Genomic DNA, 115343 nt, shown 5'->3' with positions numbered 1-115343 from the left:
GGAGAGACACATGGCTGACGTGCAGAACGCACCCGACTCGGCCCAGGCGCCCCAGCCCGTGCCGACCCCACCGCCCGGCGTCCCCGCGCACGGGGCAGGGGAGACCCTGCTCCGTCGGATCGCCACGGGCACCCCGATGGTGTCCCTGCTGTCCATGGTCCTGGCGATCGTCATCGGCGGAATCCTCATGGCGGTCACCAACCCCAAGGTCGCCACCGCGGCGGGCTACTTCTTCGCCCGGCCCTCCGACACCATCACGGAGGTCTTCCGCCCGTACGCCGCACTGGTCCAGGGCTCGATCTTCAACTGGCAGGGCGCGGACCTTGCCGCCCAGCTCTACCCGCTCGCCGAGACCCTCACCGTCTCGACCCCGCTGATCCTCGCGGGCCTGGGCGTGGCCCTGGCGTTCCGTGCGGGCCTGTTCAACATCGGCGCCCAGGGGCAGCTGATCTTCGGGGCACTCTTCGGCGCCTACGTCGGGTTCGCCTGGCACCTCCCGTTCGGGCTGCACCTGCTCGTGGTGATCGTCGCCGGGATCGTGGGCGGCGGTATCTGGGGCGGGATCGTGGGCCTCCTCAAGGCCCGGACCGGCGCCCACGAGGTCATCGTGACCATCATGTTCAACTACATCGCGAGCTTCCTGCTCCTGTTCCTGCTCACCACGCCGGCCTTCCAGCGCAAGGGCTCGACCAACCCGATCTCGCCCTTCCTCGACGCCTCGGCCCTGTTCCCGGAACTCCTGGGGCCGCAGTTCCGCCTGCACGCGGGCTTCATCCTCGCCATCCTCGTCACGTGGGCCGTCTGGTGGATCCTGTCCCGCTCGACCCTCGGGTTCGAGTTCAGGGCGGTGGGCGCCAACCCCAACGCCGCGCGCACGGCGGGCATCAACGTGGGCCGCTCCACCGTCCTGGTCATGGCACTCGCCGGCGCGCTCTCCGGCCTCGCCGGAATCGCCCAGGTGTCCGGCACCGAGAAGTACCTCTCCGGCGGCGTGGCAGCCTCGATCGGCTTCGATGCCATCACCGTGGCGCTGCTCGGAAGGTCGACCCCGTGGGGCACGTTCTTCGCGGGCCTGCTGTTCGGCGCGTTCCGGGCCGGCGGCGTCTCGATGCAGGCCGTCACCCAGACGCCGATCGACATCGTCCTGGTGATCCAGTCGCTCATCGTCCTCTTCATCGCCGCCCCGCCGCTCGTGCGGGCGATCTTCGGCCTCGGCCCGCGCAGGCGGAAGCGCCGCCGGCCCGGGCCCCCCACCCCCACCCCGGCTGCACCTGCCGAGAGCGGAGCCGCATCATGAGCACCACTGCAGCGGCCCCGGCCCCGCAGGACGCCCGGCCCGGCCCCGCCGCCGCGCCGGTGTCCCGCAAGGCCCCCATCGGCCTCAGCCTCCTCGCTGTGGCCGGCACGGTCCTGTTCGGCGCGCTCTCGGGCAGCAAGAGTGCCTCGTTCGGCCTGGTCGACGCGGGGCGTGAGGCCTCCGGGCTCGCCGCATGGCTCGCGCTGGCCGTCGCGCTCGTGGCCGCGGCCTGGTTCGGGTACCTCCGGTTCAGGGGCACCCGCTCCGGACGCGCGCCCGCCCGCTGGACCACCGGGGCCCTCGCCGCCGCGGCCGTCGTCTTCCTCCTGGCGCTCCTGGGCGTCGCCGGCGTCACCGTCATCACGGTGAGCTCGCCGGTCGTCGGATGGCTCGCCTCGGCGGTCATGCTCGCAGGCGCGGCCTACTCGGTGTGGCTCACGTCCGCGCGGCGCACGACGCCGGGCTGGGTCGGCGCAGTCTTCGCGGTCGCCTTCCTCGTGGGCTTCCTCGTATGGATCGTGGCCGGCGGCCGCGACCAGACCCCGTTCATCTCCCTCGCCGGCCTGCTCGCGGGCGCCGTGACGCTCTCGGTCCCGCTCGTGTTCGGCTCCCTCTCCGGAGTCCTGTGCGAGCGCTCCGGGATCGTCAACATCGCGATCGAGGGCCAGCTGCTCATGGGCGCCTTCAGCGCCGCGGTCGGCGCGACCCTCGCGCACAACGTATACGTGGGCCTGGTCGCGGCTGCGGTGGCCGGGGCGCTCGTCTCCCTGGTGCTCGCACTCGTGAGCATCAAGTACCTCGTGAACCAGATCATCGTCGGCGTGGTCCTCAACGTGCTCGTGGTCGGGCTGACCAACTTCCTCTTCTCGACCCTGCTCACCGAGGACCCCGACGGCCTCAACAAGCCGCCGCACCTGGGGAACATCGAGATCCCGATCCTGGCCGACGTGCCGGTGATCGGCCCGATCCTGTTCCGCCAGTCGCTCGTGGGCTACCTGATGTACATCGCCGTCGTGGTGGTCTATGTGGGCCTGTTCCACACCCGCTGGGGCCTGCGCGTGCGGGCCGTCGGGGAGCACCCGCAGGCGGCGGACACCCTGGGCGTGAACGTGAACCGGACCCGGTTCTGGAACACCATCCTCGGCGGGGCCGTCGCCGGCATCGGCGGATCGTTCTTCACCCTCGTGGCCGTGGACGCCTTCAGCAAGGAGATGTCCGCCGGCCGCGGCTACATCGCCCTCGCCGCCCTGATCTTCGGGCGCTGGAACCCGATCGGGGCCTTCCTGGCCTCCCTCCTGTTCGGCTTCGCCGACAACCTGCAGAGCATCATCACGATCATCGGCTCGCCCGTCCCGAGCCAGTTCATGGCCATGCTCCCGTACGTCGTCACCGTGTTCGCCGTGGCCGGCCTCGTCGGCCGCTCGCGGCCGCCGGCCATGGAGGGGATCCCGTATGTCAAGCAGTGAGCCGGCCCAGCCGGAGGCCGCGGTCGACTGGGCGGCCCTCACCGCCGCGGCCACGGACGCCATGCGGACGGCCTACGCGCCGTACTCCCGGTTCCCCGTCGGCGCCGCGGCACTGACCGACGACGGTCGGATCGTCACCGGCTGCAACGTCGAGAACGCCTCGTACGGGCTCACGCTCTGCGCCGAGTGCACGCTCGTGGGCCAGCTGCGGCTCGGCGGGGGCGGCCGGATCGCGGCCTTCGCCTGCGTCGACGCCGCCGGCAGCGTGCTCATGCCCTGCGGCCGCTGCCGCCAGCTCCTCTACGAGTTCCGCGCGCCCGGGATGGTGCTGCTCACCGTCAGCGGCGTGCGGACCATGGACGAGGTGCTCCCCGACGCGTTCGGGCCGCAGAACCTGCAGAACTGATCCGACGGAAGGACACCAGTGACCACCTCCGGGAACGGGGCGCGTGCCGCGGAAGCGCACGACGCCGTCGACGTCATCCGGGCGAAGCGCGACCGGCGCGAGCTCAGCGACACCCAGATCGACTGGGTCATCGACGCCTACACACGGGGGGCCGTCGCGGACGAGCAGATGTCCGCGCTCGCCATGGCGATCCTCCTCAACGGCATGACGCACCGCGAGACCGCCCGATGGACGACGGCGATGATCGCCTCGGGCGAGCGGCTCGACTTCTCTTCACTCCGCAGCCGCTCCGGCGGACAGCGGCCCACGGCCGACAAGCACTCGACCGGCGGGGTCGGGGACAAGATCACGCTCCCGCTCGCACCCCTCGTGGCCGTGTTCGGGGTGGCCGTCCCGCAGCTCTCCGGCCGCGGCCTGGGCCACACGGGCGGCACCCTGGACAAGCTCGAGTCCGTCCCCGGCTGGCGCGCCTCCCTGAGCAACGAGGAGATGATGGCCCAGCTCGACGATGTCGGGGCGGTCATTTGCGCCGCGGGAGCGGGCCTCGCCCCGGCGGACAAGAAGCTCTACGCGCTGCGCGACGTCACCGGCACGGTCGAGGCGATCCCGCTCATCGCCTCCTCGATCATGAGCAAGAAGATCGCCGAGGGGACCGGCGCGCTGGTTCTCGACGTCAAGGTCGGCTCGGGGGCGTTCATGAAGGACACCGCCAGCGCCCGCGAGCTCGCCGAGACGATGGTGGCCCTCGGCCAGGACGCCGGGGTGCGCACCGTGGCGCTGCTGACCGACATGGAGACGCCGCTCGGTCTCACCGCCGGGAACGCGATCGAGGTCGAGGAGTCCCTCGAGGTCCTCGCAGGCGGCGGCCCGGAGGACGTCGTGGCCCTCACGGTCCGGCTGGCCGAGGAGATGCTCGAGGCCTCCGGCGTGCAGGGCGATCCGGCCCAGGCGCTCCGCGACGGCCGGGCGATGGACGTGTGGCGCCGCATGATCGCCGCCCAGGGCGGCGACCCGGACGCCCCGCTCCCGCGCGCCAAGGAGTCGGAGACGGTCTACGCCCCGGCGGACGGAGCCCTCGTGGGCCTCGACGCGCTCTCGGTCGGCATCGCCGCGTGGCGGCTCGGTGCCGGCCGGGCGCGCAAGGAGGACGCCGTCCAGTCCGGAGCCGGCGTGCGGCTGCACGCCAAGCCCGGCGCGACCGTCCGCGCCGGCGAGCCGCTCATGACGCTCCTGACCGACACCCCCGAGCGCTTCGGCCGCGCCCGCGAGGCCCTCGAGGGCGCGGTCACGATCGCTCCCGAGGGGTCCCGCCCGGCGCGCCCGCTGATCCTCGACCGCATCGCCTAGCACCCGGCGGCCGGCCCCGAGCCGGCGCCCGACGCCCGGCCCCGAGCCCCGGGGGCGTCTCCGCCCGGGGGAGGGCCGGCGTCGTCCGCGGGGAGGAGCGCCGCCGCGGCGATGCAGGACCTTTGGACGGATGGCCGCCGGGGCCCGCGCATGGGACACTGGAGGAGGCCCAGTTTCCGGAGGAGCACCACCGCATGTCGTTGACCTTCATCGATCACGCGATCCTCCACGCTGCGGGCCAATGGTGGATCTACCCGATCCTCCTCATCTTCTTCTTCATCGACGGCTTCGCGATGATCGTGCCGAGCGAGACGCTCATCGTGGCGCTCGCCGCATACTGGCGCCATTCCGGGGAGCCGAATCTGTGGATCCTCGGCGCCACCGCGCTCATCGGGGCGATGGCCGGGGACAACGTGGCCTACCTCCTCGGGCGCAGGATCGGCACCGACCGGTGGAAGTGGATGCGGCGTCCACGCGTGCAGAAGGTCTTCGGCTGGGCCCGCCACGAGCTCGACAAACGCGGCGCCGTGCTGATCTTCACGGCCAGGTACATCCCGTGGGGCCGCGTGGCGGTCAACTACGTCTCCGGCAGCACCGGGTTCCGGCACCGCACCTTCTTCTGGCTCGACGCGTTCGCGTGCCTCACGTGGGTGGGCTACTCGCTGGGCGTCGGCCTGCTCGCGAGCTCCTTCCCATGGCTGCACCACAACCCGCTGCTCAGCGTGGTCGTCGCCGTCGCGTTCGCCCTCGTCCTCGGCGTGCTCCTCGACCACAGCATCACGGTCTTCCACCGCTGGCGCGACACGGTCGACGCCCGCCGCGCGGCCGCCGCGGCCACCGCCGAGCACGAGCGCGAACTGGGCCTGCGGCCCCACGCGCCCGCCGACGACTACGCGCCGCGCGACCGCGAGGCCACGCCCACCCCGGGGGAGTGAGCCCCCGGTGGCCTGAGGCCCCCGGCTTCAATAGAGTTGAGCCGTGACTGAGCCGAACATCGACGCCGCCCCGGACCTCTCCTTCGACCTCCGGGCGCTGCCCAAGGTCTCCCTCCACGACCACCTCGACGGCGGCCTGCGCCCCGCGACCATCATCGAGCTCGCCGCCGAGATCGGCCACGAGCTCCCGTCCACGGACCCCGTGGCCCTCGGGCAGTGGTTCCGCGACGCCGCGGACTCCGGCTCCCTGCCCCGGTACCTCGAGACGTTCGACCACACGATCGCCGTGATGCAGACCGCCCCGGCGCTGCGCCGCGTCGCGAAGGAGTTCGTCGAGGACCTCGCGGACGACGGCGTGGTGTACGGCGAGGTGCGCTGGGCGCCCGAGCAGCACCTCACCGACGGCCTCACCCTCGACGAGGCCGTCGAGGCGGTCCAGGCCGGCCTCGAGGACGGCATGGCCGCCGTCGAGGAGTCCGGCCGCGTCATCGCCGTCGGCCAGCTCGTCACGGCCATGCGCCACGCCGACAACTCCCAGGCGGTCGCCGAGCTCGCGGTGCGCCACCGGGACCGCGGCGCGGTCGGGTTCGACATCGCCGGGGCCGAGGACGGGTTCCCGCCCTCGCGCTTCGCCGAGGCCTTCACCTACCTCGCCCAGAACAACTTCCCGGCCACCGTCCACGCCGGGGAGGCCGCCGGCCTCGCGAGCATCCAGTCGGCCCTCGTCGACGGGCGTGCCCTCCGCCTCGGGCACGGCGTGCGCATCGCCGAGGACATCACGGTCGAATCGACCGACGAGGTCGACGAGGACGGCGTCCCGATCCTGGATGTGACGCTCGGGGAGCTGGCCGCATGGGTCCGCGACCGGGGCATCCCGCTCGAGCTGTGCCCGTCGTCGAACCTCCAGACCGGCGCGATCGCCGCCTGGGGGGAGGACATCCTCGACCACCCGTTCGACATGCTCTATGAGCTCGGCTTCAACGTCACGGTCAACACCGACAACCGGCTCATGAGCGGCGTGACGCTCACGGACGAGTTCGAGCTCCTCGTCGAGGCGTTCGACTACGACCTCGACGACCTGCTCGAGATCACGCTCAACGCCGCCGAGGCCGCGTTCCTGCCGCTCGAGGACCGCGAGGACCTCGTCGAGTACATCAACGAGGCCTACGCGAACCTGGCCGAGTAGGCGCGGCCCGGTGGCGCCGACGGTGCGGCGGGAGGCGTGAGGTGAGTGCCGCCGTCGACCGTCTCGTGGAGGTGGTGCGGCTCCTGCGTGAACACTGCCTCTGGACGGCCGCGCTCACGCACGCCTCCCTCGTGACATACCTGATCGAGGAGTCCTACGAGCTCGTCGAGGCCATCGAGGACGGCCAGCCGGAGGAGGAGCTGCGCGGCGAGCTTGCCGATGTGCTGCTGCAGGTGGTCCTGCACGCCGAGATCGCCCGGGAGCGCGGCGCGTTCGACCTCGACGGCGTCGCGGAGGCGCTCACGGCCAAGCTGGTGCGGCGCAATCGCCACGTCTTCACGCCCGACGGCGCGCTGCAGCCGGGCTTCCCCACGACGGTCGAGGAGATCATCGCCTCGTGGGACGAGGCCAAGCGCGAGGAGAAGGCCGCCGGCGCGGGCCAGGACCCGGCGCACGGGCGCGAGGCCTCGCCGCGTCTCGTCGGCCCGGATGCGCTCGAGGGCCTGCCGCGGCACCTTCCCGCGCTCGCGCTCGCGCAGAAGGCGCTGGGGCGGGCCGAGCGCCGGCGCGCCCTCGACGGGGCAGTCGGCGCGGGCGGGATGACCGACGGCCCGACCTCGGCGCCCCACGGGGCGACCTCGGCGGGGTTCGCGACGGAGGAGGAACTCGGGGACTTCCTGCTCGACACGGTCCGTGCGGCGCGCGCCCTCGGCCTGGACGCCGAGCGCGCGCTCCGCGCCGCCGTCGGGCGCCTCTGAGCGGGCACGGGGCCCCGTCACAGGTCGCGCCGCCGCGCGCGGGGCGGATAGTCTGGGGGCGACACCGTGCCTGCCCCGCGGACCGGCGCGGGCTGTGCCACCCAAGTCAGAGCCGTTCCATCCACCAAGGAGCACATTCATGGCCCTTATCGATGCCATCCACGCCCGCGAGATCCTCGACTCCCGGGGCAACCCCACGGTCGAGGTCGAGGTCCTGCTCAGCGACGGCTCGCTCGGCCGCGCCGCGGTCCCCTCGGGCGCCTCGACGGGCGAGTTCGAGGCCGTGGAGCGCCGTGACGGCGACAAGGGCCGCTACCAGGGCAAGGGCGTCCAGCAGGCCGTCGAGGCCGTCCTCGACCAGATCGCTCCGGCCCTGACCGGCTTCGACGCCACCGACCAGCGCGCGATCGACCAGACCATGATCGACCTCGACGGCACTGCCAACAAGGGCAACCTCGGCGCCAACGCGATCCTCGGCGTCTCCCTCGCCGTCGCCAACGCGGCCGCCGACTCCGCCAACCTGCCGCTGTACAAGTACCTCGGCGGCCCCAACGCGCACGTCCTGCCCGTGCCGCTCATGAACATCCTCAACGGCGGCTCGCACGCGGACTCCGACGTGGACATCCAGGAGTTCATGATCGCCCCGATCGGCGCCGAGACGTTCTCGGAGGGCCTCCGCTGGGGCGTCGAGGTCTACCACAACCTCAAGAGCGTGCTCAAGGAGAAGGGCCTCGCGACGGGCCTCGGCGACGAGGGCGGCTTCGCCCCGAACCTGCCTTCCAACCGCGCCGCGCTCGAGCTCATCACCGAGGCCATCCAGAAGGCCGGCTACACCCCGGGCCAGGACATCGCGCTCGCGCTCGACGTCGCCTCCTCCGAGTTCTTCAAGGACGGCGCCTACCAGTTCGAGGGCAAGTCGCTCTCCGCCGCCGAGATGAGCGCCTACTACGCCGAGCTCGTCAAGGACTTCCCGCTGGTCTCCATCGAGGATCCGCTCGACGAGAACGACTGGGAGGGCTGGAAGATCCTCACGGAGGAGATCGGCGACAAGGTCCAGATCGTCGGCGACGACCTCTTCGTGACCAACCCCGAGCGCCTCCAGCAGGGCATCGACGCCAAGACGGCCAACTCCCTGCTCGTGAAGGTGAACCAGATCGGCTCGCTCACCGAGACGCTCGACGCCGTCTCGCTCGCCCAGCGCAGCGGCTACACCACCATCACCTCCCACCGCTCCGGCGAGACCGAGGACACGACCATCGCGGACATCTGCGTCGCGACCAACGCCGGCCAGATCAAGACCGGCGCCCCGGCCCGCTCCGAGCGCGTCGCGAAGTACAACCAGCTCCTGCGCATCGAGGAGGAGCTCGACGACGCCGCGCGCTACGCCGGCCGCAGCGCCTTCCCGCGCTTCAAGGGCTGACACCCTCCTCTCCGCCCTCAGGCGCCGGCCACCGGCACCGCGGGCGGCACCTGCGCGGAAACGCGCCCCGCGGCGGCTATCGTGGAATGACGATGGCCGCCGCGGCGCATCGGGCAGGTGCCGGCCCCCGCGGGCCGGCCGCACACAGGAGACCAACCCAAGGAGCTTCCATGGCGACGCGTCGACCGGCCGTGCCCCGCACGCCGGCCCCGAAGCGACCCTCGCCGGCCGCGCCCGCCGCCCCCGCGGAGCCGGCCCAGGACGCGGCGCCTGCTCCCAAGGCCGCCCCCAGGGCACCCAGGCCGCCGGGCGGTGCGAAGCGCCGGACCGGGCCGAAGGTCCCGCTCAAGACCCCGGTCTCCGTGGACAGCGCCCCCGTGCCGGCGCGGGCGTTCTCCGGCCGCATCATCGCCCTCGCCGTGGTCCTCGTCGCCATCACGATCATGCTGGCCCCGACCGTCCGCGTCTTCCTCGGCCAGCGGGCCGAGATCAGCTCCCTCCAGGCAGACATCGCTGCGAAGCACGCCGAGCAGGACTCGCTCAAGCAGTCCATCGCCCGGTGGGAGGACCCCAACTACGTCAAGCAGCAGGCCCGCGACCGCATTAACATGGTGATGCCCGGCGAGACCTCGTACTGGGTCTTCGGCGAGGACGGCACCCCGGCCGCCGCGAGCAGCGGGACGCAGACCCCGGCGGCCGGCGACACGCCGTGGACCCAGGGCTTCTGGGACGCGTTCGTGCGGGCCGCGACCGACTGAGCCCGGCGCGGTGCCCGCGGTGCCGCCCCAGCGAGAAGGCGGCAGGGCGGCGTCGTGCGCGCCCGACCAGACCAAGGACAGTGAGATCCCCGTGACCGAGACCCCCCAGCCGCCCGCCGACGCCCCGACGCCGGCGGACCTCGAGACCCTGAGCCGCCAGCTCGGGCGCCCGGTGCGCGACGTGGTCGCCATCCCGGCCCGCTGCGTGTGCGGGAACCCGCTCGTGGCTGCGACCGCTCCGCGGCTGTCCAACGGCACCCCGTTCCCCACTACCTTCTACCTGACCCATCCCGTCATCACCTCCGCGGTCTCGCGCCTCGAGGCCGCCGGGATGATGGCCGAGATGAACGACAGGCTGGTCGCCGACCCCGAACTGGCCGCCGCGTACCGCCGGGCGCACGAGGCCTACCTCTCGGCGCGCGAGGAGATCGGCCGCCGCGCGGGCACCGGCCCCGTCCCGGAGATCGACGGCGTCTCCGCCGGCGGGATGCCGACCCGGGTCAAGTGCCTCCACGTGCTCGTGGGCCAGTCGCTCGCACTCGGACCCGGGGTCAACCCGCTCGGCGACGAGGCGGTCGAGGGCATCTCGGCCTGGTGGACGCCCGACGCCTGCTCCTGCGCGGGGGCCTGGGACACGGAGGGGCAGGCCCCCGACCGGGACCTCTCCCGCCACGGCCCGCAGGGGCTGCCCGCGATGACCGGCCGGCCCGCGCCCGTCCGGCGGATGGACACCGCCGGGGACCCCGCCGAGCGAGAGGACGCGGCGGGGGAGGAGCGGGCATGAGGGTAGCGGGCATCGACTGCGGCACGAATTCGATCCGCCTCCTCGTGGCGGACACGCGTCCCGGCGACGACGGCGCGCCCCGCCTGGCGGACGTCCGCCGCGAGATGCGCGTCGTCCGCCTGGGCCAGGGCGTCGACGCAACCGGCATGCTCGCTCCCGAGGCGCTCGAGCGCACCTTCGCCGCCGCCGACGACTACGCCGCCACCGTCCGTGACCTGGGCGCCGAGCGCGTCCGCTTCGTGGCGACCTCGGCCATGCGGGACGCGCGCAACGGCGACGAGTTCGTCGCCGGCATCCGGGCGCGCTTCGGCGTCGAGCCCGAGATCGTGCCCGGCGCCGAGGAGGCCGCGCTGAGCTTCGCCGGCGCCGCGAGCGTCCTGCCGCTGGCCGCCGGCCGCCCCGTGCTCGTGGTGGACCTCGGCGGCGGCAGCACGGAGTTCGTCCTCGGCGACGCCGCCGGGGTCCGGGCCGCGCGCTCGATCGACATGGGCTGCGTCCGCCTCACCGAGCGGCACCTCCGCTCGGATCCGCCCACCGCCGAGGAGGTCGCCGCGGCCGAGCGCGACGCCGACGCGGGCATCGACGAGGCCCTCGCCGACGTGCCGCTCGCCGAGGCCACCGCCGTGATCGGCGTCGCCGGCTCGATCACGACCATCACCGCGCACGCCCTCCGCCTGCCGGCCTACCAGCCCGAGCGCATCCACGGCGCCGAGCTGCCGCTCGGGCAGGTGGCCGACGCCTGCACCTCACTGCTGGGGCTGACCCACGCGCAGCGGGCAGAGCTGCCGTACATGCACCCCGGCCGCGTCGACGTGATCGGCGCCGGGGCGCTCGTGTGGCGCCGCATCCTCGGCCGGCTGTCCGCGCTCACGGACGGCCGCATCTCCACCGCCGTCACGAGCGAGCACGACATCCTCGACGGCATCGCCCTGAGCACCCTGACGAAGAAGACCACGTGATCCGACGCGCCACCGCACTGACCCTCTCCCTCCTCACCGCCCTGACCGCGGCCCTCCTCGGCCTCCTGCCGTCGGCGCCCGCTGCCCGGGCGGACAGCATCCGGGACCGCGAGTACTGGCTCGGCGAATATGGGATCGAGAAGGCCTGGGAGGTCTCCAAGGGAGCCGGCGTGAAGGTGGCCGTGATCGACAGCGGCATCGACGGCACCCATCCGGACCTGCACGGCGCGGTCGTGGGCGGCCACGACTCCTCCGGCGCGGGCTCACCTGACGGGCAGAAGCCGATCGGCGCGAAGCCCGAGCACGGCACGCTCGTGGCCACGATGCTTGCCGGCCGCGGCCACGGCCAGGACCCGGGCAAGGACGGTGTGGGCCCGGACGGGATCGTGGGCGTGGCCCCCGAGGCACAGCTCCTCTCGGCCTCGACCTGGCTCGGCTCGCCAAACCCGGCCGGCATCTCCGACCAGGCGCAGATCCCGGACGCCGTGCGCTGGGCCGTGGACCAGGGCGCCAAGGTCATCAACATCTCCCTCGGCAGCTCCTCGCCCGTCTGGCCCGAGAGCTGGGACTCGGCGTTCCTCTACGCTGAACAGCACGACGTGGTGATCGTCGCTGCTGCCGGGAACCGCGTGGGCGGCAACATCCAGGTCGGCGCCCCCGCCACCATCCCAGGCGTCCTGACCGTCGCGGGCCTCGACCGCCAGCGGAAGGCCAGCGTCGACTCCTCGTCCCAGGGCATCAGCATCGGCGTGGCCGCGCCGGCGGAGGAACTCGCCGGTGGACTGCCCGGGGGCCAGTACGCGGAGTGGGCCGGCACCTCCGGGGCTGCGCCGGTCGTCGCGGGGGTGGCAGCGCTCATCCGCTCGAAGTGGCCGGATATGAGCGCGGCCCAGGTCATCAACAGGATCGTCTCGACCGCGAAGGACGCCGGCGCACCCGGGCCGGACCCGATCTACGGCCGAGGGATCCTCGACGCCGAGGCGGCGCTGAAGGCGGACGTGCCGGTCACCGCCGTCAACCCCCTCGGCTCGATCGCCGACTGGATCAGGGTCCACCGCAAGGGAGCCGGCACCGCCCCCGCCGCCCCGAACGAGACGGCCGCCCCCACGGCCCCGGCCAAGGCCGTGGCTGAGCCGCCCGTGCCCACGCCCCGCCCCGACACCGTCGAGAGCCCGTGGCCCGCCCTGACGGTGGTCCTCTCGGCGGTCCTCGTGCTCGGCGTCGCCGCCGGCGGCAGCCTCCACCTCTGGCGCCGCGCGGGCCGGCTGCGGGCCGACGGCCAGGCCCTCCCGCCCGGCGCCGCGGCCCCGATGTCAGCCGAGGAGTCGCACCCCGAGAGCTAGTGAATATTTTCACAAACTGCGCTACGCTTGATCCATGCCTTCCTCCCTGCAGCTTGTCGATCGCCCCCGCGTCCTCGTCGTCGGCGGCGGCTACGTCGGCCTCTACGTGGCCCTGAACCTCCAGAAGAAGATCGCCTCGGCCGGCGGCATCGTCACGGTCGTCGACCCGAACCCGTACATGACGTACCAGCCGTTCCTGCCCGAGGTCGCCGGCGGCAACATCGAGGCCCGCCACGCCGTCGTCTCCCTGCGAGAGCACCTCAAGGACAGCGAGGTCATCCAGGGCTCGGTCACGAGCATCGACCACGAGGCCCGCACGGCCGTCGTGGAGCTCCCGGGCGACCAGGGCACGGTCGAGGTCCCCTACGTCGACGTGGTCCTCGGCGCCGGCGCCATCACGCGGACGTTCCCCATCCCGGGCCTCGCCGAGGCCGGCATCGGCAACAAGACTATCGAGGAGGCCATCGCCCTCCGCAACCAGGTCATCGAGCGCATCGAGTTCGCCTCGACCGCCACGGACCCCGCCGAGCGCCGGCGCGCCCTGACCTTCGTGGTCGTGGGCGGCGGGTTTGCCGGCATCGAGACGATCGCCGAGATGGAGGACCTCGCCCGCGAGGCCGTCCGCAACAACGGGCGCCTCAGCCAGGACGAGGTGCGCTTCGTGCTCGTCGAGGCCATGGGCCGCATCATGCCCGAGGTCACCGCCGAGCAGGCCGAGTGGGTCGTGGGCCACCTGAAGAGCCGCGGCATCGAGGTGCTCCTGAACACCTCCCTCGCCAACGCCGAGGGCTCCCTCAAGCTCATCAACATGCCGGACAAGACCCCGGCGGACGAGTTCGAGGCGGACACCCTCGTCTGGACCGCCGGCGTGCAGGCCAACCCGATGGTCCGCGCCACGGGCTTCCCGCTCGAGCCGCGCGGCCGCGTCCGCGTCCTCCCGGACCTGCGCATCGCCGGCGACGAGGGCATCATCGAGAACGCCTGGGCCGCCGGCGACATCGCCGCCGTGCCCGACCTGACCGGCAAGGGCCTCCCGGACGGCACCTGCGTGCCCAACGCCCAGCACGCCCTGCGGCAGGCCAAGGTCCTCGCGAACAACCTGTGGGCCAACCGCTGGGACAAGCCGCTGACGGACTACAAGCACAAGAACCTCGGCGCCGTGGCAGGCTTCGGCCCTTGGAAGGGCGTCGCGAACATCAACCTGTTCGGCCGGATCGGGCTCAAGGGCCCGCTCGCGTGGCTTGCCCACCGCGGCTACCACGGCCTCGCGATCCCCACCGCGGAGCGCAAGTTCCGCGTGCTCCTCGACTGGTTCTCCTCGCTGTTCGCAGGCCGCGACACGACCCCGCTCCAGGGCCTCGAGAACCCGCGCGCCGCGTTCGAGAGCGCCGCCCGGCCCGCCCCGAAGCCCGCTGCCGCCCCGGCGCCGAAGGCCCAGGACGCCGGCGAGAAGGTTCCGGCCGGGGCCAAGTAGTCCCACCGCCGGCCCCGCGCCGACCACGACGACGGCGGCCGCCTCCCGCGCAGGAGGCGGCCGCCGTCGTGCTCCCGGCAGGCACCCGCGGCGCGGCACGCGGGCGAGCCAGTAGGCTGGGTGCGCGCCCCAGTAGCCCAATCGGCAGAGGCAGCGGACTTAAAATCCGCTCAGTCAGGGTTCGAGTCCCTGCTGGGGCACCATGTCTGGAGCAGACCTGCGCAGGCGTTACAAGGCTGTGACCTCAATCACTGTAACCGTCGTTAACCGTTGAATTAGCCTGTCTTCTAATCAGGAACACCTGATTGTTCGCATCAGGGGCTTTCCGCGCCCTTCGATGGAGGAGATTACGCATGATTCAACGTCACCAGGCTGCGCCCCGGGCGGCGAAGCTGGCTGCACTCGGCATCGGGGTCGCCATCCTGGCGACCGCGTGCAGCGGTTCCTCGGGCACGCCGTCCAGCTCCAGCTCGAGCAGCGCCGCCGCCTCCGGCACGATTTCCTGCCCCGCCCCGAGCTCGTCGGCCGGTGCCGGCAGCGCCTCGGCCGCGGCCACGGTCGCCCCCGGGGATGTGCCGAAGTCCTCGACCACGTCGCCGACCCCGCTCAAGCTCGGCTCGCTCCTCCCGCAGACGGGTGCGCTCGCGTTCCTCGGCCCGCCCGAGATCGCCGGCGTGAACCTGGCCGTGAAGCAGATCAACGACGCCGGCGGCGTCCTCGGCCAGAAGGTCGAGATCACGCACCGCGACTCCGGCGACACGACGACGGACATCGCGACCCAGTCGGTGACGAACCTCCTCGGGCAGGGCGTGTCCGCGATCATCGGCGCGGCGTCCTCGGGCGTCTCCAAGACGGTCATCAACCAGATCACCGGCGCCGGCACCGTGATGTTCTCCCCGGCGAACACGTCGCCGGACTTCAGCACCTGGAACGCGAAGGGGCTCTACTGGCGCACCGCCCCGTCCGACGTCCTCCAGGGCCGGGTGCTCGGCAACTACATGGCCTCGTGCGGCGCCCAGACGCTCGGCATGATCGTCCTCAACGACGCCTACGGCACTGGCCTGCGCGACAACGTGCAGAAGGCGTTCGAGGGCGCCGGCGGCAAGGTCGTCGACCAGGAGCTGTTCAACGAGGGCGACTCGCAGTTCAGCTCGCAGGTGGACAAGGTCGTGGCGGCCAAGCCGGACGCGATCGCGGTCATCTCCTTCGACCAGGCAAAGCAGATCATCCCGCTGCTGACCGCCAAGGGCGTCAAGCCGACGCAGCTGTTCTTCGTCGACGGCAACACCTCGGACTACAGCAAGGACCTCAAGCCGGGCACGCTCAAGGGCGCCCAGGGCACGACCCCCGGGACGTTCGCGAAGGACGACTTCAAGAAGCAGCTCGCCACGGTGGATTCGGGCCTGAAGGACTACAACTACGCCGGTGAGTCCTGGGATGCCGTGAACCTGATCGCGCTCGCGGCCGAGGAAGCCAAGAGCACCAAGGGCACGGACATCGCAGCGCACCTGCAGGATGTCTCCGAGGGCGGCGAGAAGTGCTACGACTTCGCCACCTGCGTCACGCTCCTGCGCCAGGGCAAGGACATCGACTACGACGGCAAGTCCGGCCCGGTCTCCTTCGCCAAGAACGGCGACCCGCAGGAGGCCTACATCGGCATCTACCAGTTCGACGACAACAACAAGCCGCAGCCGGTCCGCGAGGAGTTCGGCAAGCTGAGCTGACCCCAGCCCGCTGGGAAGCCCGGCTCAGGGCCCCGGTCCCCGCGAGGGGGCCGGGGCCCCGGCACGTCCAGGGGCGGAAGGGCCGGCGCTCCTGGCGGCGCGCAGACGACGGCGCCGCCCCACCCGAGGAGGGTGGGGCGGCGCCGTCGTCTGGGAGAGGCTAGTCCGCCTGGCCGGCGGCCTTCCCCGGGCCGCCGCCCTCGTGGCCCTGGGCGGCCTGGCCCTCGACCGTGTGGCCCTCGGCGGCCTGGCTCGCGGCCGGCTGGCCCTCGGCTGGCTGGCCCTCGACCGTGTCGGCGAGGGTGCCGAGGTAGAGCTGGATGACCTTCGGGTCCTTGAGCAGCTCCCGGCCGGTCCCGGTGTAGGCGTCGCGGCCCTGGTCGAGGACGTAGCCGCGGTCGCAGATCTGCAGGCAGCGACGGGCGTTCTGCTCGACCATGATGACGGAGACGCCGGCGCGGTTGATCTCGTGCACCCGCAGGAAGGTCTCGTCCTGCTTGACGGGGGAGAGGCCGGCCGAGGGCTCGTCGAGGAGGAGCACCGCGGGGTCCATCATGAGGGCCCGGCCCATGGCCACCATCTGCCGCTCGCCGCCCGAGAGCGAGCCGGCCCGCTGCGCCCGGCGCTTGCCGAGCTCGGGGAACAGCTCCGTCACGAAGTCCCAGCGCTCCTTGAATGCCTTGGGCCGCTGGAACATGCCCATCTGCATGTTCTCCTCGATCGTGAGCGTCGTGAAGACGTTGTTGTTCTGCGGCACGAACCCGAGGCCACGGGTCACGAGCTTGTTCGCCTTGAGCCCGGTCAGGTCCTGCCCGCGCACCACGACGGAGCCGGAATGGACCTTGACCAGGCCGAACATGGCCTTCAGCAGCGTGGACTTCCCGGCCCCGTTCGGGCCGATGATCCCGATCAGCTCGCCCTTGCGCGCCTCGATGCTGCAGCCGTTGAGGATGTTGACCCCGGGCAGGTAACCGGCCACGAGCTTCGTGACGGTCACGACGGCCTCGCCGTCCGGCGCCGGGGGTGCCGCGGGTGCGGTGTGCTCGCTCACTTCTGCTCCTCCTTGCCGGTGTCCACGGCCGCGTCGCCGGCATCGGCGGCCTCTCCGGGCGCGGCGCGGTGCTTGCCCGGGTGGGTCACGGTGATCGTCTCGGCCTCGGCGAGGACGGACTCCTCGGAGATGATCCCGGCGTCGGCCGTGCCGACCACCGATTCCTCGTCCGCGGCCAGCTCCTGCTCGAGCTCCTTCAGGCCGCCCGCGGCGCCGAGGTCCACGTCGTGGTGGGCGCCCAGATAGGCGTCGATCACAGCCTGGTCCTTCATCACGTCGGCGGGCGGGCCCTCGGCCACAACCTTGCCCTCGGCCATGACCACGACCCAGTCGGCGATGTGGCGGACCATGTGCATGTCGTGCTCGACGAACAGCACGGTCATGCCCTCGGCCTTGAGGTTCTTGATGTGGTCGAGGAGGCTCTGGGTCAGGGCGGGGTTCACGCCTGCCATCGGCTCGTCGAGCATGACGAGCTTGGGGTTGACCATGAGCGCCCGGGCCATCTCGAGGAGCTTGCGCTGGCCGCCGGAGAGGGACGCGGCGTAGTCGTCGCGCTTGGCGTCGAGCTTGAACTTGGCCAGCAGCTCCTCGGCCTTGGCCGTGATGTCCTTCTCGCGGCCGCCCCAGATCCCGCGGAACAGGGCGTTGCGGAGCTTCTCGCCGGGCTGCTCGGAGGCGCCGAGCCGCATGTTCTCGATGACGGTCAGCTTGCCCATGACTTTGGTCAGCTGGAAGGTGCGCACCATCCCGAGCCTGGCCACCTTGTAGGAGGCCATTCCGGCCAGGTCGCGGCCCTCGAACTGCCACGTCCCCGACTGGGGCGTGTCGAAGCCCGTGAGGAGATTGAACAGGGTCGTCTTGCCGGCGCCGTTGGGCCCGATCAGCGCGGTGATCTTGTGCCGCGGGATCTCCAGGTGCTCGACGTCCACGGCATTGATGCCGCCGAAGCGCCGGCTCACGTTGTCCGCGACGACGATCGGGTCGCGCTTGCGGCAGCCGGGCGCTGCCGGCCCCTCGCTGATGGGGCGGCTGTCCGTCATGTAGTCGACGGCGCCGCCGGCGGTGGTGTATGCCTCGCTCATGAGAATGCGAGCTCCTTCTTGTTGCCGAACACGCCCTGCGGCCGGAAGATCATCAGCAGCATGAGGGCGACGCCCACGAGGATGTAGCGCAGCTGGCCTGCCTGCGTGGGGCTGAGGAACGGCAGGACGCCGATCTGGATCAGCCCGAAGAGCACATTCTGGGTCAGGGAGAGCACGACCCAGAAGATCATGGCCCCCACGATCGGCCCGAGCACCGTCGCCATGCCGCCGAGGAGGAGGCAGGTCCACAGGAAGAACGTGAACTCGGTGCCGTAGTTCGCCGGCTGCACGACGTCGCGGGGAAGGGTGAACACGAGCCCCGCGAGGGCGCCCAGGATGCCGCCGATCACGAGCGCCTGCATCTTGTACGAGTAGACGTTCTTGCCCAGCGAGCGCACGGCCATCTCATCCTCGCGGATGCCCTTGAGGACTCGGCCCCAGGGGCTGCGCATGAGCAGCCAGACCCCCACGCCGAAGATGACGACGAGTCCCCAGCCGAAGAACCGGTAGAAGAAGTCGGGGCTGCTGTAGCCGAGGTAGCTCCCCGGGGGGAAGGGGTTGAGCCTCAGGAAGTCCTGGCGGAAGCCGGCGAGGCCGTTGGCCGAGCCGGTGACGTCGGTGAGGGTGTTGGTCGTGACGATGTAGCGGATGATCTCCGCCGCGGCGATGGTCACGATCGCCAGGTAGTCCGCCCGCAGCCGCAGGGTCGGGATGCCGAGGATGAGGGCGAACACGACCGAGGCCACGACCGCCACGATGAGGGCGAGCCAGAACGGGAAGCCGAGGTGGATCGTGCTCATCGAGAACGCGTAGGCGCCGACCGCGATGAAGCCGGCCTGGCCGAAGTTGAGCAGCCCCGAGTAGCCGAAGTGCACGGCGAGGCCGAGCGCGGCGAGGGCGTAGGCCGCCGTCGTGGGGCTGACGAGCTCGCCGAGCGCCTCGAGAAGAATCTGTCCGAAATCCATGGTGGCCTCCTCAGCCCACTCGCTCACGTCGGCCCAGGATGCCCTGGGGCCGGAACAGGAGGACGAGGATCATGACGACCAGCGCCCCGACGTACTTCAGGTCCGAGGTGAGGCCGAAGACGGTGGTGAGCTCCACGAAGATGCCCACCACGATGGACCCCACGAGGGCGCCGAAGACGGTCCCGAGGCCACCGAGGGTCACGCCCGCGAAGATCATGAGCAGCAGCTGCTGGCCCATGTTGAAGGAGACCCCCGGGCGGTAGTACGCCCACAGGATCCCGCCGAGCGCCGCGAGGAAGCCGCCGGTGACCCAGACGAGCCGGATCACCCGGTCGACATCGATCCCGCTCGCTGCCGCGAGGGCCGGGTTGTCGGCGACGGCGCGGGTCGCCTTGCCGAGGCGGGTCCGCAGCAGGGCGAAGGCGATCAGGAGGATCACGACGACGGAGATCAGCAGGGACCACAGGTTGTTCGGGGAGATCGAGACGACCCCCAGGTCGATGTCCGTGGACTGGGAGTAGGGGAGCTGCTGGGTGGCGCCCCCGAAGAAGAAGAGGATCACGTAGCGGGAGGCCAGGGCGAGGCCGATGCTGACGATCATCATGGGGACGAGTCCCGTCCCGCGTCGCCGCAGGGGCTTCCACAGGAAGGCGTCCTGGACGTAGCCGAAGGCGATTCCGGCGGCGAGCCCCGCGAGGATGGCGAGCCAGAACGGCACGCCCACGGCGCTCGTCGAGAAGACGACGACGGCACCGAGCGTGACCATCTCCCCATGGGCGAAGTTCGTCAGGCCGGTGGTGCCGAAGATGAGCGAGAGGCCCACGGCGGAGAGCGCCAGGAGCAGGCCGAAGCTCAGGCCCGCGACGAGGCGGTTGGCCAGATTCGTGAAGAAGCTCTCCTGGTGCACCTGGATGCCGGCCCCGAACGCGAAGATGGTGCTCGCGTTGGAGGTCTGGCTGAAGGTCACCGTCCGCGGGTTCTCCTGCCCGTCCGCGAGCTTGATGCCCTGGGGCAGCGTGGACTCGTCGAGGGTCACCTTGTAGCTGCCCTGGGTGGGCACCGAGATCGTCCACGCCCCGGAGGCCGAGGACGTGGTGCTGCCGCTGAAGCCATTGCCCTCGGCCGTGATCTTGACGCCTTGGAGCGGCTGGCCCGCATTGCGCAGGAAGCCCGAGATGCTGTTCTGGAACTGGGACTGGCTGGGGCCCGGGCTGGGCGAGGTCGTCGCCTCGGCGGCCGGGGCCACGGCCAGGAGCACTGCGAGGATGGCGCCGATCAGGGCGCCTGCCGCCACCAGTGCGCGCCGCGCGCGCAACCTGGGGACGGCCGAGGCTGTGCGTCTCACGTGGGGCCTCCGTCTGTACGGGTGCGGCTGGGGGTGCCAGCCGGTGGTCGGTGCAGCGGGCACGGCCGATCGCCGGAGCTGAGGCCCGGGGTGTGACGAACCTCACCCGCTGGACGTCATGTTACCCCGCGGGACGGGGGCCGATCGGCGGCGCGGAGGGGTGCTGGAGGTCGCGATCCGGTAACAACTGTGAAGCTGCGCCCCAATGCTTCTTTAGGGCAGCTTTGCGGTCGGGGCGGCGCCCGTCCGAACGGTGCCGACCGGGGCCGCGGGCCAGGTCAGAGGTAGAGGCCGAGGTCCCGCGCGGGCTCGTCGCTCTCGGCGACGGCGTGGACGTCGCGCTCGCGCAGCAGGACATAGTCCTTGGCCGCGACCTCCACCTCGGCGCGGTCCTCGGGGTCGAAGAGCACATGGTCGCCGACCGAGACCTGCCGGACGCTGGGGCCGGCGGCGACGACCTCGGCCCAGGCGAGCCGCTTGCCGAGCACGGCGGTCGCCGGGATGACGATGCCGGACGCGGAGCGCCGCTCGCTCGCCTCCTTGTCCAGCTCGACCAGGATGCGGTCGTGGAGCATCCGCAGGGGGAGGCGGGGCTGGGGGGCGGAGGTCGCGTCGTTCGGCACCGCAACAGTGTAGCGGCGGGAACTTCTGGGGCCTCCCGGGCGTGCTCTCCAGTAGCGGCTCCCCAGCACCCGCGGGGGCCGCGACACCGCAGCATGAGATGGACAAGGAGCCGACATGGCATTTGGGGGCAACCCGGTCTTCCGGGGGAAGAACTACAGGAGCGCCGTGGCCACCGCCGCGCCCGCCCAGCCCCAGGGCCAAAGCCCGTACGGGCAGGCCCCGTACGGCGGGGCCCCCTATGGCCAGACGCAGCACGGCCAGGGGCCTTACGGGCAGCCGGGGTACCCGCAGCAGCCCATGACGCCCGAGCAGCTCGACAAGCTGTACCGCGCGCCGTCCGCAGGCCCGGCCGAGACGGGACGCATGACGTACGACGACGTGATCGTCCGCACGCTCGCCTGCCTCGGTTTCGTCGTGGTCGGGGCCGCGGTGACCCTGGCCGTCCCGGCGAGGGCGGCGTTGGGCCTCATGGTCGTCGGTGCGCTCGGTGGCTTCGTCCTCGCGCTGGTCAACTCGTTCAAGCGCGAGCCCGTGGCCGGGCTCATCCTGGCCTACGCCGGACTCGAGGGCCTCTTCCTCGGCGGCATCACGCGCCTGATCGACGCGGTCGCGCCCGGCGTGGGGCTGCAGGCGGTCATCGGCACCATCGTCGTGGCGGCCGTGACGCTCGGCCTCTACAAGAGCGGCAAGGTGCGGGCCACCCCGCGCCTGGCGAAGTTCCTCCTGATCGCCCTCGTGAGCTACCTCGCGTTCAGCCTCGTCAACGTGGTCATCATGCTCGTCAACCCGGGCCTGGGGGCGTGGGGGCTCCGCAGCAGCGTGCACATCTTCGGCATCCCGCTGGGGGTGTTCGTGGGCCTGTTCGCGATCGTCCTCGCGGCGATCTCGCTCATCTTCGACTTCAACAGCATCGAGCAGGGCGTCCGCGCCGGCGCCCCGCGCCGGTTCGCCTGGACCGCAGCCTTCGGGCTGACGGTCACCCTCGTGTGGCTCTACACCGAGCTGCTCAGGCTCCTGGCGATCCTCAACAGCAACGACTGAGGCGCCGAGCGCGCAGAGCCCCCGGACCGCCGTCCGGGGGCTTCGTGCTGCAGGGGCCGTGGTCGCGGCCCGGGGTCAGAGGACCCGGCGGGCGCCGTCGGCCGGGACCACGGTGAAGAGGTCCGGGGCGGCGAACCCCGCACGGCGGAACGCGGCCGTGACGGCGTCCCGCGCCGCTCCCTCGGCAGCGCGCGGGACCAGGGCGATCGCCGACCCGCCGAAGCCGCCGCCGGTCATGCGGGCCCCGAGGGCGCCGGCCGAGCGCGCGGCCTCCACGGCGAGGTCGAGCTCGGGGCACGAGATCTCGAAGTCGTCCCGCATCGAGGCATGGCTCGCGTCCAGCAGGGGCCCGATCGCGGCCGGCCCCTCGGAGCGCAGCACCGCGACGGTCGCCAGGACCCTCTCGTCCTCGGTCACCACGTGACGCACGCGCCGGAAGGTCACCGGATCGAGGAGGCCGCGGGCCTCGGCGAGGTCCTCGGAGGAGACGTCCCGCAGCGCGGCGACGCCGAGGACGTCCGCGCCGAGCTCGCAGGATGCCCGGCGCTCGGCGTAGCCGCCCCCCGCATGCGAGTGCGCCACCTTGGTGTCGACGACGAGGACGGCCAGGCCCGCGGCGCCGGCGTCGAACGGGATGAGCTCGACGCCCTGGTCGCGGCAGTCGAGGAACACGGCGTGCCCGGAGGCGCCGCGCAGCGACGCCGACTGGTCGAGGATCCCCGTGGGCGCGCCGACGAACGCGTTCTCGGCGCGCTGGGTGAGGAGCACGAAGTCCTCAGGCGCGAGATCGGCTCCGGCGAGCTCGGCCAGGGCCGTCACGACGGCGCACTCGATGGCGTGCGAGGAGGACAGGCCCGAGCCCACCGGGACTGTCGAGTCGAGCGCGAGGTCGAACCCCGTCAGGCCGACTCCGTGGTCGGCGAGGGCCCACGCGACCCCGGCGGGGTACACGCTCCACCCGGGGGCGGCATCGCGGGAGAGCGCGTCCAGATCGAGCTCGACGACGCCGCCGCCGTGTGTGGACAGGAGCCGGACGAGCCGGTCGGGGCGAGCCCGCACGGCCACGTGCGCCGCGAGGTCTATCGCGAACGGGAGGGCGAAGCCCTCGTTGTAGTCGGTGTGCTCCCCGATGAGGTTGACCCTGCCCGGTGCCCGCCACACGCTGTCGGGCGCCCCGCCGAAGGCCTCCGAGAAGGCGCGCAGGGCGGCCCCGGCGGCCTCCTGCCGGGGGAGGTTGATGCTCATGCGGGCGCCTTTCCGGTGGCTGCGCGGGCCGCCGAGGCGCCGGCGAGGGCCCCGCGCAGCCGGGCAGCGACCTGCTCGGGGGTGGTGTCGTTGATGAAGGCGCCCATGGCCGCCTCGGACCCGGCCAGGAACTTCAGCTTGTCGGCCGCCCGGCGCGGGGAGGTGAGCTGGAGGTGGAAGCGGGCCGCGGGCCGCAGGGAGGCCTCGAGCGGGGCCTGGTGCCAGGCCGCGATGTAGGGGGTCGGCGTCGGGTACAGCGCGTCCAGGCCCCGCAGGAGCGAGAGGTAGGCGTGGGCGAGCTCGTCCTTCTCCTCGCCGGCGAGGGCGGAGAAGTCGGCGACGTGGCGGTGCGGGACGAGGTGGACCTCGAGCGGCCAGCGCGCGGCGAACGGCACGTACGCCGTGAAGTACTCCCCTTCGAGGACCACGCGCTCGCCGGCCGCGCGCTCGCGGTCCAGGAGCGTCCCGAGCAGGGTGGTCCGGCCGTCCGCGTGGTCGTAGAACCGGCGCGCGGCGGCGCCGAGCTGCGCGGCCCGCGGGGTGACGTAGGGGTAGGCGTAGATCTGGCCGTGGGGGTGATGCAGGGTCACGCCGATCTCCGCCCCCCGGTTCTCGAACGGGAAGACCTGGCGGACGCCGGGCAGCGCGCTCAGGGCGGCGGTGCGCTGGGCCCACGCCTCGACGACGGTGCGGGCGCGCTCGTACGGCAGCTGGGCGAAGGATCCGGTGTGGCTGGAGGTGAAGGACACGACCTCGCAGCGGCCGGCGGCGGGCACGGTGTCGCCCCAGGGCAGCGCCGGGGGGACCACCGCCGTGTCCGGCCCGAGCGACGGGAAGCGGTTCTCGAACACCACCACGTCGTAGTCCGCGTCGGGGATCTCGGAGGCGTTGGACGGTGTGCTGGGGCACAGGGGGCAGGCCTCGGCGGGCGGCAGGTGGGTACGGGACTGACGGTGGGCCGCCACGGCGACCCAGTCGCCGGAGAGCTCGTCGTAGCGCAGCTCGCCGGGGGCGGCGCGGTGCTCGAGGCCGCGCTGATCGGCCACCGGCACGCGCGGCGGCGTGCCCGGGTCGTCGAAGTACAGCAGCTCGCGGCCGTCGGACAGCCGCGCCGGCGTGATCCTCGGGGCATGGGGTGCAGTCACTGTGCTCCCTTCGTGGGTCGGGCGTCCTCGACGGCCGCGACGATGAGGTCGGGGACGTGCTGGCGCAGCTCGTCCAGGGCCCCGGCGGAGAGGCCGTCATCGGTGATGAGGGTGTCGACCGCGCTCAGGGGCAGGATCCGTGCGAGGCCCACGAGGCCGTACTTGCTGTGGTCGGCGAGGACCACGAGCCGGGCGGCGGCCTCCGCGGCGGCCCGGTTCGCCTCGGCCTCGAGCATGTTCGGCGTGGTGAGGCCGGCGCGGGGATGCAGCCCGTGCACCCCCATGAAGCACACCTCGACGTGGAGCTGGCGGAGCGTCGACGTCGCGAGCGGCCCCACGAGGGCCTCCGAGGGCGTCCGCTCCCCGCCGGTGAGGATGGTCCGCACCGCGCCGGCGGCGCCGAGCGCCTCGACCACCTTGATCGAGTTCGTCGCGACCGTGAGGTCCGGGATGCCTGCGAGGAGGTGCGCAAAGGTGAAGGTCGTCGTGCCCGCGGTGACGAAGATGGTCGCGCCCGGCCGGACCAGCTCGACCGCCTGCTGGGCGATGGCGCTCTTGGCGTCGGGGCGGTGCTCGCTCTTGACCTCGAACCCGAGCTCGGTGAACCCGACGTCCGTGGGCCGGGCCGCACCTCCGTGCACGCGCCGGGCCAGCCCCTGCTGCTCGAGGTGCTCGATGTCGCGCCGGATGGTCATCTCCGAGACGCCGAGCGTCGCCGCGAGCTCGGTCACCCGGACGGCCTCGCGCCGCTCGAGCTCCGCGATGATGTACGCATGGCGTTCCGCGGCCAGCATCGGTCCCCCCGCCTCGGCTCCCCGGCAGGGGAGTCGGTTAACAGAAACAACAGCTTTCTAACAAAAGATAACATTCTGTCGGTCTGCTGGGAAGACCCCGCGGCAGCACGGGCTGCGTGCCGGGAGCGGGCTAGCGTGGTCCCATGACACCTTCACCGACCGCCCGCCGCGCCGCCACCGGACGGCAGCACGAACTCCGGCGCGCGGGCGCCGTCGCCGTCGTCACCGAGCTCGCCGCCGGCCTGCGCTCCTATACGCGCAACGGTGTGGCCCTCACCGAGACGTACGGCGACGGCCAGATCCCGCCCGGGGCGACCGGCATCACCCTCGCGCCCTGGGCGAACCGGATCGAGGACGGACGGTGGTCCCTCGACGGACGGGCCCAGCAGCTGGACATCACCGAGCCCAAGCACGGGCACGCGAGCCACGGACTGCTGCGCAACACCGGCTACAGCCTCCTCGAGCAGACGGAGTCGGCGGTGGCGCTCGAGGCCGTCGTCTTCCCCCAGCACGGGTACCCGTTCCTCCTCCGCCACCGGGTCGACTACGCGCTCGGGTCCGACGGCGGCCTCAGCGTCACCCAGACCCTCGCCAACGACTCGGACACCACCGCTCCGTTCGTGCTCGGCGCGCACCCCTACCTGCGCATCGGCGACGTCCCCAGCGAGGAGCTCACGCTCACCGTCTCGGGCCGGACCCGGCTCATCGCCGACCAGCGCCTCATTCCCCGGTCTTCCGAGCCGGTCTCCGGCCGCGCGGACCTCCGCAGAGGCCAGCCCGTCTCTGCCTCGCCCTCGATTCCGGCTACACCGACCTCGCCTTCGAGGACGTCGCGGACGACGGCGCGGGCTCGCCCCGGGCGGCCCGCGCGACGCTCGCTGCAAAGGACGGCCGCAGCGTGTGGCTGTGGCAGGAGCAGACCTGCCCGTACACCCACGTCTTCGTCACCGACACCTTCCCGGGGCGCGCCAAGGCGGTGGCCCTCGAGCCGATGAGCGGGGCGGCGAACGCGTTCAACAGCGGGGCCGGGCTGGGCTGGCTCGAGCCCGGCGCCTCGGCCTCCATCCGGTGGGGGATCGGCTCGGAGCTCTAGGCGCGCGACGGGCGCCTGAAGGCCTCTGGCAGGATGGGGCCATGGAGCCCACACCCCCCGGACCCCGCCCCACGCCCGCCCGGGCCGCCCGCCCCGTGAGCGACGCCGACCTGCCGTTCGCCCTGCGGGTCGCGGCCGCCTGGTCCTGGCGCACCGCGATCATCCTCGTGGTCGCGTGGGCCATCGCCTGGGCCCTCGCGCAGCTGAGCTTCCTGGTGATCCCCGTGCTCGTCGCTGCCCTGCTCGCCGGCCTGCTCAGCCCCGTGGTCGGCTGGCTCCGGCGCGCCAACGTCCCCCTGGGCCTCGCCGTCGCGATCACCGAGATCGGCTTCATCGCGGCCGTCGCGGGCCTGCTCACCCTCGTGGGACGCCAGATCTCCATCGGCTTCGCGCAGCTCTGGGATGAGGCGCTCGCCGGCCTGGCCGAGGTGCAGAAGTGGCTCGCGGAGGGCCCGCTGCAGGTCACCTCCTCCCAGCTCGAGGCCTACACCAACGACGCCCAGCGCCTCCTCCAGTCGAACCAGGGCACCCTCGTCAGCGGCGTGCTCAGCGTGGGGTCCTCTGCAGGCCACTTCCTCACGGGGGCACTCATCGCCCTGTTCGTCCTCGTCTTCTTCCTGCTCGAGGGCGAGCGCATCTGGAGGTTCCTCGTGGGACTCCTGCCGCGGCAGGCGCGGCCGGCCGCCGACGGCGCCGGGCGCCGGGGATGGACCTCGCTCGTGAGCTACGTGCGCGTGCAGGTGCTCGTCGCCGCGGTCGACGCGGTGGGCATCGGCGTCGGCGCGGCGATCCTGGGCGTGCCCCTCGCGCTGCCCCTCGGCATCCTCGTCTTCGTCGCGTCCTTCATCCCGGTGGTCGGCGCGCTCGTGAGCGGCGCCGTGGCCGTGCTGCTGGCGCTCGTGGCGAACGGACTCGTCAACGCCGTCATCATGCTCGTCATCGTCGTGGCGGTCCAGCAGATCGAGTCGCACGTGCTCCAGCCCCTCATCATGGGCCGCGCAGTCTCCCTCCATCCCGTCGCCGTGATCCTCGCAGTCGCCGCCGGCTCGTACATCGCCGGCATCCCCGGGGCCCTCTTCGCGGTGCCCACCCTCGCCGTCACGAACTCGGCCGTGCGCTACATCGCGGCCCGAGGCTGGGAGAACTCGTGGGAAACTGGAGGTGCGCCGGCGCCCTCGGACGACGCCGGAGACGTTCCGCCATCCCGTGAAGCCCCCTAGGAGCACTGAGCATGAAGGCCCTCTCGACTCTCGCTGTGACGCTCGACGACGTTCTTGCCGCACAGGAGCTGCTCGAGGGCATTATTGCCAGGACCCCGATTGAGCAGTCCCGCGCGCTGGGACAGCAGGTCGGCGGCGAGGTCTTCTTCAAGTGCGAGAACCTCCAGCGCGCCGGGTCGTTCAAGGTCCGCGGCGCCTACGTGCGCATGGCCCGGCTGAGCGAGTCGGAGAAGCGGCGGGGCGTCGTCGCGGCCTCCGCCGGCAACCATGCCCAGGGCGTCGCCTCCGCGGCCAAGCGCCTCGGCATCCGCGCCCGCATCTACATGCCGCTCGGCGTCGCCCTGCCGAAGCTGCAGGCGACCCGGAGCCACGGCGCCGAGGTGGTCCTGCACGGCCACAACGTCGACGAGGCGCTGGCCGAGGCCAAGCGCTTCGCTGACGAGACGGGCGCGGTGTTCGTGCACCCGTTCGACAACGCGGACGTCGTCTCGGGGCAGGGCACGATCGGCCTCGAGATCCTCGAGCAGGTCCCGGACGTGGACACGGTCCTCATGGGCGTCGGCGGCGGCGGCCTCCTCGCCGGCGTCACCGTGGCGCTGAAGGCCAAGGCCGCCGAGCTCGGACGCGAGATCCGCGTGATCGGCGTCCAGGCCGAGAACGCGGCGGCCTACCCGCCCTCGCTCGCCGCGGACGCCGTGGTGCCGCTGCCGAAGGTCGCGACGATGGCGGACGGCATCGCCGTGGGGCTCCCGGGCCAGATCCCGTTCAGCATCATCCGGGAGCTCGTGGACGACGTCGTCACGGTGAGCGAGGACTCGCTGGCCCGTGCCCTGATCTTCCTGCTCGAGCGCGCCAAGCTCGTCGTCGAGCCCGCCGGGGCGGTGGGCGTGGCCGCCCTCATGGACGGCAAGCTCGCCGAGCTCGGCATCGATGCGAAGAAGACGGTCGTGATCCTCTCGGGGGGCAACATCGACCCGATGCTCATGCTCAAGGTCATCCAGCGCGGCCTCTCCGCCGCCGGGCGCTTCCTCACCGTCCGCATGATGCTCGACGACCGCCCGGGCTCGCTCGCCACCATCTCCCGCATCATCGCCGAGAACGACGCGAACGTCACCGGCGTGGACCACACCCGGGTCGGCGGCTCGATCGCCATGGGAGACGTGGCGATCACCATCGACATGGAGACCAAGGGCCACGAGCACTCCGACCAGGTGCTGCGCGCGCTGCGCGCCGAAGGGTTCCAGCCGATCGTCATGCACGTCTGAGGCCACGCGGTCGTGGCGGGAGGGGGCAGGGATGGACACGCGCCTCGCAGTGCGGGCCCGGGCCGGTCTCGCGACCATGACCGCTGTGACAGCGGTGCTCTACCTGATCGAACTCGTGAACATGGCCACCTTCGGGCTGCTCACCCGCATGTTCGGGATCAGGCCCCGCGACGTGAGCAGCCTGCCCGACGTCCTCACCTCGCCCCTCGTCCATGACTCGACGAGCTGGGCCCACCTGCTCGCCAACACCCTGCCCCTGTTCGTCTTCGGATTCCTCGCCTTCCTCGCGGGCCTGAGGCACTTCCTCACCGCCGTGGTCCTCTCCTGGTTCGGCTCGGGACTGGGCGTGTGGATGTTCGGGAGCCTCCTCGGCCGCCCGTCGATCACGGTCGGGGCGTCCGGGGTGATCTTCGGCCTGTTCGGGTTCCTGCTCGTGCGCGGATTCTTCAACCGCAGCTGGGGGCAGATCCTGCTCGCGCTCGTGCTGTTCGCCGTCTACGGCGGCGTGCTCCTGGGCATCCTGCCCACGGTGGGCAGCGGCATCTCCTGGCAGGCCCACCTGTTCGGCCTCGCCGGCGGCGTGGCCGCAGCCATCGTCCTCAGGCCCCGCGGGCGCGCGGCGGCCTGAGCCGCCCTGGTTCCCAGACGCACGACGGCGCCGTCCCCCCGCGAGGGGAGCGGCGCCGTCGTGCGTCTGGGCGTGCTGGGGCGGGATCAGCCGTTGTAGGGCGTGGCCGAGATGATCTCGACCTTGATCTCCTTGCCGTTCGGGGCGGTGTAGGACAGCTTGTCACCCTGCTTGTGGCCGACGATCGCGGCACCGAGCGGGGACTTCTCGCTGAACACGTCCATGTCCGTGCCGCCGTCGGCGATCTCGCGCGAGCCGAGGAGGAAGCGCTCCTCCTCGCCGGCGATCTTGGCGACCACGAGCATGCCGGGCTCGACGACGCCGTCGTCCGCGGGCTTCTCGCCCACCTGGGCGTTGCGCAGCAGGTCGGTCAGCTGGCGGATGCGGGCCTCGATCTTGCCCTGCTCCTCCTTGGCGGCGTGGTAGCCGCCGTTCTCCTTGAGGTCGCCCTCCTGGCGGGCAGCCTCGATCCTCTCGACGATCTCATGACGGCCGGGCCCTGAGAGGTGGTCCAGCTCGGCCTTGAGACGGTCGTACGCCTCCTGCGTGAGCCAGGGGCCGCCCTGATGGGTCGTGGTGGACATGTCGTCTCCTTGTAACGTCTCTCCATGCAAAGACCCCACCAGCGGAACGTACGCACCTGATACGAGGCGCGATGCCTCGGGAGCGCTTTCTCGACCACCGGCGGGGCAATGGGTATTAGACCAGTCTAGTGATCCGGGGTCCCAATCCCAAGCTGGCCTGCGGGGCGTGTCCGGCTAGGTGCCCTTGAGCCAGCAGGAGTCGACGACGCCGGAGACCGCCGCGGTCTCGGTGCGCAGCGGGACCCGCTGCAGCCTCGTGGTGGTCCCCGAGCCGCCAGCGTCCGGGCCGATCTCGACCTCCTTGAAGCCCACCACGGCGTAGGCGTCGGACAGGGCGTGGACGGCGCAGACTGCGGTGGCGGAGGCGTCCTTGGTCACCTGGAAGTCGATCTCGGCGTGCCACGGGTCCGGGGTCGAGAAGCCGATGTCGTTCGAGCTCACGCCGGCGCGGACGGTCGACGTGTAGGTGAGCCATGCGGCCACCGCGATGCCCACCACGAGGGCCACGACGATGACGATCCGGGCCCGCTGCCTGGTGAATCCGCGCCGGGGGGCGCCGTAGCGGGCAGCGAGAGCGGGGGAGTCGGTCACCTGACTATTCTAGGAGACGTGTCAGAGACCGATAGCGCCCTGCGCCTCCTCGCCGTGCACGCCCATCCCGACGACGAGTCGAGCAAGGGCGCCCCGATGATGGCGAAGTACCTCGCCGAGGGACACGAGGTGATGGTCGTCTCCTGCACCGACGGCTCCCGCGGGGACATCCAGAACCCGCACATCGTCGACGCCCCCCATCCCCGGCGGGACATGGCCGGGGCGCGGCGCCTCGAGATGGCGGCCGCCCGCGAGATCCTCGGGGTCGACCACCGCTGGCTCGGGTTCATCGATTCGGGCCTGCCGGAGGGCGACCCGCTGCCGCCGCTGCCGTGGGGCTCCTTCGCGACGCTGCCGATCGAGCAGGCCTCCGCGCCGCTCGTGCGGCTCATGCGCGAATTCCGCCCGCACGTGGTCGTGGCCTACGACGAGAACGGCGGCTACCCCCACCCCGACCACATCATGGCCCACCGTGTGGCCGTGGAGGCGTTCCGGGCCGCGGGACAGGACGGCGCCTACCCCGACGCCGGGGCACCCTGGGCCCCCTCTAAGCTCTACTACGACGTCTCGTTCAACCCGAACAAGGTTCGCCGCATCCATGACGCGCTCGTCGCCGCCGGGCTCACCTCGCCGTACGCCGACTGGATTGCCCGTGCCTCCGAGAACGACGCCGAGGGGCACCGGCCCTGGACCACGCGCCACCGGGTGACCACCCATGTCGAGTGCGCCGAGTACTTCGAGGTCCGGGACCGGGCTCTGCTCGCCCACGCCACGCAGATCGACCCGGACGGGTGGTTCTTCGCCGTCCCGCTCGAGCTGCGCCAGCGCGAGTGGCCCTGGGAGGACTACGCCCTCATCGAGTCTGCGGTGGGCTTCCCGGAGGAGGGGACGACCGAGGGGGACCTCTTCGCCGGGCTACGATAGATCGGTGCAGAATCTCCTCGTTGCCCTCACCCAGACACCGGCCCCGTCGCCCTCGGGCACCCTGCGGCCGGGGCTCAGCGAGGACATGATCACGCCCGGGAACTGGGGGTTCGCGGCCACCGCCTTCGTGGTGCTCCTGACGATCTTCCTCATCATCGACATGGTCCGCCGCCTCCGCCGCATCCGCTACCGCGCCCAGGTCGAGGAGTCCCGCGCCGGCGAGGAGCCCCGCACCGGCGACGGGCCCGGAGGACCGGAGGCCAGCGGCTCCTCGCAGAAGGGCCCGGGTGCCTCGGGGCGCGACCGCGCCGACGGCCGCCCCTGATCTTCCCCGACCCCCATGGCAACGCGTGGCAACGTGTTGCCGGAGGACTCGCCGAGGCTTAGTCTCGCTGTGCCCGGCACGACGGTGACCGGGGCCACAGGCCACGGAGTCCGGTACCCGGTGCGGGACTCCCGACAGGGGGAGGCACCGATGGACCAGACCACTATCCGCAGGCTGTCCGACGAGGCGACGCAGCTGCTGATGAACAAGGCCGGCACCGTGTCCAGCCGGCGCGGCGGCTGGATGATGATCGCCACGATCCTCATCGAGGCATGGGACCTGTATGCGCTCTCCTTCGTCCTCGTCTTCATCAAGACCGAGTACCACCCCAGCGCATTCGAGCTCGGCTGGCTGACCGCCGGCGTCCAGGGCGGCGCGCTCCTCGGCGCGGTGCTCGGCGGCGTCGTCGCGGACAGGCTGGGCCGCAAGCGCGTGTTCATCCTCACGATGGTGCTGTTCATCGTGCTCGCGATCGCGCAGGGGTTCTCGCAGAACGTCTGGGACCTGATCATCCTGCGCATCCTCATCGGCATCCCGCTCGGCTCGGACATCTCCAACGGCTACGCCTACATCATGGAGTCGATGTCCAAGGGCGCCCGCGACAGGATGGGCAGCCGCTGGCAGGGGATGTTCGGCCTCGGCGAGGTGCTCTCGATCGTGGTCATCACCATCATGTATGTCGCCGGGACCGACCACGCCATCCTGTGGCGGGTGGCGCTGGCCATCGGCGCGGTGCCCGCCTTCATCCTGCTGCTGGCCCGGCTCGATCTGCCCGAGACCCCGCTCTCGCTCATCCACCAGGGCAGGTTCACCAAGGCCAAGGAAGTCTCGCTGCGCCTCTTCGACGAGCCGCTCGACATGCTCCCGAACGAGGACGTGAAGCTCCTGCGGCCCAAGGTGGGCGACTTCCTGCAGGTGATCTGGGCCGACCGCACCAAGCGGCGCGCCACGATCTTCGCCTGGATCTCCAACGCGTGCCAGGGCGCCGAGTTCACGGCGTTCGGCTTCTACCTTCCCGTCATCCTCGTGACCGCCGGCGTCGGGGTCGCCTCGAACGCCAACATGACGGGCACGAACATCGTCACCGCGGCCATCTATGTCCTGGCCACGATCTCGGGCTTCCTCGCCCCGGTGATGATCCACCGCACCGGCCATCGCGGCGTGGCCATGTGGGGCTTCGGCCTCGCGTTCGTCGGCCTCGTGGTGGGGGCGTTCGCGCTGGGCGCCAAGGTCGAATGGCTGATCGTCCTGGGCGCTGCAGTGCTGATGTGGGGCCACTACTGGGACGCCTCCAACGGCATGACGATCGCGTCCATGGTCGCGCCGGCGCGGTTCAAGGCCACGGCCTCCGGGTTCGGCTACGTCTTCGTGAAGGCGGCCTCGTTCTTCGGCGCGTTCGTGTTCCCGTTCATGACCACCGCGTGGGGCCCCGTCGGGGCGACCCTGGCCGTCTCCGTCCTGTCCCTCATCGGGTTCCTCTCCGCGAAGTTCATCCTCCCGGAGGTCTACAACTACGTCGAGTCCGAGGAGGTCCGCGCCGAGGTCACCGACTGACGGACCCCTCTGACGCGGCCGGGACATTCAGGCTCCCGTAGCGTTCCATGCGGTGCCATTTCAGGTGCAGGCCGGCGAGCGCCGTGAACACGGACTGGATGACCACGAGGTACATGAGCTGGCGGTACACGACCTGCTGAAGGGGCAGCGTCCACAGCGGCCCCAGCTTCTCGCGGTCCAGGCGGAACGCGTAGGCCGCCATCGCCAGCTGGGCGCCCATGAAGGCCAGCCACAGCACGCCGATCCGCACGGGGTCGAGGAACACCAGGCCGTACAGCGCGAACACGTCCACGATCGGCGCGAAGAGCGGCAGGAGGACCTGCAGCACGAGGAGGTAGCCGAGCCCGCGCCGTCCCAGCTTGCCCGCCGCGCCGCCCTGCAGCACGGCCCCGCGGTGCTTCCACATCGCCTGCAGGGTCCCGTAGCACCACCGGTACCGCTGCTTCCAGAGGGCACCCAGGGTTGCCGGGGCCTCGGTCCAGGCCCGCGCGCTGTCCTTGTACACCACCCGCCAGCCGTCCCGGCACAGCGCCATGGTCAGGTCCGTGTCCTCCGCGAGCGTGTCGCTGCTGACGCCGCCGAGGTGCAGCAGCACGTCGCGCCGGAAGGCGCCGATGGCCCCCGGGACCGTCGGCATGCATTCGGCGAGGTCGAACAGCCGCCTGTCCAGGTTGAAGCCGACGACATACTCGATGTGCTGCCACGCGCCCAGGACGCCGTCCCGGTTGGCGACCTTGGTGTTGCCTGAGACGGCACCGACCCGGGGGTCGGCCAGGGGCTGCACGAGCGCACGGACGGTGCCGGGTTCGAAGACGGTGTCGCCGTCGACCATGACGACCACCTCGTGCGAGGCGGCGCGAAGCCCCGTGTTGAGTGCCGAGGGCTTGCCGCCGTTCTCCTGGCGCAGCACGGTCACCCCGGGCAGCGCGAGGGCCTCGACGATGTCCGCGGTGCCGTCCGTCGAGCCGTCGTCCACCACGATGATCTCCACCGGGTAGTCGGAGGCGGCGATAGACCGCACAGCGGCCTCGATGCCCGCAGACTCGTTGTAGGCCGGAACGATCACCGTGACGGGTTCGGTGACCTCCGGCCGCAGCGGCGCATCCCGTCGGCGCCGCCCACGCCGCGCGAGCCGGTGGTGGCGGGACGCCACGGCCACCACGAGGACGGCCCGGACCAGCGTCACGACTCCGCTCACTGCGAGCAGCCACGAGATCACGGCCACGACCGTCCCGCTGGCCTGGACACCGCCCACAAAGGCGGCCCCGACAGCCTGCTCCGCCGGAGGGGCCGTGCGCATGGTCGTGATGCCCAGCGCGTCGCCCACGCTGGTGACACGGTCCCCCTGCGCCGCCGCCCGCTCGAGCACCTGCTCGAGGGCCGACACGGTCTCGCTGCGGTCGCCGCCGCCGTCGTGCATGAGCAGGACCTGGCCCTGGCTGCCCGTCGGGACGGCGTTCTTGACGATCTGCGGCACCCCCGGCCGTGACCAGTCCTCGCTGTCGAGCGTGCTGAGCACCGTGAGGTAGCCGTCCGAGGCACTCGAGAGCATCGCGGACCACGTCTGCGTGGTGACCGCATCGTTCTCCGAGCTGTACGGGGGACGCAGGAGCGTGGCGGTCCTGCCGGTGATCCCTGTGACGGCACGCTGGGCGCCCTGCACCTCGAGCTGGCGCCGCCACTCGGGGATCTTCCCCAGGTCGGCGTGCGTGAGCGTGTGGATCCCGACCTCGTGGCCCTCTGCGATCATCCGTCGGACGAGGTCCGGGTGGTCGATCGCCGCCGTGCCCACCACGAAGAAGGTCGCGTGGACATGGTGGGCCTTGAGGACGTCCAGGATCCGGGGAGTCCACGTCGGGTCGGGACCGTCGTCGAAGGTGAGGGCCAGCGTGCGCTCGGGCGGGCGGGCGGTGCGGACGGTGGACGACCTCGCGTCGACCACGGGGCCCCCGTCGAGTACCGCGGCCGGCACCCCTGAAGAGCCGGCCGCGGCGGGCACGGAGTCGTCCCCGATCCCGGCCAGATGCTGGGTGTAGCCCTGGACGGCCAGGGCGATCGCGAGTCCGATCAGCAGCCCCGCGAGCACGATCCAGTGGGTGCGGACCCGGCCCGGCTGCCGGCCGGCCGCGCGTCCGCGATGGGGCCGCCGCGTCCCCCGGAGGGGCGTCCGCGCGCCGGTCACGGGTGCGCGGGCGGGGTCGCGCGGCGCGTCTGCCCGGGGGCAGCGGGGTTGCCGGGGGCCGGCTGCTGCGTCGCGACCGGCGTCGGCGCGGGGGCCGGAGCCGCGGGTGCAGCAGTGGGGGCCGGGGCCTGCTGGGCCGGTGCCGCGGGCGCCGCCGCCCCGCCTGCAGCATTCGGCGCCGCCGGGCCCGGCGCGACGTGTGCCGCCGGAACGGGGACCGCCGTCGGAACCGGCTGCGCGCCGGCGGCTCCCGGGGTGCCGGCATCGGCGCTCGTGGCCGGGCCGCTCGTCCGGGCGGACGGCGGACTGGGCGGAGGCGCCGCTGGGGCCGCCGGCTGGGCCGGGAGGGGGAGGAAGGGGGCGGCCGCATTGGGGCTTCCGCCGAGGAGGGCGAGCCCGACGACGCCCAGGTACCCCGCCACGAGGATCAGGGCCACGGCTCCCGCGGCGCGGACGAGCCGGAGCTTGCGGCCCGTCGAGTCCACGAAGATCGGACGGGCGGTGCCCGGTGAGGGCGCACGGCGGCTGGGGATGCTGCTGGGGGGAGTGTCCATCGGTAGGACAGTGTAGGCGGTGCCCCGCCCGGACGGCACTCCGGGGGCCCTCCTCCCGCCTCCGGCTACCGGCGGGAGCCGGGCTCGGGCAGACTCGGACCATGACCAACCGCCTCGCCGGCCAGGCCTCGGCCTACCTGCGCCAGCACGCCGAGAACCCCGTCCACTGGCAGCCGTTCGGAGACGACGCCTTCGCCGAGGCCGCGCGCCGGGACGTGCCGGTCTTCGTCTCGATCGGCTACGCAGCCTGCCACTGGTGCCACGTCATGGCCCACGAGTCCTTCGAGGACCCCGCGGCAGCGGAGCAGCTCAACGCCGGGTTCGTGTGCGTGAAGGTGGACCGCGAGGAGCGCCCGGACGTGGATTCGGTGTACATGGCCGCGTGCCAGGCCATGACCGGACAGGGCGGGTGGCCCCTGAGCGTCTTCACACTGCCCGATGGCCGCGCCTTCTACGCGGGGACCTACTTCCCGCCGGCCCCTCGCCCGGGCCAGCCGAGCTTCCGCCAGGTCCTCCACGCCGTCAGCGAGGCCTGGCAGGAGCGGCGCGACGCCGTGGAGCGCCAGGCCGGGGCGCTCGCGGAGGCCCTGGGCGGCCTGTTCTCCGACCAGCTCCTCGGCATCGCCGCCGACGGCGAGCACGACGGCGCCGCCCTGGCGTCCGCGGTGGGCGATGCCGTCGCCGCCCTGGCCCGGACGGAAGACCGCTCCCACGGCGGGTTCGGTGCCGCACCGAAGTTCCCGCCCTCGCCCGTGCTCGAGTTCCTCGTCCGGCACGCCGCTGCCGCCGCCCCCACCGCTGAGGACGCCCGGGGCCTGGCCGGCCGCACCCTCGCCGCGATGTGCCGCTCGGCGCTCTTCGACGTGCTCGGCGGCGGGTTCGCGCGCTACTCGGTGACCGCCGACTGGTCTGTGCCGCACTACGAGAAGATGCTCTACGACAACGCCCAGCTCCTGCGGGTCCTGGCCCACTGGGTGCGGCTCGGCGGCTCGGACGAGTTCCCCGCGGACGAGGCGCGGGAGGCCGCCTCGCTCACGGCGGACTGGATGGTCCGCGAGCTCGGGCTGGCCGGCGGCGGCTTCGCGTCCTCGCTCGACGCCGACTCCGAGCGGAACGGCCGCCGGGTCGAGGGCGGCTACTACGTCTGGACGCGGCGCGAGCTCGCCGAGGCGGTGGGGGACGCGGACGACGCCGGGCGGCTGGCGGCCCTCTTCGGCCTGCCCCTCGGCGAGCACGCCTCCTCGGCCGCCCCGCTGCACGCGGGCCGGGCCCTGACGGTCGAGGAGCACGGGCGCCTCGCGCGGCACCGGGACGCCCTGAACGCGGCCCGGCAGCTGAGGACCCCGCCGTCCCGGGACGAGAAGGTGGTGGCGGGCTGGAACGGCCTCGCGGTGGCGGCGCTCGCCGACGCGGCCTGGGCGCTCGGCCGCCCGGAACTGCTCGGGCCGGCCGGGGCGGCGGCAACGCTGCTCAGGGACGCGCACTGGGACGGGGAGCGCCTCCTGCGGGTCTCCCACGGGGGCGTCGCGGCAGGCATCGAGGGGCTCCTCGCCGACTACGCGGGCTGCGCCGAGGGCGCCCTGGCGCTGTATGCGGCAACCGGGGACGAGGAGTGGTACGCGTGGGCCGAGGACCTCCTCGGGGTGGCCTCGCGTCGGTTCATCGCCGACGGCCTCCTCTCCGACTCCGCCGCGGACGGGCCCGCCGCGGACGATGCCCCAGGCGTGCGGGCAGCGCTCGCGGGGTCCCGCAGCCTCGATCCGCACGACGCGGAGGCCCCCAGCGGCGCCTCGCTGCTGGCCGGGGCGATGCTCTCCCACGCCGCCTACAGCGGCGCGGCCGCGCACCGCACGGTGGCGGAGTCGATCCTCGGCGGGCTGCCGCGGCTGCTCAAGGAGGGGCCCCGGTCGGCCGGATGGCTCCTGGCCGTGGCCCAAGCCCTGCTCGCCGGCCCCGCCGAGGTGGCGGTCGTCGGACGCGCGGGCGAGGACCGCCGCCGCCTGCACGCCGAGGCCCTCGCCTCGCCCGCCCCCGGGACGGTCGTGGCGGTGGGCGGCCCCGGCGCCCCGTCGCGGGTGCCGCTCCTCGCCGACCGGCCCGCCGCGCCCGACGGCGGCCCCCTCGCCTACGTGTGCCTGGACTTCGCGTGCCGGCTGCCGGTGGGGACGCCGGGCGAGCTCCGCCAGGAGCTGGCTACGCGCCCGTGATGATCGGCGCGCCCAGCACGGCGAGCATGATCGCCACATAGTGGGCCGCGAACGCCGCGACGGTGAAGGCGTGGAAGAACTCGTGGAAGCCGAAGTGGTGGTACGAGAAGTTGGGGCGGCGGATCCCGTAGAAGACGGCACCGGCGATGTAGAGCGCGCCGCCGACGCAGATGAGGATCGCCGCGGGGACGCTCGCGGCGAAGAACTCGGGCAGGAACAGCAGGGACGCGCAGCCGAGCGCCACGTAGATGGGCACGTACAGCCAGCGCGGGGCGCCCACCCACAGGGTGCGGAACGCGACGCCGGCGAGGGCGCCCGCCCAGATGACCGTCAGCAGCAGCACTGCCGTGGGTCGGGGGAGGAGGACCCACGAGAGCGGCGTGTAGGTCCCCGCGATGACGAGCATGATGTTCGTGTGGTCGAGCCGCTTGAGCAGCGCCTTGGTCCGCGGCGCCCAGTTGCCGAGGTGGTAGACGGCGCTCACGGCGAAGAGGAGCAGCCCGGTGGCGGCGTAGACCGCCGAGGCGATCTTGCGGTCGGCGCCGGGGGCGACGGACACCAGGACGATCCCCGCGGCGAGGGCCAGCGGGGCGGTCGCGGCGTGGATCCAGCCGCGCCACGAGGGCTTGAGGGACAGGAGCTCTGCGCGGACCTCCGCGGGGTGCTGCATGGTCCGAGTCTAACTTACGGTCGGGTAGGTTACTGGTCGGTAGCTGCGGATCCGGCTGCGGTAGCCTAGAGGGGCAGCAGCGTGGGCGCCCGGAACAGGGCACGGATTCGACGGGCAGGAGGGCCATGGGACTGCCCGGCTTCCTCTACGGCTTCTACGAGCGCCGGCTCCAGCGCTCGCTCAGTCCCGACAGCGTTCCCGGGCATATCGGCGTCATGGTGGACGGCAACCGCCGCTGGGCGCGCCAGTTCAACGCCCCCACGAGCCAGGGCCACCGGGCCGGGGCGGACAAGATCCACGAGTTCCTCGGCTGGTGCCGCGAGCTCGGAGTGCGGGTCGTGACCCTCTACATGCTCTCCACCGACAACCTCAGCCGCTCGAGCGAGGAGCTCGCCGAGCTGACGCAGATCATCGCCGACACGCTGGACCGGCTGGACGAGGACCCCTCCGTGTCCGTGCACGCGATGGGCGCCCCCGAGATCCTGCCCGACCACCTCGCCGAGCGCCTCGCGCGCCTCACCGCCAAGCCGAGCCCCTCCGAGCCCCTGCACGTCAACGTCGCGGTGGGCTACGGCGGCCGGCGGGAGATCGTCGACGCCGTGCGGGACCTCCTGCGCGACGCGCTCGCCCGCGGGGAGGACATCGCCGCGCTCGCCGAGCGCCTCGACGTCGACGACATCTCCCGCTTCCTGTACACCGCGGGCCAGCCGGACCCCGACCTCGTGATCCGCACCTCGGGCGAGCAGCGGCTCTCCGGCTTCCTCATGTGGCAGAGCGCGTACAGCGAGTTCTACTTCTGCGAGGCCCTCTGGCCGGCCTTCCGCAAGGTCGACTTCCTGCGGGCCCTGAGGGACTACGCGGGCCGCCAGCGCCGCTTCGGCGTGTAGCTAGGCCCCGGCCCGCGTGGTCCTCAGCCCTCGTGCCACCGCGAGCAGGGAGCCGAGGCACACGGCCGCGACCCCGAGCAGGAGCACCGTGTACGTGGCGACGCCCGCCAGCGCGGCGAGCAGGAGCGGCAGCAGGAACCCCGCGTAGCTCGCGCTGTAGTAGACGCCGGTCAGCCCGGCGAGGTCCCGCGGCCCGGCGATGGCCTGGACCTCCTTGAGCCCCGAGACCAGGCACGTGCCGTAGGCGGCGCCGAGGACCGCGGCGGAGGCCGCCCCGAGCCACGGGGAGAGCGCGGAGGCACTCGCGGCGGCGAGCAGGAGTCCGGCGAGCATGGCGCTGAGGCCGACGACGCCGGCCCTCCCGCCGGTCGCGGCGTCGAGCCGGGGCACAAGCGGCTGCACGAGCGCCCCGATCCCGAGCGTGAGCACCGTCAGCCCTGTCGCGTACGCCAGGGCCCACGCGCCTACGGCCGGCGCCTCGAGGAGCGGGATGACCGCCTAGCCGATCCCCGCCGTGGCGAAGATCCAGGGCGCCGCCGGCAGCACGACGCGGACAAAGCGCGCGTGACCCGCGAGCGGGACCCGCAGGTCGTCCCAGAGGCTGGCGGCAGGACCGCCGGGCGTCGACTCTGCCGTCTCGGGCACCCGGGCGAGCAGTCCCAGCGCGGCCGCCGAGACCGCCAGATGGAACGCGTACGGCAGCACCGAGGGAAGCGGGGCCCACTGCGCGAGCGAGCCTGCCACGCCTGCACCGATCCCGAAGCCCAGGGTGAGGGCGAGCGCGGGGCGGCGGGCCCCCGCCGTCGTGCGCTCGGCCTCGCCGAGGCGGGGATCGAAGCGGTGCGCCGAGAGCTCCTTGACCCAGCTCGTGCCGACCGACATCGCGATGCCCACCGAGGCCCCCGCGAGCAGGCGTCCCGCGCACATCACGGCGGGCGCGGCGGAGCCGAGGGCCAGGACCACGCTGGCGAGCGCGCCGAGGAGGACGCCCGCGCGGACGAGGGGAGCCCTGCCGCGCCGGTCGGACAGTGCGCCCCCGAGGAGGAGGCCCGGGACGAGGCCCGCCACGTACGTGCCGAGGAACAGGTCCACCGTGACCGCGGCGTAGCCGAATCGCGCCTCATACAGGTGCAGCAGCGGAGTGAAGTGGTTCCCTCCCCAGGCGATGGCGAACAGGGCGGTGGCGGCACGGAGCCAGGGGCGGCGCAATGGACGGCTTTCTTCTCGGAGGGGAGGGGGAGGGGGAGGCCGGTCAGGAGCCCGAGGGCCGGGGCGCGTCGATGCCCACGTGCGTGCGCAGGAGGGCTGCGTAGGCAGGGGCGTCCCCGCGGTCGAGGAACGTGGTGAGCCGGCGGTGGTCGGAGAGGAACCGGGGCAGGTTGGCCCCGCCCGAGCGGACGATCGCGTGGGTGAGCCGCTCGAGCCGCGGACGGATCTGGCCGTAGAACGCGCCCGTGAGAGCGTTGCCGGACGTGGCGGCCACGGCGGCGTGGAACGCGTGGTCGGCGCGGGCGAACGCGAGGGCGTCCCCCTCGTCGATGGCCCGCTGCTGGGCCTCGAGGAGGTGGGCGAGTGCCCCGGGGGCCGCTGCGGCGGCCCGCGGTCCGTGGGCCACGGCCCGCACCGACTCGGACTCGAGCATGACCCGCGCCTCGAGCAGCTGGCGGGTCGCCGCGTCGTCCTCCGCGGTCACCACGGCGCCCTTCTTCGGGTACAGCCGCAGGAGCCCCTCGGCGGCGAGCTGGAGGAAGGCCTCGCGGACGGGGGTGCGGCTCATGCCGAGGGCCGTGGACTGCTCGCCCTCCGTGATGAGGGAGCCCGCGGCGAGGGCGCCGGAGACGATCGCTTCCGCGAGCGCTGCGTGGGCGCGCTCGGCGGCCGTCTGGGTCTGCTCGGTTCCGGCCATGCCTCCAGCCTACGCTTGCATTTATTGATAGATGCAACAGGTGGGGGATGTGCGGGCGTGATTTGCCGGACACTCCCCGCGGGTTCATCTGCCGGACATGTGGCGCGGCGTACATTGTGGCCATCGGAGGTATCCGCCTCCGGTACGGGGAGGCCGAATGTGGGCGCTGCGCTGCAGCAGTCCAGGGAGGCCGGTTCCGGCCTCTGGGCCGAGCCGGACGGAACTGGAGAACGCCGGGGAGACCCGGGGGCTGGAGTCGACGTGACGACCACTGGAATGCTGCCCGCAGAGACCGCCGCCGCAGGATCCCCCGCCGGGGACACTCGGAGGACCTATGTCCTGGACACGTCCGTGCTGCTGTCGGATCCGCGGGCGCTCCTGCGCTTCGCCGAGCACGCGGTGGTGATCCCCGTCGTCGTGATCACCGAGCTCGAGGGCAAGCGACACGACCCCGAACTGGGCTACTTCGCCCGCAAGGCCCTGCGCCTCCTCGACGATCTGCGCATCCGGCATGGGAGCCTCAGCATGCCCGTCCCGCTCGCAGCGGACGGCGCGGCCGAGGGCGGGACCCTCACCGTCGAGCTCAACCACATCTCCGCCGACGTCCTGCCCGCGGGCTTCCGCAGCGGCGAGAACGACTCCCGGATCCTCGCCGTGGCCAAGAACCTCGCCAACGAGGGCCGCTCCGTGACGCTCGTCTCCAAGGACCTCCCGATGCGGGTCAAGGCCTCCGCCATGGGCCTCGACGCCGACGAGTACCGCAACGAGCAGATCGTCGACTCCGGCTGGACCGGGGTGGCCGAGGTCGACGCCGACGAGGAGCAGGTCGGCGCGCTCTACGGCCACGAGCCGGTCTTCATCCCCGAGGCCGCCGAGATGCCGGTCAACACCGGCCTCGTGGTGCTCTCCCACCGCGGCTCCGCGCTCGGGCGCGTGGGCGCGGACAAGCAGGTGCGGCTCGTGCGCGGAGACCGCGAGGTGTTCGGGCTGCACGGGCGCTCGGCCGAGCAGCGCCTCGCCATCGACCTGCTGATGGATCCGGGCGTGGGCATCGTCTCGCTCGGCGGCAAGGCCGGCACCGGCAAGTCGGCGCTCGCCCTCTGCGCGGGCCTGGAGGCGGTCATGGAGCGGGGCGAGCACAAGAAGGTGGTCGTGTTCCGGCCGCTCTTCGCCGTGGGCGGCCAGGAGCTCGGCTACCTGCCCGGCACCGAGGCCGAGAAGATGAACCCGTGGGGCCAGGCCGTCTTCGATACGCTCGGTGCGCTCGTCGGCAAGGACGTCCTCGACCACGTCATGGACGCGGGCCTGATCGAGGTCCTGCCGCTCACCCACATCCGCGGCCGGTCGCTGCACGACTCGTTCGTGATCGTGGACGAGGCCCAGTCGCTCGAGAAGAACGTGCTCCTGACGGTCATGAGCCGCATCGGGCAGAACTCGAAGATCGTGCTCACGCACGACGTCGCCCAGCGGGACAACCTCCGCGTCGGCCGGCACGACGGGATCGCCGCCGTGGTCGAGACCCTCAAGGGCCACCCGCTGTTCGGCCACGTGACACTCACCCGCTCCGAACGCTCGCCCATCGCCGCCCTCGTCACCGAACTGCTCGAGGGAGCCGAGATCTGAGGGTCGACGACGAGCAGGTGCTCGGCTTCCGGCTCGCCGGGCACCGCCTGTCGCACCGCGTGGCGCCCGGCCGTCTGCTGGAGGCAGCCGCCGCCTGCGGCCTCGTCGGCGCGACGCCGCTGACCGCCCCGACGTCTCTGTGGGCCAGAGTCGCGGACCTCGGCACCGACGCCGTCGAGCGGGCCGTGGCGGAGCGCACCCTCGTGGAGACGTGGAGCCTGCGGGGGACTCTCCACGTCTTCCCCGCGACCGACCTGGCGGTCTTCACCCGGTCGCTCCTGCCTGCCGACGAGGAAGCGCTCCGGTACGCCGTCCGCGGCGCCGTGCCCCTGCTGGACGGGATGGGCCTGACGGCGGGGGCCCTCTCGGAGCTGGCGGCGGCCGCCACGGCAGAGGCGCTCGACCATCGGATGATCCTCGGCAAGCCCGCGCTCGACTCCGCCGTCGCCTCGGCCATGCGCGCCAGCCTCCCGCCGCGGCTCGGGGAGGCCTGGGATGCACCCTCGCCTTTCGCGGCCGGCCAGACGGCGGGGGAGGCCCTGGCGTCCTTTGCGTTCCGCCTGCTGGGACTCCGGGCCGCGATCTGCCTCGCGGGCCGCGAGCGGGGCCGACCGGTGTTCGCCCGGGTCGAGGACTGCCTCCCCCGCACCCCCATGCAGGAGACCGCCGCCGCGGGTGCGGCCCTCGTGCGCAGGTACCTGCGCTGCTACGGTCCCTCGACGCCGGAGCACTTCGGCCAGTGGGCCGGCACCCACCCGCGGCACGCCGCCGCACTGTGGAGGGCGTGCGCGGCCGAGCTCGTGCCCGTGGACGCCGGCGGGCAGCCCCGATGGGTCCACCGGGCCGACCTCGAGGCGCTCCGTGCGGCGCCCCGGCCCGCGGGCCTCCGGCTCCTGCCGCCGCTCGATCCGTGGGTCCAGACGCGCGACCGGGAGCTGCTCGCCCCGCCCACCCAGCACCACCGGGTGTGGAGGGCGGCGGGCTGGCCTGGCACCGTGGTCCACCGCGGCCGGATCGTTGCCCTGTGGCGGGCTCGGTCCCGCGGATCCCTGCTCCGGTTCGACGTCGATCCCCTCGCCCCCCTGGGGGCCCGGGCCAGGGCGCTCCTCGAGCGCGAGGCGCAGGCACTCGCGCTCTTCCGAGGTCACCCCGGCGGTGCGGAGCTGGCCGTCGTGTCCGCCTGATCCGGGCCGAGCAGCACGGCGGCGGCCGCCGCGTGTCCGTGCACCTCGAGCTGCCAGCCGGGGCGGCGGAAGGCCTCCTTCGCGAGGCGGAAGCGGAGCTCGCGTTCGACGACGCCCGGGGCGCCTTCGCAGCGCGCCTCGCCGTTGGGCCCGTACCCGAGCGAGCGGCTGATGCCGATCGAGGGCGCGTTCCAGTCGTAGGCGCTGGTCTGGGCGAGCTCGGCGCCGAGGTGGTCGAAGGCCCACAGCAGCACGGCCGCGCGCATCTCGGTCCCGAGCCCGAGCCCGCGCGCCGAGCGGCGCAGCCACGAGCCGGTGCCGACCGTCCGCAGGGCGGCGAAGTCCGTGGCGCCGACGTCCTGGGAACCCAGGAAGCCGCCCCCGCGGGACCAGACGCCGAACATGACAGTCCACTCCTCGGGGCGGCAGCGCAGACGCGTCTCCCAGATCCACCGCGCGCTGTTGGCCGCGATGTCGTCGGACTTGTCCCAGGCGTTGGACAGCGCAGAGCGTCCGCACGGGGCCAGGGCGGGGTCCGTGAGACCCCCGCGGGCCGCCTCGACGTAGTGCGGGATGTCCTCGTCGCGGAGCGGCCGGAGCTCGAGGCGCGGGGTGAGCAGGCGGAGGCGGAAGACGGGCCAGGCATCCTCGAGCGTCATCATCCCGCCACGCTAGCCCAGCTGCGGCGGAGGACAGGGCCGTGGCACTAGTGTCCACACTGTGACCGACCGACTTCCCGAGCTGTGGCAGGCCAGCCCCGTCGCCTTCTGGCTCGTCGTCGCGTGCCTGGCGTACTACCTGTGGATGGCCGCGCGGCTCGCCGTGATCGACATCCGCAGCCACCTGCTGCCGAACCGGATCGTCCTGCCGAGCTACTGGGCGGCGGTCCCGCTCACCCTCGCTGCGGTGCTGGCTGCGGGGAACTTCGACGCCGGAGCGGCCGTGCGGGTCCTCGGGGGCGGCGCCGTGCTGTGGCTCGTCTACTTCGTGCTGCGCGTGGTCTACCCTGCCGGGATGGGATTCGGGGACGTGAAGCTCGCCGGCGTGCTCGGCCTGTACCTGGGCTTCCTGAGCTGGCAGCACCTGTTCTGGGGCACCGCCGCGGCGTTCCTGCTCGGCGGCCTGTACGGCCTCGGCCTCATCGTCACCCGCCGCGGCACCGCGAAGTCGGCGATCCCGTTCGGCCCCTTCATGCTCGTCGGGACCGCGATCGCGCTTGTGCTGCCCGCCTGATCCGCACCCTCAGCCCACGAAGTGGGCGCGGCGCTGCGGGTCGAGGGCCCACTCGATAGCGCGGGCGTGCAGCGGAGGCACGTCGGGGAGGCCGTCTCGGGTGAACCAGCCGACCTCGAGGTTCTCGTCGTCGTTCACGCGAGCCTCGCCGCCGGTGTACGCGCAGGCCATCACGACGTCGAGGTACTGGGCGTGGTCACCGTTCGGGTAGACCACCGGGGCGGTGATGCCCACGCCGGCGAGGTGGGTGACGGCCACGTGGACGCCGGTCTCCTCGAGCACTTCGCGCACCGCGGTGGCGGCCGGCTCCTCGCCGGGCTCCACGATGCCCGCGGGGACGGTCCAGCGCCCGTTGTCGGCGCGGCGGACGAGGAGGAGGCTGCCGGCGTCGTCCGTCACGACCGCCTTGACGCCGGGGAGCCAGAGGGGGTGGGCGCCGACCATGTCTCGCAGGGTGAGGATGAAGTCAGGCGTGGGCACGGCTCCCAGACTACCCGGGCTGCCGGAGCCTGCCGCGCCCCGGACCGCCCCCAGACGCTCTGAAGGTCACCTCCTGGAGGTCGATGTCAGGACAAAGACGCTCAGGAAGTGACCTTCAGGAGGTGACTCTCAGAAGGGCGCTACTTGTTCGTGCCCGTCATCGTGGTGACGTCGAGGGCCTTGTCGAGATCGGACTCGGAGACCTTGCCCTCGCCCTCGCCGACGAAGCCGAGCGCCACGGTGGCCTCGCGGATCGTCAGGCCCTCCTTGACCGCCTTCTTGGCGATGGCCGCGGCGTTCTCGTAGCCGATGAACTTGTTCAGCGGCGTGACGATCGAGGGCGAGGCCTCCGCGAGGAAGCGCGCGCGCTCGGCGTTGGCCTGGATCCCGTCCACCATCTTGTCCGCCATGACGCGCGCCGTGTTGGCGAGCAGGCGGATGGACTCGAGCAGGTTGGCGGCCATGACCGGGATGCCGACGTTGAGCTCGAACGCGCCGTTGGTCGAGGACAGGGCGATCGTGGTGTCGTTGCCAATCACCTGGGCAGCCACCATGATCGCGGCCTCGCAGATCACCGGGTTGACCTTGCCCGGCATGATGGACGAGCCCGGCTGGAGGTCAGGGATGGCGATCTCGCCGAGGCCGGTGTTCGGGCCCGAGCCCATCCAGCGCAGGTCGTTCGCGATCTTCATGATCGAGTACGCGATGTTGCGCAGCTGGCCCGAGGCCTCGATGAGGCCGTCGCGGTTCGCCTGGGCCTCGAAGTGGTTGCGCGCCTCGGTGATGGGCAGCGCCGTGTCGGCCGCGAGGAGCTCGATGACGCGCTGCGGGAAGCCGGCCGGCGTGTTGATGCCCGTGCCGACGGCGGTCCCGCCCAGGGGCACCTCGGCGACGCGGGGGAGGGAGGCCTCGATGCGCTCGATCCCGTAGCGCACCTGCGCCTCGTAGCCGCCGAACTCCTGGCCGAGGGTCACCGGGGTGGCGTCCATGAGGTGCGTGCGGCCGGACTTGACGATGTCCTTGAACTCCTCGGACTTGCGGCTCAGCGAGGCCGCGAGGTGCGTGAGTGCGGGGACGAGGTCGTTGAGGAGGGCGTTGGTCGCCGCGACGTGCACCGACGTGGGGAAGACGTCGTTGGAGGACTGGGAGGCGTTGACGTGGTCGTTCGGGTGGACGACCTTGTCGCTGCCCGCCTCCTTGAGCGCGCGCGTGGCGAGCTCGGCGAGGACCTCGTTCATGTTCATGTTGCTCGACGTGCCCGACCCGGTCTGGAACACGTCGATCGGGAAGTGCGCGTCGAACTCGCCCGCGGCGACGCGATCGGCGGCGTCGGCGATCGCGTCGGCGAGCTCGGCGTCGATCACGCCGAGGTCCTCGTTGGCGCGCGCGGCGGCCTTCTTCACGCGCGCGAGGGCCTCGATGTGCTTGCGCTCGAGCGTCTTGCCCGAGATGGGGAAGTTCTCGACGGCGCGCTGCGTCTGGGCGCGGTAGAGGGCCGAGGCGGGCACTCGCACCTCGCCCATCGTGTCGTGCTCGATCCGGTAGTCCGTGGCAGGGGCCTGCACTGCAGAGTCAGTCATGGCTCCCAGATTAGCCCCGGTCGCGGGGCACCCCCGAACTGGGAGCGCCCTGCGACGGAGGAGGATCTGGGGAGCCTAGACGTCCCCGAAGCCGGAGACGAGCTCGGCCTTGCCCTCGGCCAGGTGGTAGCAGACGCCCAGGACGGCGGTGCGGCCCTCCTCGACGGCGGTGGCAATCGTCTGCGAGGTGTCGAGGAGCCGCTTGCCGGTCTGGCGGACGTGCTCGACGACGGTGTTGTCGACGTCGGTGATCCCGTTGCGCTGGGCGGTGAGGACGGACGGCATGATGCGCTCGACGAGGTCGCGGACGAACCCGCCCGGCATCGAGCCGGTCTCGTACGCCTGGACGCTGGCGGTGACGGCGCCGCAGGAGTCGTGGCCGAGGACCACGATGAGGGGGACATTGAGCGGCTCGATGGCGTACTCGAGCGAGCCGAGGATCGTCTCGTCGATGACGTGGCCCGCTGAACGGACCACGAACGCGTCGCCGAGGCCGAGATCGAAGATGATCTCTGCCGCGAGCCGGGAGTCCGAGCAGCCGAAGATCACGCACACCGGGTTCTGCGACGCCACGAGCTCGTGGCGGCGTGCCGAGTCCTGGTTCGGGTGGATGCTCGCGCCATCCACGAAGCGCTGGTTTCCGTCGCGCAGCATCTGCCACGCCTGGGCGGGAGAAAGAGTCTGGGTCACGGCCCCTACTCTACGCCGGGCGCAGGCCTGTTCCCGGGCGGCGGGGCCGGGCGCCGGCGGGCGGCGGCGGGGCGCGTCGCCGCTCGGGCGGGCTAGGAGCGGGCCGACGCGGCGGCTGCGCCTGCCACGGCGTCGAACTCGTCGAAGCCGGCCGAGCCGCTCACGATCACCGTGGTCCCGGCGATGGTCGCGACATAGCTCTTCTCGGTGCCGGGCTTGTCGTACAGCGTCCACTGGACCCCTCCGACGTCCCGGGTCCCGGTGGTGGGCGCCTTCTTCACCTGGTCGGCGAGCCACGTCGGGTTCGCCGACGCGGTCTGCTCGACCGAGACGAACTGCTGGGCCGGGGTGAGGTAGCCGAGGTCCCAGTGCGAGACGCCGTCCGAGGTCCCCGAGACCCAGCGGGCGTAGTTGGGGGAGTAGCCGGCAGGCAGGTGCGGGACGACCGGGCTGAAGCCCGCCACCGGCTTCGCGTTCGCGGCGACGGCCGCCACGTCGACGGCCGGCCGGTACGTGTCCGTCTTCTGCGAGGCGTTCAGCAGCACCACGGGGACGATCGCCAGCAGGCTCACGAGGAGCGCCATGATCATGCCGATCACCGAGGCGTTGGCGCGCTTGGCCGCGGCGGGGGTCAGGACGGGCTTGGCGGCGGGGGCGTCGTCGGGGCCAGGGGCGGCCTGGGCATCGTGCGTCTCGGGGGCATGGTCGGTGCTGCTCACCCCTCCATGGTCCCGCATGCGGCGCGGTGTTCGCGAATGCGAATGCGTCGGGGACGGCCGACATCCTTTCGGGGCGGCGGCCCCGGGAAGACTAGGATGAAGGCACACGCCCGCTCGAAGAAGAGGTCCTCAGTGTCCACTGCGTCCCAAGACACCCAGTACTCGACCCTTTCCAGCTCGCTCCACGTGGGAGCCGACGAGCCGGACCGCAACCTCGCGCTCGAGCTCGTCCGGGTGACCGAGGCAGCTGCGATCGCCGGCGGCCACTGGGTCGGCTTCGGTGACAAGAACAAGGCCGACGGCGCGGCCGTCGACGCGATGCGCTCGTTCCTCGAGACCGTCCACTTCAACGGCGTCGTCGTGATCGGCGAGGGCGAGAAGGACGAGGCCCCGATGCTGTTCAACGGCGAGCGCGTCGGCGATGGCACGGGCCCGGAGGTGGATGTCGCCGTCGACCCGATCGACGGCACGCGCCTCACCGCCCTCGGCATCAACAACGCCCTCGCCGTCCTTGCGGTGGCCGAGCGCGGGACGATGTTCGATCCCTCCGCGGTGTTCTACATGGAGAAGCTCGTCACGGGCCCCGAGGCAGCAGACCTCGTGGACCTGCGCCTGCCCGTGAAGCAGAACCTGCACCTCATCGCCAAGGCCAAGGGCGTCAAGGTCAACCAGATCAACGTGTGCGTCCTGGACCGCGACCGCCACAAGCCCCTCGTCGAGGAGATCCGGGCTGCCGGCGCGCGGACCAAGTTCATCCTGGACGGCGATGTTGCCGGCGCCATTGCGGCGGCCCGCGAGGGCACCGGGGTGGACGCCCTCATGGGCATCGGCGGCACGCCCGAGGGCATCGTCGCGGCCTGCGCCATCAAGGCGCTCGGCGGCGTGATCCAGGGCCGTCTGTGGCCCACGAGCGACGAGGAGAAGCAGAAGGCGCTCGACGCCGGGCACGACCTCGACCGCGTCCTCACCACGAGCGACCTCGTCACGAGCGACAACTGCTACTTCGCCGCGACGGGCATCACGGACGGCGACCTGCTCCGCGGCGTGCGCTACCGGAAGGACCGCGTCAGGACGCAGTCGATCGTGATGCGCTCCAAGTCCGGCACCGTGCGCTTCGTGGACGCTGAGCACCACGCGAGCAAGTGGGAGAGCTGGGCTCGCCGCGCCTGAGCCGCGGCTAGACTGGGGCGCGGCCGCGCCCCAGTCGGGCGCGTGGCCCGCACTCTGACGCCCGACCCAGGAGGATCATGAGCCCCGAGAGCCAGCAGGCCGCCCCCGAGCTGACCGTCAGTCCCTGCAGGGACCGCGCCACGTGGGACGGCCTGGTGAACGGCCACGGAGGGCACCCCCTGCAGCTGTGGGGCTGGGGCGAGGTCAAGGCGGCGCACCACTGGCGCACCGAGCGGCTCGTCGTCAGCGACGGCGAGACCGTGGTGGGCGGCGCCCAGGTGCTGTACCGGTCCCTGCCATGGCCGCTGAAGTCGCTGGCCTACCTCTCCCGCGGCCCGGTGTGCGCGCCCGAGGACGCCGGGCGCGTGCTGTCCGCCGTGGCGGCGGCCGTCCGCGCGGCGCATGGCCCCGTCGCCCTCGTGGCCGAACCGGACTGGGACGCGGGCTCCGCGGGGGAGCGCGAGCTCGAGGCGGCCGGCTTCCGCCGCACGGAGAGCACGATCCTCATCCCGCGCACCCTCATCCTCGACCTCTCCCGCACCGAGGACGAGCTCATGGCGGACATGTCCCGCACCACGCGCGCCAACGTCCGCAAGAACCTGCGTGGCGACCTGGCGTTCCGGAAGGTCGCGACCGAGGAGGAGCTCGGGCAGGTGCTGGCGATCTACCGCGAGACTGCCGAGCGCGCCGGCTTCGGCATCCATGAGGAGGCGTACTACCGGGACATCTGGCGCTTCCTCGGTGACGACTCGCCGGTCGTGGCCGCGTTCGACGGCGACCGCGTGGTCGCCTTCGTGTGGATCGCGCGCAGCGCCGGCACCGCGTTCGAGCTCTACGGCGGGGTGAACGCGGCCGGGCAGAAGGCCCGTGCGAACTACGGCGTGAAGTGGGCCGCCTTCATGGCGATGAAGGCGGACGGCTGCACCCGCTACGACCTCAACGGGCTCCTGAACGACGGCATCTCCGACTTCAAGAAGCAGTTCGCCCAGCACGAGAACCTGCTCGCCGGGACGTGGGAGCTGCCGCTCTCGCCGTTCTACCCGGTGTACGCCACCGGTATGCCGCTCGCCCGCCGGACGCTCGCGCAGGGCCGGCGTGCGGCCAAGGCCGCGCTCGGGCGGGCCAGGGGAGCCGCGGGGAGGGCACGCCGGCTCGTCCGGCGCTGACCCCGGCGGCGCGCGGCCCGGCGCGCGGCCCGGGGTCGTGCGCCCTAGGCGAGCCCCGAGGCGGGGCCGAGCCCCGTCGTGACCGCGAAGGCGAGGACGCCGTCCGAGCCCGCATGCGCGAGCGCCGGCGACTCCGAGTCCGGGATGAAGGCGCTGTCGCCGCGGGAGAGCACGAGGTCGCCCTTGGGGGTGTCCAGGGTGAGCGAACCGTGCACCACGAGCACCACGGCGGCGCCCGTCTGCGCCACGGGAATGGGCTCGGGCGCCGCGCCCGCGCCGGGGGAGCCCGGCACGTCGATGCGCTGGAGCTGGAACTCCTCGAACGGCGGCCGGTACAGCTCCTGCCCGAGCGCCGACTCGTGGGCGGCGAGGCGCGGGACGCCGGGCGCCTCGAACACGACCGTGCGCAGCAGCTCCGGGATGTCCACGTGCTTGGGCGTCAGGCCGCCGCGCAGCACATTGTCCGAGGCCGCCATGACCTCGATGCCCAGGCCCCGCAGGTACGCGTGCACGTTGCCCGCCGGGAGGTAGAGGGCCTCGCCGGGGGCCAGGCTCACGCGGTTGAGCATGAGCGACAGCAGCACGCCGGGGTCCGAGGGGTAGGCCGCGGCGAGGTCCGCGACGGTGGCCAAGGCGGCATCGTCCCGGGCCGCGTGCCCGGCGGCGGCGATCGCCGCCGCGGCTGCGTCCACGCACGCGCGCACGTCCGGGCCGCCGTTGATGAGCCGGGCGAACGCCGCGCTGAGGGCCTCGGCCTCGTCCGGGGTGCGCAGCAGCTCGGCGACCTGCTCCGTGACCTCGGCGGCCTCCGACCCGGCCAGCAGTGCCGTCAGCCGCTCGAACAGCGCGGCGGACTCGGCCGGCGCGCGGAAGCCCGTGAGCGCGTCGAACGGGGTCAGGGCGAACACCATCTCGGGCTTGTGGTTGTCGTCCTTGTAGTTCCGGTGCGGGGCCGTGCGGGCGACGCCGGCCGCCTCCTCGGCGGCGAAGCCCGCCTTTGCCTGGTCGAGCCGCGGGTGGACCTGCAGCGACAGAGGGGAGTCCGCGGCGAGGACCTTGAGCAGGAACGGCAGGCGGGCGCCGAAGGCCTCGATGCTCGCGGTCCCGAGCGCGCCGACGGGGTCGGCCTCGATGAGCTCGGCCAGGCTCGATCCGTCCGGGTCGTCCAGCGGGCGCGAGGGGGCGTCGGGGTGGGCCCCGATCCAGAGCTCGGCCTCCGGCCGCCCGCTCGGCTCGCGTCCCAGCAGTGCGGCGATGGCCGTCGTCGAGCCCCAGGCGTAGTCGCGGATCGTGTTGCTCAGCAGGTGCATGGGGTCCTTACTCGGGCGGTGGGTCGGGCGGGTGGGCGGGTGGGCGGGTGATGGACAACGGCTCAGGACGCGCGGATGCGGTATCGCCGGAGTGCGGTGCTCACAGCGGCGTGCACTCCCCGTTGCCGGACATGATGGCGTCGAGGAGGTCGTTCCTGCCCGCGTTGAACAGGTCGTTGAGGTGCTGCGGCGTGACCTTGACCCCGTCCGGGCCCACGTCGTTGTACTGGTTGGCCGGGGCACCCGCGGGCGCTGGCGGGGCGGCCGGGATCGCCCCGGGGACGGCGAGGCCGGCGCCCCCGCCGAGCACCGGCGTCGTGCCTCCGAGCGCCTTCGGCGACGGCGACGCGGAGCCGCTCGCCTGCTTGAGGATGCCCTGCACCTTCGCGTGGATCGCGGAGAAGTCCGGGTAGGTGGGGAAGGAGGCGTCGAAGTCCGGGGGCCCGATGACGAGCCTGCTCGTGGGCTGGCTCTTGCCCTTGAGGGCGAGGTCGACGAAGCTGCCGAGCTGCTCCGAGGAGATGTTCGACTCGACGACCTTGGTCCCCGCACCGGCGATGTCCTGGAACTTGCTCAGGAGGGTCGCGGGATTGAGCTGGTTGATCATCGCCTGCTCGATGCACTGCTGGCGGGCGACCCGGTCGTAGTCGCTCGCGAACTCGCGGCTGCGGCCGTACCAGAGGGCGTGGAAGCCGTCGAGCTTCTGCTCGCCCGGGGCGATCCAGCCGACGGGCAGCGCGTGCGTCCCGCTGTTGTCCAGCGAGGCTCCGCTCATCGGCACCCAGCCGCCGGCCTTGATGCGGATCCCGCCCATCGCGTCGATGAGCTGCTGGAAGCCGGCCATGTCCACCACCACGTAGGCCTGGACCTTGATGCCGAGGGTGCCCGAGGCTGCCTCGAGGGTGGCCTGGGCGCCCGGGTCGTCCACGCCGGGGTAGAGGTCCTTGTACTTCTGGTTGACCTCGGTATTGATGGCGTTGATGAGGCAGTCGTTGCCGCAGTTGTAGCCGTCCGGGTAGATCTTGTGCATCGGCGAGTCGGCGGGGAACTGCGCGTTCTGCAGGTTGCGGGGGATCGAGATCAGGGCGGTGCGGCCGGTGTTGGCGTCCACGCTGATGATCGAGAGGCTGTCCGGCCGCCGGCCCACCCGGTCGGCGCCGGCATCGCCGCCCATCACCATGAAGTTGTAGCGGCCGTCCACGGGGCTGATGGCCGGGCCGCCGAAGATCGTCCCGATCGCCCCCCGGCCCACGCCGATGAGGTACGCGCCGTACGCGAGGCTGCCGCTCGAGACGACCATCGCGACGACGAGGGCCAGGACCACCACGGGGCGCATCCGCTGGGCGAGGAGCGGGACGCGGATGAGCCGCAGCGTGTTCAGGAACAGCCCTGCCCAGCAGACGGCCAGCACGAGCAGGACCACGATGAGGACGAGCGAGAGCACCGGGTGGGTGACCAGGGTGAGGATGGCCCCGCGGTTGATGAGGCCGATGACGAGGAGCACCAGGGCCACGGCCCACACGGCCGCGGTGACGGCCAGGGCGCGGCGCGCGAGGCGCCGGCTCCCGGCGATCAGCTGGGCCGCGCCCGGGACCAGGAGGGTCAGGACCAGGAGCGTGAAGGCCCGCCGCGTGCGCACCCCGGGCGAGGCGCCCTCGGGGTGGCGGATCGGATCGGTCTGGTGGCTTCGCGCGGGCGTGTGCAGGGCCATGGTCCTCCTGTCGGTGCGCGGGTCAGGCGCCGGGCCGGTCGGCGTCGTCCGCGAAGACCCGCGCGGCCTTCTCGCGCAGCGCCTCGCCCTTGCGGGCGGCGGCGGCATTGAGGCCGACGGCGAACTCCGCGAGCCGCCCCGCGAGCTGCTGCCCGAGTTGGTCCTGGGCCGAGGCGAGCATCCGCACGGCGAGCAGGCCGGCGTTGCGCGCGCCGCCGATCGAGACGGTGGCGACGGGTACGCCCGCCGGCATCTGCACGATCGAGAGGAGCGAGTCCATCCCGTCGAGGGTCTTCAGCGGCACGGGCACACCGATCACCGGCAGCGTCGTCACCGAGGCGAGCATCCCGGGAAGGTGGGCGGCGCCCCCGGCGCCCGCGATGATGGCCCGCAGGCCGCGCTCGCGTGCCGACTTCCCGTAGGCGATCATCTCCTCCGGCATCCGGTGGGCCGAGACGACGTCGGCCTCGAAGGGGACGCCGAATTCGGCGAGGGCGTCGGCCGCGGCCTCCATGACGGGCCAGTCGGAGTCGGAGCCCATGACGAGCCCGACGAGGGGCTGCTGGGGCGATGCCGGGGTGCTCATGCGGTCTCCTGGGAGTCGGAGGGCGTCTGGTCCGCTGACGTGCCGGGGGTGCCGTCGCGGACAATCGCGGCGACCCGGGTGGCCCGCTCGCGCAGCACGGCCGGATCGGAGCCGGGACCGCCGACGAGGTTGACGTGGCCGATCTTCCGGCCGGGCCGGACCGACTTGCCGTAGGCATGGACCTTGGCGGCCGGGTCGGCGGCGAGCGCGGCCGGGAAGGCGCTGTAGAGGTCCTGGTTGGCGCCGCCCAGGTAGTTCTTCATGACGGCCCAGTCGCCGAGCACAGCGGTGTCCCCGAGCGGAAGGTCGAGGACGGCGCGCAGGTGCTGTTCGAACTGGCTCGTCACGGAGCCGTCCTGCGTCCAGTGGCCGGTGTTGTGCGGCCGCATCGCGAGCTCGTTGACGAGGAAGCCCGGGCCCCGGCCCGGCGTCTCGAACAGCTCGGCCGCCATGACGCCGGTCACCCCGAGGCTCTCCGCGACGGTCAGCGCCGCCTGCTGGGCGGCGCGGGCGACGGCGGGATCCAGCTCGGGCGCGGGGGCGATCACTTCGTCGCAGACCCCGTTGACCTGGATGGTGTGGACGACCGGCCACGCCCGGGACTCTCCGCCGGGGGTGCGGGCGACGAGCGCGGACAGCTCGCGGGAGAAGTTGACCATCTCCTCGGCCAGCAGCGGCGACATGGTGCCGAACCAGTCGTCCGACTCCTCGGCCTCCGCGGCGGAGCGGAGCACCCGCACGCCCTTCCCGTCGTACCCGCCGCGCGGCGTCTTCAGCACCACGGGCCAGCCGATCTCGTCGCCGAACGCGACGAGCTCGCTCACGTGGTGCACCGCGCGCCAGCGCGGGTTCGGCAGCCCGAGGGCATCGATGGCCTCCCGCATGCGCAGCTTGTCCTGCGCGTGGACGAGCGCGTCGGGTCCCGGCTGGACGTTGACTCCCTCCGCCATGAGGGCCAGCAGGTGCTCGGTCGGCACGTGCTCGTGGTCGAACGTCAGGACGTCGACCTCGGCGGCGAACGCGCGCAGGTCCTCGAGGCTGCGGTAGTCGCCGACTGGCGCGAAGGGGACGGCGGGGACGGCGGAGACGTCCTCGGCCTCGGCGAGGACGCGCAGTTCGAGGCCGAGGGCGGTTGCCGCAGGGGCCATCATGCGCGCCAGCTGGCCGCCTCCGACTACTCCGATCACAGGAAAACTCACTCGCCCAGAGTACAGAATGCGCGCCCGGCACCGGCGGACGCGGGCCCGGCGCACCGTGCTCACAGCCGCCGCCCAGCGTCCGCCACGGAGCGCGGCGGTAGAATGTCCTGTGCGCTCTTCCCGTCCGGGCCCCTCGGGCCGAGCCGGGACGCCGGACCCTATGCGTCCTGAGGCGATGCGCCGCCCCAATGCCGTCCGTGGAGGATCATGATCTCGACAATCTCCGACCGCCTGCGTGGTCTCGTCTCGCTCTTCTGGCGCGAGGTCGCGAAGTTCGGCACGGTCGGCGGTGTGGCCTTCGTCATCGACAACGGCCTGACCTACCTGTTCATGCACACCGTCATGTCCGACTCGGAGGCCAAGGCACGCTTCGTCGGCGCCACCGTGGCCACGATCTTCTCGTGGGTGGCCAACCGCTACTGGACCTTCCGGCACCGCAAGCAGGCCAACATCGCCCGCGAGTTCGTCATGTTCGCCGTCATCAACGGCCTCGGCATCGGGATCTCGACCGGATTCACCGCGATCGCCAAGTACTGGATGGACATCCAGGACAAGAACCTGCTGTTCCTCGCCGGCGTCGTCGGGATCGTCGTCGCCACGGTGGTCCGCTTCTTCGCCTACCGCTTCTGGGTCTTCAACCAGGAGCTGGACACCGAGCCCGGGTACGAGGGCGACCACGAGATCTTCGAGCACGAGCACGAGCACGGCCACGGACACCCGCAGCAGCAGGCCTCCGCAGCCGGTGCGGGCGAGCCGGGCCGGACCGCTGCCGGCCCGGGCGACCTCGGCGCTGCCGGGGACCGCTGAGGGAGCGCCCCGTCAGGGCGCGGTGACCTTCTCGGCCTGGCGGATGCGCTCGAGCATGCGCCCGCCCTCCGCCTCCTCTGCCTGCGCGTGGACGAGCACGGCGGACCCGTCCGCCGCCCACGCCCCGAGGAGCCGCGACAGCGCGGCCCGCAGGCCCTCCCTGGCCGGGACGAGGACGCGCGCGCCCGGCTCCGCCGGGGACGCGAAGCCCGCGGACAGCTCCGCCTGCGAGAAGGACTCGCCCCCGGACTCGTACGCCGCGTCGTCTGCGGACGGCGGATCGAACGGCTCGTAGGAGTCGGCGAACTGGCGGACGACGGCCGCGTAGTCGTAGGCGCCGGCCGGCAGCTGGCCTGGGTAGCCCATCTCGAGCGCCCCGAGCGCGACGGCGACGACCACGCCGCCGGAGGATGCGGCGTCGTCCGCCGCAGGCTCGGGCCCCACGAAGGTGATGTCGGCCGGGGCATCATGGTCCTCGACCACCACGGCCCCGACCTGCCACGCCGCCAGGGCGACCACGGCCGACTTCCAGTGGGCCGGCAGAGCGATCCGCACCCGGGTCCCGGCCTCGGCGTCGAGCTCCTCCGAGAGGAAGTTGGAGGTCTTCGCGACCCAGTTCTCCAGCACGCGCCCCGAGAGCTCGATGCGCTCCCCGTCGGGGCCGTACCAGGTCAGGCGGGGGGAGGAGGCGTGCTGGCCGGCGCGCAGCCGCTGCAGCAGGTGGGCGATCGTGGTTGGCATGCGCCCATTGGACCACAGCGGCCTTTGCCGCGCCCCCGGAGCCGCGGCGGGCGCCGCTCCGCGCGCGTGTCGCACGGGCTGGCCGCGGAATCATCTGGCTACAATCTGCCGCCACCGCTTGACTCAGACCGTCTTACACGCATGTAATTAGCACTGGACAGTAACTGCGCCGGCGGCCCCGATGAACCGATCATCGCATGGCCGAGGGGGACCGGCACCGGGATTCTTCCTGGCGCTGGTCTGAAGCGGCTCGCCGCGCAGAACTCGACCCGAGGAGGAGCACCGTGGGACAGGCGGAGCGTATCCAGTACGAGTCGGCCGTAGCTGCACAGGCGTCGGCCAGGTACCGGTCGCGGGGAATTCCCGCCGACTGGTACGTCGACCCAGCAGACCCGGACGCACAGGAACGGTATGAGGCCCGCTCCGTGGAGACCCTCGAGGACGCCGCGACGGCGTTCCTCGGGGCCCACGAAGTGGACGACCTCGACGACGACGTCGAGGACGAGCCGGCGGACGAGGCGATCGAGCGGGCACTCGCCCTCCTCGCCAACCCCCGGGAGCACACGCCCAAGGCCGTGCTCATCGACCTCGTGCAGCCGGGCGAGCCCGAGGAGGGCGAGCTCGCCTGGCAGGCCGAGGCGCTGTGCGCCCAGACCGACCCCGAGGCGTTCTTCCCCGAGAAGGGGGGCTCGACCCGGGACGCCAAGAAGGTCTGCGGCTCCTGCACGGTGCGGGCCCAGTGCCTCGAGTACGCCCTCGCCAACGACGAGCGCTTCGGCATCTGGGGCGGCCTCTCGGAGCGCGAGCGCCGCCGGCTCCGGAAGCGGGCGGTCTGACCCTGGAGGCTCTACGCGTCACCGCTGTCGTCGTTGCGCACGACGGCGGTCCCTACCTTCCTGCGACCCTCGCCGGCCTCGCGGCCCAGACCCGACCCGTCGACGCCGCCATCGGCGTGGACACCGGGTCCCGCGACCACTCGGCCGAACTGCTCTGCGAGGCGCTCGGCGCCGAGAACGTCACCGCGGTGCGCACCCCCGGGGGCTTCGGCGGCGCCGTGGCCCGCGGGCTCGGCGGACTCGCGGCAGGATCGCAGCCCGCTCCGGAAGGCGCCGTGGAGTGGCTGTGGCTGCTGCACGATGACTCAGCGCCGGCGCCCGACGCCCTCGCGGCGCTGCTGGCCGCGGTGGAGGCCGCCCCGAGCGTCACCGTGGCCGGCTGCAAGCAGCTCGACGCGGACGCGCCCGGCTCCCTCGTCGACGTAGGCCTGTCCGTCAGCCGGTGGGGCGAGCGGCTCACCCTCATCGACGTCGACGAGCAGGACCAGGGCCAGTACGACGCGCGCAGCGACGTCTTCGCCGTCAATTCCGCGGGGATGCTCGTGCGCCGGGACGTGTGGGAGTCCCTGCGCGGGTTCGATCCGGCGCTGCCCGCCACCGGCGACGACGTCGACTTCTGCTGGCGGGCACGCCTGGCGGGACACCGCGTGGTCGTGGTCCCCGGGGCCCGCATGATGCACTCCGCGCGTCCGGGCGCCGCCGGCACCCCCTTCGCCGCCCGACGGGCCGAGGTCTACTCCCGGCTCAAGCACGCGCCCCTGTGGCAGCTCCCCCTCCACGCTGCGGGCGCGCTCCTCGGCGCCCTCTGGCAGTTCCTGCTTGCGATCGTGCTCAAGGAGCCCGGGCTCGGCGCCGCCAGGCTCGGCGCCACCCTCGCGGCCCTGGGCATGCCCGGCCGGCTGGCCCGCGGCCGCCGGGCCGCACGCCGGAGCCGCGCCGTCTCGCGCTCCGTGCTCCGCCCGCTCATCACCCCGCGCCGGGACATCTGGGCCCACCGCCGCGCGCTCCTCGAATCGGCGGCCGCCGAGCCCGAGAGCGTGGTCGGGGACGGCTCGGGGATGGCCGAGGGCTCCAGCGAGCCGACCGGCGACTCCCAGGACGACTTCGCCGCCCTCGCGGTCGCCTCGCGCGGCTGGGTCGGGACCGGCGCCCTCGTGGTCGCCGGAGCGGCCCTGATCGCCGCGCTCGCGGCGTTCGCTCCGCTGCTGGGGGCCGAGGCCGCCGTGGGTGGCGCTCTCGTGCCCGTCTCCACGACGCTGGCCGACGTCTTCGCCCATGCCACGAGCTGGTGGGCGGGGGTGGGCCCCGGCCAGGCGGGGCACGGCGACCCGTTCGACCTCGTGCTCTGGCTCCTCGGCCTCCTCGCCGGCGGGGACCCGAACCGCGGCGTCACCGCCGCCCTCCTCGCTGCCGCGCCCGTGGCCGGGCTCGGTGCCTGGGCCCTCGCCGCCAACCTCACGGCACACCGTGCCCCCCGCTGGCTCGCGGCCCTCGTATGGGCCGCCGCGCCCTCGCTCCTGACCGCGCTCGCCCAGGGCCGGCTCGGCGCCGCGGTGGCGCACGCCGCGCTGCCCTGGGCCGCGCTCGGCATGGTCCGCGCGGTGGGCGCCGCCCGCATCCGCGGAACGGTGGGCCCCCGCCACGAGCCGCGCAACGGCACTGGCGGCGTCCCCTCGTGGACCGCCGCAGCCGCGGGCGGCCTCGCGCTCGCTCTGGCGACGGCCGGTGCGCCCTCGCTCGTCCCGCTGGCCGCAGCGGTCGTCCTGCTCGCCTCCCTCGTCCTGCTCGGGCGTGCGAGGAGCCTCTGGATCGTGCTCGTGCCCACCGTGGCGCTCTTCGCGCCGCTGTGGGTCTCCGTCCCGTCGGACCCGCGCGCCTGGATCGCAGACCCCGGCGTCCCGCTGGCCGGGGTCCCGGCGGCTCCGTGGCAGCTGGTCCTCGGCCAGCCCGTCGCCTTCGACGCCGGCGCCGCGCTCACCGGCGTCCCGGGGCTCCCTCCCGGGGTGCCCTGGTCCCTCCTCGGGGCGCTGCTCCTCGGCGCACCGGTCCTGGCCGCCGCCGTGGCCGGAGCCGTCCTCCTCACCGGCCGCCGGGGGATCGCGGCCCGCCTGCTCTTCGCCGTCGGGATCCTCGGCCTGGCCTACGCGTGGGCCGTGTCCCGGACGCCCACCGCCGTCGCAGGGGACTCCCTCGCTGCGCCCTTCGCGGGACCGAGCCTCGGAGCCGCAGGGATCGCCTTCATCGCGGTCGGCGTCCTCGGCCTGGACCGCCTCCTCGAGCACCGCAGGACCCTCGCCCCCCGTCCCCGGCCCGAGGGCTCGGCGGCGCCGCGGGCACCCCGCCGGGTCTCCGCCACCGCGATCGGCCTCGCCTACGTGCTCGTCGCCGCCGGCCCCGCCGGGGCCCTGGCCCAGTGGGCCGCCACCGGGCTCGGCCACGCCCCGTCCTCGGGGGGAGTCGGCGCCGAGGCGCTCGTCGGCCCCGGCCCGGCCAGGGTCCTGCCCGCGACTGCAGCCGACCTGGGGCAGGGGCCGCAGCAGACGCGGACGCTCGTCCTCCACAGCACCGACGCCGGCGGCTTCACCGCGAGCCTCATGCGCGGCGCCGGCACCACGCTGGACTCGCTCTCTGCGGCCGCCGCCTCGAGCCGGGTCACCGGCGGGTGGGGGTCCGAGCGGATCGCCGACGACGACGCCGCATTCACCGCGCTCCGCCACGCCGTCGCCACCGTGGGCGGCGGCGCCGCCGTGGACCCGCGCAAGGACCTCGAACAGCTCGGGATCGGCTTTGTGGTCCTCGCCGACGACGGCGCCACGGACGAGGTCACGGCCGGGCGGATCGACGCCGTGCCCTCCCTCGTGGCGGTGGGCCGCACCGATGCCGGCTGGCTGTGGCGCGTCACCCCGCGCACCGCGGGCAAGGACGGCGACTTCTCCATCGACCAGCGCGCGCGCATCGTCGCGGCCTCCGGCGCCACCCTCGCGTCCGTGCCCTCGGGCCCCGAATCGATCTCCGCCGACATCCCTTCCGGGCCCCAGGGACGCCGGCTCGTGCTGGCCGAGCGCAGCGACCGGCAGTGGGCGGCCTCGCTCGACGGCAGGCCGCTCGCGGCATCGGCCCAGGGCTGGTCCCAGGCCTTCGACCTCCCGGCCCAGGGCGGCCACCTGGAGATCGCCTACCGCAACCCGGCGGCATGGCCGCTCGGCGTCGCGGCGGTGGCAGCCTTCGCGCTGACCCTCCTGCTGGCGATCCCGGCCAGGATCCGCCGCACCGGGCGTCGCGGTGCCGGCTCCGCCCTGCTCGTCCCCGAATCGCTCGGCCGCCACCCCCACCGCGGCGCGCCGCGCGTCGCGCGCCGCGGGGGCAGCGTGGACGATGCGGCCGCGCCGGCACCCGCGCGCCGCACCGTGGGCACGCCGCTCGACGACGGGCCGGACGACTGGCCGATCGACGAACCCGACGTGCAGGCCGCAGAGGCAGGCCTCCCCGAGGAGGAACCGTCAGAAGCCCAGCGGTCCGGGGGGCCGCGGGCGCCGCGCCGGCGCGCCGACGAGAGGGCCGCCGCGGCCGAGGACCGCGATCCCGCGAGCAGTGAGGAAGCAGTGCATGACGACGCCCGCCTCTGACCGGACCCCGAAGACCCGGCCCGGCCGGAGGATGCGCGCCGTGGGCGCAGCCCTGGCCGGAACCGTTCTGGCCGGGCTGGCCGGCGGCCTCACCATCGCGGCGTCCGCCGTGCCCGCCCCCGCCTCGCTCGGCGCCGGGAGCGCACCCTCCGTCGACGTGCCCACGGCCGACGCCGTGCGTGCCTGCCCCGGACCGGCGCGCCTGCTGTCCGGCACCCCCGTGCAGGGCGACCCCCAATTCAGCCCCGCGAGCCGGACCGCCCGCACCCAGGTGAGCGGGATCGTCCTGTCCGATACGCAGGGAACTCTCCCGGACGTTGCGCTGGGCCCGCAGGGAAAGGCGCCGCTGAAGTCCAGCGCCGGCCAGAAGGTGCCAGCGGGCACCGTGGCGCAGCCGCGGGCTGCGGCGATCGCGGGCCAGGGCGTGGACGCGCGGACCCTGCTCACAGCCAAGCCGCTCGCCGGGGCTCCCGCCTCGACGGGTGCCCTCACCCGCTTCGAGGCCGGGGACGGCGACCTGCGCGGCCTGGCCACCGCGACCTGCACCGCCCCGACCAACGACCAGTGGCTCCTCGGGGCGGAGACGACCGTGGGGCGGACCTCCGTCCTCACGCTGACGAACCCGAGCTCGAGCCCGGCCACCGTGGACCTCGAGTTCTTCGGCGACAAGCCGCTGACCCAGGCACCGCCGTCGAGCCGCGGACTCCAGGTCAAGCCGGGCAGCTCCGCCTCCTACGTGCTCAGCGGCTACATGCCGGGTCAGGCCAACGTCTCCGTGCACGTGCGCAGCACCGGAGCCCCCGTGGCCGCGGTCATCCAGCAGTCCACGCTGCGCGGGCTCACTCCCGGCGGCGTGGAGCTCATCACCCCCGCCGCGGCGCCGGCACCGAGGCAGACGGTGACGGGCATCGAGCTGCAGGACCCCGGCCGGTCCAAGGACCTCACGGCGAAGAGCGGGTACGGGGACGCCGGGGCAGCCGTGCAGATCACCGTCCCCGGAGCCGCCGACGCCGTCGTGCAGCTTCGCGTGTACGGCTCCAACGGCGCCGTGCAGCTGCCGGCAGGCGGCGTCGTGACGGCCAAGGCAGGCACCGTCACGGAGGTTCCCCTCGACGGGCTCCCCGCAGGAACCTACAGCGTGTCCGCGACGGCCGACGTGTCCTTCACGGCATCGGCGCGCGTGCCGCGCGGACTCTCGGCGGACGAGCCCCTCGACACGGCCGTCACCGCGGCGGCGCAGCGGATCGGCGACAGCCATGTTGTCACCGTCGGGCAGGGCAGCGGCTCACGGCAGATCGTGTTCGGCGTCCCGGACGGGCGCGCCCAGATCCGCGCGGTCCCCGTCACCGAGGACGGGGCTTTCCACAGCCCGGTCTCGCTCGACGTGGCCGGCGGGACGACCGCGGTCCTCGACGCCCCCGAGAAGGTGGACGGCTCGCGGCTCACCGGGTACCTCCTCTCGGCCTCCGGCGACCCGGCCTACGGCTCGCTCCTCTTCAAGGGCGACGGGAACGCGATCTCGGCGGCCACCATCGTGGCCGCGGCGGAGGGGACCCGCTCGCTGCCGGTGACAGTCGGCTACTAGGGCCTCCTGCGCCGGGGGAGCTAGTAGCCGCGGTAGTACGGGTCCAGGCTCTCGGGCGCCACGCCGAGCATGAGGGCGGTGTACTCCACCACGATGTCGTGGACGAGGTCCTGCAGCTCCGTCGAGGAGGAGGCTCCGGTCTCGACCACGCGCCGGTAGATCGTGATGCGGGGAGCCCGGCCGGGCGCCCCGGGGGCGTACTGGCCCTGCGGGGGGCGCCCCCCGTCCCGGAGCATCTGCTCGAGCCCGGGCGGGATCTCCTCGACGGCGTACTCCACCCCGTCCAGTTTCGGGGAGTTGAGCTCCTGGAGGCGGTCGGCGGCATCGAAGACCCAGTCCTCGAAGCGCTCCGCCCGGGTCCGGCTCGCCGGGAGCACCGACGGCAGGATCTCCCCGCGCAGTCCGCGCCCGTGGCGGTTCCTCCGTCGCTGGCGGAACCCGCGCCGTCCTCCCGCCGCGGGCTCTCCCTCCGGCGGCACCGGCCGGATGCTGAGGGTGGGTCCGCCCGGGTCCGACGGGCCCCCGGAGAAGGGACGATCCTGCATACATCGACTGTAGTCGCCCCGTTCGGGCCGTGGCGAGTCGCGGCGGGGCCGCGCGGCGCGGGCCCCGGCAGTCGAGGTCAATGCCCGGGTTGCGGCGGTCCCGGGAGTAGGGTTCTGTGCCGTGGGTCCACTACGCCATTGTTCTCGATCTGCCTGCCGCCAGGCGGCGGTGGCAACGCTCACGTACGTCTACGCCGATTCCACGGCGGTGCTCGGCCCGCTCGCGACCTTCGCCGAGCCGCACAGCTACGACCTCTGCGCGACCCACGCCGACCGGCTCACCGTCCCCCGGGGCTGGGACGTGCTCCGGCTGGCGCTGCCGGCCGCGCCGGCCCGCAACCCCGACGACATCCTCGCGCTCGCCGACGCCGTCCGCGAAGGGACGGCCCGGGACGAGGACGGGGACGGGCCCGCCTCCTCGGGCCCGGCGGGGGCGCACCGCGCCGATCCCGAGCGGGCCCCGGACCGCGCGCCCGGCGACCGGGCCGCCCGCCCGCCCCTCGACGTCCCACCGGGCGCGGATATCCCCCGACGCCACCTGCGGCTCCTGCGCGAGCCGTACTGACGCGGCCCCACTGACTGGGCCTGGACGCGGGCGCGGCCCTCGGCACGGCCGGACTCGGTAGTCTAGAGGGCATGCCGAATCTCAGCCCCTCGCTGCTGGACATCCTCCGGTGCCCCGTGACGGGATCCCCACTCGTCCAGGAGGGCGACAGCCTCGTGGCAACCGCGCCGGGCCCGGACGGGACGACGCCGCGCTACGCGATCGAGGACGGCATCCCCGTCCTCCTCGCGCCCACCACCACCTCCGCGAACCAGGAGAACGTATGACCCCCGACTTCAAGGTGAAGGACCTGTCCCTCCACGAGGCAGGGCGGCACCAGATCCGCCTCGCCGAGCACGAGATGCCCGGCCTCATGGCGCTGCGGGAGGAGTACGGCGAGTCGCAGCCGCTCAAGGGGGCGCGCATCGCGGGGTCGCTGCACATGACGGTCCAGACCGCCGTGCTCATCGAGACCCTCGTGGCGCTCGGGGCCGAGGTCCGCTGGGCCTCCTGCAACATCTTCTCGACGCAGGACGAGGCCGCGGCCGCCGTCGTCGTCGGCCCCGGCACGCCGGAGGACCCGCAGGGGGTCTCGGTGTTCGCCTGGAAGGGCGAGTCGCTCGAGGAGTACTGGTGGACCGCCGAGCAGATCCTCACGTGGCCGGGCGCCGACACGAACCCGGACCTCGGCCCCAACCTGATCCTCGACGACGGCGGTGACGCGACCCTCCTCGTCCACAAGGGCGTCGAGTTCGAGGCGGCCGGTGCAGTGCCCGAGGCCACCGAGGAGGACCCCGAGGAGTACCGCATCATCCTCGACGTGCTGCGCGCCGGCCAGGCCCGCGACCCCCAGAAGTGGACCCGGATCGCGGGCGGCATCAAGGGCGTGAGCGAGGAGACCACCACCGGCGTCCACCGCCTCTACCAGCTCGCCGAGCAGGGTGCCCTGCTGTTCCCCGCGATCAACGTCAACGACGCGGTCACGAAGAGCAAGTTCGACAACCGCTACGGCATCCGGCACTCCCTCCCGGACGGCCTCAACCGCGCCACCGACGTGCTCATCGGCGGGAAGGTCGCAGTCGTCTGCGGCTACGGCGACGTCGGCAAGGGCGCAGCGGAGGCCCTCCGCGGCCAGGGTGCCCGCGTGATCGTGACCGAGATCGACCCGATCTGCGCGCTGCAGGCGGCGATGGACGGCTACCAGGTGGCCAGGCTCGAGTCGGTCGTCGACCAGGGCGACATCTTCATCACCACCACGGGCGGCAAGGACATCATCCTCGCCGAGCACATGGAGGCCATGAAGGACAAGGCCATCGTGGGCAACGTGGGCCACTTCGACAACGAGATCGACATGGCGGGCCTCGCCAGGATCCCGGGAATCCGGAAGATCGAGATCAAGCCGCAGGTGCACGAGTGGGTGTTCCCGGCCTCGAGCGGCCTGAACGGCGCCACCGCCGAGCACTCGGTGATCGTGCTCTCCGAGGGGCGGCTGCTCAACCTCGGCAACGCGACCGGGCACCCGTCCTTCGTGATGAGCAACTCCTTCGCCAACCAGACGATCGCCCAGATCGAACTCTGGACGAAGCGGCCCCAGGGCGAGGACCGGGACGGCCAGCGTGAGTACGAGAACCAGGTCTACGTCCTGCCCAAGGTCCTCGACGAGAAGGTTGCGCGGCTCCATCTCGCGGCCCTGGGCGTGGAACTGACCGAGCTGACCAAGGAGCAGGCCGAATACCTCGGCCTCGACGTCGCCGGGCCCTACAAGGCGGACCACTACCGCTACTGACGCACCCGCGGGCCCCAGCCCTGCGCGGGGCCCCGCCGGCCGCCCCGATCGTGTCCCGACCGTAGCCGGGGTGTGACCGGGGCGGCCGTCTGCTGCCGGTAGGCTTGGCCGAGGGGATGTACGGCTGAAAGTGGGGGACCCCAACCATGTATGAGCGGAAGCGGCTTGCCAGGGGCCCGAAGATCGCGATTCTGGCGGCCATCCTCGTGGTGGCGGGGATCGGCGGCGTGTTCGCGGCCGTGGGCCCGCTCCAGGCCGCCCCGATCACGTCCGAGCAGGCCTCGCCGGTGCGGAGCCAGCCGGGCTCCGCCTTCCCTGTGGTGAAGCAGGCGACCGCCGCGACGGTGCCCGCGCAGGGCGCCAAGGAAGTCAATCCGGCGGCGCCCGTGACGGTCACGGTCACGAACGGCTCCCTGGACAACGTCAGCCTCCGCTCCGACTCCGGCCAGGACGTCGACGGGGCCCTGAGCTCCTCGCGCGCGGGCTGGACCTCGAGGGGCCAGCTCGCCTTCGACACCACCTACACGCTCAGCTACACGACCATCGACGCCGCCGGGCGGACCGAGTCGGCGACCACGACGTTCGCCACCGTGGCCACCAAGAACGAGGCCGACGCCGCGATGTACCCCCTCGATGGGATGGACGTCGGAGTGGCCCAGCCGATCCAGCTGACCTTCAGCGAGCCCGTGAAGAACAAGAAGGCCGTCGAGAAGGCCATCACGATCACCTCGACCTCCGGCCAGCCCGGTGCTTTCCACTGGTACAGCGACACGATGGTCCGCTACCGGCCGGAGACCTTCTGGGCCGCCCACAGCACCATCACGGTCAAGATGGACCTCTTCGGCGTGGACCTCGGCAACGGCCAGATCGGCAACTTCTCCAAGACGAACACCGTGCACATCGGCGACAAGCGGACCGCGGTTGCCGATGCGACGGCCCACACCTTCACTGCCTACGTCAACGACAAGCCCGTGCACACGTGGCCGGCCACCCTCGGGGACACGCGGTTCCCCTCGGCCCGCGGCTACCTCGTGCTCATGGAGAAGCAGCGCAAGGCCCACTTCGTGGCCGCCTCGATCGGGCTCAAGCCCGGTGACCCCGCCAACTACGGCGAGCTCGACGTCGAGTACGCAACCCGCCTGACCCCGAGCGGCGAGTTCATCCACCAGGCCACCGACACCGCCCTGCCGTACCTCGGCCAGACCAACGTCTCCCACGGGTGCATCGGCCTGGGCCCCGACGGCGCCTCGTGGGTCTTCAACAACATGACCACCGGCGACGTCGTCCAGATCATCAACACCCAGGGCGACTACGCCAACTTCGACGACGGCTTCGGGGACTGGAACATCCCGTGGGCGCAGTACGCGAACGGCTGAGGCCCCTGCGGCGGCGATAACGCTTCGGCCACACGTGGGTGCCGCTACGGGGGAGCGGGCGCGCGCACCGGTACGGTGGGGTGAGAACCATGCAGACTCCAGGCCCGCGGGCCTCTACTGGACGGTGACATGTTGACCGACAAGAGTTCCGGATCCGAGCCGGGGGCTGACTTCGACGAGTCCGGGGACAGCGACGAGCCCGCCTTCGGCTGGATGAAGCCCGCCAGCAGCGGCCGCCGCACCTCCGATCCCACGGCCGGGCAGCACGCGGCCACCGGGGACGCTGCCACGCCGGATGCCGCCGCCGCGGGAGCGCCGGAACACGACGCAGCCCGCGCCGCGTCGGAGACCACCCCGGCGGACACCGTCGCGGTCCCGGCCCAGAGCCGCGCCGAGGCGAGGCGGTCCCGCGACCGGGACGCGAGCGCCCAGGAGCGCACCGGCGACCGCGAGGCCCGCGCCGAGGGCGCCGCCGAAGGTGCGGCTGCCGTGCACCGCGAGCCGTCCCCGACCAGCGCTATCAACGTGCGGCCCCCCGAGGACGAGGTCCAGCGGCGGCGCAAGGAGCGCGACGCCGCCGCCCGGTCCCGCCCCGTGGGCCGGCGCATCGTCCAGGTGCTCATGGCGATCTTCCTGCCCTTCCTCCTGCTCATCGCCGCGGTGCGCGTGGTCGCCACGCCCCTGTTCCTGTGGATCGAGTACTACCGGCCCGGGTTCCCGGGCGACGGCTACGGCTTCACCACCGATGACCGCCTCACCTACGGCTCGTACGCGGTCGACTACCTGGCGAACCTCGCCGGGCCCCGCTACCTCGGCGACCTCGTCCTGCCCTCCGGCGACCACCTCTTCACCGCGGGGGAGGTCAGCCACATGGCGGACGTCAAGACGGTGGTCCTCTCCTCGTACGGGGCCGGCATCGTCCTGCTGCTCTTCTTCATCTTCGCTGCCATCGGGCTGCGGAAGACCAGGGGGGCGTTCGGGCGCGGGCTCTTCGCGGGATCATTCGTGACGATCGCGATCATCGTCGCCCTCGCCGTCCTCGCGGCGCTGGGCTGGGAGCAGTTCTTCACCGACTTCCACCGGATCTTCTTCGCCAACGGCACCTGGACCTTCAGGCTCGAGGACTCGCTCATCCGGCTCTTCCCGGGCCAGTTCTGGGTGGACTCCGCGCTCGTGGTCGGCGTGCTGGTGCTGCTGGCGGCCAGCCTCATGGTGATCTTCTGCTGGCCGACCCCCAAGCGCCGCGCAGCCCGCGAGTCCGTGGGGGAGCCGGACGCCGCAGAGGCTGCCCGCGCCGATGCCGAGGCTCAGGCGGAGTAGAGGTCCTCGAGCTCCTGCGGGAACGACTCGACGAGGCGCTGCCGGCGCAGCTTGAGCGACGGGGTCAGATCGCCGTCCTCGAGGGTGAGCTCCCTCGGGAGGACCATGAACCGGCGGATCGACTCCGCGCGGGACACGGACGCGTTCGCGGCGTCGACCGCCTGCTGGAGCTCCGCCAGCACCTCAGGGTCGGCCGCCGCCTCGGCGATGCCCAGCGTCCGCCCGCGGCGACGCGCCCACGCACCCAGCTGGTCGCCGTCGAGCGCCAGGAGGGCACCCACGAACGGCCGGCCCTCGCCCACGACCACGGCGTGGGCGACGAGCTCGGACTCGCGCAGCGCCTCCTCGAGGGGCCCGGGGGCCACGTTCTTGCCGCCTGCCGTCACGAGCACGTCCTTGAGCCGGCCCGTGATGGTGAGGAAGCCGTCGGAATCGAGCGAGCCGAGGTCCCCGGTGGCGAAGAACCCGTCCTCCCGGAAGGCCGACGCCGGTCCCTCGCCGCCGGCGGCCGCCGCACCGGCGCCGCGGTAGGCGCGGATCACGCCGATCCCCTTCACGAGCACCTCGCCGCTCGGGTCGACGCGCACGGTCGTGCCGGGGACGGGACGTCCCACGGTGCCGATGCGCGTCGCCTGCGGCGTGTTGACCGTGCAGGGGGCCGTGGTCTCGGTGAGGCCATAGCCCTCGAGGACGGTCAGGCCCGCGCCCCGGAAGAAGTGCGCGAGGGCAGGGCTGAGGGCGCTGCCGCCGGAGACGATCGTCGAGACCCGTCCGCCGAACGCCGCGCGCAGCCGACCGTAGACGAGGCGGTCGAACACGGCGTGCCGCAGCCGAAGGCGCCGCCCCGGGCCCTCCCCGCGCCCGGCGGCCTCGTCGTCGAGCGCGCGGGAGAACTCGCGCGCCGTCGCCGCGGCACGCTCGAAGACGGAGCCCCGCACCCCCTCGGCAGCGCGCTCCTCCGCGGCGGCGTAGACCTTCTCGAAGACGCGCGGCACCGCGAGCAGGAACGTGGGCCGGAAGGTCGCGAGGTCGTCGAGCAGGGTCGACTGGCGCGAATGGCCGACCACGACGCCGGCGGCGACGCAGGTGATCTGGACGGCCCGGGCGAGGACATGGGCCAGCGGCAGGAACATGAGGGTCCGCGCCCCGGGGCCGACCACTTCGGGAAGGTAGGCCTGGAGGTTGACCGCGAGGAGGGCGAGGTTGCGGTGGGTGATCTCGCAGCCCTTGGGGCGCCCGGTCGTGCCGGAGGTGTACACGAGGGTCGCGAGGGCGTCGAGGTCGGCGGCCGTGCGGTGGCGCTCGAGCTCCTGAGCCGGGACCCCGAGCCCCGGGCCGGCAAGGCTCCTGAGGTTCGAGCCGCCGCCGTCCTCGGTCATGAGGGTGATCGGCAGCCACACGCTGCTGAGCTCGGGGGAGGCGCTGATGGCCTCCTGGACGGTCAGGGCGAGGTGGCTGTTCTCGACGAACACGCGGCGTGCTCCCGAGTCGGCGAGGATGTAGGCGATCTGGGAGGGCGAGGACGTCTCGTAGACCGGCACGGGCACACCGCCCGCGTACCAGACGGCGAAGTCGACGAGCGCCCACCCGTAGCTCGACGCGGAGACGATGGCCACGCGGTCGCCCACGTCCAGGCCGCTGGCGATGAGGCCCCGGGCGAGGGCCACCACATCGGCGTGGAATTCCGCGGCGCTGACGGGCTCCCAGCCGGCCTCCGTGCGCCGCGAGAACAGTTCGGCGTCGGGGGTGGCCGCCACCCGGTCCTCGAGCAGCGAGGTGACGTTCGCCTCGAGCGGCAGGCTCGCCAGCAGGGGCGCCGACGCCTCCGCCCGCTGTTCCTGCGCTCCTGCTCCGGCTTCCGCTCCGCCTGCCACGTGCCCGTCCTCTCCGTGCTCCCGCTCGTCTCCAGTGGCCCCCCGTGCAGCGCTCAGCGCCTAGGCCCCATCCTGCCATCCCGGGGCGGTCCCGCGCCGGGGCGACGCGGGCCGGCTACGTCCAGCTCGGCATCCACAGCCGCAGCCGCCACTCGATGTAGGGAATGGGCTCGGCGTTCCAGAGGGGCATGAGGTAGGCCGAGACGGCGAGGGCCGCGAGGACGAAGACCCCGACGGCGAGCAGCCCGGCCTGCCGCCGCCCAGGCGGGTCCGTGGGCCGCCCGAGCACGAGGCCGAGCGCCATGGCCAGGGCGAGGACCAGGAACGGCTCGAAGGAGACGGCGTAGAACGCGAACATGGTCCGGGTGGGGTACATGAACCACGGCAGGTACCCGGCGGCGACGCCCGCGAGGATCGCTCCGGCGCGCCAGTCGCGCCGCCCGGCCCAGAGCAGCACGAGCACGCCGAGCGCCACGGTGCCGCCCCACCAGATCAGCGGGTTGCCCACCGACAGGACGGCCGAGGAGCAGTGGGCGGTCCCGCACACGCCCGCCGGCTCGGTGTAGTAGAACGAGACCGGCCGGCCCTGCAGGAGCCAGCTCCACGGGCTCGACGCGTACGGGTGCGGCGTGGAGAGGCCCGTGTGGAACGCGTAGGCCTCCTGGTGGTAGTGCCACAGCGAGCGCAGCGGGGCCGGCACCCAGGCCCAGGCCGGATCCGGGTTGGCCTCGGCCCAGTGCCGGTAGAACCCGTTGTCCGAGAGGAACCAGCCGGTCCAGGAAGCGAGGTACACCGCCGCCCCGGTGAGGAGGATGCTCGCCGCGGCGAGCGGGGCGTCCCGCAGGGCGGCGCCGGGGAGCCACGCCCGCACCCCGGCCTCGCGGCGAGCCCCAGCGTCCCAGAGGACGGTCATGAGCCCGAACACCGCCACGAACGCCAGTCCTGACCACTTCACGCCGACGGCGAGGCCCAGGCACACCCCTGCGGCGATCCGCCACCACCTCAGGCCGAGCCACGGACCGGTCACGAGCGCCGTCGGCCGTATCCTTCCGTCCGGTCCGGCGAGGGCCCCGAGGCGCGCGGCAAGGCGCCGCCTGCCGTCGTCCCGGTCGAGCAGCAGGAAGCAGAACGCGGCAAGGAGCCAGAAGGAGAGGAAGATGTCCAGGATCCCGGTGCGGGAGAGGACCAGATGGTGGCCGTCGATCGCCAGGAGCAGGCCCGCCGCGGCGGCGAGGAGATGCGAGCGGAACAGGCGGCGGCCCGCCCACGCCGTCATCATGACGGAGAGCGTGCCCACGAGCGCCGCCGAGAAGCGCCAGCCGAACGAGCTGCCCGGGCCGAAGAGCGCCATCCCGGCGGCGATCATCCACTTGCCCACGGGCGGGTGCACCACGTACTCGGGGGAGGCGAGCAGGCCGGACATGTCGCCGTTGACGAAGAGGTCGTTGGCGTTCTCGGACCAGCTCCGCTCCACGCCCGAGACGAGGTACGAGTAGGCGTCCTTGACGTAGTAGGTCTCGTCGAAGATCAGCGAGTGCGGCCGGTCGAGCTGCCAGAAGCGCAGGAGCCCGGCGACGAGCCCGACGGCCACCGGCACGAGCCAGGCGAGCCGGCGGTCCCACGTCCCCGGCTCGGCCTCCAGCCGGGGTCCCACGAGCCGTTCGCGCAGGGCGGCCGCCGGACCGAGCGCGGCGTCCTGCGCGGGATCGACGATCCGGCTGCGCCGAGTGTTCCAGCTGCGCACGGGCGGGCGGGTGGGGGTCTGGGTGGCCATCTCGGCCCATGCTACCGGGGCCGAGGGGCCCGGGGCGGGCACGCTGCGCTGGCGTAGGCTGGGCGCGTGCAGCCACCCGAGAGACCCCAGGAACCCAGCCGACTCCCGGATGCGGACCACGAGGAGGGCCCTGCGCACGACGGCGGCACCCACCCCGTGCGGCCGGCCGGCGGGGCCGTGGTCCTCGCCGCCACCCCGATCGGGAACCTGGGCGACGCGAGCCGGCGGCTCGTGGAGCTGCTCGCCGAGGCCGACGTCATCGCGGCCGAGGACACGCGGCGCCTCCAGCGGCTGGTCCGCGGGCTCGGCGTGCAGCCGGGCGGCCGGGTGGTGAGCTACCACGAGCACAACGAGGCCGCCAAGACCCCGGAGCTGCTGGACGCCGTGGCCGCCGGCGGCACGGTGCTCCTGGTCACGGACGCCGGCATGCCCGCGGTGTCCGATCCGGGCTACCGGCTCGTCGAGGCCGCCGTCGCCCAGGGCCTGACCGTGACGGCCGTCCCCGGCCCCTCCGCCGTCCTCACTGCCCTGGCCCTGTCGGGACTGCCCACGGACCGCTTCTGCTTCGAGGGCTTCCTGCCGCGCAAGGCGGGGGAGCGCGCGTCCCGCCTGGCCGAGCTGCGCACCGAGCCGCGCACCATGGTGTTCTTCGAGGCGCCGCACCGGCTCGCCCCGATGCTCCGCGCGCTCGCCGACGCGTTCGGCCCCGAGCGCCGCATCGCGGTGTGCCGCGAGCTGACCAAGACCTACGAGGAGGTCCTGCGGGGCACAGCCGGTGGGCTCGCCGCGTGGGCCGAGGACGGGGAGGTCCGGGGGGAGATCGCGGTGGTCGCCGAGGGCGCACCCGCCGCCGCGCCGGCGCGGCCCGAGGACCTCGTGGGCGCAGTGCAGGCGCTCGTCGCGGGCGGCGCCCGGCTCAAGGACGCCGTCGCGGTGGTGGCGGGGGAGGCCGGCGCGAGCAAGCGGGAGCTGTACGCCGCGGCGTTGGCCGCAAAGGGGAGTGCAAACGGGACCGCGAAGTAAAAACCGCGGAATCCTGCGGAAGTGGATTGTGCACCTGCACAGGTGAAGTCCGTCACGCTCGTCCTCGGATGCATGGACACCCGCGGGCACTGAGGCCTAGCGTGGAGGAAGTCCACCCACGCCCGATGTCGAGCGTGCCCACGAAGGAGTCGACGTGCCCGAGAACACCGCTGTCACCCCCGAGCGCGAGCAGGAACTGCTCGCGAAAGTCCCCACCGGCCTGCTGGTCAACGGCGAGTGGCGCGAGGCCACCGGCGGGAAGAAGTTCGCGGTCGAGGACCCTGCGACGGGCAGGACCCTGCTGGAGATCGCGGACGGCACGAGCGAGGACGCGGTCGCGGCCCTCGACGCCGCCGACGCCGTCCAGGCCTCCTGGGCCCGCACGGCGCCGCGCGAGCGCGCCGAGATCCTGCGCCGCGCCTTCGACCTCGTGACCGAGCGCGCCGAGGAGTTCGCCCTCCTGATGACCCTCGAGATGGGCAAGCCGCTGGCCGAGTCCCGCGGCGAGGTCACCTACGGCGCCGAGTTCCTGCGCTGGTTCTCCGAGGAGGCCGTGCGCGACTACGGCCGCTTCCTCACCACCCCCGAGGGCAAGAACAAGATCCTGGTCCAGCGCAAGCCGGTGGGCCCCTGCCTGCTCATCACGCCGTGGAACTTCCCGCTGGCGATGGCAACCCGCAAGATCGCCCCCGCCGTGGCCGCGGGCTGCACGATGGTGGTCAAGCCGGCGAAGTTCACCCCGCTCACCACCCAGCTGTTCGCCGCGGTCATGCAGGAGGCCGGCCTGCCGGCCGGCGTGCTCAACGTGGTCTCGTCCTCGTCCGCCTCGAGCATCTCAGGCCCGCTCATGAAGGACTCGCGCCTGCGGAAGGTCTCGTTCACGGGCTCGACGCCGGTGGGCCGCCGCCTGCTCGCGGACGCCTCCCAGAACGTGCTGCGCACCTCCATGGAGCTCGGCGGCAACGCGCCGTTCATCGTCTTCGAGGACGCCGACCTGGACAAGGCCGTGGCCGGCGCCATGGCGGCGAAGATGCGCAACATGGGCGAGGCCTGCACAGCCGCGAACCGCTTCCTCGTGCAGGAGTCCGTCGCCGAGGAGTTCACCGCCAAGTTCGCCGCCGCGATGGCGGACCTCACGCCGGGCCGCGGCACCGAGCCGTCCACCACCGTGGGCCCCCTCATCGACGGCGGCGCCCGCAAGGACGTGCACGCCCTCGTGACCGAGGCCGTCCAGTCCGGCGCCCGCGTCGCCACCGGCGGCGCGCCGCTCGAGGGCGACGGCTACTTCTACGCCCCGACCGTGCTCGCCGACGTCCCCAACGACGCCGAGATCCTCCGCAACGAGATCTTCGGTCCGGTCGCCCCGGTGACCACGTTCAAGACCGAGGAGGACGCGATCCGCCTCGCCAACTCCACCGAGTACGGCCTGGCCTCCTACCTGTTCACCCGGGACTACGCGCGCATGTTCCGCGTGGCCGAGCAGATCGAGTACGGCATGGTCGGCTTCAACGCCGGCGTCATCTCCAACGCGGCCGCGCCGTTCGGCGGGGTCAAGCAGTCCGGCCTGGGCCGCGAGGGCGGCGCCGAGGGCATCGCGGAGTACACGACGACGCAGTACATCGGCATCGCGGACCCGTACGCGGGCTGATCGTCCCCACGCCCGCAGAGGGGTCATCTCCCTGCGCTGAGGAGTCATGTCCCTGCGTTGACTGGTCATTGGGCCGGCACCGCACGTGGGACATGACCCCTCAGCCGTGGGACATGACCCCTCAGCCGTGGGACATGACCCCTCAACCGTGGGACATGACCCCTCAACCGTGGGACATGACCCCTCAACCGTAGGGGGCGGCTCAGTCCTTCGGCTGGCGTCGCACGCGGCGCAGCGCCCGCTTCAGCCCGGTCCGAATCCTGGCCCCCGCAGCCCCGGCTGCGGGGGCCAGCCGCGTCAGGGCGCGCGTGAGCCAGGCGAAGGATGACGGCGGCAGGGCAGCGATGCGTGCCCGCCGGACCGGGTGCTGCGTGCGGCGGCCGGCCTCGTGCACCACGGAGACCGCGCGGCGCGCGGCATCCTCGTCGGCCTCGTAGCCGGGGCGCCCGAACTCGTGCCGCTCATAGGCGGTGGTGAGGGTGTCGAGCGCGCGGTGGAGCCCGCCGTCGTCCGCATCCCACGCGCCGAGCCGACTCGCGTACGCGCGCGGCGTGTCCGCCGGGCCCGGGGGAAGCCCATGGTCCACCCCGACCGCCTCGAGCTCCTCCCAGATGCCGCGGAGCCCGCGGCGGAGGCGCCGGCGCCGCTGGGCGGCCCGCAGGGCGGCGGGGAAGGCCACGACGATCGCGAGGGCGAGGAGCCCGAGGGCCACGAGGACGGCGGGCATCCACGGGGCGGCTTCCTGGGCGGCGGCCGGCGCCTGTGCCGGGCGGCTGGGCGTGGGGGCCGCCGTGCCGTTGTTGGGGGTCGCCCGCAGGCCGTCGTTGAGGTTGTCGAGGTTGCTGCTCGCACCCGGGCCCGAGCTGTCGGTGAAGGCGTAGGAGGGCAGCACCCCGCGCGTCGGCGTCGGCTCGAACGGCACCCAGCCGAGCCCCTGGAAGTACAGCTCGGGCCATGCGTGGGCGTCCTTCCCGTCGACCTGGAACTCGGGCAGCGGCTGCGAGGCCGGGACTGCGACGGTCTGGCCGGTGGGGTGCCCGGGGGCGAAGCCCACGGCGATCCGGCTGGGGATGCCGACCACCCGGGCCATGACCGCCATCGCGGCGGCGAAGTGGATGCAGTAGCCGGCCTTCTTCGTCAGGAAGGTACTCAGGACGTCCATGCCCGTGCCGTCGTAGCCGTCCTCGACCGGCGTCTTCTCCGAGTACTGGAAGGTCCGCAGCCAGGCCTGGATCTTCAGCGCGCGGGCATAGGGGGTGGCGGCGCCCTGGGTGACCTGTTCGGCCGCGCTGCGCACGTTGGCCGGGACGCCGCGGGGGACCTGCGCGGCGACGAGGTCGATCCCCCGCGGCGCGGTCACCGCGGCGGAGAGCGCCTGAGGCGTGAGCTGCGGCATTGCGGAGTGCACCACGTACAGCTGGTTCTGGCTCGAGGCGGGAGCGCCCTTGATGCTCAGGTCGCTCGGGTCCCAGCCGAAGTCGCCCCGGACGCCCTCGAGGGACTGGGGAGCATAGGGCGCCGGGAGGTAGGGGCTCGTGAAGCCCCCGGTGGTCACGACCGTGGTGGTCGCGGTGGTGGGACCGGTGGCCTCCGCGGGGCCGGCAATCTGGCTGATCGGGCGCTGGAGCTGGTCGTCGTGGTTCTCCGGCCCCCACGACGCCCCGTTGAAGTCCTCGACCGTCACAGTGCGCAGGTAGACGGGCGACGTCGAGTCGGTCGCGTAGGTGAGGACGCCGACGGCGTTCGAGCTCCTCAGGTCGCTGCCCAGGCTGATGAGCGGGTTGAGGCCCACGTTCTGGCCCAGGCTCTGCAGCCGGGCGCCCTCGGGGAAGGTCCCGGCGTCGAACCCGGGGATGACCTGGGGGATGGCGAGGGCGCCGGCGACCACGGTCGCCACGAGCACGGCGAAGCGTCCGGGGGACAGCGCCGCCGCGAGGCGTTCGGCCGCGCTGCCGGAGGCGTAGGCCGAGCCGGCGGTGGCGAGGAGCCCGAGGTAGCCGGCCGCCGCCGTCGCGAAGCCGGTCGCGCCCACGCTCTCCGGCTTGAGCACCGCGGGGACGACGAGGACCGCGAGGACGGCGACGCCCGACACGGCCGGCATGCGGCACGAGAGGGCGATGGTCTCGGTGACCAGCGCGATGAGGCCGATAGCGCCCGCCGTCAGCGCCACGATGCCGACGTTCGGCGCCGCGGGCACCGCGTCGTAGGCGACCGTGTGCCACGCCTGGTCCAGTGCCTCCCTCGCGGCTCCGAGCGTGCCCGCCGTCGGGATGAGGCCGAGCAGGCTCGGGCCGCGGAAGAACATCGAGTCCATCGCGGCCGTCCAGCCGGCGGCCCCCGTGAGGGCGACCAGGACCGGGTGCCAGCGGAACGCCCGGGCCAGCGCGGTGCCGGCCAGCGCGGCCAGGAGCACCACCAGGACCGGGTACAGCCAGGTCCAGCCCCGCAGGACCCCGCTGTACGCGAGGGACCCCCCGCCGACCGCGAGGGCCAGGAACAGCTCGGCAGGCACGTGGCGCCACTCGGGGCGCCGGAGCGAGGGGGCCCTCACGCCGAGCTCCTCGTCCCGCCACCCGGTCCCGCGCGGCGCTCCCCGTGGTCCAGAGACGCCTCCGCAACGGTCAGCGCCGCCCATACCCGCTGCACCGAGGAGCGGGGCGTGGCCTCGACGGCCCTCCAGCCGGCGTCCCGCAGGACGTCGACGGCGGCGCGCGAGGAGCCGGCCCGCGGGCCGACGACCACCGCGAGGGCGCGCTCGGCGAAGCCGGAGGCCGAGGCCAGCCCGCGCGCCTGCTCCGCCGTGGTCCTGCCGAGCACCGCGACGATGGGCCCGCGGTGCCGGTGGCCCTCGAGCCGGTCGAGGAGACGGTCGCTGAAACCCGCGGTGCCCGGGGCAGGCTCCGGGGCAATCGCGGCGAGGCCCTCGGCGATCAGCGCGACGCCGTCGCGGCCCGCGTACTCGATGGTGTCGGGCTCCGGCGCCGAGGGGGAACGGGCGAGGGCGGGGCCGCCGCCGGGCTCGAGCAGCCGCAGCGAGTAGCCCAGCTCGCTCAGGTGGGCCGCGACGGACATGACCGCGGTGACCGCCCATTCGAACGAGGGCGATTCGCTGCCCTCGGCGTCCTCCTGCCCCGCGTCCGGGAACGCGGCGCTGCGCAGGTCCACCACGATCGTGGCCTCGGGCGAGACGGCGGACTCCTCCTGCCGGACCATGAGCTCGCCGTGCCGCGCGGTCGCCGCCCAGTGGACGCGGCGCATCGGGTCCCCATGGCGGTACTCGCGGGTCATGACGTCGTCCTCGCTCGGCACAGACTGGATGCGGGCCGCGATGATGCCCTCGGCCCCCCGCACCCCGGACAGCGCGGCTGCGGGGAGCGCGGCCGCGGCCGGGGTCACGGTCAGCCTGGTGCCCGTGCCGATGCGGCTGCGCCGCTCTGCCAGGCCGAAGGGGTCCGAGTGCCGGGCCTCGACTGGGCCGATCCAGTACAGGCCACGCCGCGGGCAGCCGAGCTCGTACCGGTAGTTGCTCGCCCCGTCCCGGCCGGTCGACCTGCCGGGATAGACGAAGGTGGGCCCGGTGCCGAGCGACGCGGGCAGCTGCTCGGTCATGGACATCCGCCCCGAGAGCAGGCCGCTGTGGCGCAGGCTCAGGGCGACCTCCGTGCTCTGCCCGGCCTCGACGACCTCCGGGTGGGGCCGGCGCAGCACGGTCATCGACGGGCGGACGAGCAGGCTGGCCACGAGGGCGCCCGCCGGGACGAGCGCGAGGAACACGGCCAGGTGCAGGAGGTCCCGGCGGCCCATGACCTGGGCGGCCATGAGCGCCACCGCGGCGGCGACCACGAAGCCCCACCCCCGCGGCGTGAGGCTGCCCCGCCAGTCGGTCCGGGGCGGGCGCTCCACGCGGACCGCCTATCCGTGCCGCCGGGCGCCGGACTGCCCGGTGACGGGGACAGGCACCGAGTCCACGACCGCACGGAGCACGGCGGCCGGCGTGAGCCCGCTGCCCGAGGCCCGGCGTTCGAGGACGAGGCGGTGGGTGAGCACCTCGGGCGCCATTGCGGCGACGTCGTCCGGCAGCACGAAGTCGCGCCCGGCGACGGCGGCCCGGGCCTTCGCCGCGCGCAGGAGCTGCAGGACGGCGCGCGGACTCGCCCCGAGGCGGATGCGCTCGCTCGCGCGCGTCGCCCGGCCGAGCTCCACCGTGTAGTCCCGCACCGGCGCGGAGACGAAGACGTCCTTGACGGTGGCGATCATGGCGCGGATCTCGGCCGCATCCACCACGGGCTCCACCCGCAGCAGGGGCGAGTCCGACTGATGGCTGTCGAGCATCTCCGCCTCGGCGGCGGCGTCGGGATAGCCCATCGAGATGCGCGCCATGAAGCGGTCGCGCTGCGCCTCGGGGAGGGGGTAGGTGCCCTCCATCTCGATCGGATTCTGGGTCGCGACGACCATGAACGGCTCGCTGAGCACGTACGAGGTGCCGTCCACGGTCACCTGGTGCTCCTCCATGCACTCGAGCAGCGCCGACTGGGTCTTCGCCGAGGCCCGGTTGATCTCGTCGCCGATCACGATGTTCGCGAACACGGCGCCGGGCCGGAACTCGAACTGCCGGGTGGCCTGGTTGTAGATGGAGACCCCCGTGACGTCGCTGGGGAGGAGGTCCGGGGTGAACTGGATGCGGCTGACCGAGCAGTCGATGGACCGCGCCAGGGTCTTGGCCAGCATCGTCTTGCCGACGCCGGGGACGTCCTCGACGAGCAGGTGGCCCTGGGCCAGCAGGACGGTGAGGGCCAGGCGCGCGGCCTCCGCCTGGCCGTCGACCACCTGGCCGATGGAGGCCAGGATCCGCTCGCACGCGGCCTTGAAGCGCGCCGCGTCCATCGGTTCGGGCGCCTCGCCGTGGTGGAGCGCACGCAGGGGGCTCACCGAGCCCCCCGCCTGGTCGAGCCCGCCCTGATGACCGTCCATGTGCGCCCTCCCGGCCGGCCGCCAGCGCGCGGCCCTGCTGCTGTGGCATGCGCCACACCTAGCCTCCACGTTACCCGCAGCGGCCGCATCGCGCTCGGCCCCTCGGCGGTCCCTGCCCCGCCGTCCGCGAACTACAGTGGAGGCCATGTGCTCAGCCCACACGCCCGCCGCCTACCGTCCCACCGGCACCGCCGACGAAGCGGAGGAGGCGCGCCCGGGCGGGCGCCGCGCCGCCACGGACGAGTCCGGCCGGTCGCGCCGCCTCGAGTACCCGCCGGCACCCGAGCCGCTGCCCGTGCCGGTGGTGGACAACCACACGCATCTGAACTTCCGGGACGGGCTCGTGGAAGTCGGGGTCAAGGACGCGCTCGACGCCGCGGCCGCGGTGGGCGTGGACCGCGCGGTCCAGGTGGGCTGCGACCTGCCCTCCTCCCGGTTCACGGTGCAGGCGCTCGACGCCGACGCGCGGCTGCTCGGCGCCGTCGCGCTCCACCCCAACGATGCCCCCCGCTACGCCGCGCGCGGCGAGCTCGAGGCGGCCTACGCCGAGATCGAGCAGCTCGCGGCCCACCCGCGCGTGCGCGCCATCGGGGAGACGGGACTGGACTACTTCCGCTCCAAGGGCGATGCCCTGGCGGTCCAGCACGACTCCTTCCGCTGGCACATCGACCTCGCCAAGCGCCTCGGCAAGACCCTGCAGATCCACGACCGCGACGCCCACGAGGACGTGGTGCGGCTCCTGGGCGAGGAGGGCGCCCCGGAGACGGTCGTGTTCCACTGCTTCTCGGGGGACGAGGACCTCGCCAGGACCTGCAACGAGAACGGCTGGTTCATGTCCTTCGCCGGGACGATGACGTTCAAGAATGCCGAGAACCTGCGCCGGGCCCTCGCGATCGCGGACCCCGGGAGGATCCTCGTCGAGACCGACTCGCCGTACCTCACGCCCCACCCGTACCGCGGCCGGCCCAACGCGAGCTATATGGTGCCCTACACCGTGCGCTCCATGGCCGAGGTCCTCGGAGCCGACCTCGCCGAGCTCTGCTCGCGGCTCTCCGCCAACACCGAGCAGGCCTACGGGGACTGGGACTGAACCCTGCCCGCTCGCGGGCGCGCTCGTAGTCGTTCCGTGACCTGACTGGCTCCTGTGTAACGTTTCGGTTACTGTGAACCCCAACAGCCGGGGTCGCCGCAGACGCCGGGCACTTGCCCCCTCGGGGTGAGGCAGGAGCAATGCCACGGGCGCGCGCCGTCCATCTCCCGGCCCTCTCCTGCCCTGTGCCCGGGGCCGCCGTGCCCGGATGGACCGACGATTGGACCCCTGTGAGCAAACACGGCCGCCGCGCAGCACGACCGGTCCGTCCCCGCCGTTCCCCCGTCCGCGCCGCGGGCCAGGCCGCCGTCGTGGCCGCGCTCGCCCTCGGGACCACGGCGTTCGTGGTGAACGGCAAGACCGTGACCCTGTCCGTCGACGGACAGGCCAGCACCGTCACGACCTTCGCCTCCACCGTGGACGAGGTCGTCCGCAGCGCGTCCGTGCAGCTCGGCTCGGCCGACCGCGTCTCGCCCGCCCTCGGCGCGACCGTCACCGACGGCTCCGTGGTCATCGTCAGCCGCGCCAGGCATGTCACCGTCGACCTGGACGGCGCCCGGCGCACCGTGGACACCACGGCCCCCGACGTCGCCGGGCTCGTGAGCCAGCTCGGGGTCGCCCCGGCCTCGCTCGTCTCGCTGGACCGCTCCACCCGCCTGGATGCGGAGAGCGCACCGATCAGGATCAGCACGCCGAAGGACCTCACCGTCGTCGTCGACGGCACCCCCGTGACGCGCACGACGACGGCCGCCACCGTCGCGGAGCTCCTCACCGAGCTGGGGATCACCCCCGGCCCGGCCGACCGCGTCTCCGCGCCCCGCAACGCCCCCATCGTGGCCAACATGGCGCTCAAGGTCACGCGCGTGGACACCTCCGCCGCCAGCACCGTCACGGAGACGCTCCCGTACAGCACCGAGAAGACCGAGAGCGCCGACCTCCCCGAGGGCGAGACGAAGGTTGTCCAGCAGGGCGTGGACGGCACCGTCGAGAAGCACTACCGCAGCGTCACCGTGGACGGCCGCGAGGCCCAGCGCTCGCTCGTGTCCCAGAGCGTGACCCGGGCCGCCGTCGCGGAGAAGGTCCTCGTGGGCACCAAGCCGAAGACGGACCCGAACACCGACCAGAACGCCGGCAAGAACACCGGCGCCGCCGCGCCCGCGGTCATGAACGCCGCCATGTGGGACAAGATCGCCCAGTGCGAGTCCAGCGGCAACTGGGCCGCGAACACCGGCAACGGCTACTACGGAGGCCTCCAGTTCGACATCTCGTCCTGGATCGCCAACGGCGGCGGCCAGTACGCCCCCAACGCCGCCCTCGCCACCCGCGAACAGCAGATCGCCGTTGCCAACACGTACTACGCCAAGGCCGGCCTCGGCCCGTGGGGCTGCGCCGGCGCGGCGGGCTGAGAGGCCGGGACAAGTCCGCCCCCGGTAGGATGCTCGGGTGACTGACGCCCCCGGCTCCCGCCCGCTCCTCGGCGCCGCCGACATCCGTGCCCTCGCGGGCGAGCTGGGGATCCGGCCCACCAAGACGCTCGGGCAGAACTTCGTGATCGACGGCAACACCATCCGCCGCATCGTCGCGGCCGCCCGCCTCGACCCCTCCGAGACGGTCCTCGAGGTGGGCCCGGGCCTCGGCTCGCTCACCCTCGGCCTGCTCGACGCGGCGGCGAACGTCGTGGCGATCGAGATCGACCCGGTCCTCGCGGGCCGGCTGCCCGCGACGGTCGAGCAGTGGCGGCCCGACGCCGTCGGGCGCTTCGCCCTCGTGCTCTCCGATGCCCTGAAGACCACCGAGCTCCCGCAGGGGCCGTTCGCGCAACCCAGCGCAGTCGTGGCGAACCTGCCCTACAACGTGGCCGTCCCCGTGGTCCTGCACCTCCTCGAGCACTTCCCGTCGCTGCGCCACGGCCTCGTCATGGTCCAGGACGAGGTGGCCGACCGCCTCGCCGCCGAGCCGGGCTCCAAGGTCTACGGCGTCCCCAGCGTCAAGGCGGCGTGGTACGGGACCATGCGCAAGGCCGGCGTGATCGGCATGAACGTCTTCTGGCCCGCGCCCAAGATCCACTCCGGCCTCGTGGCGTTCGCCCGCACCGCGCAGCCGGCCACCACCGCGACCCGCCGCGAGGTGTTCGCGGTCATCGACGCCGCCTTCGCCCAGCGCCGCAAGACCCTGCGGGCCGCGCTCTCCGGCTGGGCTGGCTCGGGCGCCGAAGCCGAGCGGGCCCTGCGGGCCGCGGGCGTGGACCCGCAGGCCCGTGGCGAGGTCCTCGGCATCTCCGACTTCGCCCGCATCGCCGAGCAGCACCGCCCGGCCGACGCGGGTGCGCCCGCCACCGACGCGGTCCGATAGCGTGGGGGGCATGCGCACCAGCCCCTCCGGACCCGACGCCCGCCCGAGGTCCGTGAAGGTCCGCGCCCCGGGCAAGGTCAACGTCTCCCTGCGGGTCGGCCCCCGCCGCCCGGACGGCTACCACTCGGTGGCCAGCATCTACCTCGCCGTCTCGCTGTTCGAGGAGGTCACCGCGACCACCTCGGCCGAGCCGGGCGTGACGGTGAGCCTGAGCCCCGAGAGCACCCTCGACCTCGACGAGCTCGACATCCCGCTCGACGAGCGCAACCTGGCCGTGCGCGCCGCGCGCCTCATGGCCGAGATGACCGAGCACCCGACCGGGGTGCACCTGACCATCACCAAGCGCGTCCCCGTGGCCGGTGGCATGGGCGGGGGATCGGCCGACGCCGCCGCGGCCCTCCTCGCCTGCGACGCGCTCTGGGGCTCGGGCCTGTCCAAGGAGGAGCTCGCCCACGTCGCTGCCGAGCTCGGCGCCGACGTGCCCTTCGCCCTGCTCGGCGGTGCCGCCGTGGGCCTGGGCGTGGGGGACCAGCTCTCGCCGGCGCTCGCCACGACCCGGTTCGACTGGGTCCTCGTCCCGGCGCCGTTCGGCCTGAGCACGCCGGCCGTGTTCTCCGAGCTGGACCGGCTCCGTGACGCGGAGGGCCTCAGCGTCCCCGAGCCCACGCACGTCGAGCCGGGCGTCCTGGCCGCCCTCCGGGCCGGGGACGCCGGCGGCCTCTCCCACCTGCTGGTCAACGACCTGCAGCGCGCCGCGGTCGGCCTCGCCCCGCAGCTGCGCGACACCCTCGGGTGGGCCGACTCACACGGGGCACTCGCCTCGATCGTCTCGGGCTCCGGGCCCACCGTCGCCCTCCTCGCGGCCGACGCCGGCGCTGCCGCCGACCTCGCGGAGGAGCTCGCCCACCACGGGATCGAGGCGCTCGCGGTCCACGGGCCCGTGCCCGGGGCGCGGATCGTCAGCGATACCCTTCTGTAGTCCCCTTCACCCGACTGGCAAGGATTCCTGTGGCACACCTCCTCGGCGGCGAGAGCCTGGCCATCTCCTTCGGCACGCGCACCGTGCTCGACGGCGTCACGGTCGGCCTCAACGAGGGCGACCGGATCGGGATCGTGGGCCGCAACGGCGACGGCAAGTCGACCCTCATGCGCCTCCTCGCCCAGCGGCTGGCGCCCGACGGCGGCCGCGTCACCTGGCGCCGCGGGGTCGACGTCGGCTACCTCGACCAGGGCGACGTGCTCGACGGCGACCTCACCGTTGGCGCCGCGATCGTGGGGGACCGCGCCGACTATGAGTGGGCCTCCAACCCCACCATCCGCGACATCATGGGCGGCCTCGTGGCCGACGTCGACTGGCACGCCCAGGTGCGCGACCTCTCCGGCGGACAGAAGCGCCGCGTGGCCCTCGCCAAGCTCCTCATCGAGCCGCACGACGTCATCATGCTCGACGAGCCCACCAACCATCTCGACGTCGAGGGCGTCGCCTGGCTTGCGCGGCACCTCAAGACGAGGTGGCGCCCCACCGAGGGCGCCTTCCTCGTGGTCACCCACGACCGCTGGTTCCTCGACGAGGTCTGCAACGACACGTGGGAGGTCCACGACGGGATCGTCGACCCCTTCGAGGGCGGCTACGCCGCCTACGTGCTGGCCCGCGCCGAACGCGACCGGATGGCCGCCGTCGTCGAGGGCAAGCGCGCGAACCTCGTGAAGAAGGAGCTCGCGTGGCTCCGCCGCGGCGCGCCCGCCCGCACCTCCAAGCCCAAGTTCCGCATCGAGGCCGCGAACGCGCTCATCTCCGACGTCCCCGAGCCGCGCGACTCCGTGGCCCTGTCGAAGATGGCCACCGCCCGCCTGGGCAAGGACGTGATCGACCTCGAGGGCGTGACCCTCGCCTACGACGGGGGCGAGGGGCACGCGAGGCCCCTCCTGGACAACATCACCCTCCGGCTCGCCCCGGGCGAGCGGGTGGGGCTCGTGGGCGTCAACGGGGCCGGCAAGTCCACGCTCCTGCGGCTGCTCTCGGGTGACATCGCCCCGACTTCGGGCCGGGTCAAGCGCGGCAAGACCGTGGTCCCGGCCGTGCTCAGCCAGGAGGTCCGCGAGCTCGACGACGTCGCAGACCTGCGCGTCATCGAGGTCATCCAGCGCGAGAAGCAGACGTTCAGCGTGGGCTCGAAGGAGCTCACGGCCGGCCAGCTCGTCGAGCAGCTGGGCTTCACCAACGAGAAGCAGTGGACCCGCGTGTCCGAGCTCTCCGGCGGCGAACGGCGCCGGCTCCAGCTCCTGCGCCTCCTCGTGGGCGAGCCCAACGTGCTCATGCTCGACGAGCCCACCAACGACCTCGACACCGACACCCTCGCAGCGGTCGAGGACGTCCTCGACGGCTGGCCCGGCACCCTCGTCGTGGTGAGCCACGACCGGTACCTGCTCGAGCGTGTCACCGACCACCAGCTCGCCCTCCTCGGCGACGGGAAGGTGCGCGACCTGCCCGGCGGCGTCGAGCAGTACCTCGCCCTGCGCGAGGCCGCGCTCGCGGCCGCGGAGGCGCTCCCCGGACAGGCCCCCCAGGCCGCCCAGCCCGCCGCGGCGGGCCGTTCCGAGGCAGAGAAGCGCGAGGCCCGCAAGGAGCTCGGCCGGATCGAGCGCCAGCTCGGCAAGCTCACCGCCCAGGAGGAGAAGCTGCACGCCCAGATGGCTGCCTCCGCAGAGGACTTCGTCCGGCTCGGAGACCTCACTGCGCAGCTGAACGAACTGCACGGGCAGAAGGAGGAGCTCGAGCTCGCGTGGCTCGAGGCCTCGGAGGTCCTCGAGTAGCGCCAGGCGTTCACGCGCCCGCCACCGCGCGGCCACCGGGACTGCCTACGCTGGGCCCAGCAGGCCATGGGGGCCCGCGGGAAGGGACAGGCATGGGCGCTCGGAGCGACGACTTCACCTCGCTGGTGCCGGGGGACCTCGTCACCGTGGTCGAACCCGGCCGGCTGTCAGTCTCGGGCATCGTCGACGCGGTGGCGCCGGACGGGTCGGTGCTGTGGGTCATCGAGCACGGCGGCCAGGGCCGCCACATGGTGCACAGCACCGACGGCGCCGACGTCCAGCGCCTCGGAGCCTGACCGGCGCCGCCCGCGGGACCGGACTCTGGCCGCTCCCAGCCTCGAGGCCTAGCATCGGCTAGATGGGTTCCCTCGTTCAAGCGATCCTGGCCGTGCCGCCGCTCGTGGCGTACGTGGCGGTGTTCGCGCTCGTCTTCGCCGAGGACGCCATCTTCATCGGGTTCGTGATCCCGGGCGAGACCGCCGCCGTGCTCGGCGGGGTGCTCGCCAACCAGGGGAAGGCGGACCTGTGGATCATGGCGCCCCTGATCGTGGTCGCCGCGATCCTCGGCGACACGGTCGGATACGAGATCGGCCGGCACCTGGGCCCCCGCCTGCTCGGCTTCCGGGTCTTCGACCGGCACCGGCGGCGCCTCGACGACGCCCAGGAGTTCCTGCGCCGCCGGGGCGGCTCCGCCGTGTTCCTGGGCCGGTTCGTGGCGTTCTTCCGCGCCATGATGCCAGCCCTCGCCGGCGCCTCCCGCATGCCGTACCCGCGCTTCCTCGCCTTCAACGCCCTCGGGGGAGCGGTGTGGGGGGCCGGGTTCGCCGTCCTCGGCTACGTCGCCGGCGCCTCCTACGAGGTGGTCGCCAAGGCCGCGGGCCGGGACATCGCCGCGGTCGTGGGCGTGGTCGCCGTCATCGCCATCGTGGTCTGGCGCGTCCGCAAGGCGCGCGCCGACCGCCGCGAGGAGCGGTCGTTCAGGAGTCGACCAGCCCCGGATCCCTCTGAAGGCCAGTGAGGCCGTTCCACGCGAGGTTGACCAGGTGCGCGGCCACCGCGTGCTTGTCGGGGGAGCGGGCGTCGGGCCACCACTGGCCCGTCATCGCCACCATGCCCACGAGCATCTGCGCGTACATCGCGCCGTCGCCCGTGCTGAAGCCGCGGGCCGCGAACTCGTCCCCCAGGATGTGCTCCACCCTCGCGGTCACGCGCGAGAGGATGCTGGAGAACGCCCCCTCGCGGTGCCCGGGCGGCGCGTCCCGGACCACGATCCGGAACCCGTCCGTGTGCTCCTCGATGTACCCCAGCAGCGCGAGCGCGGCGCGCTCCACGAGCACCCTCGGCCGGCCCCCATCGCCCAGCGACGAGCCGATCGCCTCGAGCAGGCTCTCCGACTCCTGCTCCACAACCTGCCGGTACAGGCCCTCCTTGGACCCGAAGTGCTCGTACACCACCGGCTTCGTCACGCCCGCAGCCGTCGCGATCTCCTCGATCGTGGCCCCGTCGAGGCCCTTCGCGGCGAACACCGAACGGCCCACCGCGACCAGCTGGCGGCGGCGCTGCGGGCCGGTCATCCGCACCCGCGGGGCCACGCCCGCGGGGTCGGGTCCGGTCGCCGTCGCGCGGGCGGCGGCGCGCTCGGGCTCGGACGGCAACACGATGGCCATCCTAGTGCGGGGCAGCCCGCCCGGCCGCCCGGGGCGCCCATCCATGGCAGAATTGACCACTGTGCCGCGCCCGTCCCGGCGGCAGCGTGCACTCCGCCCTGGTGTAACGGCAGCACGCCGGCCTTTGGAGCCGTGCAGACTAGGTTCGAATCCTAGGGGCGGAACGCAATGGCCAGCTCACGGCACTGGCTAGAATTGCCGACAGCCCCACTCGCCAGCCGATCGACCAGGAGAGCCAGCGACAGTGAATGCGGAGACCCCCGGACAGAGCGCAACAGCAGAGGACCTGGGGCGGACGCATCTCGCCGGCGCCCCGCGCGCGGCCCACCGACAGCACGGCCCCGCCGCGGTGATCGTCCTGGCCGCCGGGGCAGGGACGCGCATGAAGTCGCGCACCCCCAAGATCCTCCACCCGCTCGGCGGCCGCTCGATGGTGGCCCACGCGCTCGACGCCGCGCGGGGCCTCGAGCCCGGCCGGCTGGCCGCCGTCGTGCGGCACGAGCGCGACCTCGTCGCCGCGCACATCGCCGAGCACGACCCGGCCGCGGTGATCGTCGACCAGGACGAGGTCCCCGGCACCGGCCGCGCGGTCGAGGTGGCCCTGGAGGCGCTCGACGCCGAGGCCGAGGGCGGGCAGCTCTCGGGCACCGTCGTGGTGACCTACGGCGACGTGCCGCTCCTCACCACCGCGCTGCTGGCGGAGCTGGTCGCCGAGCACGAGGCCGCGGGCAACGCCGTCACCGTCCTGACCGCGGTGCTCGAGGACGCGACCGGCTACGGCCGCATCCTGCGCGAGGACGACGGCACAGTCGCCGGGATCCGCGAGCACAAGGACGCCTCGGCCGCCGAGCACGCCATCCGCGAGGTCAACTCCGGCATCTACGCCTTCGAGGCCGCCGTGCTGCGCGAGGCGCTCCGGCAGGTCACCACCGAGAACGCGCAGGGCGAGAAGTACCTCACCGACGTCCTCGCGATTGCCCGCGCGGCCGGTGGGCGCGTCTCCGCGCTCGCCACGACGGACCGCTGGCAGGTCGAGGGCGCCAACGACCGCGTCCAACTGCAGGCCCTGGCCGCCGAGCACAACCGCCGCATCCTCGACGCCTGGATGCGCGCGGGCGTCACGGTGGTGGACCCCGCCACCACTTGGGTCGATGCCACCGTGCAGCTCGCCGAGGACGTCACCCTCAAGCCCAACACCCAGCTGCACGGCGCCACGGTCGTGGAGCGCGAGGCCGTGATCGGCCCGGACACGACCCTCACCGACTGCGTGGTCCGGGAGGGCGCGACCGTGAAGCGGACCGACGGGACCGGATCCGAGATCGGCGCCGGCGCCACCGTGGGCCCCTTCACCTACCTGCGGGCCGGCACCCGGCTCGGGCCCGAGGGCAAGATCGGCGCGTTCTACGAGACGAAGAACGCCCAGATCGGCCGCGGCGCCAAGCTCTCGCACCTCGGCTACGTGGGGGACGCCGAGGTGGGCGAGGGCGCGAACATCGGCTGCGGCAACATCACCGCCAACTACGACGGCGTCCACAAGCACCGCACCGTGATCGGTGCCCAGGTGCGCACGGGCTCCAACACCGTCTTCGTGGCCCCCGTCACCGTCGGCGACGGCGCCTACACGGCCGCCGGTGCGATCGTGCGCAAGGACGTGCCCGCCGGGGCCCTCGCCCTCTCCGTCGCCCCGCAGCGCAACGCCGAGGGCTGGACCGAGACGCACCGCGCCGGCTCCCCGTCGGCGGCCGCGGCCGCCGACGCCAGGGCTGCGGCCGCCGACGAGGCCCCCGAACGTCCCTCCTCCGCCGCATCCCCCTCGAAGAAAGAAGAAGGCAAGTAGATGACCGAGATCACGGCCAATGGCGAGAAGCGTCTGGTGCTCGCCTCCGGGCGCGCCCACCCGGAGCTCGCGCAGGAGATCGCCAAGGAGCTCGGCACCGAGCTGCTGCCGACCTCGGCGTACGACTTCGCCAACGGAGAGACCTACGTCCGCTTCGAGGAGAGCGTCCGCGGCGCCGACGCGTTCGTGATCCAGGCGCACCCCGCGCCGATCAACAACTGGATCATGGAGCAGCTGATCATGATCGACTCGCTCAAGCGCGCGAGCGCCAAGCGGATCACGGTCGTCTCCCCGTTCTACCCCTACGCCCGGCAGGACAAGAAGCACCGCGGCCGCGAGCCCATCTCGGCCCGCCTCATGGCGGACCTCTACAAGACCGCCGGCGCGGACCGGCTCATGAGCGTCGACCTGCACACCGCGCAGATCCAGGGCTTCTTCGACGGCCCGGTGGACCACCTCATGGCGATCCCGCTCCTCGCCGACTACGTCCGCACCCGGGTGGACCTGAACAAGGTCACGGTCGTCTCCCCGGACACCGGCCGCGTGCGCGTCGCCGAGCAGTGGGCCGAGCGCCTCGGCGGCGCCCCGCTCGCGTTCGTGCACAAGTCCCGCGACGTGAACGTGCCCAACTCCGCGGTCTCCAAGACCGTGGTCGGCCAGATCGAGGGCCGCGACTGCGTGCTCATCGACGACATGATCGACACCGGCGGCACGATCTCCGGCGCTGTGACGGTCCTGAAGAACGCCGGCGCCCGCTCCGTCATCATCGCCGCGACCCACGCCGTGTTCTCCGACCCGGCCGCCCAGCGCCTGGCCGAGTCCGGTGCGCGCGAGGTCGTGGTGACGAACACGCTGCCGATCCCCGCCGAGAAGCGCTTCGAGCAGCTCACCGTCCTCTCGATCGCCCCGCTCATCGCCCGCGCGATCCACGAGGTCTTCGACGACGGCTCGGTCACCTCGCTCTTCGACGGCCGCAGCTAGCAGCAGCACCCCGCGCACGACGGCGGCGTCCCCACCCGAGGCGGGGACGGCGCCGTCGTGCGCCGTTTTGGCGGCGTCCCTCCGCCCCTGTAGGATGGTCGGCGAACCTTGGCGAGGGAGCGCCCGCTCCGTGATCGACTGGGTCTGGCAACTCCTTCGCGGCGCCCCGGCGCCGGGCGGAGGTCGGCAGACCTCGCGCCAAACGAATCATCGAAGGAGACCCGCATGAGCGAGAAGCTCGCAGCTGAGAAGCGCACCGAGTTCGGCAAGGGCTACGCCCGCCGCACCCGCGCCGCCCACAAGATCCCCGCCGTCATCTACGGCCACGGCGCCGAGCCGATCCACGTCGCGCTCCCGGGCCACGAGACCATGATCGCCGTCCGCGTCCCGAACGCCCTCCTCACGCTCGACATCGAGGGCGAGGAGCACCTCGCGATCGTCAAGGACATCCAGCGCAACGCCGTCCGCCAGACGATCGAGCACATGGACCTCCTCACGGTCCGCCGCGGCGAGAAGGTCGCCGTCGACGTGCCCGTTCACGTCACCGGCGAGGTCGCGGCCGGGTTCGTCGCCAACCAGGAGGCCGTGACCGTCTCGGTCGAGGCCGAGGCGACCCACCTGCCCACCGCCCTCGAGGTCAGCGTCGAGGGCCGCGAGGCCGGCCAGCACGTCCACGCCGCCGACATCGCGCTGCCCAGCGGCGTGGCGCTGCTGACCGACCCCGAGACCCTCGTGGTCAACGTCTCCGAGGCCGTCGAGGTCGCTGCGGAGGAGGAGGCCGGCGAGGCCGAGGCCCCCGCCGAGGCGCCGGAGGCCGAGGAAGCCCCCGCCGAGTAGTCCCACGACTGCTGCACTGCGTCAGGCGGCCCGTCCCACCCGGGGCGGGCCGCTTCGACGTGGCGGCCTCCCGGCCGCCGCTGCCCGCCGACCCCCGGCCCAGACCCAAGGAGCGCATCCATGACCGACACCTGGCTCGTCGTGGGCCTCGGCAACCCCGGGCCCGAATACAGCGGGAACCGGCACAACGTGGGGCAGATGGTCCTCGATGCCCTCGCCGCGCGCATGGGCGGGAAGTTCGCCGCGCACAAGGGTGCGCGCGCCGCCGTCCTCGAGGGACGGCTGTGGGTGGGCGGCCCCCGTGCGGTCCTCGCCAAGCCGCTGACCTACATGAACGTCTCCGGCGGCCCGACCTCCTCCCTCGCCAAGTACTACGGGATCGAGCCCGGCCACGTCGTCGCCGTCCACGACGAGCTGGACATCCCCTTCAACACCGTCCGCCTCAAGCTCGGCGGCGGCGAGGGCGGCCACAACGGCCTGCGCGACATCTCCAAGGCCCTCGGCACCAAGGACTACCTCCGGGTGCGGGTGGGTGTGGGCCGGCCGCCGGGCCGCATGGACGCCGCCGACTTCGTGCTGCGCGACTTCGGCTCCGCCGAGAAGAAGGAGCTGCCGTTCCTCCTGGACGAGGCCGCCGACGCCGTCGAGATGCTCGCGCGGGACGGGCTGGCCGCCGCCCAGCAGAAGTTCCACCCGGCCAAGGCGTAGCCCCGCCCGGCCGTGACATTCGGCCCTGCTGGGGCCGCTGGGGGAGCGGTAAGGTTTCCCCAGCCACGTCCTGGCGGGGGACGTGCCGACGCATGGGGGCGCAGGTCAGATGCGGACGCAGACCGAGGCGGAGGAGACCGGCCGGCTCCTCCGGGACGCGAAGGCCCGCGCGGGCGACAGGCTGGCCTGGGCACGCGCCGTCAGGGCCACGGAGATCGCGGAGGCGACCGCCGCCCTCGCGGAACCGGGCTCCTACGGGGTGGTGCTCACCGGGGACACGAGCTTCGGCAAGTCGGCGGTGGCCTCGGCCCTGCTCACAGGCCTCGAGGACACCGCCCACACCGTCCGCCTCCGTTCCACGATCGTGGGGACGCGGACCCCGTACGGGGCGCTCGCCGTGCTGCTCGCGCGGCTTCCCGAGGACGCGCAGGCCGATCCGGGCTCGATCATGCGGGGCATCCTCCAGCTTCTCTCCGCCGACGCGGGAGGCCGCATGGCCGTGATGTCGCTCGAGACGTCCAAGAACCTCGACGAGCTCAGCACCGCCACCCTCGTGAACATCATGGTCACGGGCACGGCGAAGGTGGTCCTCGTCGCCGACCGCGCGAGCGAGCTGCCCGCCGACTTCCACTGGATGCTCTCCGAGGGGCGGCTGCGTGAGATCCCCCTGTCCGCGCTCTCGCCCGACGAGACCCTGCAGGGCCTGCGGTCCCTGCTCGGCGGCATCGTCCCGCAGACCGTCGGGTTCCAGCTGCACGCCATGTCCCGGGGCAACCCCCAGGTCGCGCTGCTCGCGGCCGCCGAACTCCTCCAGCGCGGGGCGCTCGACGCCACGGACGGAGTGTGGACCCTCGCCCCCGACGCCGAGCTGAGCGGCATCCGCCAGATCGACGACCTCGTGCGGGCCCGGATCGAGCGGCAGCCGGCGCGCATCCAGGCCATCGTCGAGGCGCTCGCGTGCGCACGCCGCATCCCGCTCCCGCGGCTCCTCTCCGCGTTCCGCCGCGACGACGTGGCACAGATGGAGGACGACGGCCTCATCACGGTCGACGACGGGGGGCGGCACTCCGTGGCCCTCGCCGACCCGCTCGTGGCCGAGGTGGTCCGCGGATGGCTCTCCGTGCCCCGCCGGCGCGAACTGCGCACACTGCTGATGTCTGACGGCGAGCCCCCCGTCGAGGTCATCAGCACGGTCGAGCTCCTCGGCCTGGCGGCCTGGACCCGCGAGTGCCACACGCTCCTGCCCGCGCGGCATGCCGTCGCGGCCGCGGTCGCATCCCTGCGGCTGTTCGACCCGCGGTTCGCGCTCGACTGCCTCGAAGGGATCGACCGGGAGGCCGCGACCTGGCCCACCGTCCAGCACCTGCGCGCCCGGGCGCTGCTCATGCTGCAGCTGCCCCAGCAGGCCCTCGCCTGCCTGGACCAGGTCACCGAGGACGAGCTGGCCCTGCTGGCCCCCTCGGCCGTGGCCGAGCTCACCGCGACCCAGGCCGAGGCCATGCGCTGGGTCCCGGAGCGCGCGGGGCAGGTCGAGGCCCTGCTCTCCGACGCCCGCGCCCGGCTCCTGCTCGACTCGGGGAGAGGTCCACGCGCGGACGCCGAGGTCCGCCGGGCTGCCGCGGTGCTCGACCTCGCAGACTTCGAGCACCGCGCCTTCGGCGGCGACTACGCCCGCATCGAGGACCGCCTCGAGGCCATGGTGGCGGACCCGAACCCGGCCGACGGCGAGATCCGCCTCCGGGCCGCCTGCATCCTCATGGAGGCCAGGACCATGCTCGGCAGGGAGCAGGACGGGCTCGCCCTGCTGCACGAGGTCGCAGCGCAGATGGGACAGAGGCAGGGGTCGGCGCCGCTGCGGCAGGCCTTCGCGGCCCGTGCCTTCACCGTCCTGCTGTTCAACGGGCACTGGAGGCAGGCGCTCGCGCTCCTCAGGAGCCCGGCCCAGTGGTCCCTCGAACGGCTCAGGACGACGGGGGCCTCCCTCGAGCTTGCTGCGGGACTCGCGTATGTCTACGCGGGCCGCGGCCACGACGCCCTGGACCCACTCCTCTCCGCGCTCGCCCTCCTCGAGCGCGGCCCGGCGGCCCAGCTCGGGCCCGCCTACGCCGCGACGGCCTTCGCCTACGCCCAGCAGGGCGATGCCGCGGCGTCCCGGAAATGGCTCGAGAAGCTGGACCGCTGGCGGCCGCAGGGCAGCTACCAGAGCCGCTCGATCGTCGAGTTCTGCTCGGAGATGGCGCGCCGCTGGTCCGGCGATCCCGAGGCAGCGGGCCGGCTCGTGGCGGCGGCGCGCGAAGACATGGCGATGGGCCGGTGGAACCAGGCCGGGATCAAGCTCGTCGGGGCCACCGTCGGGGCGCGTGCCGACGACCTGCGCCTGCTCGAGGAGGTCTGCGCGCACCGGCAGGGGCAGCTCGCCGAGCTCGCCCTCCTGCTGGCCCGTGGGACCCGGACCGGGCGGATCGAGGACCTCACCGCGGCGGCCGACCTCGCGGCGGGCCTCGAACTCGATGCGGTCGAATCGCGGTGCGCGGCCGTGGCCCTCGACAGGGCGCGCGAGATGGACGACGCGCGCGCCGTGCGGCGCCTGCGGCCCCGACTCGATGCCCTCGCCGGGCGCGTCGCCGTGCTCCCCGTCGAGCCCCGGCACGCGCCGGTCCTCACCGACCGTGAAGAGGAGGTCGCCGCCCTCGCGGCCTCCGGCACCTCCAACCGGCGCATCGCGGAGCTGCTCGGACTGTCCGTGCGGACCGTGGAAGGACACCTCTACCAGATCTTCGCCAAGCTCTCCGTCTCGACCCGGGGCGAGCTGGCGAACCTGCTGTGACCGTGCCCGGCGGGGGCCGCGCATGAGCGGCGGGTCCCCGCACAGTCCGCCCCCGCACGGGCTGCCCGCGGAGACCGGGGGCGTCATCGAGCTGATCACCCGGCCGGCGACGGCCGCCGTGCTGGTCCTGGGCGAGATGGGGATGGGCAAGTCCGCGCTGCTCGACGGAGCAGCGCAGGCGCTCGGCGGACGCCTCGAGGTGCTCCGCCTCCACGGCAGCCCGGCACTGGCGAAAGTCCCCTACGGCGTCCTCGCACCCTTCCTCGGGACCCTGCCCTCGGCCGAGGCAGGGTCACGGGTCCAGGTCCTGCGGGCATTCTGGCGCGCCGTGGAGGCGCTCAGGCGGGGCAGCACGCCGGATCTGGTCCTCGTCATCGACGACGCCCACGAGCTGGACCCGGCCTCGAGCGAGGTCGTCGCCGAGCTCGTGTCGGCCAGGTGGACCAAGGCGGCCATGGCCGCGCCCAGCGGGGCGGCCCTGCCGCGGCCCCTCATGGAGCTGTGGCTCGACGACGGCGTCGAACGGGTCGACCTCGCGCCCCTCACCGTCGACCAGGTCCGCACCTACCTCGAGGCCGCTCTCGGCGGCCCGGTGCTGCCCACCGTCCCGCTGCTGCTCTGGCAGGAGTCCGAGGGCAACCCGCTCCTGCTCGGCAGCCTCGTCGAGGAAGCACGCCGGGCGGGGACGCTGCGCCGGCAGGGCCGGACCTGGCTCGTCACCGGCGAGCTCCCGCACCGCGGGGAGGGACTGCTCGCCCTGGCCCGGGCACAGCTCGGCCGGCTCGGCCCCGCCGAGCGGGAGGCGCTGAGCCTCATCGTCGTCGCCGAACCGGCCCCCTTCGAGCTCGTGGAGCGGGAGTGCGGCGCAGAGGCCATCAGGCGCCTCGTCGCCATGAGGCTCGTGCGCCCGGCGGAGGGCCCGGACGGCGTGCTCCGGCTCCGGCACCCGGTGTACGGGGACGCGCTGCTGTCGCTGATCCCGCTGACCACGTCGCTGTCGCTGCGCGAGCGGGCAGCGGGCCACCTCGAGCGGCAGACGGCCACCGCACCGGGTCTCCTCCGTGCCGTCGCCTGGTCGCTGGACTGCGGCTTCCCGATGGAGGACGAGGCGCTCCTGGCCGGCGCCCGCCTCGCCCTGGCGCTGTTCGAGAACACGCTCGCCGCGCGGGCGGCCAGCGCCGTCCAGCAGCCGGGGTCCCGCGACGCAGCCCGGGAGGTGCTCGGGCATGTCGCGTACAGCCGCGGCCGGTACACCGAGGCCGCCTCCCTGCTCCGGCCCTCCATCTCGCGGGGCGGCCGCATCCGGCCGGGCCTGGCCGGTGCCCTCGTGTGGGTCGCGGCACGCCGGGCCGCCGGCCACACGCCCGCGGCGGTCCGCGCCGACCTCGAGCGTCTCCCCGGACTCGGGGAGGGCGGCCCGGGCGACGTCCTCGCCCTCGTAGCGGCCTCCGCGGCCGGCGACCGGGACGCCCTCGTGGCCGGGCTGCACCGGTGGCGTTCCCGGCACAGCGGGGCCGCGCCCCCGCAGGGATGGGCGGCGGAGGCCGTGGTCCTGTCGATCGAGGCCGAGTACCTGATGGCCGTGGGGAGACCACTCGGGGCCGCGCCGCCGCTGCGCGCCGCGCTCGAGCGCGCGGAGGCCGAGCGCGGTGCCAGCACGACGCCCTACCTGCAGGCCTTCGGCGCCACCCGCCTCGTCCTGGCAGACCTGGCGGCGGGGGAGTGGGACACCGCGGAGGACGACCTGCAGCGCTTCCTCATCTCCTCCAGCGCGGGGCTGGTCACCGACGGCGCGGCGGCGCAGACGGTCCGCGGCCTGGCCCTGGTCCGGCAGGGCCGCTTCCGCGCGGCCTGGGACGCTCTCGTTCCGGCGCTGGACGCCCTCCACAGCAGTGACCCTGAGCACATGCTGCCGCTCGCCGCCGCGGTGGCCGCGTACGCGGGAGCGCGCGCGGGGGAGACCGGCGCAGCCCGCACCCACCTGGCCCAGGCCGAGGATCCGCCCGATCCCGTCGTGGCGCTGCTGCGGCCCCTGGCGGCGCTCTTCGCGGCCGCTGCACGCGGCGCACTCGACGCGGCCGCGGGCTCCGCTGCCTCCCGCCCAGGCGACGGGCGCGGCTCCGGCGATGGAGGCGGTTCCGGCGATGGAGGCGGCCTCGGGGCGGCGGCCGACGGAACCGGGGACCGGCTGGACCTGGCGCTGCAGGGCGAGCTCCTCTGCTTCGAGGCGGGCCGCCGGGATCGGGTCGGGCGGCTGCTCGAGGTGGCGCGCGCCACGGAGGGCCGCTGGGCCGAGGCGGCGGCGCTCCTCGCGTCCGCCTTCGCCGCGCGCAGCCCGGCCGGGCTCCTGCAGGCGGGGGAGCGGCTGCGGGCCACCGGCTGGACCGCCTACGCGCGGGACTGCTTCGCCGAGGCATCGCGCGGCTTCGACCGCGCGCTCCGGCGTGCCGAGGCCCGCGCCGCGTGGGCGAACAAGGCAGAGTGCGATGCGCTCCTCGGCGACGGGGCGGCCCGGCCCACCGCCGAAACGGCCCGGCTGACCGCGCGCGAGCGCGAGGTCGTCGCGTTCGCCGTGGCGGGGCTGAGCGACCGCGAGATCGCCGAAAGGCTCACCGTCTCGGTCCGGACCATCGAGGGGCACCTCTACCGGGCCTACGCCAAGCTGGAGGTCACGAGCCGGGAGCAGCTCGGCTCGGCGCTCGGTGCCGGCAGCGGGCCGTCCGCACCGTCTGCCGGGTCCGAGTACACCCCGCCGGGGAGCAAGTAGTCCCGAGCCCTCGACGGGGCAGAAGACAAGTAGTCACTACCCGTGCGCGGGCGCGGTGCCGGATGCGAAAGTGGGGATGTGGCCGGAAGCCCCCGGGTTCGCGGCCACTGTCCCCAAAGGACTGGGCCGGCGGCGTCGGAACCTCCCCGAGACCAAGGTTCCTCCCCCCAGCCGCCGCCGGCCCCGCCTTTGGGACTCCCCGTGGTGGACCCGCCGCCCGTCAGGCGTGGGACAATGGATTCCGGCATGTTCGCATGCCCTAATTCACGCTGCCGCACCGGCAGCCTCGTTCCACCCGAAGGAGTCCCGTCCCGTGGCCCTGGTCAAGACGCCGTCGACCCTCCTGCCTGCCCAGCCGGCGCTGGACGACGCCGAAGTCTCCCGCCTCCGCGCCGATTTCCCGGTGCTCGCGACAACGGTCCACGGCCATCCGCTCGTGTACCTCGACTCCGGGGCGACGAGCCAGCACCCCCGCAGCGTCCTCGAGGCCGAGCAGGAGTTCTACGAGCAGCGCAACGCCGCGGTGCACCGGGGCGCCCACGAGCTCGCCGTGCGGGCGACCGATGCCTACGAGGACGCCCGCGTGGCCGTCGCGCGGTTCGTGGGCGCCTCGCCGGACGAGCTCGTGTGGACCTCCAACGCCACCGAGGCCATCAACCTCGTCGCGTACGCCCTCGGAACCGCGGCCGTGTGGGCGGAGCGCGGGCGAGGCGGAGAGGACCTGCGCGCGCTCGCCGTCGGGCCCGGGGACGAGATCGTGGTGACGGAGCTCGAGCACCACGCCAACCTCATCCCGTGGCAGGAACTGGCCTTCCGCACCGGCGCCACGCTGCGCTGGATCCCGGTCGACGACGCGGGGAAGCTGCGCATGGACGAGGCCGAGAGGATCATCGGCCCGCGCACCAGGATCGTCGCCTTCGCGCACGCCTCCAACGTGCTCGGCTCCGTGGCGCCGGTCGAGGAACTCGTGGCCCTCGCCCGCCGCGCGGGGGCCCTCACGGTGCTCGATGCCTGCCAGTCGGCGCCGCACATGCCGCTTGACCTCGCTGCTCTGGGCGTGGACTTCGCCGCGTTCTCCGGGCACAAGATGCTCGCGCCCACCGGCATCGGCGCGCTCTACGGGCGCCGCGAGCTGCTCGATGCCCTCCCGCCGTTCCTCGTGGGCGGGTCCATGATCACCACCGTGACGATGGAGCACGCCGAGTACCTGCCCGCGCCGCAGCGCTTCGAGGCCGGGACCCAGCGGATCTCCCAGACGGTGGCCTTCGCCGCCGCGGTGGACTACCTGGGCCACGTGGGCATGGACCGGATCCATGCCCGCGAGGCGGAGCTGGGGCGCCGCCTCGCGGAGGGCGTGGCCGCGCTGGACGGGGTGCGCCTGCTGGGGCCGGCCCCCGGCGAGCAGTGGCACGGCTCTGAACGGATCGCGCTCGCCGCCTTCGACGTCGAGGGCGTCCACGCCCACGACGTCGGCCAGTACCTCGACAGCGCCGGCATCGCCGTCCGCGTGGGCCACCACTGCGCCCAGCCGCTGCACCGCCGCCTCGGGCTGACCGCCTCCACACGCGCGAGCGCCTACCTCTACACCACGGCCGACGACGTCGAGGCCTTCCTCTCCGCCCTCGCCGAGGTCCGCAGCTACTTCGGGGTGGCCCGATGAGCCTGGACTCCCTCTACCAGCAGATCATCCTGGACCACTCCAAGGGCCGCCACGGTGCGGGCCTGGAGGGCGAGCCGGGGCCCCACGAGGGCCAGTCCCACCAGCTCAACCCGGTCTGCGGCGACGAGGTCACCGTCCGGGTGCAGGTGGCCGACGGCGTCGTCCGCTCGGTGCGGTGGGACGGGGCCGGGTGCTCGATCTCGATGGCCTCGGCCTCGGTGCTCCATGACGAGGCCGAGGGCCTCACCGTCGCCCAGTTCGGCGAGCTCGTGGACGCCTTCCGCGAGATGCTCCGCTCGCGGGGCACGGTGGCCGCAGACCCGGAGCTGCTCGGGGACGCCGCGGCCTTCGAGGGCGTCTCCCGGTACGCCGCCCGCGTCAAGTGCGCCATGATCGCCTGGGTCGCCGCGGAGGACGCCGCGCGGCAGGCCGCCGGTACACCCCAGTAACGCCCGTGCACCCCAGCACCGGGGGTGTTCCCCAGTAACATACCGGCGCCCTGCCGCATCCGGGGCGTTGGTCCCTTTGCAATGTCCGAGGGCGGCCGTAGGCTGTGCCTGTTCGGGCGGCTGGGGGCCAACGTCCGAGGTGGAGGCACAGATGGGCAACAACATACCGAGCCTGGTAGACGCGCCCGGCACAGCCGGCGCGCCGCCTGCGCCGCCGACTGAGCGGCAGGCGGACCGGAGGCACTGGGCCACGCTCGTGCGCCAGTCCGAGCTCGACGCCGCTGTCGCCGCGCTCACCCAGGACTCCAGCCTTGGTGTGGTCATCACGGGTTCCCCGGGCGTGGGGAAGTCCTTCCTCGCGGGCGCCGTGCTCTCCTCCCTCGGGCCCGGCGTGCACGCCATGCGCCTGCGGGCCTCCTCCGGACCCTCCGGGCCGTCTGCCCCGTCCACGTGCCTCGGTCCGCTCCTCGCCAGGCTCCCCAAGTCCGCCCCGTCCTCGGGCACGGGCCTGCTCCTGGCCCTCGAGCGCATGCTGGCCGACGACGCGGGCGGGCGGGACGTGGTGCTCACCCTCGACCTCGTGGGGCCGCTGGCGGAGGACTGCGTGGCCGTGCTGATGCACCTCGTCCTCAGCCGCGCGGCGCGGCTGATGGTCATCGCCCCCGCCGTCGCCGACCTCGCGCCGGACCTCGCCCGCCTCGTCCGCGGTGGACGGATCAGAGAGGTCGCGCTCGGCAGGATCGGGGTGCCCGAGACGCGCCGGCTCGTCGCGGCGATCGTGGGCGGCAGGGTCGCGTCGTCGACCATCGGCGAGGTGCACTACGCGTGCGGCGGCAACCCCGCCGAGGTGTACGGGATCGTGCACCGCGAGCGCGCCCGTGGAAACCTTCACCAGCGGGGCGGGGTGTGGACCCTGGACCGTTCCGTCCGGCCCGAGCCGGTCCGGGGCGCGGACGATCTCATCCGCGCGCGCTGGGCGCGGGAGTCCCAGGACGTCAGGGAAGTCATCGAGCAGCTCGCAGTGGCCCGCAGGGTTCCGATCACGGCCCTCGCGGGCCTTTTCGGTTCTGAGGTCCTCGTCGACATGGAGGACCGCGGCCTCATCGCCGTCGACGCGAGCCAGCACCGCTGTGCCTACCTGCGCGAGCCGCGGATGGCCGAGCTCGTCCGGGCCCGGCTCGGGCCGGACCGCCACCGCGAGCTCGCCTCGCTCATGTCCCTCGGCGGCGCGTCCGAGGACGGCGGGCTGGACCGCGACGAGCTCATCTCCTACGTCGAATGGACGCTCGAGGTCGGCACCGCGCCGGAACCCGGGCTCGTGCTGCAGTCCGCTGCGGCGGCGGTCGAGCTCTTCGAGCCGGACCGGGCGCTCGCCCTGCTGGACAGGCTGCCCGCGCTCGACGGGCCTCCCGCCTTCGAGGCCGCCTTCCGCCGCGCGGCGGCGCTCGCGATGCTCGAGCGCCGGGACGAGGCCCTCTCCGTCCTCGAGGCGGTGCCGCCGGCAGTCCTCGGCTCGCTCGAGGCCGTGGACGCCGCGCGGCACGCGGCGGCCACCTCGGAGCTGCTGTGCTGGCTCCCCGAGGCCGGGAACGCGCTCGAGCCGCTGCGCGCCGCGTGGGACCGGCTCGCGGTGCGCGCCGAGGAGTCCGGGCCGGTCCGGGCGGCCGCCGAGGTGCTCGACCTCGCTGAGTTCAGGGTGCGCGCGTTCACCGGGGACTTCATGCCCATCCTCGCCCGGCTCGAGAGCGCCTCGCGGGACACGGACGGGAGCGAGGGCTTCCGGCGCGGCTGCTCCCTCATCCTCGCGCACGCCTGGGCCGCGTGCGGCCGCGAGATGGACGCCGCCGGACTCGTGGCCTCGATCGAGTTCTCGGCCCCCCGGCGCACGGACGAGGGCGACTTCCTGGCGACGGCGTTCTCCGTCTGGACCGCGACGGGCGACTGGAAGCGGTGCGTCGACCTGTTCGAGGAGTACATGGACAAGGGCGGCCGCCGGCTCACCCTCCGCGGCGGGATCGCCGAGCTGTACCTCGCGCTCGCGCATCTGGCGGCCGGGCACGGCTCGGCAGCGCTCGGCCCTGTCCTCAGTGCGGCGGCCCAGCTCGAGGAATTCCCGGCGCTCAATGCCCTGCGCGCCGCCTACGCCGCCGCGGCCTTGGCCTACGCCCAGATCGGCGACTCGGGCGAGGCGGAGCGGTTCCTCGCCCTCGCGGCGAAGGCCCGCGGGCCGATGTTCTGGCAGCTGGCGACGTGCGCGGACCAGTGCGAGGGCGCCGCGCGCACGTGGCTCGGCCAGGGCGACGGGGCCGCGGCGATGCTCGCCCGAGCAGCACGGGACGAGGCTGCCGGGCGCATGAGCGCGGCGGGGACCGCCGTCTTCGAGGCGAGCGTGGTCGGCGGCGAGCGGGAGTTCCTGTGGATCGAGCGGCTCGCCCACCACCGTCAGGGTCCCCTCGCCCACCTCTACGCCGCCGTCGCCTCCGCGACCCGGCGCAGGGACGTGGCGGCCCTCCTTGCGGCCGCCGAGGAGGCGTACGACCTCCGCCTCGACGCCGTCGAGGCCCGGTGCGCCGCCCTCGCCCTGGACTTCGCCCGGGGCGAGGGGAATTCGGTGGCAGCCGGCCTCGCCCAGACCCGGCTCGACCGGCTCGCGCGCGTGCTGCCGGTCCTCCCGCTCGTGCCCCAGACGCCCGCGCCGATGCTCACCGAGCGTGAGCGCCAGATCGCGGTCCTCGCGGCATCAGGCTCCTCCAACCGGGACATCGCCGACGAGCTCGGCGTCTCGGTCCGCACGGTGGAGGGCCATCTGTACCAGGTGTTCATGAAGCTGGGGGTGAGCTCGCGTGCCGGACTGGCTGGCCTTGTCTGAGAGGGAAGCGCGCCCGGAACGGGGGACGATGGAGACGATCATGAATGCCTCACCGGGATCCCGGGGAGACCGCCGCGACTACACCCTGGCCCCCGACGGGCTGGCCCCGACGCAGCAGACGGTCATCGCCGCCACGGTCGAGGCCCTGCGCCGCGGACTCCCGGGGGCGGTCATCGTCTCCGGCGAGCCCGGAACGGGCAAGACCCACCTCGTCGAGACGGTGACCGAGCAGCTCCGCGACGCCGTGCGGTTCGTCGCCATCACGCCCGGAGAGAGCCTGCGCCACATCCCGTACGGGTCACTCCTGCAGTGTCTGAGGCACCTCACCCCGGAGGAGGCCCAAGACCGTGTCGGCGTCCTGCGTGCCCTCTGGGCTGAGCTGCACGGCTCCGAGCCGGAGGACGGCGCCCATGCAGAGCGGCCCATCGTGATCGTGCTCGACGACGCGCACCACCTCGACGATGACTCCGCCGGGGTCCTCGCCGAGGCGGTCGCATCGTCCTGGGTCCGGGTGCTCGCGACGGCGTCCAGCTCGGCGGGGCTCCCCGGAGACCTCCTGGACCTGTGGCGGGACGGCCTCGCAGAGCGGTTCGACCTCGGCCCCCTGTCCCTCGAGGAGAGCCGGGACGCGGCCGGGAAGCGCCTCGGCGGACGGCTCTCGATCACGGCTGCCGCGGTGCTGCACGCCCTGAGCGCCGGCAACCCGCTGCACCTCGTGCGGCTCACCGAGGAGGCGATCGCGGCCGGGACCCTCGTCCAGCGGCGCGGGATCTGGCTCCTCACCGGCGAGTTCGCCAGCAGGGGCCAGGCGCTCGGTGCCCCGGTGCGCAGCGCGATGGAGTCCCTCGCCCCGGCCGAGCGCGAGGCCCTCACCCTCATCGCCCTCACCGAACCGCTGCCCCGCGCGGCCGCCCGCACCCTGATCGAGCGGGCGGTGTTCGACAGGCTCACGGACTCCGGCTGGCTGGCCGACGCAGGCCATGCGAGCGTCCGGCTCCGCTACCCGCTGGTCGCGGACGCAATCCGGGCCATGACGACCGCCACCCGCCGCCTGCACCTGCTGCGCCGGGCCGCGGCGATGGGCGGGGACGACCTCCGCCAGCCCGCGAACGAGCTCAGGCTGTTCGAGCTCGCCCTCGAGACCGGGGCCATCCCGCCGTTCCACGAACTGGCGCGGGGAGCCGCCCACGCGGTCTCGCGCTTCCGCAACGATCTGGGACTCAGGGCCGCGGCCCTCGTCGAGGGCGAGACCGAGCGCTCCCTCTTGCGGGCCATCCCGGCGCGCGCCCACCTCAACCTCGGCAACCCGGCCGCCGCCCTCTCGGACCTCTCCCGCGGCCCGGCGGACCCGAACGATGTCGACGACGTCCTCGCCGGGACGCTGGTCGGCTTCGCCGCGCGGGCCGCCCGCGGCGAGACCGCGGCGATGGACGACGACGCCGCGCGGCTCGAGCGGGCCGCGGACGCGGTGGAGCGGGCCACCTCGGCGGGCGACATCGTCTTCGGCCCGGGCCCCCGCGAGGCCGTCCTCCGCCGGGCCAGGCTCCTGCGGGCCCTGGCGGCCGACGAGCGGGGGGACATGGCTGCCGTCGAGGCTGCGCTCGCAGAGGAGCAGCGCGCCGTGCATGCGACCCCGTCCGCCCCGATCGAGCAGGCGCTGTGGACGCTGCTCGAGGGGTCGGTGCTGCTCGCGCACGGCCAATATGTCGCTTCCGCACGCATGGCCGGTTCCGTCCTGGCCCAGATCGAGATCGACGATGAGCACTTCCCGCTCGAGGAGTACGGGCTCGTCCGCTACCTCTCGGGACTCGTCCTCGGCGGCGACTGGGCCTCCGTCGTGAAGGTGTCCGAGGGCTACACCGGCGTCCGTTCCCGTCCGATCGTCGCCTTCGGCCCAGGCCTCTACTGCGCCAGGGCCTTCGCGCTCCTCCACAGCGACCGGGCCGCCGAGGCCGTTCCGATGCTCGGCGACGTCGTCGAGAACCTCGAGCTCATGGACCCCCTGCGCCTCTTCGCCGTCGCGGCGTCGTTCGCCGCGTGGGCGGCCGCGGCCGCCGGGGACGAGGAGGCAGCGCGCGAGTACCTCGCCCGGGCCGAGGCCTGCGCCGAGGTGGGCAACGCGGCCATGCGCGAGCTGGCGGCCATGCACCGTGCCGGAGCAGCCGAGCTCCTCGAGCCCGGCAGAGGGCTGGCGGCGCTCACGGAGATCGCCGAGCGGAACCGCGCAGCGGGCAGGCCCGGATGGGAACTCATCGCGAGGGTGCTCTTCCTCGAGCTCGGGGGCAGGGACGAGGCGGGGCGGGCCGCTGAGGTCGCCGCCGCCGCGGAAGGATCGTGGGCCAACGGCTGGGGCGCCTGGGCGCGTGCCGAGGCGGACGAGCGCGGCGAGGGCTACCTCGTGGCCGCGGACCACTTCCGGGCGCTCGGCCTGAACCGGCGTGCCCGCGCCGCCTACGCGCGCGCCGCCGCCTGCTTCGACGCCTCCGGGGACAGGGTCGCGGCGCGCCGCGCCGGCGCCGCCGCACGGGCGTGCGAGGGCCTGCCCGGGGCCGGCGAGGCGGGGGAGGCCGAGGAGGCCGTCCTCGCGTCGCTGCGCCTGAGCCCGCGCGAACAGGACGTCGTGGACCTCGCCGTCGACGGGCTCAGCGACCGCCAGATCGCCGACAGGCTGCACCTGTCCGTGCGCACCGTGGAGGGCCACCTGCACCGCAGCTATGCCAAGCTCGGCATCCGCAGCAGGGAAGACCTGCGCTCCGCAGTCGAGGACTGACAGCCTCCGCACCTGCCCGCCATCACAGGCCTCCGGCCCGTCCCCTGGGACGGGCCGGAGGCCTGTGGCGGGACGAAAGCCTCTGCCGCCGCACGCCGTCGTGCGCTTCGTTGCACGAGGCACGTAGCTGGGTTCGGGACCGCGTGGGCGGGGAGTGCGAACCCGCGTAGTGCCCTCCGATCCGGGTGCGTACCGGTCAAGGGGTGCACCCGGGGAAGGCCTGCGTAGCTCGCGTACTCACTACTCGTGACCCTCCTCCGCCCGGCGCGTGTACTGGTGTGCAGAAGCTTTCCGTTCGAGGCGGTGCCGGGATGCCGGGCCGCGGCAGGGGCAAGGAGCGGGTCATGTCCGTTGGAGCTCACCAGGGATCAGCAGCATTCGAGCCCGCCCGCGGCCGCGGGCTGGCGGAGCGGATCGGAGCGTCCGCACTGGGCCTGCGGCTGCGCCGGGACCTCAGCGCCGCGGAGGCCCGGATGGCCCGGTCCGCGCGGGCCCAGGGGTGGGCCCACCGCTACGCGAGGTTCCTGCGCGTCACCGACGCGCTCGTTGCGGTCGCGGCCGGGGGCCTGGGCGTCCTGGTCATGAACCCTCCGCCCGGGCCGGCCGCCGCCCTCTGGGCGTTCATCCTCGTGTGGCCGTTCGCCCTCGGCCTCTCCGGCAGCCGCGACACCTCCGTGCTGGGCATCGGCGTGGACGAGTACCGGCGCGTGGTCAGCGGCACGATGCAGCTGTTCGCCCTGGTCGCGGTCGTCGTGGTCCTCACTGACGGGGTGCTGTCCGCGCGCCTCTGGGCCCTCGTCCTCGGCACCGGCACGCTCGGGCTGCTGGCGACCCGTTCGCTGAGCCGCCGCTGGCTCCACCGCCAGCGGCAGAGCGGCATGTACCTCACGCCCGCCGTGGTGGTGGGGGAGCCGGAGGACGTCCGCTACGTGGTGCGGCGCATCGCCGCCGGCGACGGCGCGCCGTACAACGTGCTCGGCGCGATCCTGCCCGGGGGCCGCCGCGGGCAGTCCCTGACGGTCGACGGCGAGCGCCTGCCCGTGCTCAGCTCGACGGACGACGTGGTGCGCACGGTCGCGACGAAGAAGGCCGGGGCCGTGATCGTCGCCGGGCCCGTGCCGGGCGGCAACCAGTACGTGCGGGAACTCGGCTGGAACCTCGAGGAGCACGACGCCGAGCTCGTCCTCGCGTCATCGCTGACCAACGTCGCCGGGCCCCGCATCCACTTCCGTCCCGTGCCGGGCCTGCCCCTCATGGAGGTGGACCTCCCGCGGTACTCGGGCACCAAGCATGTGCTCAAGCGCTGCGCGGACCTGGTGCTCGGCACAGCGGCGGTGATCGTCCTGGCGCCGGTGCTCGCGGCCCTGGCGCTGATCGTCAAGCTCGATTCTCCGGGCCCGGTGCTGTTCCGGCAGGAGCGGGTGGGCAAGGACGGCAGGCCGTTCACCATGTTCAAGTTCCGCTCGATGGTCCCGGACGCGGAGGCCCGCCTGGCAGCCCTCGCGGAGGCGAACGAGGGCGCCGGGGTGCTGTTCAAGATGAAGCAGGATCCTCGGGTCACCCGGTGCGGGGCCTGGATGCGCCGCTACTCGCTCGACGAGCTCCCGCAGTTCTTCAACGTCCTGCGCGGCGAGATGAGCCTGGTGGGACCGCGTCCGCCGCTGGCCCGGGAGGTCGGCAGCTACGAGCGCTACACCCACCGCCGGATGCTCATCAAGCCGGGCATCACCGGCCTGTGGCAGATCAGCGGACGCTCGGACCTCGAATGGGACGACGCCGTGCGGCTCGACCTGTACTACGTCGAGAACTGGTCCCTCACGGGCGACCTCATGATCCTCTGGCGCACGCTCCGCGCCGTGGTCGCACCGACCGGTTAGGAAGCCGACTCATCGGCCTTCAGTCACTGCACTCACCATTAGGGGAACCATGGCAGATCACCGTCACACACACCGCCGGCCAACGGCGCTTTCCAGCCATCCGGCGCTTGAGGTCGTCAGCTTTGCGCCTGGTCCCACATTGGAGGTGAGGTTGCCATGACTGTTCTGGCGGGTGCTCGCGTGTTGGTCACGGGAGGCGCAGGCACGATTGGGTCGACTCTGGTCGATCACCTCCTTGACGCCGGGGTCGAACTTGTCGATGTCCTCGATAATCTTGCGTGCGGCAGAGTCGGGAATCTGGGCCATGCGCTTGCATCGGGCCGGGTCCGTCTCGTTGAGGGCGATCTGAGGGACCGCGATCTGGTGCACGATGTGACCATGGGAAAGGACCTCGTCTTCCATCAGGGGGCCCTCCGTAACGACCAGTGCGCGGAGGACCCTCGGCCGGCTCTTGAGGTCCTCGTGGATGGAACCTTCAATGTGCTGGAGGCTGCAGTCCAGCACGGAGTCGACAAGGTCGTGTTGGCATCGAGTTCCTCAGTGTATGGTCGGGCCGACACGTACCCGACGGGGGAGCGGCATCACCCGTACAACAACACGACGTTCTACGGGGCCGCCAAGAGTTTCAACGAGGGCATGGCACGGAGCTTTCGGGCGATGTACGGGCTTGATTACGTGGCACTCCGCTATTTCAACGTTTACGGTCCCCGCATGGATGTGTGGGGCCTCTACACGGAGGTGCTCGTCCGGTGGATGGAGAGAATCGCCGACGGCCGGCCCCCCATCGTCTTTGGTAACGGGGAGCAGACGATGGACTTCGTCTACACAGAGGACGTAGCGAGGGCGAACCTCAACGCTGCCGAATCCTCGATCTGCGAGGGCGTGTACAACGTGGGTAGCGGCACTGAGACAAGCCTGCTCGCGCTCGCCGTCGCGCTTCTCGCAGCGATGGGCTCTGACATCTCTGTCGAGTTCGGTTCTGAGCGGAGGGCCGACGGGGTGGTCCGCCATCTCGCCGACGTCACGGAAGCCGAGCGTGATCTCGGGTTTCGTGCGCAGGTGCAGCTTGAGGAGGGTCTCCGCAGGCTCGTTGCCTGGTGGCGCCCGCTGCGTGAGGAGATCGCTGCGGCACGCGTCTTGGCGTCGTCGTGAGCGCGTCGAGGACAGGGCTTGCCATGATTCTCTCAAGTTCCGGCCGGCCATTCCTTGGCAGTCCGTCTGTCGTCGTTCCGGTAGCCCGGACATGACTGAACTGCTCCTCGTCGCAGCGAGCGGTCTCGCCCGCGAGGTCATGGCGGCCGTGCGCGGCGGGGACGAGTTCGACGTCCTCGGCATCTTGGACGACGACCCGTCCCTGATCGGCACCGTCCTCGACGGCGCGCACATCCTGGGGCGCGTCGAGGACGCGCGCGACTACCCCACGGCACTTGTGGTGGTCTGCGCCGTAAAAGGCACCGAACGCTCGGACATCGTCGGCAGACTCGCGGGGGTCGGCGTAGCCCAGAATCGCTTCGCCACCATCGTCCACTCAAGCGTCGGCATCCCCGAGGGGTGCTACGTGGGGGAGGGGAGCATTCTCCTCGCGAACGTCGTGCTGACGGCGGCCGTGCAGATCGGCAGCCACGTGGTGGCCATGCCCCAGGTGACGTTCGCCCATGGGGACGTCATCGAGGACTTCGCGACCTTCGCCGCCGGGGCGACCCTCGGCGGGGCCGTCGTGGTCGGGCGGGCGGCGCACTTGAACATGAACTGCAGCATCCGGCAGAACGTGCGGATTGGGACGGAGGCTGTGGTGGGCATGGGTGCCGCCGTGGTCGCCGACATTCCCGACGCGCAGACCTGGGTAGGGGCGCCCGCACTGCAGATCCCGCTCCCACCACGCGAGAACGCGCCGTCGGACGCACCCGACGCGGCGATGCGGAAGAAGAAGCCGTGAGAGCCGAAGCACGCCTGGCTGCCCCCCGCCATCCCTTCCGTGGACCTGGCGGCGCAGCAGCGGGAGATCAGCGCCGATGTGGTGACCGCTGTGCTCGAAACACGCTTGGGGCCGTCGGCATCGGGCGCGGCGAGGAGGTGATCGTGCCCGCGAACACTTTTGTGCCCACGGCCGAGGCCGTGGCGCGGGCCGGCATGCGACCGTTTCGGGTGGACGTCGACTCCGACACCCTCCTCACCGGCACAAACAAGGTGGGCCGGGCGGTGGGGCCTAGGACGCAGGCCATCGTCCCGGTCCACCTGTTCGGCCAGACAGCACCGGTCGAGGCGCTCGTTCCCCCCACACCACTCTCACACGACATCGCGGTCTCGCCGCGCACGGCACCGTCGTCAGGTTCGTGCACGGGATCGTGGGCTTCAACGTGTGGCTCGCCGCCCTATGGACGATAGTCCTCCGCGCTAAGCTACAGCCGCTCGCCGAGTGATACGCACGACGGCGGGTGGCGGCGCGGCTCTACGGGAAGCTCCTCGAGGGGACGCGCGAGATCCGCACGCCGAAGAGCCAACCTGAAGCAATGAGGACGTGTGCCACCTCTTACGTAATCCGGGACGAGTAGCGTGACCGCGTGCAGGGCTGGACCCGCGGCGGCAGGGATCGGTTTCGGCATCCTTTTCCCGACTCTCGTGCACCTCCCGGCGCCTTCGCCTGTCTTGGCTACCACCTAGGCGATTTTCCGTCGGCGAAGAGGCCGCCGCTCAACTCCCATCCCTGCCGCTGTTCCCTTACATCACGCCGGAGCAGCAGGAGCTGGTGATGGAGGTGCGGGGATGCTGAGGAGGATGCCGGCGTGACCTCCTTCACGTAGGCGATCCATCTCTGCGGGTACACCTGCGTATGTTCCTCGCCGCTGGCCGCGCAGTTTCGAGTACTGACTACTCGTGTCGTTGGACAGTGCTCTCACTAGCGTGGGGCAAATGATCGCGCGTTCGAGGTCCGTAGGCATGTCCAGCGGTCACGTCCGCCGTTCGGGGTCCGTGAGCATGACATACTGTCGCCGGAAGCGGTATCGAGGCCTTGGTCTGTTGTGTGCGGTGGCCGTGATACTCGCTACCTGTTTCACCTCGGTGTTCACAGGCGCTCCGGCTGCTCGGGCAGCTCCCTACCAGGACTGGCCGACGTTCCTGCAGAACGTGGGCCGTACGGGCGCGACCGTGGATCCTGCGCTGAGCGTGTCTAAAGCGTCCACTTTGAAGGCCAAATGGAAGTTCAAGACCGGCGGGCCGATCGCAACGTCCACGAGCGTGGTGGGCACGACTGCCTATGTCGGCAGCTGGGACGGCTACGAATACGCCGTCAGCACGGGCACAGGCGCCCTGATCTGGAAGCAGTTCCTGGGACTGACTCAGGACCCGGCCTGCCAGCCTCCGACGATTGGGGTCACCTCTGCGGCCGCCGTTGTGAACGGGGTTGTGTATGTTGGCGGCGGCGATTCCTACTGGTATGCCCTCGACGCCACCACCGGCGCAATCTTGTGGAAGGTCTTCACGGGCGACAACTCTCAGACGGGGGCCCACTACAACTGGGCCAGCCCGCTGATAGCCAACGGTGCTGCATACGTCGGTGTTGCCAGCAACTGCGACAACCCGCTGGTTCAGGGCCATCTGATGAAGGTGGATCTCGCGTCCCACGCGGTCGTTGCCGACTACAACTTCGTGCCGACCGGCCAGGTGGGTGGAGGTGTGTGGACAAGCCCAGCGCTCGACGCCGCCACCAACACCGTCTTCGTATCGACCGGCACGATCAACGACTACACACAGAAACAATCCCAGGCCATAGTCGCGCTCGACGCCGCGACGCTGGCATACAAGAGCTCGTGGCAGCTTCCCTTCGAGGCGGCGGTTCAAGACTCAGACTGGGGTACCACTCCGACGCTGACCACCGATTCCAAGGGGGACCGGCTGCTCAGCGTTGCAAACAAGAACGGTGTCGTCTACACGTTTAACCGGGACAACCTTGCGGCCGGCCCCGTATGGCAACGCCGGATCGCCCTCGGCGGAGATTGCCCCACCTGCGGAGATGGAACAATCGCCTCCGGCGTGTTCGCCAACAACGTCCTGTATTTCGCCGGCGGTAACAATACCGGTAACGGGCATGGCAGTGGCGGTTCGATTAGTGCCTTGGACCCGGCCACCGGCACGGTCATCTGGACGCGACAGACCGAGCAGGCCGTCATGGCAGCACCCGCGCTCGTCAACGGGATGTTGGGGCTGGTAGAGGGGTCAACCTTCGAAGCCGTCAACGCGGCCGACGGGACGCTCCTGTACTCCTATCAGATGGGAGGCCCAGGATACGCGGCGGTGTCGGTAGCTCGCAGCCAGTTCTACGTCGGTGACTACGACACGAATCTCTACGCTTTCGGCCTCGGCGCGACCACGGCCGTCCCTGCCGATACCAATTGCCCGACGGGATTCACCTGTCAGGACATCCGTAACCCGGCGATTGCCGGCAGTGAGTCCACTGCCGGAGGAACCCTCACCGTGACGGCTTCGGGCGCATCGATCCACGGGACAGCCGACCAGTTCCGCTTCATCTCCAAGCCGGTGACCGGCGACACCCAGTTAAGCGCCACGATCACCGCGCAGTCGACCCAGAACACCCAACCCCAAGCCGGCGTGATGGTGCGCCAGAACGCAGACCCTGGGTCGCCGTTCTTCGCGGCGCTGGCCTACCCCAACGACCTTACAGAGGGCTTTCCGTCTCCGGACGTCGTGTTCTGGTACCGGGCATGCTTCGGCTGCAACTCGATCGAACTCACCAAGTGGTACCCGGCGAACAAGCCTGTGTCGCTAATGCTTCAACGAAAGGGGAACCTGTTCAGCGCCGGCATTTCCTTTGATGGAACAAATTATCAACTTGTGCCAGGGGCCAGCGCAAACCTAGACCTGCCGGCAGCTGCCATGGGCGGGCTGGCAGTGGACTCCGGATCGTCCACGAACACGGGAACGGCATCGTTCACCAACTTGTCGGTTGGCGTGCCTATCACGACCACAATGACTCCTCAACCACCCGCGGATCCCTGCCCAGCACCGTGGACGTGCGCAGACATCGGAAACCCCAATCCTCCAGGCGACACGACTGCAGCAGGGAGCTCGATCACCCTTGATGGCACCGGGACCGGAATCGGGGGCGCGCGGGACTCCTTCCACTACGCATTCACACCGGTCTCGGGTAACCAGAGCCTCAGCGCCCAAGTCGTAACCCAGACCGGCTCACCGAACACCGCGCAAGAAGGCCTCATGATGCGGGCCAGCACCAGCGCAAGCTCGCCGTTTTACGGGATATTCCTCAATCCCGGTGGCTCGGCAACGATCTCCTGGCGAACCTACGACGGCGTCGCCCAACGGTCCAAGATTCCGCTGACGAGCGTGACTTCGCCTGCCTACCTACAGATCGTCCGCTACCAAGACACCACCCTCAACCCCCCGGTCACCTTCTTCTCCACACTGACCTCGTCCGATGGCAGCACGTGGACGCCTGCGCTGGGGTCGACGGTTGCCATCGACATGGGTGACCAGTACCTGGCCGGGATGGCGGCCACCTCCGGCACACCGCGGGTGGCACCGCCGGTGGTGTATAACAACGTGGCGATCACAGTCCCGAGCAGTCCACCCCCGGGTATCTGCGCCACCGGCTTCTCGTGCGCAGACATCGGGGTCGATGGCTTGCTCGGAAACCAGATTTACCTCAACGGCACCTGGACGATGCAAGCTAGAGGCTCCGACATCTGGTCAACCTACGACTCATTTCGCTTCGTATCCCAGGCCTTCCCGCGGGACTCTGCAAACTCTACGAACGGGGACGGAACCGTCAGTGCCCGGGTGGTCTCCCAGACAAAGGTGGGTGGGGCATGGATGAAATCTGGGGTGATGATCCGTGCCGGAAGCGATCCGCAAGCGGCCTATTACGGCGTGTTCGTGACGCCCGGAAACGGGATCGCTGTTCAATGGCGCGGCAGCAACGCGGCCCAGACCAACAGTATTGTTACGCCGGGTGCAGCTCCCCAGTGGGTGCTCGCCTCCCGGTACACCGACACCGCGCATGGCCTTGTGTACTACAGCGCGTATACCTCGATTGATGGCGTCACGTTCACCTATGTCCCTGGCTCCGCCGTGGCTCTAAACCTTCCCGGCCCGCTGGTCGCCGGCATCGCTAGCGACTCCTACAACTCCACTCAAGTATCGGTCGCAACTTTCGACAATGTGGCCCAGCTTTCCGGCTCGCAACCCCCGCCTGGTCTTTGCCCGGCGGCTTGGACGTGCAGTGACATCGGGGGCGCGCTGCCGGCCGGTACGGACAACCTGTCTTCCTCGGGGACGTGGACGGAGACCGGTGGCGGGGGCGACATCTGGGGGACCGCCGATTCGTTCCATCTGGTCCAGCAGACGTTGACCGGTGACGGGACGGTGAGCGCGCATGTGACCGCGCAGCAAGTCACTGACCCGTGGGCCAAGGCGGGGCCGATGCTGCGGGCTACGACCGACCCGGGGTCACCGTACTACGGCGTGTTCGTCACACCCGGGAACGGGATTGACGTGCAGTGGCGGGCCTCGCAGGGGGGTGCCAGCAGTCAGGTCCTGACGGCTGGTTCCGTGCCGACCTATCTGCGCGTCGGCCGGTACACCGACACCGCGCACAACCTGGTCTACTACAGTGCGTATAGCTCACCCGACGGGGCCACCTGGACACTCGTGCCGGGATCGACGGTCGCGCTCGACCTCCCGCAACCGCTGCTGGCTGGCTTCGCGATCACCTCCCATCTGCAGGGCACTAGCTCCGCCGTCACACTGGACACCGTGGCCGTTAGCACGACGGCGGTCGCCCCGCCTGGTCTTTGCCCGGCGGCTTGGACGTGCAGTGACATCGGGGGCGCGCTGCCGGCCGGTACGGACAACCTGTCTTCCTCGGGGACGTGGACGGAGACCGGTGGCGGGGGCGACATCTGGGGGACCGCCGATTCGTTCCATCTGGTCCAGCAGACGTTGACCGGTGACGGGAC

General features: G+C 72.8%; 96 protein-coding genes, 2 tRNA genes and 1 pseudogene (1 of these 99 running past the window's edge). 65 read left to right on the top strand and 34 right to left on the bottom strand.

Annotation, left to right across the window (positions count from 1 at the left end; translation table 11 throughout):
- The 15 genes from J2W20_RS06350 to J2W20_RS06280 form a co-directional block, all read left to right on the top strand.
- Positions 1–18, top strand: the end of a protein-coding gene (locus J2W20_RS06350; RefSeq protein WP_307005606.1) for an ABC transporter ATP-binding protein. 1554 nt of this gene lie to the left of the window's left edge; only the last 18 of its 1572 coding nucleotides appear in the window; its start codon lies beyond the left edge, outside the window; the stop codon is at positions 16–18.
- Positions 11–1297 (top strand): ABC transporter permease, encoded by a 1287-nt coding sequence (locus tag J2W20_RS06345; protein WP_307005605.1) that lies wholly within the window; start codon positions 11–13, stop codon positions 1295–1297. Before J2W20_RS06350 ends, J2W20_RS06345 begins: the two co-directional genes overlap by 8 nt.
- The gene (locus J2W20_RS06340; protein WP_307005604.1) at positions 1294–2763 is read left to right on the top strand and encodes an ABC transporter permease; all 1470 of its coding nucleotides are present in this window, start codon (positions 1294–1296) and stop codon (positions 2761–2763) included. The genes J2W20_RS06345 and J2W20_RS06340 overlap by 4 nt, the downstream gene beginning before the upstream one ends.
- Entirely contained in the window at positions 2750–3169 is a 420-nt protein-coding gene (locus tag J2W20_RS06335; protein WP_307005603.1) for a cytidine deaminase, read from the top strand. Before J2W20_RS06340 ends, J2W20_RS06335 begins: the two co-directional genes overlap by 14 nt.
- An 18-nt stretch (positions 3170–3187) precedes the next feature.
- Positions 3188–4516 (top strand): thymidine phosphorylase, encoded by a 1329-nt coding sequence (locus J2W20_RS06330; protein WP_307005602.1) that lies wholly within the window; start codon positions 3188–3190, stop codon positions 4514–4516.
- A gap of 200 nt (positions 4517–4716) precedes the next feature.
- Positions 4717–5451 (top strand): DedA family protein, encoded by a 735-nt coding sequence (locus J2W20_RS06325; RefSeq protein WP_307005851.1) that lies wholly within the window; start codon positions 4717–4719, stop codon positions 5449–5451.
- Positions 5452–5494: 43 nt separating this feature from the next.
- Positions 5495–6637, top strand: coding sequence for an adenosine deaminase (locus J2W20_RS06320; protein WP_307005601.1), 1143 nt, complete (start codon positions 5495–5497; stop codon positions 6635–6637).
- A gap of 41 nt (positions 6638–6678) precedes the next feature.
- Positions 6679–7395, top strand: a complete 717-nt coding sequence (locus J2W20_RS06315) for a MazG nucleotide pyrophosphohydrolase domain-containing protein (RefSeq protein ID WP_307005600.1) — start codon at positions 6679–6681, stop codon at positions 7393–7395.
- 139 nt (positions 7396–7534) lie between these two features.
- The gene (eno, locus tag J2W20_RS06310) at positions 7535–8815 is read left to right on the top strand and encodes a phosphopyruvate hydratase (RefSeq protein ID WP_307005597.1); all 1281 of its coding nucleotides are present in this window, start codon (positions 7535–7537) and stop codon (positions 8813–8815) included.
- A 170-nt stretch (positions 8816–8985) separates the two neighbouring features.
- The gene (locus tag J2W20_RS06305; protein ID WP_307005595.1) at positions 8986–9573 is read left to right on the top strand and encodes an FtsB family cell division protein; all 588 of its coding nucleotides are present in this window, start codon (positions 8986–8988) and stop codon (positions 9571–9573) included.
- Between the two features lie 91 nt (positions 9574–9664).
- The gene (locus J2W20_RS06300; RefSeq protein WP_307005593.1) at positions 9665–10357 is read left to right on the top strand and encodes a DUF501 domain-containing protein; all 693 of its coding nucleotides are present in this window, start codon (positions 9665–9667) and stop codon (positions 10355–10357) included.
- Positions 10354–11316, top strand: a complete 963-nt coding sequence (locus J2W20_RS06295; protein ID WP_307005591.1) for a Ppx/GppA phosphatase family protein — start codon at positions 10354–10356, stop codon at positions 11314–11316. The genes J2W20_RS06300 and J2W20_RS06295 overlap by 4 nt, the downstream gene beginning before the upstream one ends.
- Complete coding sequence (locus J2W20_RS06290) at positions 11316–12659, top strand: S8 family serine peptidase (protein ID WP_307005850.1); 1344 nt, start codon at positions 11316–11318, stop codon at positions 12657–12659. The genes J2W20_RS06295 and J2W20_RS06290 overlap by 1 nt, the downstream gene beginning before the upstream one ends.
- Positions 12660–12693: 34 nt before the next feature.
- The gene (locus J2W20_RS06285) at positions 12694–14133 is read left to right on the top strand and encodes an NAD(P)/FAD-dependent oxidoreductase (protein ID WP_307005590.1); all 1440 of its coding nucleotides are present in this window, start codon (positions 12694–12696) and stop codon (positions 14131–14133) included.
- 126 nt (positions 14134–14259) lie between these two features.
- Positions 14260–14336 (top strand) — tRNA-Leu (locus J2W20_RS06280).
- A gap of 161 nt (positions 14337–14497) precedes the next feature.
- Here the strand turns inward: J2W20_RS06280 and J2W20_RS06275 are convergent.
- Entirely contained in the window at positions 14498–14743 is a 246-nt protein-coding gene (locus tag J2W20_RS06275) for a hypothetical protein (protein ID WP_307005588.1), read from the bottom strand.
- Between J2W20_RS06275 and J2W20_RS06270 the strand changes: the two genes are divergently transcribed.
- On the top strand, positions 14706–15857 hold the full coding sequence (locus J2W20_RS06270; RefSeq protein ID WP_307005587.1) for an ABC transporter substrate-binding protein: 1152 nt from the start codon (positions 14706–14708) through the stop codon (positions 15855–15857). The genes J2W20_RS06275 and J2W20_RS06270 overlap by 38 nt on opposite strands.
- Before the next feature lie 160 nt (positions 15858–16017).
- Here J2W20_RS06270 and J2W20_RS06265 read toward each other — a convergent pair whose 3' ends face one another.
- From J2W20_RS06265 to J2W20_RS06245, 5 genes are all read right to left on the bottom strand, one after another.
- Positions 16018–16908 carry an ABC transporter ATP-binding protein gene (locus tag J2W20_RS06265; protein WP_307005586.1) on the bottom strand — a complete coding sequence of 297 codons (891 nt, stop codon included), beginning with the start codon at positions 16906–16908 and terminating at the stop codon, positions 16018–16020.
- Positions 16905–17990, bottom strand: a complete 1086-nt coding sequence (locus J2W20_RS06260) for an ABC transporter ATP-binding protein (protein WP_307005585.1) — start codon at positions 17988–17990, stop codon at positions 16905–16907. The genes J2W20_RS06265 and J2W20_RS06260 overlap by 4 nt, the downstream gene beginning before the upstream one ends.
- Positions 17987–18955, bottom strand: a complete 969-nt coding sequence (locus tag J2W20_RS06255; protein WP_307005584.1) for a branched-chain amino acid ABC transporter permease — start codon at positions 18953–18955, stop codon at positions 17987–17989. The genes J2W20_RS06260 and J2W20_RS06255 overlap by 4 nt, the downstream gene beginning before the upstream one ends.
- A gap of 10 nt (positions 18956–18965) precedes the next feature.
- Positions 18966–20300 (bottom strand): branched-chain amino acid ABC transporter permease, encoded by a 1335-nt coding sequence (locus J2W20_RS06250; protein ID WP_307005583.1) that lies wholly within the window; start codon positions 20298–20300, stop codon positions 18966–18968.
- Between the two features lie 278 nt (positions 20301–20578).
- Entirely contained in the window at positions 20579–20875 is a 297-nt protein-coding gene (locus tag J2W20_RS06245; protein ID WP_307005849.1) for a GroES family chaperonin, read from the bottom strand.
- A gap of 163 nt (positions 20876–21038) precedes the next feature.
- Here J2W20_RS06245 and J2W20_RS06240 point away from each other — a divergent pair, with 163 nt between their 5' ends.
- Positions 21039–21965, top strand: a complete 927-nt coding sequence (locus J2W20_RS06240) for a Bax inhibitor-1/YccA family protein (RefSeq protein WP_307005582.1) — start codon at positions 21039–21041, stop codon at positions 21963–21965.
- 75 nt (positions 21966–22040) lie between these two features.
- On the opposite strand, the gene galK is transcribed toward J2W20_RS06240, so the two are convergent.
- Genes galK through J2W20_RS06225 form a run of 3 tightly spaced genes read right to left on the bottom strand, consistent with a single transcriptional unit; the run spans position 22041 to position 25149 of the window.
- Positions 22041–23210, bottom strand: a complete 1170-nt coding sequence (gene galK / locus J2W20_RS06235; protein WP_307005581.1) for a galactokinase — start codon at positions 23208–23210, stop codon at positions 22041–22043.
- Positions 23207–24355: a galactose-1-phosphate uridylyltransferase gene (gene galT / locus J2W20_RS06230; protein ID WP_307005579.1), complete on the bottom strand. Its 1149-nt coding sequence runs from the start codon at positions 24353–24355 to the stop codon at positions 23207–23209. Before galT ends, galK begins: the two co-directional genes overlap by 4 nt.
- Positions 24352–25149 (bottom strand): DeoR/GlpR family DNA-binding transcription regulator, encoded by a 798-nt coding sequence (locus J2W20_RS06225; RefSeq protein ID WP_307005578.1) that lies wholly within the window; start codon positions 25147–25149, stop codon positions 24352–24354. Before J2W20_RS06225 ends, galT begins: the two co-directional genes overlap by 4 nt.
- 143 nt (positions 25150–25292) lie before the next feature.
- Here J2W20_RS06225 and J2W20_RS06220 point away from each other — a divergent pair.
- From J2W20_RS06220 to J2W20_RS06205, 4 genes and pseudogenes are all read left to right on the top strand, one after another.
- Positions 25293–26242 (top strand): annotated as a pseudogene (locus J2W20_RS06220) (aldose 1-epimerase family protein).
- A gap of 41 nt (positions 26243–26283) precedes the next feature.
- Positions 26284–27462, top strand: a complete 1179-nt coding sequence (locus tag J2W20_RS06215; RefSeq protein WP_307005576.1) for an AI-2E family transporter — start codon at positions 26284–26286, stop codon at positions 27460–27462.
- 11 nt (positions 27463–27473) lie between these two features.
- Positions 27474–28727: a threonine ammonia-lyase gene (ilvA, locus tag J2W20_RS06210; RefSeq protein ID WP_307005574.1), complete on the top strand. Its 1254-nt coding sequence runs from the start codon at positions 27474–27476 to the stop codon at positions 28725–28727.
- A 31-nt stretch (positions 28728–28758) separates the two neighbouring features.
- Positions 28759–29355: a rhomboid family intramembrane serine protease gene (locus J2W20_RS06205; RefSeq protein WP_307005573.1), complete on the top strand. Its 597-nt coding sequence runs from the start codon at positions 28759–28761 to the stop codon at positions 29353–29355.
- Between the two features lie 86 nt (positions 29356–29441).
- Here J2W20_RS06205 and greA read toward each other — a convergent pair whose 3' ends face one another.
- Together greA and J2W20_RS06195 are read right to left on the bottom strand one after the other, a co-directional pair.
- A complete protein-coding gene (greA, locus tag J2W20_RS06200) occupies positions 29442–29939 on the bottom strand; it encodes a transcription elongation factor GreA (RefSeq protein WP_307005572.1) in 498 nt (165 codons plus the stop codon).
- Positions 29940–30113: 174 nt separating this feature from the next.
- Positions 30114–30530: a DUF4307 domain-containing protein gene (locus tag J2W20_RS06195; protein ID WP_307005571.1), complete on the bottom strand. Its 417-nt coding sequence runs from the start codon at positions 30528–30530 to the stop codon at positions 30114–30116.
- 18 nt (positions 30531–30548) lie between these two features.
- Between J2W20_RS06195 and mca the strand changes: the two genes are divergently transcribed.
- The 3 genes from mca to J2W20_RS06180 all read left to right on the top strand — a co-directional run bounded on the left by mca (position 30549) and on the right by J2W20_RS06180 (position 33333).
- Positions 30549–31454, top strand: coding sequence for a mycothiol conjugate amidase Mca (mca, locus tag J2W20_RS06190; protein ID WP_307005570.1), 906 nt, complete (start codon positions 30549–30551; stop codon positions 31452–31454).
- Positions 31455–31458: 4 nt separating this feature from the next.
- The gene (locus J2W20_RS06185) at positions 31459–31779 is read left to right on the top strand and encodes a hypothetical protein (RefSeq protein WP_307005569.1); all 321 of its coding nucleotides are present in this window, start codon (positions 31459–31461) and stop codon (positions 31777–31779) included.
- 150 nt (positions 31780–31929) lie between these two features.
- The gene (locus J2W20_RS06180; protein WP_307005568.1) at positions 31930–33333 is read left to right on the top strand and encodes an MFS transporter; all 1404 of its coding nucleotides are present in this window, start codon (positions 31930–31932) and stop codon (positions 33331–33333) included.
- On the opposite strand, the gene J2W20_RS06175 is transcribed toward J2W20_RS06180, so the two are convergent.
- Together J2W20_RS06175 and J2W20_RS06170 are read right to left on the bottom strand one after the other, a co-directional pair.
- Entirely contained in the window at positions 33323–35419 is a 2097-nt protein-coding gene (locus J2W20_RS06175; RefSeq protein ID WP_307005567.1) for a bifunctional polysaccharide deacetylase/glycosyltransferase family 2 protein, read from the bottom strand. The genes J2W20_RS06180 and J2W20_RS06175 overlap by 11 nt on opposite strands.
- A 92-nt stretch (positions 35420–35511) precedes the next feature.
- Positions 35512–36069: a hypothetical protein gene (locus J2W20_RS06170; protein WP_307005566.1), complete on the bottom strand. Its 558-nt coding sequence runs from the start codon at positions 36067–36069 to the stop codon at positions 35512–35514.
- A 101-nt stretch (positions 36070–36170) separates the two neighbouring features.
- Between J2W20_RS06170 and J2W20_RS06165 the strand changes: the two genes are divergently transcribed.
- Positions 36171–38276: a thioredoxin domain-containing protein gene (locus J2W20_RS06165; protein WP_307005564.1), complete on the top strand. Its 2106-nt coding sequence runs from the start codon at positions 36171–36173 to the stop codon at positions 38274–38276.
- Here the strand turns inward: J2W20_RS06165 and trhA are convergent.
- Positions 38263–38946 carry a PAQR family membrane homeostasis protein TrhA gene (gene trhA, locus J2W20_RS06160; RefSeq protein ID WP_307005562.1) on the bottom strand — a complete coding sequence of 228 codons (684 nt, stop codon included), beginning with the start codon at positions 38944–38946 and terminating at the stop codon, positions 38263–38265. The genes J2W20_RS06165 and trhA overlap by 14 nt on opposite strands.
- Positions 38947–39071: 125 nt before the next feature.
- Between trhA and J2W20_RS06155 the strand changes: the two genes are divergently transcribed.
- Positions 39072–39833, top strand: coding sequence for an isoprenyl transferase (locus J2W20_RS06155; protein WP_307005560.1), 762 nt, complete (start codon positions 39072–39074; stop codon positions 39831–39833).
- Here J2W20_RS06155 and J2W20_RS06150 read toward each other — a convergent pair whose 3' ends face one another.
- The 3 genes from J2W20_RS06150 to J2W20_RS06140 form a co-directional block, all read right to left on the bottom strand.
- The gene (locus J2W20_RS06150) at positions 39834–40262 is read right to left on the bottom strand and encodes a hypothetical protein (RefSeq protein ID WP_307005559.1); all 429 of its coding nucleotides are present in this window, start codon (positions 40260–40262) and stop codon (positions 39834–39836) included.
- A 69-nt stretch (positions 40263–40331) separates the two neighbouring features.
- Positions 40332–41042 (bottom strand): MFS transporter, encoded by a 711-nt coding sequence (locus tag J2W20_RS06145; RefSeq protein ID WP_307005557.1) that lies wholly within the window; start codon positions 41040–41042, stop codon positions 40332–40334.
- Between the two features lie 43 nt (positions 41043–41085).
- Positions 41086–41739 carry a GntR family transcriptional regulator gene (locus tag J2W20_RS06140; RefSeq protein ID WP_307005555.1) on the bottom strand — a complete coding sequence of 218 codons (654 nt, stop codon included), beginning with the start codon at positions 41737–41739 and terminating at the stop codon, positions 41086–41088.
- A 276-nt stretch (positions 41740–42015) separates the two neighbouring features.
- On the opposite strand from J2W20_RS06140, the gene J2W20_RS06135 reads away from it, so the two are divergent.
- Both J2W20_RS06135 and J2W20_RS06130 read left to right on the top strand, forming a co-directional pair.
- A complete protein-coding gene (locus J2W20_RS06135; protein WP_307005848.1) occupies positions 42016–43362 on the top strand; it encodes a PhoH family protein in 1347 nt (448 codons plus the stop codon).
- 17 nt (positions 43363–43379) lie between these two features.
- Positions 43380–44546 carry a winged helix DNA-binding domain-containing protein gene (locus J2W20_RS06130; RefSeq protein WP_307005554.1) on the top strand — a complete coding sequence of 389 codons (1167 nt, stop codon included), beginning with the start codon at positions 43380–43382 and terminating at the stop codon, positions 44544–44546.
- On the opposite strand, the gene J2W20_RS06125 is transcribed toward J2W20_RS06130, so the two are convergent.
- Complete coding sequence (locus J2W20_RS06125) at positions 44507–45208, bottom strand: GNAT family N-acetyltransferase (protein WP_307005553.1); 702 nt, start codon at positions 45206–45208, stop codon at positions 44507–44509. The two genes, J2W20_RS06130 and J2W20_RS06125, sit on opposite strands and share 40 nt — an antisense overlap.
- Before the next feature lie 58 nt (positions 45209–45266).
- Here J2W20_RS06125 and J2W20_RS06120 point away from each other — a divergent pair, with 58 nt between their 5' ends.
- Positions 45267–45779, top strand: coding sequence for a prepilin peptidase (locus J2W20_RS06120; RefSeq protein ID WP_307005552.1), 513 nt, complete (start codon positions 45267–45269; stop codon positions 45777–45779).
- 9 nt (positions 45780–45788) lie between these two features.
- On the opposite strand, the gene J2W20_RS06115 is transcribed toward J2W20_RS06120, so the two are convergent.
- The 4 genes from J2W20_RS06115 to J2W20_RS06100 form a co-directional block, all read right to left on the bottom strand.
- Entirely contained in the window at positions 45789–46259 is a 471-nt protein-coding gene (locus J2W20_RS06115; RefSeq protein WP_307005550.1) for an NUDIX hydrolase, read from the bottom strand.
- Positions 46260–46399: 140 nt separating this feature from the next.
- Entirely contained in the window at positions 46400–47839 is a 1440-nt protein-coding gene (locus J2W20_RS06110; RefSeq protein ID WP_307005548.1) for a class II fumarate hydratase, read from the bottom strand.
- A 75-nt stretch (positions 47840–47914) separates the two neighbouring features.
- Positions 47915–48493, bottom strand: a complete 579-nt coding sequence (locus tag J2W20_RS06105) for a carbonic anhydrase (protein ID WP_373457971.1) — start codon at positions 48491–48493, stop codon at positions 47915–47917.
- Between the two features lie 128 nt (positions 48494–48621).
- The gene (locus tag J2W20_RS06100) at positions 48622–49248 is read right to left on the bottom strand and encodes a DUF4245 domain-containing protein (protein WP_307005544.1); all 627 of its coding nucleotides are present in this window, start codon (positions 49246–49248) and stop codon (positions 48622–48624) included.
- A 96-nt stretch (positions 49249–49344) separates the two neighbouring features.
- Here J2W20_RS06100 and glpX point away from each other — a divergent pair, with 96 nt between their 5' ends.
- The gene (glpX, locus tag J2W20_RS06095; RefSeq protein WP_307005542.1) at positions 49345–50418 is read left to right on the top strand and encodes a class II fructose-bisphosphatase; all 1074 of its coding nucleotides are present in this window, start codon (positions 49345–49347) and stop codon (positions 50416–50418) included.
- Between the two features lie 77 nt (positions 50419–50495).
- Positions 50496–51584: a lipid II:glycine glycyltransferase FemX gene (locus tag J2W20_RS06090; RefSeq protein ID WP_307005540.1), complete on the top strand. Its 1089-nt coding sequence runs from the start codon at positions 50496–50498 to the stop codon at positions 51582–51584.
- Between the two features lie 44 nt (positions 51585–51628).
- Here J2W20_RS06090 and manA read toward each other — a convergent pair whose 3' ends face one another.
- From manA to J2W20_RS06070, 4 genes are all read right to left on the bottom strand, one after another.
- Complete coding sequence (manA, locus tag J2W20_RS06085; RefSeq protein ID WP_307005539.1) at positions 51629–52894, bottom strand: mannose-6-phosphate isomerase, class I; 1266 nt, start codon at positions 52892–52894, stop codon at positions 51629–51631.
- Positions 52895–52994: 100 nt separating this feature from the next.
- A complete protein-coding gene (locus J2W20_RS06080; RefSeq protein ID WP_307005537.1) occupies positions 52995–54605 on the bottom strand; it encodes an LCP family protein in 1611 nt (536 codons plus the stop codon).
- Between the two features lie 22 nt (positions 54606–54627).
- The gene (purE, locus tag J2W20_RS06075; protein ID WP_307005535.1) at positions 54628–55191 is read right to left on the bottom strand and encodes a 5-(carboxyamino)imidazole ribonucleotide mutase; all 564 of its coding nucleotides are present in this window, start codon (positions 55189–55191) and stop codon (positions 54628–54630) included.
- Complete coding sequence (locus J2W20_RS06070; protein WP_307005847.1) at positions 55188–56342, bottom strand: 5-(carboxyamino)imidazole ribonucleotide synthase; 1155 nt, start codon at positions 56340–56342, stop codon at positions 55188–55190. Before J2W20_RS06070 ends, purE begins: the two co-directional genes overlap by 4 nt.
- 255 nt (positions 56343–56597) lie before the next feature.
- Here J2W20_RS06070 and J2W20_RS06065 point away from each other — a divergent pair, with 255 nt between their 5' ends.
- Entirely contained in the window at positions 56598–57197 is a 600-nt protein-coding gene (locus J2W20_RS06065) for a GtrA family protein (protein ID WP_307005533.1), read from the top strand.
- A 12-nt stretch (positions 57198–57209) separates the two neighbouring features.
- Here the strand turns inward: J2W20_RS06065 and J2W20_RS06060 are convergent, their stop codons facing one another.
- A complete protein-coding gene (locus J2W20_RS06060) occupies positions 57210–57938 on the bottom strand; it encodes a TIGR03089 family protein (protein WP_307005531.1) in 729 nt (242 codons plus the stop codon).
- A gap of 284 nt (positions 57939–58222) precedes the next feature.
- On the opposite strand from J2W20_RS06060, the gene J2W20_RS06055 reads away from it, so the two are divergent.
- From J2W20_RS06055 to J2W20_RS06045, 3 genes are read left to right on the top strand one after another with little or no spacing between them, the layout of a single operon-like run.
- Positions 58223–58774, top strand: coding sequence for a WhiB family transcriptional regulator (locus J2W20_RS06055; protein ID WP_307005529.1), 552 nt, complete (start codon positions 58223–58225; stop codon positions 58772–58774).
- Positions 58678–62400: a glycosyltransferase family 2 protein gene (locus J2W20_RS06050; RefSeq protein ID WP_373457968.1), complete on the top strand. Its 3723-nt coding sequence runs from the start codon at positions 58678–58680 to the stop codon at positions 62398–62400. The genes J2W20_RS06055 and J2W20_RS06050 overlap by 97 nt, the downstream gene beginning before the upstream one ends.
- Complete coding sequence (locus J2W20_RS06045) at positions 62381–63985, top strand: DUF5719 family protein (RefSeq protein WP_307005527.1); 1605 nt, start codon at positions 62381–62383, stop codon at positions 63983–63985. The genes J2W20_RS06050 and J2W20_RS06045 overlap by 20 nt, the downstream gene beginning before the upstream one ends.
- A gap of 20 nt (positions 63986–64005) precedes the next feature.
- Here the strand turns inward: J2W20_RS06045 and J2W20_RS06040 are convergent, their stop codons facing one another.
- The gene (locus tag J2W20_RS06040; protein WP_307005525.1) at positions 64006–64530 is read right to left on the bottom strand and encodes a metallopeptidase family protein; all 525 of its coding nucleotides are present in this window, start codon (positions 64528–64530) and stop codon (positions 64006–64008) included.
- Between the two features lie 121 nt (positions 64531–64651).
- On the opposite strand from J2W20_RS06040, the gene J2W20_RS06035 reads away from it, so the two are divergent.
- The 5 genes from J2W20_RS06035 (at position 64652) to J2W20_RS06015 (ending at position 69556) form a co-directional block, all read left to right on the top strand.
- A complete protein-coding gene (locus tag J2W20_RS06035; protein WP_307005523.1) occupies positions 64652–65095 on the top strand; it encodes a DUF3499 domain-containing protein in 444 nt (147 codons plus the stop codon).
- 71 nt (positions 65096–65166) lie between these two features.
- On the top strand, positions 65167–65361 hold the full coding sequence (locus tag J2W20_RS06030) for a Trm112 family protein (RefSeq protein WP_307005521.1): 195 nt from the start codon (positions 65167–65169) through the stop codon (positions 65359–65361).
- Positions 65358–66860, top strand: coding sequence for an adenosylhomocysteinase (gene ahcY / locus J2W20_RS06025; RefSeq protein ID WP_307005519.1), 1503 nt, complete (start codon positions 65358–65360; stop codon positions 66858–66860). Before J2W20_RS06030 ends, ahcY begins: the two co-directional genes overlap by 4 nt.
- 146 nt (positions 66861–67006) lie before the next feature.
- A complete protein-coding gene (locus J2W20_RS06020) occupies positions 67007–68236 on the top strand; it encodes a L,D-transpeptidase (RefSeq protein ID WP_307005518.1) in 1230 nt (409 codons plus the stop codon).
- 129 nt (positions 68237–68365) lie between these two features.
- Positions 68366–69556: a TIGR01906 family membrane protein gene (locus tag J2W20_RS06015; protein WP_307005516.1), complete on the top strand. Its 1191-nt coding sequence runs from the start codon at positions 68366–68368 to the stop codon at positions 69554–69556.
- On the opposite strand, the gene J2W20_RS06010 is transcribed toward J2W20_RS06015, so the two are convergent.
- Both J2W20_RS06010 and J2W20_RS06005 read right to left on the bottom strand, forming a co-directional pair.
- Positions 69544–71430 (bottom strand): AMP-dependent synthetase/ligase, encoded by a 1887-nt coding sequence (locus tag J2W20_RS06010; protein ID WP_307005514.1) that lies wholly within the window; start codon positions 71428–71430, stop codon positions 69544–69546. The two genes, J2W20_RS06015 and J2W20_RS06010, sit on opposite strands and share 13 nt — an antisense overlap.
- 115 nt (positions 71431–71545) lie before the next feature.
- On the bottom strand, positions 71546–73204 hold the full coding sequence (locus J2W20_RS06005; RefSeq protein WP_307005512.1) for a dolichyl-phosphate-mannose--protein mannosyltransferase: 1659 nt from the start codon (positions 73202–73204) through the stop codon (positions 71546–71548).
- A 156-nt stretch (positions 73205–73360) separates the two neighbouring features.
- Here J2W20_RS06005 and rsmI point away from each other — a divergent pair, with 156 nt between their 5' ends.
- The gene (gene rsmI, locus J2W20_RS06000) at positions 73361–74227 is read left to right on the top strand and encodes a 16S rRNA (cytidine(1402)-2'-O)-methyltransferase (protein WP_307005845.1); all 867 of its coding nucleotides are present in this window, start codon (positions 73361–73363) and stop codon (positions 74225–74227) included.
- A gap of 154 nt (positions 74228–74381) precedes the next feature.
- Entirely contained in the window at positions 74382–75875 is a 1494-nt protein-coding gene (locus J2W20_RS05995) for an NAD-dependent succinate-semialdehyde dehydrogenase (protein ID WP_307005510.1), read from the top strand.
- A gap of 202 nt (positions 75876–76077) precedes the next feature.
- Here J2W20_RS05995 and J2W20_RS05990 read toward each other — a convergent pair whose 3' ends face one another.
- From J2W20_RS05990 to J2W20_RS05980, 3 genes are read right to left on the bottom strand one after another with little or no spacing between them, the layout of a single operon-like run.
- A complete protein-coding gene (locus J2W20_RS05990; protein ID WP_307005509.1) occupies positions 76078–78426 on the bottom strand; it encodes a transglutaminase TgpA family protein in 2349 nt (782 codons plus the stop codon).
- The gene (locus J2W20_RS05985; protein ID WP_307005508.1) at positions 78423–79778 is read right to left on the bottom strand and encodes a DUF58 domain-containing protein; all 1356 of its coding nucleotides are present in this window, start codon (positions 79776–79778) and stop codon (positions 78423–78425) included. The genes J2W20_RS05990 and J2W20_RS05985 overlap by 4 nt, the downstream gene beginning before the upstream one ends.
- 9 nt (positions 79779–79787) lie before the next feature.
- Positions 79788–80846: an AAA family ATPase gene (locus tag J2W20_RS05980; RefSeq protein WP_307005506.1), complete on the bottom strand. Its 1059-nt coding sequence runs from the start codon at positions 80844–80846 to the stop codon at positions 79788–79790.
- A gap of 145 nt (positions 80847–80991) precedes the next feature.
- Between J2W20_RS05980 and J2W20_RS05975 the strand changes: the two genes are divergently transcribed.
- The 7 genes from J2W20_RS05975 to J2W20_RS05945 all read left to right on the top strand — a co-directional run bounded on the left by J2W20_RS05975 (position 80992) and on the right by J2W20_RS05945 (position 88120).
- The gene (locus J2W20_RS05975) at positions 80992–81936 is read left to right on the top strand and encodes a TatD family hydrolase (protein WP_307005503.1); all 945 of its coding nucleotides are present in this window, start codon (positions 80992–80994) and stop codon (positions 81934–81936) included.
- A 230-nt stretch (positions 81937–82166) separates the two neighbouring features.
- The gene (locus J2W20_RS05970) at positions 82167–83342 is read left to right on the top strand and encodes a resuscitation-promoting factor (RefSeq protein WP_307005501.1); all 1176 of its coding nucleotides are present in this window, start codon (positions 82167–82169) and stop codon (positions 83340–83342) included.
- 37 nt (positions 83343–83379) lie between these two features.
- A complete protein-coding gene (gene rsmA, locus J2W20_RS05965) occupies positions 83380–84288 on the top strand; it encodes a 16S rRNA (adenine(1518)-N(6)/adenine(1519)-N(6))-dimethyltransferase RsmA (protein ID WP_307005499.1) in 909 nt (302 codons plus the stop codon).
- Between the two features lie 10 nt (positions 84289–84298).
- The gene (locus tag J2W20_RS05960; protein WP_307005497.1) at positions 84299–85267 is read left to right on the top strand and encodes a 4-(cytidine 5'-diphospho)-2-C-methyl-D-erythritol kinase; all 969 of its coding nucleotides are present in this window, start codon (positions 84299–84301) and stop codon (positions 85265–85267) included.
- A gap of 29 nt (positions 85268–85296) precedes the next feature.
- The gene (locus J2W20_RS05955) at positions 85297–87102 is read left to right on the top strand and encodes an ABC-F family ATP-binding cassette domain-containing protein (protein ID WP_307005496.1); all 1806 of its coding nucleotides are present in this window, start codon (positions 85297–85299) and stop codon (positions 87100–87102) included.
- 92 nt (positions 87103–87194) lie between these two features.
- Positions 87195–87398, top strand: a complete 204-nt coding sequence (locus J2W20_RS05950) for a hypothetical protein (RefSeq protein WP_307005495.1) — start codon at positions 87195–87197, stop codon at positions 87396–87398.
- Between the two features lie 62 nt (positions 87399–87460).
- The gene (locus tag J2W20_RS05945) at positions 87461–88120 is read left to right on the top strand and encodes a DedA family protein (RefSeq protein ID WP_307005493.1); all 660 of its coding nucleotides are present in this window, start codon (positions 87461–87463) and stop codon (positions 88118–88120) included.
- On the opposite strand, the gene J2W20_RS05940 is transcribed toward J2W20_RS05945, so the two are convergent.
- Entirely contained in the window at positions 88080–88676 is a 597-nt protein-coding gene (locus J2W20_RS05940; protein ID WP_307005844.1) for a TetR/AcrR family transcriptional regulator, read from the bottom strand. The genes J2W20_RS05945 and J2W20_RS05940 overlap by 41 nt on opposite strands.
- A 185-nt stretch (positions 88677–88861) precedes the next feature.
- Here J2W20_RS05940 and J2W20_RS05935 point away from each other — a divergent pair.
- The 16 genes from J2W20_RS05935 to J2W20_RS05865 all read left to right on the top strand — a co-directional run.
- Positions 88862–88933, top strand: a tRNA-Gln gene (locus J2W20_RS05935).
- A gap of 122 nt (positions 88934–89055) precedes the next feature.
- Positions 89056–90606: a bifunctional UDP-N-acetylglucosamine diphosphorylase/glucosamine-1-phosphate N-acetyltransferase GlmU gene (gene glmU, locus J2W20_RS05930; RefSeq protein ID WP_307005842.1), complete on the top strand. Its 1551-nt coding sequence runs from the start codon at positions 89056–89058 to the stop codon at positions 90604–90606.
- Positions 90607–91587, top strand: a complete 981-nt coding sequence (locus J2W20_RS05925; protein ID WP_066496966.1) for a ribose-phosphate diphosphokinase — start codon at positions 90607–90609, stop codon at positions 91585–91587.
- A gap of 225 nt (positions 91588–91812) precedes the next feature.
- The gene (locus tag J2W20_RS05920) at positions 91813–92424 is read left to right on the top strand and encodes a 50S ribosomal protein L25/general stress protein Ctc (RefSeq protein ID WP_307005490.1); all 612 of its coding nucleotides are present in this window, start codon (positions 91813–91815) and stop codon (positions 92422–92424) included.
- Positions 92425–92544: 120 nt separating this feature from the next.
- Positions 92545–93132, top strand: coding sequence for an aminoacyl-tRNA hydrolase (gene pth / locus J2W20_RS05915; RefSeq protein WP_307005487.1), 588 nt, complete (start codon positions 92545–92547; stop codon positions 93130–93132).
- Between the two features lie 109 nt (positions 93133–93241).
- Positions 93242–95959 carry a helix-turn-helix domain-containing protein gene (locus tag J2W20_RS05910; protein WP_307005486.1) on the top strand — a complete coding sequence of 906 codons (2718 nt, stop codon included), beginning with the start codon at positions 93242–93244 and terminating at the stop codon, positions 95957–95959.
- A 22-nt stretch (positions 95960–95981) separates the two neighbouring features.
- Positions 95982–98726 carry a helix-turn-helix transcriptional regulator gene (locus J2W20_RS05905; RefSeq protein ID WP_307005483.1) on the top strand — a complete coding sequence of 915 codons (2745 nt, stop codon included), beginning with the start codon at positions 95982–95984 and terminating at the stop codon, positions 98724–98726.
- Positions 98727–99039: 313 nt separating this feature from the next.
- Complete coding sequence (locus J2W20_RS05900) at positions 99040–100386, top strand: aminotransferase class V-fold PLP-dependent enzyme (RefSeq protein WP_307005481.1); 1347 nt, start codon at positions 99040–99042, stop codon at positions 100384–100386.
- Positions 100383–100835, top strand: a complete 453-nt coding sequence (sufU, locus tag J2W20_RS05895; protein ID WP_307005479.1) for a Fe-S cluster assembly sulfur transfer protein SufU — start codon at positions 100383–100385, stop codon at positions 100833–100835. Before J2W20_RS05900 ends, sufU begins: the two co-directional genes overlap by 4 nt.
- Positions 100836–100986: 151 nt before the next feature.
- Positions 100987–103704 carry a helix-turn-helix transcriptional regulator gene (locus J2W20_RS05890; protein ID WP_307005477.1) on the top strand — a complete coding sequence of 906 codons (2718 nt, stop codon included), beginning with the start codon at positions 100987–100989 and terminating at the stop codon, positions 103702–103704.
- 40 nt (positions 103705–103744) lie between these two features.
- Positions 103745–106474, top strand: a complete 2730-nt coding sequence (locus J2W20_RS05885) for a helix-turn-helix transcriptional regulator (protein ID WP_307005475.1) — start codon at positions 103745–103747, stop codon at positions 106472–106474.
- Between the two features lie 344 nt (positions 106475–106818).
- Complete coding sequence (locus J2W20_RS05880; RefSeq protein ID WP_307005473.1) at positions 106819–108351, top strand: sugar transferase; 1533 nt, start codon at positions 106819–106821, stop codon at positions 108349–108351.
- Positions 108352–108507: 156 nt separating this feature from the next.
- Positions 108508–109503, top strand: a complete 996-nt coding sequence (locus tag J2W20_RS05875) for an NAD-dependent epimerase/dehydratase family protein (protein WP_307005471.1) — start codon at positions 108508–108510, stop codon at positions 109501–109503.
- A 91-nt stretch (positions 109504–109594) separates the two neighbouring features.
- Positions 109595–110287 (top strand): acetyltransferase, encoded by a 693-nt coding sequence (locus J2W20_RS05870; RefSeq protein WP_307005469.1) that lies wholly within the window; start codon positions 109595–109597, stop codon positions 110285–110287.
- Complete coding sequence (locus J2W20_RS19195; RefSeq protein ID WP_373457967.1) at positions 110284–110736, top strand: DegT/DnrJ/EryC1/StrS family aminotransferase; 453 nt, start codon at positions 110284–110286, stop codon at positions 110734–110736. The genes J2W20_RS05870 and J2W20_RS19195 overlap by 4 nt, the downstream gene beginning before the upstream one ends.
- A gap of 762 nt (positions 110737–111498) precedes the next feature.
- Positions 111499–115343 (top strand): outer membrane protein assembly factor BamB family protein (locus tag J2W20_RS05865; RefSeq protein WP_307005467.1); only part of this gene is annotated, 3845 nt, incomplete at its 3' end.

The organism is Sinomonas atrocyanea, assembly GCF_030812675.1.
In the GTDB taxonomy this organism is placed as follows: domain Bacteria; phylum Actinomycetota; class Actinomycetes; order Actinomycetales; family Micrococcaceae; genus Sinomonas; species Sinomonas atrocyanea_B.
Note: the sequence above shows the minus strand (reverse complement) of the source record. Positions and strands in the feature narration are given on the sequence as shown.

Excerpts from the sequence above, each read along its gene's own strand:
- glpX (WP_307005542.1), top strand. The coding sequence starts at position 49,345 with ATGAAGGCACACGCCCGCTCGAAGAAGAGGTCCTCAGTGTCCACTGCG.
- J2W20_RS05870 (WP_307005469.1), top strand. The coding sequence starts at position 109,595 with ATGACTGAACTGCTCCTCGTCGCAGCGAGCGGTCTCGCCCGCGAGGTC.
- eno (WP_307005597.1), top strand. The coding sequence starts at position 7,535 with ATGGCCCTTATCGATGCCATCCACGCCCGCGAGATCCTCGACTCCCGG.
- J2W20_RS05890 (WP_307005477.1), top strand. The coding sequence starts at position 100,987 with ATGGGCAACAACATACCGAGCCTGGTAGACGCGCCCGGCACAGCCGGC.
- J2W20_RS06040 (WP_307005525.1), bottom strand. The coding sequence starts at position 64,530 with ATGCAGGATCGTCCCTTCTCCGGGGGCCCGTCGGACCCGGGCGGACCC.
- J2W20_RS06225 (WP_307005578.1), bottom strand. The coding sequence starts at position 25,149 with ATGCTGGCCGCGGAACGCCATGCGTACATCATCGCGGAGCTCGAGCGG.
- purE (WP_307005535.1), bottom strand. The coding sequence starts at position 55,191 with ATGAGCACCCCGGCATCGCCCCAGCAGCCCCTCGTCGGGCTCGTCATG.
- greA (WP_307005572.1), bottom strand. The coding sequence starts at position 29,939 with ATGTCCACCACGACCCATCAGGGCGGCCCCTGGCTCACGCAGGAGGCG.
- J2W20_RS05880 (WP_307005473.1), top strand. The coding sequence starts at position 106,819 with ATGTCCGTTGGAGCTCACCAGGGATCAGCAGCATTCGAGCCCGCCCGC.
- J2W20_RS06240 (WP_307005582.1), top strand. The coding sequence starts at position 21,039 with ATGGCATTTGGGGGCAACCCGGTCTTCCGGGGGAAGAACTACAGGAGC.
- galK (WP_307005581.1), bottom strand. The coding sequence starts at position 23,210 with ATGAGCATCAACCTCCCCCGGCAGGAGGCCGCCGGGGCCGCCCTGCGC.
- J2W20_RS06155 (WP_307005560.1), top strand. The coding sequence starts at position 39,072 with ATGGGACTGCCCGGCTTCCTCTACGGCTTCTACGAGCGCCGGCTCCAG.
- J2W20_RS06125 (WP_307005553.1), bottom strand. The coding sequence starts at position 45,208 with ATGATGACGCTCGAGGATGCCTGGCCCGTCTTCCGCCTCCGCCTGCTC.
- J2W20_RS06205 (WP_307005573.1), top strand. The coding sequence starts at position 28,759 with ATGGACACGCGCCTCGCAGTGCGGGCCCGGGCCGGTCTCGCGACCATG.
- J2W20_RS05905 (WP_307005483.1), top strand. The coding sequence starts at position 95,982 with ATGAGCGGCGGGTCCCCGCACAGTCCGCCCCCGCACGGGCTGCCCGCG.
- J2W20_RS06255 (WP_307005584.1), bottom strand. The coding sequence starts at position 18,955 with ATGGATTTCGGACAGATTCTTCTCGAGGCGCTCGGCGAGCTCGTCAGC.
- ilvA (WP_307005574.1), top strand. The coding sequence starts at position 27,474 with ATGAAGGCCCTCTCGACTCTCGCTGTGACGCTCGACGACGTTCTTGCC.
- J2W20_RS06020 (WP_307005518.1), top strand. The coding sequence starts at position 67,007 with ATGTATGAGCGGAAGCGGCTTGCCAGGGGCCCGAAGATCGCGATTCTG.
- J2W20_RS06015 (WP_307005516.1), top strand. The coding sequence starts at position 68,366 with ATGTTGACCGACAAGAGTTCCGGATCCGAGCCGGGGGCTGACTTCGAC.
- manA (WP_307005539.1), bottom strand. The coding sequence starts at position 52,894 with ATGCACCTGCTGAGCAACACGATCCGCGACTACGCCTGGGGCTCGACG.
- J2W20_RS05945 (WP_307005493.1), top strand. The coding sequence starts at position 87,461 with ATGGGTTCCCTCGTTCAAGCGATCCTGGCCGTGCCGCCGCTCGTGGCG.
- trhA (WP_307005562.1), bottom strand. The coding sequence starts at position 38,946 with ATGCAGCACCCCGCGGAGGTCCGCGCAGAGCTCCTGTCCCTCAAGCCC.
- J2W20_RS05940 (WP_307005844.1), bottom strand. The coding sequence starts at position 88,676 with ATGACCGGCCCGCAGCGCCGCCGCCAGCTGGTCGCGGTGGGCCGTTCG.
- J2W20_RS05925 (WP_066496966.1), top strand. The coding sequence starts at position 90,607 with ATGACCGAGATCACGGCCAATGGCGAGAAGCGTCTGGTGCTCGCCTCC.
- J2W20_RS06070 (WP_307005847.1), bottom strand. The coding sequence starts at position 56,342 with ATGATGGCCCCTGCGGCAACCGCCCTCGGCCTCGAACTGCGCGTCCTC.
- J2W20_RS06080 (WP_307005537.1), bottom strand. The coding sequence starts at position 54,605 with ATGGCCCTGCACACGCCCGCGCGAAGCCACCAGACCGATCCGATCCGC.
- J2W20_RS06005 (WP_307005512.1), bottom strand. The coding sequence starts at position 73,204 with ATGGCCACCCAGACCCCCACCCGCCCGCCCGTGCGCAGCTGGAACACT.
- J2W20_RS06335 (WP_307005603.1), top strand. The coding sequence starts at position 2,750 with ATGTCAAGCAGTGAGCCGGCCCAGCCGGAGGCCGCGGTCGACTGGGCG.
- J2W20_RS05950 (WP_307005495.1), top strand. The coding sequence starts at position 87,195 with ATGGGCGCTCGGAGCGACGACTTCACCTCGCTGGTGCCGGGGGACCTC.
- J2W20_RS06285 (WP_307005590.1), top strand. The coding sequence starts at position 12,694 with ATGCCTTCCTCCCTGCAGCTTGTCGATCGCCCCCGCGTCCTCGTCGTC.
- J2W20_RS06090 (WP_307005540.1), top strand. The coding sequence starts at position 50,496 with ATGAGCCCCGAGAGCCAGCAGGCCGCCCCCGAGCTGACCGTCAGTCCC.
- J2W20_RS05960 (WP_307005497.1), top strand. The coding sequence starts at position 84,299 with ATGCGCACCAGCCCCTCCGGACCCGACGCCCGCCCGAGGTCCGTGAAG.
- J2W20_RS06340 (WP_307005604.1), top strand. The coding sequence starts at position 1,294 with ATGAGCACCACTGCAGCGGCCCCGGCCCCGCAGGACGCCCGGCCCGGC.
- J2W20_RS05975 (WP_307005503.1), top strand. The coding sequence starts at position 80,992 with ATGTGCTCAGCCCACACGCCCGCCGCCTACCGTCCCACCGGCACCGCC.
- J2W20_RS06170 (WP_307005566.1), bottom strand. The coding sequence starts at position 36,069 with ATGGACACTCCCCCCAGCAGCATCCCCAGCCGCCGTGCGCCCTCACCG.
- J2W20_RS06060 (WP_307005531.1), bottom strand. The coding sequence starts at position 57,938 with ATGCCAACCACGATCGCCCACCTGCTGCAGCGGCTGCGCGCCGGCCAG.
- J2W20_RS05980 (WP_307005506.1), bottom strand. The coding sequence starts at position 80,846 with ATGGACGGTCATCAGGGCGGGCTCGACCAGGCGGGGGGCTCGGTGAGC.
- J2W20_RS06180 (WP_307005568.1), top strand. The coding sequence starts at position 31,930 with ATGGACCAGACCACTATCCGCAGGCTGTCCGACGAGGCGACGCAGCTG.
- ahcY (WP_307005519.1), top strand. The coding sequence starts at position 65,358 with ATGACCCCCGACTTCAAGGTGAAGGACCTGTCCCTCCACGAGGCAGGG.
- J2W20_RS06135 (WP_307005848.1), top strand. The coding sequence starts at position 42,016 with ATGCTGCCCGCAGAGACCGCCGCCGCAGGATCCCCCGCCGGGGACACT.
- J2W20_RS06260 (WP_307005585.1), bottom strand. The coding sequence starts at position 17,990 with ATGAGCGAGGCATACACCACCGCCGGCGGCGCCGTCGACTACATGACG.
- J2W20_RS05885 (WP_307005475.1), top strand. The coding sequence starts at position 103,745 with ATGAATGCCTCACCGGGATCCCGGGGAGACCGCCGCGACTACACCCTG.
- sufU (WP_307005479.1), top strand. The coding sequence starts at position 100,383 with ATGAGCCTGGACTCCCTCTACCAGCAGATCATCCTGGACCACTCCAAG.
- J2W20_RS05875 (WP_307005471.1), top strand. The coding sequence starts at position 108,508 with ATGACTGTTCTGGCGGGTGCTCGCGTGTTGGTCACGGGAGGCGCAGGC.
- J2W20_RS06140 (WP_307005555.1), bottom strand. The coding sequence starts at position 41,739 with ATGGCCGGAACCGAGCAGACCCAGACGGCCGCCGAGCGCGCCCACGCA.
- J2W20_RS06305 (WP_307005595.1), top strand. The coding sequence starts at position 8,986 with ATGGCGACGCGTCGACCGGCCGTGCCCCGCACGCCGGCCCCGAAGCGA.
- pth (WP_307005487.1), top strand. The coding sequence starts at position 92,545 with ATGACCGACACCTGGCTCGTCGTGGGCCTCGGCAACCCCGGGCCCGAA.
- J2W20_RS06030 (WP_307005521.1), top strand. The coding sequence starts at position 65,167 with ATGCCGAATCTCAGCCCCTCGCTGCTGGACATCCTCCGGTGCCCCGTG.
- J2W20_RS05910 (WP_307005486.1), top strand. The coding sequence starts at position 93,242 with ATGCGGACGCAGACCGAGGCGGAGGAGACCGGCCGGCTCCTCCGGGAC.
- J2W20_RS06345 (WP_307005605.1), top strand. The coding sequence starts at position 11 with ATGGCTGACGTGCAGAACGCACCCGACTCGGCCCAGGCGCCCCAGCCC.
- J2W20_RS06215 (WP_307005576.1), top strand. The coding sequence starts at position 26,284 with ATGGAGCCCACACCCCCCGGACCCCGCCCCACGCCCGCCCGGGCCGCC.
- J2W20_RS06105 (WP_373457971.1), bottom strand. The coding sequence starts at position 48,493 with ATGCTGCGCGACGGAAACCAGCGCTTCGTGGATGGCGCGAGCATCCAC.
- J2W20_RS06045 (WP_307005527.1), top strand. The coding sequence starts at position 62,381 with ATGACGACGCCCGCCTCTGACCGGACCCCGAAGACCCGGCCCGGCCGG.
- J2W20_RS06065 (WP_307005533.1), top strand. The coding sequence starts at position 56,598 with ATGATCTCGACAATCTCCGACCGCCTGCGTGGTCTCGTCTCGCTCTTC.
- J2W20_RS06295 (WP_307005591.1), top strand. The coding sequence starts at position 10,354 with ATGAGGGTAGCGGGCATCGACTGCGGCACGAATTCGATCCGCCTCCTC.
- J2W20_RS06245 (WP_307005849.1), bottom strand. The coding sequence starts at position 20,875 with ATGCTCCACGACCGCATCCTGGTCGAGCTGGACAAGGAGGCGAGCGAG.
- J2W20_RS06110 (WP_307005548.1), bottom strand. The coding sequence starts at position 47,839 with ATGACTGACTCTGCAGTGCAGGCCCCTGCCACGGACTACCGGATCGAG.
- J2W20_RS05920 (WP_307005490.1), top strand. The coding sequence starts at position 91,813 with ATGAGCGAGAAGCTCGCAGCTGAGAAGCGCACCGAGTTCGGCAAGGGC.
- J2W20_RS06165 (WP_307005564.1), top strand. The coding sequence starts at position 36,171 with ATGACCAACCGCCTCGCCGGCCAGGCCTCGGCCTACCTGCGCCAGCAC.